Source organism: Myxococcus sp. MISCRS1, from assembly GCF_026626605.1.
Lineage (GTDB): Bacteria > Myxococcota > Myxococcia > Myxococcales > Myxococcaceae > Myxococcus > Myxococcus fulvus.
The window spans coordinates 346029-461371 of the sequence record NZ_JAPNKB010000001.1; the positions used below are offsets into that span (position 1 = coordinate 346029).

A 115343-nucleotide genomic window follows, 5' to 3' on the forward strand; every position below is an offset into this window, starting at 1 on the left:
GCAGCGGGCGCTGCTCGCGGGCCACGCTGATGGCCTGCTCGATGGTGGGCGCGGGGCCGGGCTCCGACTGGAGCACGCCCGGGTCCACCGCCTCCACGGGCTGGGTGCCCGGACGCGTCAGCCACACCGCGAGCTGGCCCTGGTCCGTGACGAGCTGGCTGAGCGACTGGACGAAGGAGATGCGATCATTGCCCAGGTTCACCAGGGCGGAGATCTCCTCCACCTTGCCCACGCGGCCGGCCAGGAACAGGGAGCGGGCGCGCTCGAGCTGCTCCTCGCTGCGCTTGACGGTGGCGTCCAGCACCTGGCGGGTGGCCTGGGTGCGGAAGAGCGTGAAGAAGCGGCGGATGGCCTCCAGCTCCGCGGTGTCCGCCTCCTCCTTGGCCTGGCTCGCCTGCGCGTCGCGCAGCACCCCGGCCTGCTCCAGCTGCTTCCAGAGCGCGCGGTCATAGACGCTCTGGCTCAGGACGGCGCCCAGGTCGTAGTCGCCCGTGCTGGTCGGCTTGGACTCGACGGAGATCTGCACGAACTCGCCGGGGTTGTTCACATCCGGCACCAGGTCGAACTGCTGCCGGCGGCCCAGCCAACGCTTGCCCACGAAGCCATTGATGGAGAGCTGGGGCAGGAGCGCGGAGCGGCGGATGTTCACGTCCTGCTGGCTGACCTCCAGGTCCTGGAGCGCCGTGAGGGCGGTGGTGCTCTGGCGGCCCTCCTCGCGGGCCTGCTGCAGGGTGATGGGCGTGGGCGCGGGGGACGCGGACAGGAGCGTCGCGACGATGAGGGCGTTCATTGGCCACCTCCCGCCGAGCCGGGCAAGCCCACCATCATGACGCCCGCGAACATCGCGTAGAGCGCCAGGGACAGCAGCAGCGCGCGGGTGCGCGGCATGCCGGTGGCGGCGGAGAAGCCCAGGCCGAGCAGCGCGGTGCTCCAGAGGTTGAAGAAGTCCACGGTGGAGGCGACGCGCGCCATCTTCGGGCTCAGCTCCCCCAGGAACGCGCCCAGGTGGGACGGGACCAGTTGGAGCACGCGCGAGACGGAGACGGTGTGCTGCGCCGCGAGGCAGCCGGTGAGGATGAGGTGGTACAGCGCGATGGGCAGCAGCGCGATGGCCGCCACCGACATCAGCTTCTCGAAGTGGACGGGCCGGTCGAACAGCCACGACACGACCCAGAGCATGGCGGCCAGCAGCAGCGCCATGAACGGCATCACGAAGACGCCCTTGGCGATGCCGCCCACCAGCGCCTTGCGGGAGGCGGTCTGGATCTTGTCGCTCAGGTCCGCCTCGGAGATGGTCGCCATCTCCCCGGAGGACTGGAGCTCACGGATGACATCCGGGGTCGCGTCCCAGCGCAGGGAAAACAGCGTCCCGGAGGCGGACACGCAGAGGGCGAGGATGAGGAGGGGCCAGACCCAACGGCGGGCTTCGACGGCGGCGGGCGTCCCCTCGACAGGGTCGATGAAGACGCGCACGGGTTGGACGAGTGAGGTCATAAGGTGGGTGGTCTCGGAGGGAAGTACGGCAGTCCCCCTCAGGCAATTGCTCGGCCAGTCGAAATTCCGCGGTGAACGGGCAGCCAGCCGGCCGAATTCCATCCGCATGGAAGGTCGGGCGGCTTTCTACTTCAAGGATTCCGCAGACCTGTAGCAACCTGTTGCGGAAATTTTGCCGTCGGGATCGAGAGGGTGTATTCCGCTCGGCTGCACGCCTGCCGGAGCTCGAATGGTCGAAAGCACGGATCTCGCCCAGGTCCTCCAAGAAGCCAACGACATTGCCCGGAGCGTGGCCCAGAAGCTTACCTCGGCCCACGTGCTCCTGGCGCTGTTCACGGTGGAGAACCGGGCGCAGCTGCTCCTCAAGGAGCGGGGCGTGGACGAGGATGCCCTCCTCCAGCTGCTCACCGCCGCCCCCGCCGAGCACGACGGCCTGGTCCGCGAGCTGCGGGAGAAGGCCCGTGAAATCGCGGTCAGCTGCGGTTCCCAGGAGGCGGACTGCCTCCATCTGCTCATCGCGGTGACGCGGGTGCGCTGCGGGGCCCAGGAGCTGCTGATGCACGCGGGCCTGGATCTGGCGACGCTGCGCACCACGGCGGTCTCCTACTTCGTGAGCGGGCGGATGCCGCGCAAGCTGCAGCCAGGGCGCACGCACGTCACCACCTCGCGGCCGGTGCAGAGCCGACCGCTCGGGGCGCCGCCGTCTCCCCTGCCCTTCTCCGCGGTGGCGGTGAGCCTGCCGCGCCCGATGCCGGCCGCGCCGCCGAAGCCTCCTCCCCCCGCCCCCCCGCGCGCGACGACGCCCGCGCTGTCGCCTCGCGACCTCATCGACGTGGACGAGGAGCCGCAGGAGAAGGCCGCGCCCCCCGCTGCCGCTCCGCCGCCTCCGGCTCCCGCTCCGACCGCGCGCGTCACGCCCACCGTGACGCCCCCGGCGCCGACGTCGGCGCCCGTGGCGCGTCCCACGCCGCCCCCCGCGCCCGCTCCGGCGGCGCGTCCCGCCCAGGCGGCCGTGGCGGTGGCGAAGGGCCCCTCGATGGCGCTGGACCCCAAGGCGTTCCCGCTGCTCACGTCGCTGGGCCGCAACCTGAGCCAGGCGGCCCGTGAGGGGAAGCTGGACCCGGTGGTGGGCCGCGCGCGCGAAATCGAGGAGGTCATCGACGTCCTCGGCAAGCGCCGCACGAACAACCCCTGCCTCCTGGGTGAGGCGGGCGTGGGCAAGACGGCGGTGGTGGAGGGCGTGGCGCAGCGGCTGCTGGGGCTGCGTGGCGGGCTGGCGGAGAAGGTGGTGGTGGAGCTGGACATGGCCTCGCTGGTGGCGGGCACCCAGCTTCGCGGCTCGTTCTCCGAGAAGCTCAACGCGTTGAAGGAGGAGGTCCGCCGCGCCGAGGGGCGCGTGATGGTCTTCATCGACGAAATCCACACGCTGGTGGGCGCGGGCTCCACGGGCGACGGGCCGCAGGACGCGGCCAACGAGCTGAAGACGGCGATGGCGCGGGGTGAGTTCCCCTGCATCGGCGCGACGACGCACGACGAGTACCGCAAGTTCATCAGCGCGGACCCGGCGCTCGAGCGGCGCTTCACGGCGGTGGTGGTGCATGAGCCGTCGGTGCCGGAGACGGTGGAGATCCTCCGCGGCATCATCGGCCGGTACGAGGAGCACCACGCGCTGCGCTATCGGCCGGAGGCGCTGGAGGCCGCGGCGTCGCTGGCGAGCCGCTACGTGACGGACCGGTTCATGCCGGACAAGGCCATCTCGGTGGTGGACCTGGCGGGGAGCCGGTGCCACCGCGAGGGGCGTGACGTGGTGGAGCCGTCGGACGTGGCGCGGGTGGTGGCGAAGCTCGCGGGCGTTCCGGAGGAGCGGCTGCTCATGAACGACTCGGCGCGGCTGCTCCGGTTGGAGCAGGACCTGGGCGAGCGGGTCATCGGACACGAGGAGGCGATCGCGCGCATCGCGCGGGTCATCCGTCGCAACTACGCGGGCTTCGCGTCGCGGCGCCCCATGGGCAGCTTCCTGTTCCTGGGCCCCACGGGCGTGGGCAAGACGGAGATGGCGCGCGGGCTGGCGGAGGTGCTCTTCGGCAACCGCGACGCGCTGGTGCGGCTGGACATGAGCGAGATGTCGGAGGCGCACGGGGTGTCGCGCCTCATCGGCTCGCCGGCGGGTTACGTGGGCCATGGCGAGGGTGGCCAGCTGACGGAGCCGGTGCGTCGGCGTCCCTCGTCCGTGGTGGTGCTGGACGAGATTGAAAAGGCGCACCGCGAGGTGCAGCTGCTGCTGCTCCAGGTCCTGGAGGAGGGGCGGCTGACGGATGGCAAGGGTCGGCACATCGACTTCTCGAATACCGTCATCGTGCTGACGACCAACCTGGGCGCGGAGGCGTTCTCGCGCACGGGTCGTCCGCTGGGCTTCGGGCAGGAGAGCTCGGGCGCGGCGAGCGCGCTGGAGCACGCGGCGTCGGCGGCGCGTCGGGCGCTTCCGCCGGAGTTGTGGAACCGCATCGACGAGCGGCTCCCCTTCCGTCCGCTGGAGGAGGAGGAGGTCGCGCGCATCGCGACGCTGCTGCTGGAGGAGAGCAGCAAGCGGCTGTCGACCGAGCGCGGCATCGAGTACGTGGCGGGCGACGACGTGGTGGGGCACCTGCTGAAGTCGGGCGGCTTCGACCCGCAGCTCGGCGCGCGTCCCATGCGGCAGATGGTGCAGCGGCTGGTGGAAGGACCGCTGGCCGAGCGCATCCTGTCCGGTGAGTTCGGCGCGGGAGACCGCGTGCGCGTCGCGCTCCACGCCGGACAGCTCGCGTTCCAGCGGGAGCGATGAGTCAGCGCGCCTCGCGGAAGCGAAGTGCCCCGAGGAAGGAATCCTTCCGGGGCCGCGCGACCGCGAAGCGCCCCGCGTCCGCCAGCGACGGGGGGATAGAGCCTCATCAGGAGAGCTCTCCAACGACCCTCGAGACCGTCATCGGCGCCGCGCAGGCCGAGGTCTCATCGAAGAGACCCGGCGAGAAGCGAGCTACCAGCACCACGAAGCGGTCCGCATTCGCCAGCGCCGCACAGGCCGAGGTCTCATCGAATAGACCCGGCGCGAAGCGAGCTACCAGCACCACGAAGCGGGCAGCCCCCTCAGGCGTCGAGCCCACGGAGGCAGCGCAGGAACTCCCCGTCGCGAACCGCGTCAAAACGCCCGCTACGCCTCCTGTCGCCACCAGCGCAAAGCGCGTGAAGCCCCCGCGACGAAGCACCTCCGCGAGCCACACCACCAACATCCGCCCGGCACCCGGCAGCGTCACCAGCGCACCGACTCCACGAGCCACACGCTCAGCGAAGCGTCTCCCCGTCGTCATCGTCGGAACAGGTCGCCTCGGCGGAGCCCTCGGTCTCGCGCTGAGCGCGACGGGCTGGCCCGTGACGCTCCACCCACGCGGTGACGAAGGTCGTCGGCGGATCGCAGCACTCGGCCTGAAGCCATCGACACCCGAGGACTTGCGGCGCGCGCGGCTCATCCTCCTCTGCGTCCCGGATGCGGAGGTCCCCCGCGTCGCGAAAGAGCTCGCCAGCACCCTGCCCCGCTCCGTCGCCCTCGTGCACACGGCCGGAGCGCTGTCACTCCAAGCCCTCGGCGAGCCACGAGGCCGCGCCCTCGGCTCGTTCCATCCGCTCTGCGCCGTGTCGTCCGCGCACGACTCGCTCGCCGGCCACACCGCGTCCATCAGCACGCGCTCCAGCCCCCTGCGCGAAGTGCTTCGCCACATGGCCGAGGACGTGAAGCTCGAAGCCATCGAGGTCCCCGAGGCTCACCGCCCCGCCTACCACGCGGGCGCGGTGATGAGCGCGGGGCTCGTCGTGGCGCTCGCCGACGCGGCCGTCGCGGCGCTCGGCACCGCGGGAATCGCGCCCGACGCAGCACTCCGCGCCCTGCTGCCCCTGATGCGCTCCGCGCTGCGAGGCATGGACGCACGCGGCCTCGCCGGGAGCCTCACCGGTCCCATCGTCCGGGGCGATGCGGGCGTGGTCGGCGCGCACCTGGATGCGCTCCCGGACGACCTCGCCCCCATCTACCGACTGCTGTCGCGGCGCGCGCTGAAGCTCGTCTCGGAGAGACTCAGCCCTGAATCGCGCGCCGCGCTGGAGAAGCGGCTCAGGTGATGATGAGCGAGCCCTGAAGGCCCTTGCGCACCGAACCCAGGGCGCGCTCGGAGGCGGCCTCGGCCTCGGTGAGGCGGCGCAGGCACAGCTCGCCCTTGCCCTCACCCACGCCGCGCTTCAGGTCCGACAGCAGCGTGAGCGAGGCCTGGAGCATCTCCTTGCCCTGCGGCGTGTCGTTGACCGGCTTGCCCGCGGCCGTCGCCACCGTCTCGCCGAACGTCTTGATGCTCGTCGCGAGCTTCTGCGCGTCGAAGCTGGCCAGCAGCGGCTTGATGCGCGTGGGGTCGATGCGGATGAGGCGCAGCGCGCCCACCCGAGCGAAGCCCGGGTGCAAGAGGCCGATGTCGCTCATCTCGAACGCGCCCAGCAGGCCCTCGTCCGGCGCGCTGTGCGCGTGCGGCACCACGTCCACGAACAGCGGCAGCGGGTCCGCGCCGTTGCGGAACAGCTCCAGCTCCTCGTCATCCAGCGGCGGGAACGTGGTCGGCGCGCCGATGAAGAGCAGCGGCAGGACGATGTCGTGCCAGAAGTCCTCGGGCGCCGAGCCCGTGCCGTTCACCGTGGCGAACAGGTGCACCATCAGCTCCGCCAGACGCGGGGCGCGCTCGGCCTGCTCGATGAGCGACTTGCTGGGATCCAATCGCTGCAGGGACTGGACGATCTGCCCCTCGAACTGCTGGCGAGCCTCGGCCGGCAGGTCCTGCGCGCGGCCCAGGGCGGCGCGCACGTCACGGGCGAGCACGTCCGGCTTGGTCTCCAGCGCCGTCTTCGCCTTCGCCGGGTCCACCACGACGAACTGCAGGAAGCCCGGGTCGAACAGCCGCTGGTAGTCCACGGGCGTCAGCTTGGGGGCCTGCCCCCCCAGCGCCTGGGCCGGGTTGGTGCCGAAGCGGGCCTGGCCCAGCGAACGCGGATGTCCCCCGCCAGGTCGTCCAGCCGGCTCAGCTTGCTCTGCCCCAGCGCGTCCATCGCCGCGCCGAACGGCGACAGCATGATGATGGCCTCGGGGAAGCCCAGCGTGGCGCCCTCGGGCGAGTCCCGGTTGGGGAACCAGAACGCCTGATGCTCCATGATGAGGCGCATGGCGAAGGCGCCGGCCAGGCCCAGCGCCAGCGTCTGGTGCTCGGGCTGGTTCACCTGGAACGGGCCACCGAGGACCTTCGCGACCGCCTTCTCCACATCAGCCCAGGGCGCCTTGAGCAGATCGATCGGCTTGCCCTCGGCCTTCTCGAGGGCCGCGGCGACCTGGAGCTGCGCCTGGTGGACATGCTGGGGAACAGGATGCGCCTGGGTATCCGGTTGGGACATGGAGGAATCCGAAATCGTAAGGGAAGCGGAGGGCCTCCCCTTACCGTGAAAAACGCGTTCGTGGCTACGAATTGTGGCCAGTAGGATGGCTCCCATGCCTGCTACCCGCCGGCCCCTCCGCTGGCACGCCTGGGTCGTCTGTCTCCTGCTGACATGCTGGGGGTGCGCTTCCGTCACACCCCGTTTTCCCCAAGACATCCAGACGTCCTTCGCGCGCGACTCGATGCGGAAGCTGACGACGGAGTCACTGGAGCTCTATTACCCGGAGCACCTGCGCGCCTCCGCGTTGCGCATGGCGGCGAGGCTGGAGGGCTGCGTGGAGCGGCTGCGCGGCCACACCGTGCGGCAGAAGCCAAGGGACAAGGTCCTCGTCTACCTGACGAGCGCGAACTTCAACAACGCGTACGTCGTCCCGGACTACGCCAGCGTCCCCCAGCAGATGGTGATGCCGGCGCACATGACGCTGGAGCTGTTCCACCTCTTCGGGCTGGGCGAGGTGGACGTGGGCGACGTGGCCTGCCACGAGGCCGTGCACTACGTGCAGCTCCAGCAGGCGGACGGGCTCTGGGGCTTCCTCAACACCTTCACGGGGGGCCTGTTCCAACCCAACACCTTCACGGAGTCCTGGTTCCTGGAGGGCCTGGCCACGTACTACGAGGGCCGCTTCGGCAAGGACACGGGGCGTCCGCACAGCCCGGTGTGGCGTGGCTGGTTCGAATCGGTGGTGCAGGCGCGTGACGGCCGGATGGACCCGGGGTTCCTGTCACCGGAGAACCGCGCGTTGGATCCGTTCGGCGGCAACTACCTGACGGGCATGCACTTCGTGGAGTACCTGGCCTCGCAGTACGGCGAGGAGAAGCTCTGGAAGCTGGTGGATGACCAGGGCAGCACCATCATCCCGCCCCTCGCGGTGACGCTGCGCTTCAAGCGGGTATACGGCCGGGACATCGGCTCGCTGTTCGCCGAGTTCACCAAGAACCTGCGTGAGCAGCTCATCGTCCGCGAGCGCCCTCCGACGCAGACGGTGTGGCAGCGCGACGCGGGCTACTTCTCGCGGCTCGCCTCGCATCCGGACTCGGGGACGACAGCGCTGGTGAGCGTGGGGCGCACGGAGTATTCGCGGCTGACGGTGCGCGAGAAGGACGGGCGCGTGCGCTTCGAGCGGCCCTTGGTGGAGTTGCTGCCCTTCCGCCGCTGGGTGCTGGGGACGTCCACGCTGGTCAGCGGCATGTCGTTCAGCGCGGATGGCGCGTGGCTGTACCTGGTCATGGCGGACCTGAACGCGGTGGGCGCGTACGAGGCGAAGCTGTGGCGCGTGGACGCGCGCTCGGGCGACGTGGTGCGCGTCTGGGATGGCCTGAAGGGCATGGGCGGGAGCATCACCCCGGACGGCAAGGCGTATGTCTTTGTCCACGTCGAGGGGGACACCGCCAACCTGCGGCGGCTGGAGTTGGACACGGGGAAGCAGGAGCCGCTCACGAGCTTCGAGGCGAGCGCCCCGGTGGGGCCGCCCTCCGTGTCTCCGGATGGGAAGCGCATCGTGTTCCCGCTCGGCGGGAGCCAGGGCTGGGACCTGGTGATGCGCGAGGAGGATGGCCGACTGCGCTGGCTGACGCGAGATGGGCAGTTCAACTACTCGCCGCGCTGGCTGGACGCGGAGCGCATCGTGTTCCTGCGGGAGTACGAGACGCGCCTCCAGGCGCACGTGATGAACGTCGACACGCGAGCGTTCGAGCGAATCACCGACGCGCCCTTCCTGGTGCTGGACGTGAATCCCGTGGGCACGAAGGAGGTGACGTTCCTGAACAGGGATGGCACCGCGTTCACCATCGACCACGCGCCCATGGTGGACATCCCCGAGCGACAGGCCACGGTGGCTCCCGTCATTGCCCCCGCGGGGACGACGTCCTCGCACGCCGAGGCGACCTCGGAGGACTCGCCGATGAGCCCCCCTCCGCTCACCGCCGCCCCCACCGGAACGTCGCCGTCGGAGCAGGGCGCCGCGTCATCGATGCCGGGGCAAGATGTCACACCGGCACCGGCTCCTTCCCCACCGGATGCAGCGCCGCCAACGGGCGAGGGCGCGTCGACCCCGGAGACGGGAAACGTGACGTCCGAGGCAACGAGCCCGCCCGGTCCGGCGAACACGCCCGTCGCCAACGAACAGGCACCCGCGGGGAGCGAGCCACCACCGAGCGACTTCACGCCAACGCCCTTCCCCGCCGCGCCCGATGCCCCTCTCGCGGAGACCGTTCCCACCGCGCCGCCGCCCATCGCGGTGCCGCCGTCGACCGTGCCCGTCGCGGACCTGGGAGACCTGGACGCGCCCGTGGTCGCGCCGCCTCCGGACCCCGGCAAGGCCGTCACGGTCCTCGGCGATGAGCCCTACTCGACGCTCGAGGGCTTCCTCATCCCCGAGTTCCGTCTGCCCTACGTGTGGCTCGCGACCGAGAGCGAGGACTCGGACGACCTCATCTTCAGCGGCGGCCTCGCGCTCGCGGGACAGGACCAGCTCGGCTTCCACGCCTACGCGCTGTCCTTCGCCTACAGCACCCAGGACAAGGAGCCGAACGTCGCGCTCGCGTACGGCAACGCGCAGCTCGCGCCCTGGTATCTCCAGGCCTCCGTGTCGCGCCTGCGCGAGAACGAGCGCACGGACCTGCAGGCCCTGGCCTACGCGTCGCGCACATTCTGGACGACGCCCGTGACGATTGGCGTGCTCGCCCTGCGGCGCGAGTACGACGCCGTGGGCCGCTTCCCCGGCCTCGTCACCCGGCTGATCGGTCCGGAGGTCTCCACGTCCTACTTCGCGGGCGATGCGACGTCCTACGGCGGCCTCCAGCGCGGACTGGGCATCAACCTGAGCGCCGCCATCTATCCGGGGGCCTTCGCCCTGGACTCGACGGTGGGTGATCTGCGCGTGGGCCTGGACGCGTTCCTCGCGGGCTTCTTCATCGGGAGGGATCACCTCCAGCTCTCCGCGGTGGGCCGCTATCTGCCCGGCGCGCCCGAGGGCCTGCTGGAGGTCGGCGGTCTCACCGCGGGGCAGACCTGGTACAGCAGCCGCCGCTCCACGGAGACGCGCCCCCTCCCCCTCCAGCTCCAGCCCGGAATCGCCTTCAGCGAGTACGTGCGCGGCTACGAGGACATCACCCTCCGCGCGAAGAACGCGATGGTCGGCACGGCGACGTATCGCTACCGCATGCCCATCGACTACGGCTGGGCCTCCACGCTGTGGCTGTTCCCGTCGCTGTTCGTGAGCAACCTCCAGCTCGAGGTCTTCGGGACGCTGGCGCGCACGGACAACCGGGACAACCACGGGGCCTTCGGCACCGCGCTGTCGCTGCAGTCCACCATCGGCCAGTCGGTGCCGTTCTCCATCTTCTACCAGTTCGCCCGTCGCTACGACGATGGGCTGGGAGACCTGCACCTCGTGGGGTTCGGCCTCTAATCGCGGAAGTGTGACTCCGCCACGGACGCGCCCCAGCAGCACGCGTCCTCGCCCTCCGCATCCGCGGGGAGCGACGTGTGCAGCGGGGCGCCCGGCTTCACGTCCGCGAAGTAGAAGAGGTTCCGAGGCACCAGGACGAGGGCGCGGTCTCCCTGACGCGTGCGCAGGGTGAGCTGGCCGAGCGTCGGCGCGGACAGGTCCGCGGCACCGTCCGGGAAGAACGTCTCCTGCCTCGGAGGCTCGAACGCGCCGCCCACGTTGCAGCCACCGTCCTCCGTGAAGACATCCACCTCACGCAGCCGGCAGCCCTGCCCCGCCTCGAAGCGGAACACCGCCTGCAGCCGGGTGAAGTAGCAGTCGGGAGTCCCGCAGTCCGCGCTGTGGACATCCGCCATCACCGACAGGCGCACGTCGCCTCCCGCGAGCGACTCCACCATGCCGCCGCGCGTGAAGCGCTCGAACAGCGAGGCCTTCGCGCAACCGGAGGACGACGACGGCTTCACATCCACGGCACGCGACGCGCAGTTCGTCAGACACAGCAGAAGCACGAGGGAGCACAGGGCACGCGTCAGCGACATGCCCACGGTCATATCAAGCACGGGCCCTGATTCCTGGCGAACCGCCACGACCTACCGCGCGCGGCCCAGCCCGTACAGCCCCGCCGCGCGGGCATGGGCCAGCACTCCCGAGGGCACCAGGTCCGAGGGCTCCTTGCCTCGGGCCAGCAGCTCGCGAATCTCCGTGGAGGACACCTCCGCCAAGGGAGGCCCCACGGTGTTGGGCGCCGGATAGCCCGCGCGGTACAGCACCAGCACGCGCGACATCGCCTCGATACGGTGGAAGTCCTTCCAGTGCGGCAGGTCCCTCAGGATGTCGCTGCCGATGATGATGGACCAGCGCACGTCCGGATGACGCGCCACCAGCAGCTCGAGCGTGTCCACCGTGCGCCCCGTCAACCCCGGCTCGCTCTCGATGCGCGTCGTCCTCAGCCAGCCCGAGGTCTCCCGACACATCGCCTCGCACATCGCGATGCGGTGGTCGAAGTCCTCCATCTGCTTGCCGAACGGGTGCTGCCAGGACGGCATCAGCCACACCTGGTCCACGCCCTGCGTCGCGTGCACATACGAGGCGGCCATCAGGTGCCCCACGTGCGGCGGGTTGAACGAGCCTCCAAGCAGCGCGACCTGCACGTCAGGGCCTCACGTCACTTCAAGGTCAGCTTCGGGGACTTCTTGTCCAGCGTCAGCACGCGGGGCTCCAGCACCACGTGGCCATCCAGCCGGTACGCGGAGAAGCGCAGCTCCCGGTCCACCCGGTCCAACAGCGCGCACGTCTGCTCCGCCGCGCCCACCAGCCTCCCCGGCGTCAGGAAGTAGCGCGGGCCAATCTGCACCACCTTGGGCTCCGGGTCCTTCCCATGGATGAACACCAGCGCGTTGAGCAGGTCCTCGCGCGTCAGGTCGTTCTTGTCGTGCACCACGCAGCACAGCGTGTCGCCCAGCAGGTCCATCGCCTTGTTGTTGATGGCGGGGTCCCGATACTGGAGCGAGTCCCGCTCCGGCACGCGCACGAAGCGCTCCATCACCAGCCGCCGGTCCTCCTCGGAGGCCACATCCGCGGGGGCCTCGCCCCGGGACGGCGTGCGGGGCAGCGCGTCCTGGCTGCCCAGCCACTGGCTCACGTCCGCCAGGAAGTCCGCGTCCGAGTACTCCCGGCCGCCGCGCGACTTCTGCCGGCGCCAGAGCAGCCACTCGTCCAGGTCCGTGTAGCGCGCGCCCGTGAACAGGAACCGCCGCGCCCCCAGGGAGCGCAGCAGCTCGTAGGCCGCATCGAAGGCTTGAAGGTCGCCGTGGCTGTCGGAGAAGACACCAATCACGTGGAAGGTCCCACGCTCAAGCGTACAGCAGGTAGGGCTCCCTGTGCCCGGCGAAGCGCTCGGATTGGGCCTGGAACCCCTCCATCAGCCGGTCCAGGCTCCACCCCTCCAGGATGCCCCGGCGCACCTGGTCCGTCCCGCACAGCAGGTCGAACGCCGGCACGTCCTCCACGAACTCGTACGCGTCCGCCCGCCAGTCGAACCTCCCCGGGCCGATGTCGTGCAACGCCTGGAAGATGGCGATGCCCGTGCGCAGCGGCTGGAACGTCCGCCGGTCCGTCACGTGGATGAAGGCCCCGTTGCAGGACTCACCCCGGTACTTGTCGAACGTCGGCGTGAAGCCCACCGCGCGGAAGGCCACCCCCGGCAGCTGCTCCTTCGCCAGCCGCGCCAGCAGCGCGTCCGTGTCCACCCAGGGCGCGCCGAACTGCTCGAACGGGCGGCACGTCCCACGTCCTTCGGAGACGTTGGTGCCCTCGCCCAGGCACATGCCCGGGTACACCAGCGCCGTGTCCGGCGTGGGCATGTTGGGCGACGGGGAGATGAACGGCAGGCCCGTCTCGGACCAGAACTGCTCGCGGCGCCAGCCCTCGCACGGCACCACCGTCAGGTCGCAGCCGAAGCCCTCCTGAGCGTTGAACAGCCGCGCCAGCTCCCCCGCCGTCATGCCGTGACGGTTGGGCAGCGCATACAGGCCCACGAAGGAGCGGAAGCCCTCCCCCACCAGGTTGCCCTCCATCGCCACGCCGTTGAGCGGGTTGGGCCTGTCCAACACGTAGAAGGGCACGCCCGCCTTCGCCGCCACCTTCATCGCCAGGGCCATGGTGTAGACGTAGGTGTAGTAGCGGCTGCCCACGTCCTGGATGTCGAACACGAGCGCGTCCAGCCCCTTGAGCCACTCGGTGCGCGGGGACAGCGACTCGAAGGTGGAGCCATAGAGGCTGTGCACGGGCACGCCCGTGCGCCGGTCCTTCGCCTCGTCCACGGCGACCATGTACTGCGCCTCTCCGCGCACGCCGTGCTCGGGGCCGAACAGCGCCGCCAGCGTCACGCCCGGCGCCTGGGACAACAGGTCCGCCAGGTGCCGGAAGCGCGAGTCCACGCTGGTGGGATTGACGATGGCGCCCACGCGCTTGCCCTTCAGCGCGCAGAAGCCCTGCTCCACCCAGACATCCAGTCCCGTCTTCACCTTCGTCACGGTGATTCCTTCCTCGCGCGAGCCCAGGCGGGCCCGGGCCTAATCCTTGAAGCTCTTGAGCGCGTGCTCGGCATACGCCCGGGAGTCACACTTCCCCATGCCCAGAAAGCCGCCCGAGCCGTCATCCGGACCGCCATCCTCGGAGAGGTCCTCCAGCGCCGACACCGCGCTCGTCAGCTTGAGCGAGCGCACCGTGTCCACCGCGGCCACGCGCACGTTGCAAGTCGGATGCGACAGCAACTCGATGATGCGCTTCTCCGCGTCGCGGTTGCCCACCTTCGCCGAGCGCCCGTAGTCCTCCAGCGAGCGACGGGTGTTCTCCATCGCCTCGTCCAGCCGCCCCTGCAGGTAGAGCCGCTGGCCCGGGTCCTGCTCCTCGGCGATGACCTTGCGCGCCTCCTTCACCAGCGGGTCGCGCTCCGCCTTGGGCGCCTTCTCCACCGCGGAGATGGCCCGCATCGCGGGGCCGCCACCGAGCGCCACCAGGCCCACGCCCGCCACCGCGACCGCCAGCAACACGCAGCCGGCCACCACCAGCGCCTTGCGCTGGGAAGACAGCGCCCTCAACGCCCCCGAGACGCCACCCACCTCCTCGAAGCGGGAGGTGGCATGACGCCCGAGTCCCACCGCCTGCTGCCCCAACACCACCGCGTGCTGCCCCAGCACCGCCGCGCCCGCCGCGGCCTTCTGGCCCAGCGCCGCCGCCTTCACGCCCAGCTGCGCCAGCTCTCCGCCGGGCGCCTCCAGCGCGGACTCCGGCACCCGCGACAGGGCCAGGTTGCCGTAGGGCGGATTCGATTCGCTGCCCGGCGCCTCGGCGATGGCGCCCGCCGACGGCGCCTCCACCCGGTACGGGGCACGCGGCACCTGGAAGACGCGGATCTTCCCGGGGATGCCCTTGAGCTCGAAGGCACCCACCTCGCGCGCGGGCACCTCGGCCCGGTTCATCGCGAGGTAGACGGCCTCCGTGAAGTACACCTCGCCCGCCTCGGCCAGCCCCTCCACGCGCGCGGCGATGTTCACCGGCTCGCCGAAGATGTCGTTGCCATCCAGGCGCACCTCGCCCACGTTGATGGCGAAGCGCACGTGGAGCTGGTCCGCCTCCGGGGACACCCGGTTGTGGTGCCACAGCCGGTCCTGGATGGCGACGCCGCTGAGCACGGCCTGGGTGGGCGACTCGAAGGTGACCAGCAGCGCGTCACCGATGGACTTGATGATGCGGCCACCGAACGCCTTGAAGAGCGGCGACAGCAGGGCACCGTGGATGCGCAGCAGCCGCTGGTTCTCCTCCAGCGTCTGCCGACTGGTCCGCTCGGTGAAGCCCTTGATGTCGGTGAAGACGATGGCGAGGTTGGCGGTCTTCAAAGCGCGCGCAGTCTATGCGCCACGCTCTGGGGTGCAATCGCAACGACGCATCGCGACGTCGACCGTCAGCGACGCGACGGCTTGAGTGCTCGCATGCGCCGCTTCTCCTGCGGCTCCATGGACTTGCGCACCTTCGCCGCGAGCTGGGGCCGCTCCGTGCGGTCATAGAAGTCGGCCAGTCGCCGGAGCACCAACGGGCTGTCCGGCTGGAAGCTCCTCGCCGCCAAGAGCTCCGTCTCCGCGTCCAGCAGCCGCTCCTGCTTCTCCAGCACGTCCGCCAGCTGCAGGCGCACCTGTACCCACTCGGGCTTCGCGCGCGCCAGGTAGCGGTAGTGGAGCTCCGCCTTGAGCAGGTCGCCCAGCGACACCCACAGGCCCCCGAGCCGGAAGCGGGCCTCCTCGTAGGAGCCCCGGTGCTGCACCGCCGTCTCGTAGGCGCGGGCCGCCTGCATGGGGTTGCCGCGCTCCTCCCAGAGGAGCCCCCGCAGGTACCAGGCGCGGGGGTTGGTGGGGGCCTCGCGGGTGGCGACCTCCAGGTGGGCCTCGGCCTGCTCCATGGAGCCTCCCAGCTTCAGGAGCAGCCGGGCCGCCTCCATCCGTGGCAGCTCCCACCGGGGCTGGCTAAGAACCAGGGCCTCCACGGCCTGGAGCGCGGCGGCGTCGTCCCCACCCGCCTCCAGGGCGAGCGCGTCCGACAGTGTGCCGGGCGAAGGGGCGGCGGCCGGGGTTCGCGCTCCCGTCAGGGCGGAGGGCTGTGCGGCGTCAGAGGCGCCCGCCAGGCACGCCACCAGGATGACCCAGTGCATGCGCGGCAGATAGCAGAGCCGAGCCGGGCGCCTCAACAGATCCTCTTGACGGCCGGACGGCCACGCATGAAACCCATGACCGTGCAGATATCCCAAAAGACGCTGGAAGACCTCGGATTCGCGGATGTGCTCCGAGCGCTGACGCAGCGGTGTCGGACGGAGCCAGGCCGGGAGCGCGTGCTCGCCCGCCCGTTCCTCGACACGGCCGAGCAGGTCTCGGAGGCGCTGGCCCTGGTGGGTGAGGCGCGAACCCTCTCCCAGGAGCAGTTCTCCCTCCCGCTCGGCGGCGTGGTGGACCTGCGAATCCACGTGGGCCACGCCGCCAAGGGCGGCACCCTGGAGCCCCGGCAGCTCATCGACGGCGCCCAGCTCCTGTTCGCCTTCGTGCGCACCCGTGAGGCCCTGGACGAGCGCAAGGAGCGCGTGCCCCGGCTGATGGACATCGCCCGGCGGCTGCCCCTGCTGGAGTCGCTGGCCCGGCGCATCGACCAGTGTTTCGAACCGGACGGTGAGATTTCGGACCGGGCGAGCCCGGAGCTTCGCGAGGCCCGCGACAGGGCGCGCGGCCTGCACCGTCGCATCAAGTCGCGCCTGGACGAGATGCTCCACGACCAGGGCTTCGTCGCCAAGCTGCGGGAGAACTACTACACCCTGCGCAATGGCCGTTACGTGGTGCCGGTGGTGTCGAACTACCGCGCGGAGGTGGACGGCATCGTCCACAACGCGAGCCAGACGGGCCAGACGCTCTTCATGGAGCCGCAGGCCATGGTGGGGCTGGGCAACGACCTGGCCATCGCGCAGTCGGTGGTGTTGGAGGAGGAGCGGCGGGTGCTCCAGGAGCTGAGCCAGCTGCTCGGCCGGGAGGCGGACCGCATCCTGGAGGGACTGGAGGCGGTGGCGGAGCTGGACGAGGTGGAGGCGGTGGCCATCCTCTCCTCGGACCTGGACGCGACGACGCCGGAGTTCGCGGGCGTCACGGAGCTCCAGTTGCGGATGCTGCGCCACCCTCGCCTGGTGCTGCGAGGCACCGAGGTGGTGGCCAACGACGTGACGCTCAACGGCGGGGCGAAGGCGCTCATCGTGTCCGGCCCCAACGCGGGCGGCAAGACGGTGACGCTGACGGGCGTGGGGCTGTGCGCGCTGATGCTGCGCGCGGGCCTGCCGATTCCGGTGGGCGAAGGCTCGCGGATGCCGCTGTACCGCTCGGTGCACTCGACGGTGGGCGACTCGCAGGACCTGGCGCAGGGCCTGTCGACGTTCAGCGCGCACGTGGTGATGCTGCGCGACATCATCGCCGAGGTCGGCGAGGGCTCGCTGGTGATGATCGACGAGATCGCCGCGGACACGGACCCGCGCGAGGGCGCGGCCATCGCCATCGCGGTGCTCGAGGACCTGCTGGCCAAGAACGCCGTGGCCCTGGTGACGACGCACCTGGAGGAGCTCAAGGCGCTGGCGCACATGGACCCGCGCTTCCTGAACGCGCGGGTGGGCTTCGACTCGAAGCGCATGGCGCCGACGTACCGGCTCCAGATTGGCGCCGCGGGACAGTCCTCGGCCATCGAGGTCGCGGCGCGGGTGGGCCTGCCCCAGAGGGTGTGCGAGCGCGCCCGTGAGCTGACGATGAACGCGGGCGGTCCCCTGTCGCAGGCCCTGGCGGCGGCCGAGGAGGAGCGGCGCAAGCTCTCCGAGGAGCTGGAGAAGGCGCGGGTGGCGGCGAAGGAGGCCGAGGCGCTGCGCGTGGAGCTGGAGAAGCAGAAGCAGACCTTCGAGCGCGAGCGCCGCGCGAAGATGATGCAGTTCAACGAGGACGTCCACGCGGCGAGCGAGCTGGCGGCGACGGAGGTCCAGAAGCTGCTCACGAAGCTGCGCGCCGAGCAGAACGAGAAGGCGCTGTCGGAGGCGCGGCAGCAGTTGCTGCAGCGGGCCGAGGACGCGCAGAAGCGGGCCCTGGCCGCGAGGGCGGAGCTGTTCCAGGTGGAGGCTCCGGCGCCGGTGAACCTCAAGGTCGGCGCGTGGGTGCACCACTCGGGGCTCGCTCGGGACGTGGAGATCCTCGAGCTGGCGGATGGGCACGCGGTGGTGTCCGCGGGCGGCGCGATGAAGATGCGGGTGCCCACCTCGGAGCTGTCGGGCTCTCGCACGCGCAAGCCGCAGCAGGCGAAGTTCCCGGAGCGGCAGAAGCAGGATGCGGCGCTGAAGCGCGCGTCCACGGCGGCGGGCGCGCCGGTGGACGCGATGAACTTCCGCTGCGACGTGCGCGGCATGCGCGCGGACGAGGCCCTGGCGGAGGTGGAGTCCTTCCTGGACCAGGGCATGCGCAGCGGAGAAGAGGCCGCGCTCATCGTCCACGGACATGGCACGGGCGCGCTGAAGCAGGCGCTGCGGGACTATCTGGCGAACTCGCCCTACATCCGGATGTATCGCCCGGGAGAGAGCCACGAGGGCGGCGACGGCGTCACGGTGGTCGCGCTGCGCTCCTGAGTCAGGCCCCGTGGAGCCCGAGCGTCCCCGGCGCTCGCGGTCCCACGGAGGGCCATGTCATGCACTGGGTCGTTCAGGACAACCTGTTCAACGAGCGCGGCTTCCACGAGCTCCTGCGGGTCCTGGAGCGCGGCGGCATTCCGCACACCCTGGTGAAGGTCATTCCGTTCGACGGGGGGGTGGAGCCCACTGTCGACGTGAACGGGCCGGTCATGGTGATGGGCTCGTTGAGCCTGGCCCGGTACGCGCGGCGGCGAGGGTGGACACCGGGGGCGTTCATCAACGAGCGGTTCGACTTTCGCGTCTGGCGCGAGCACCTGGGGGAGTTCCTCCTGAACGGTGACGCGCGCGTCTGCCGGTTCGCCGAGGTGCCTCGTCAGGAGGGCGCGTTCTTCATCCGCCCGTGCCTCGACGACAAGGCGTTCTCGGGGATGGTGACGCGGTGGGAGGACTTCGAGCCCTGGCGCGAGCAGGTGTTGCGCGTGGGCGACACGCCGCAGCTCACCGCGGAGACCTGGGTCGCCGTCAGCGAGCCTCGACACATCCAGAGCGAGTACCGGATGGTGGTCGTGGATGGCCGCGTCGTCACCGGGACGCGCTACAAGCTGGGTGACCGGGTCTTCTCCTCGTCGGAGGTGGAGCCGGACGTATGGACCTTCGCGCAGCGGATGGCGGCGCGGTGGGGGCCGGACAGGGCCTATGCCCTGGACATCTTCGTCCACGAGCACCGGCCCCACGTCGGGGAGATCAACACGCTCAACGCCGCGGGCTTCTATGCCTACGACGTGGGGAAGATGGTCGACGCCATCGAGTCGATGCCGTTCTGAGACGATGGAGACAGCAAGGCGCCGGCCTCTCGCGATCGGCCGGCGCGCCCTCAGTGATGTCGCCCCAGGCTCTCGTGGCTCGTCACCCACTCCTCCGAGCCCAACGCGGAGGCCACCGCGCAGGCCAGCGACAGCTCCCCCGCGAGCACCACGCCAGCGACAATCTCCGCGAGCCGACGCACCTTGCCTCGCCCGAAGCAGTCCATCAGCTCCAGACACTCGCGCTGCGTGGGCAGCCCCGTGCCGCCTCCGTGTGTTGCCAGCACCAGCGACGGGAGCGTGATGGAGGCATGCAGGTCGCCCTCCGGCGTCTCGTCCATGTACAGGTCGCCCGCGGCCGACTCCGCCAGCGTCGCCACGTCCTGGCCGGTGGCGATGAACAACGCCGCGAGCGCGTTGGCGGACTGACACCCGTTGTTGTGCGCCCCCGCGAGGCTGGAGCCCTCCGCGCTGACCCGCTGCAACAGGATGACCTGCTGCACGGAGGTCCGCATCTTCTCCAGCAACAGCGCCTTGGGTACCACCACCTCCGCCGTCACGCGCTTGCCCCGCGTCTGGAGGATGTTCAGCCGTGACGACTTCTTGTCGGTGGAGACGTTCCCATCCAGGAAGCTCGCTCGGATGTGCGGATACTGCTCGCGAATCCAGAGCAGCGCCGCGAACGTGGCCTTGCCCACCATGTTCTGGCCCGCCGCGTCCCCCGTCGCGAAGTTGAACCGCACGAAGACGAACCGGTGGAGCTGATACATCTCCAGGCGCAGCAACTTCGCCACATGGCTCGTCGCCTCGGCCTGCTCCGCGATGGCGGACTCGTTCGCTCGCAGCCACCGCGAGAAATCACGCCCCGCCCTCGCATCGTCGAACACGAAGACCGGCGCGCGCTGCATGGCATCCTCCAGCACCGTACAGCGGGCTCCGCCACACGCGTTGAGCAGCTTGATGCCCCGGTTGTAGCTCGCCACCATCGCGCCCTCCGTCGTGGCCAGCGGAATCAGGTACGGACCGTGGGCGTACTCTCCCTGGATGATGAGCGGTCCCGCGAGACCCAGCGGGACCTGCGCCACCCCGGTGAAGTGCTCACACGCGTTCCTCGCATGCGCGGGCTCGAACGAGGGGCTCGACACATGGCTCAGCCGCGTCCCAGCCCACTGCTCCGCGTGGGCCCGCCGCGCGCGGACGACCCCCTCGGCGAAGTCGTCATCCGGGGCGCGCGGAATCCGCCCATCCGCCTCCGGATGCGGCTCGTCGATGACCTGGGTCACGTCCGCGCGGATGACGCCATGAACCCCACACTCAAGCTCCAGCTCGACGCGGTGCTCCCCCATCGCGAGCGGCGGAATCCCGACCCGGAGCCACACACGCCGTTGTCGCTCGAAGAGGAACGGACACCGGGACGACAGGTCCACACCGGGCCACACGGCCCCCTCCTCGGGGACCAGGACGATGTCCTCCAGCGGAACCTCGCGCCCGTTCACCCGCACCGCCCCCACCCGGATGAGCTGGAGGTCCGCGACCTGGTTCGTCAGCGAGACCTCCACGGCTCCACGTCGATTCCTGAGACACGGCCCCAACACCATCGGGGCCGACCCATCCAAGCCGGTGCCTTCGTTGCTCATGTCCCCTCCCACCGGGAACATGATTCACGTGCTCACCTCCGACCACGGCCCCAGGTCCCTAGCGTGAGACAGCGAGCGAGGAGATGCGATCATTCCACGGCCCGCCCGCCACCGAGTCGACTCTGTCGATGCTGGAGGACGTGCTGAAACACCGTCCAGACATGAACGCATGCTCACACAGCGTCGCCTGATACGAGCCGAGCACCGTCACGGAGCTGGTGACGTCGTTGAAGCCGAAGTCCCCCAGGTTGCCGACGCTCGACGTGAGCCGCATCACGTTGCCCTCGTGGCCCCCGTGCTCGTGCAGGTACACGCCGTCCCCCGCCGAGTACCCCTGCACCGCATACGTGTAATCACCCGACGACGTCTTGTAACCACGGCCGTAGTCCGAGTACGCCCAGTTGCTCAGGCCTCCCGGTGAGCGCTTCACCACCACGGACCAGAGCTGGAACGGGAAGCGGGCACTCAGCCGGCCATGGAGCTGGGTGGCCCGATCTCCCGCGCCGCCAGAGAGGCTCCCGAGCTGCCCGTTCACGTAGCTGGCGAGATACGCGGGCCCCACCACGCTCGTCACCGTGCGCGTCGTGAAGGCCAGGTGGGTGTACTCATCCATGGAGTCGGACTGGAGGAACGCGCCCTCGTAGTGCATCCAGCCGCCCCACTCCCGCTTCAGCGCCAGGATGTGCCAGTACCGCCCCGGCGCCGCGTTCTGGAGGAACGCCCGCGTCCCGCGCCACCGGGCCTCGGCGTCACCGCCCACCGTGTGCGCGGTGTTCCGGAAGATGATGCCGAAGTCCGGAGGGAGCGCCGCGCTGCTCGGCAGGAGCCGAACGTTGAGCGCGAGGATGGCGTCAATCAGGCCCGCGCCGGGGAAGTCCATCATCAGGATTCCCGCGCGCTGCGCGTACCCGCCCACCAGGTGGTCGATGGCGAAGTCGTTCACCCCGCGATAGCCGATGCCCAGGACATTGATGCCGCCCGCGACGTGGAGCGGATGCGCCATGGCGGAGGCGCCGCTCAGGAAGTTCACGAACAGCTTCGACGGCGCGCCACCCTGCGTCCGGTCCAGGTGCGCCCGGACCTTGTTCCACTTGTCGTCGATGTCCGCGAGCTGCGACACGGTCCAGTCATCCTGGAGCTCCAGCGCCCCCCAGGGGATGCCGTAAGCGCCCCCCGCGAAGTCGTCCAACACGACGATGCGCCCGCGCACCTCGCCCAGCGTGGGCACATGCGAGCCTCGCCAGAGATACGGGCTGTAGGCCGGCTGGTCGCGATACCACTCGAAGGTCTGGTTGAAGCTCCGGGTGATGTCCTCCTCGGTGTGCTCGCGCTTCACGCGCATCACCACCGTCTCGGTGGGGTTGTCGTTCAGGAACTGGATGGTGGTGCGCAGGACGTCATCGAAGTTGACGTGCAGGTACACCACGCCGTGATGGATGGTGAACCGGTCGCCGATGTGTCGGCACCGGATGTCCAACGCGCGCACGCCCGCATCCAACTGCTTGCGCAGGTCCAACGACTGCGTCTGCGTCAGGCTCCCGCCATACGACTGATACGCCATGGTGTCGTGCGTGCCGGGGATGGACAACGACGCGAGGCTCGTCGAGTTCGACACCCAGCTCATCCACGAAGGATGGGTCGTCTCGATGCTGCCGGAGTCGTTGTAGTAGCGCCCTCGCGCGAGCGCGGAGGGGGCCGCCGCCACCAGCCCCACCGCCAGGGACACGAGGATGTGACGCAGACGCAGGACTGACATGAAGCCCTCGACAAGGATGAGCGATAAGCCGCAAAAGCAGCATAACACTCAAAACACCATCCGGGCGGGAAGGCAGGCGCCCGGCACTCCGGGAGGAGCTTGTCGAGGGAACGGGCGGGTCCACACCGTACGGGCATGCTCCAGCTCGACCACTTCGGTTTCGTGACGACGGACCTGGACGCGAGCGTGCGCTTCTACGAGGCGTGCCTGAAGCCGCTTGGCCTGGGCGTCCTGGAGCGCGGCGAGGGCTTCGTCATCTTCGGCACGGACGCGAAGTCGCCGTTCCTCTGGGTGGGCACGTTGCGGCCATCGACCTGGACGGCCGAGCACGCGCCGGCGCGCAGCCCGCTCCACCTCGCGTTCTCCACGAAGGAGCGCGAGGTGGTGGACGCCTTCCACCAGCGGGGCCTCGCCGCGGGAGGACGGGACAACGGCGCCCCCGGTGTCCGCGAGGGCGGCTTCTCCTACTACGCCGCGTTCCTGTTGGACCCGGACGGCAACAACATCGAGGCCTGTGTCCGGCTGACGTGAGGCCCTGGCCTCAGCCGGGGGACTGTCCCGACAACACGCGCTCCAGCGCCGCCGCCTGCTCCCGCTGGTCCGCGTCCGCGCTCCGGCTCGCGGGCTTCAGGTGAGCCTTCGCCCGCTCCGGGTCCGTCTTGGCCAGCGCCATGGCCATGCAGAGGTTCGCCCTGGGGTGGTCGGGCTGCGCCGCGAGCACCGGCGCCAGGACCTCCGCCGCGCGCGCGTCCTCGGTGCGCTCCAGCAGGGCCATCGCCAGCTCACACGCGGCCTCGGGGTCCGAGGGCGCCTTCGCGTGGACCAGCTCCAGGAGCTGCACGGAGCGCTCCCGCTCGCCCGTCACATCCAGGGCCCGCGACAACGCATGCATCACCTTCACGTCTCCGGGGGCCTCGCGAAGCGCGGCCTCCAACAGGCGCGCCGCCTCCCGCCCATCCCCCGCCTCCAGCCGAGCCACTCCGTCTCGATACAGGTCCGCGCCCACGTGCTCTCCTTCTCACAATGCGATGCGTCAATCCCACCCGCGCAACTTCCACCCTACAAATTGCGACAACCCGAGAGAAGCTTTCCCCCGGGTCCCTTCATGCTCGTTCGCAACGCTCCCGTCGCCCCCCGCCGCCAGACGCCCTCCGCCTCGGAGGCTCCGGCCTCGGAGAAGGCCCAGAACACGGCCCTGGTCCGTCCGAACACCGAGGACACCTTCACGAAGGGCACGGCCGCCACGGCGCGCGTGGGCAAGGCGCCCGCCGGAGACCACGGCAAGCTGATGACGGAGTACCTCACGGGTGCTCGTCCCCCTCCGGCCGACTTCGAGAAGGTCATGGGCTACAAGCCCTTCGCCATCCAGACGAAGCACGGTCAGCGCATGCAGGACCCGCACGGCTCCGCGTCCGCGCCCGGCAAGATTGGACCGGACAAGGAGTTCGACCCCGCGGCGAAGACGCACGACTACGGGTACGACCTGCTGCGCTACTTCGACCGCAAGGGCACGCCCCTGAGCGGCGATGCGCGCAAGGCCGCCGACGCGCTCTTCCGCAAGGACCTGTTCGACTACGCCAATGACCAGAAGGGCTTCGGCGACCGGCTGAAGTACCGCACGTGGGCGCAGATCTACGCCACCGCGGTGGAGCTCAACTCCCGCGTGCAGGGCTACGGCCCTCCGTGAGCCGCGCCCCGCGGCGCTACTGCATCCCGTAGCGCCGCAGCTTGTCGTAGAGCGTTCGCAGGCCGATGCCCAGTCGCTGGGCCGCGCGCTTGCGGTTGCCGCCCTCGTCCGCGATGGCCTGCTCGATGGCCATCCGCTCCAGCTCCTCCAACGTCGTGTCTGGCAGCCGCGCTCCCACCGCTGGCGTCGGCGTGGACGTCGGAGCGCTGGTCGGGTCCAGCCACAGGTGACGCGACTCCACCACCGCGCCGTCCGCGAGGATGGCCGCGCGCTCCAGTGCGTTGCGCAGCTCCCGCACGTTGCCCGGCCAGGCGAACGACTCCAGCCGCTCCGACGCCTCCGGTGACAGCTTCAACCCCGGACGTCCCAGCTCCTCGCCGATGCGCCGCAGCAGCAGCTCCGCCAACGGCCGCAGGTCCTCGCGTCGCTCGCGCAGCGAGGGCAGCCGGATGGGGAACACCGCCAGCCGGTGGTAGAGGTCCTCGCGGAACTCGCCGTGCGCCATCATCGTCTTGAGGTCACGGTTGGTCGCCGCCACCCAGCGCACGTCCGCCTCCAGCGTCCGCGTCCCACCCACGCGCTCGAAGCGCCGCTCCTGCAAGACACGCAAGAGCTTCGCCTGCAGCTCCGCCTTCAGCTCGCCCACCTCGTCCAGGAAGAAGGTGCCCCCCTGGGCCAGCTCAATGCGCCCGCGCCGCTGCGCCACCGCGCCCGTGAACGCGCCCTTCTCGTGGCCGAACAGCTCGCTCTCCAACAGCGTCTCGGTCAACGCCGCGCAGTTGACCGCGATGAACGGCCCCTCGGAGCGCTCGCTCCACTGATGCAGCGCGCGCGCCGCCACCTCCTTGCCCGTGCCGCTCTCCCCCACCAGCAGCACCGTGGCCTGCGTGGGCGCCACCTTGCGCAGCGCCTCCACCACCGGGCCCATCGTCGGCGCGCCCCAGCTGAGCACCACCTCGCTCGTGGACTGGCGCGCCTCCGTCTTCAGGTTGAGCAGCGCGCGCCGCTCCAGCGCCCGCGCCACCGTCAGCCGCAGCTCCGCGGGACTGCCCACGGGCTTGAGCAGGTACTCGAACGCGCCGGCCTTCATCGCCGACACCGCGCTCTCCACCGAGCCCACCGCCGTGAGCACGATGACCTCCACGTCCGGCTGCTCCTCGCGCACCTTGCGCAACAGCGTCAGCCCGTCCATGCCCGGCATGCGCAGGTCCGTGACGAGCAGATCCACGCCCTGCTTCGACAACAGCCGCGCGGCCTCCTCGCCGTCGGCCGCCGTCGTCACCGCGTGGCCCTCCACCTCGAGCGCCTCCGCGATGAACGAGCGCACGCCCTCTTCGTCATCCGCCACCAGGATGCGCGCCATCTCAGGTCCCCCTCGCCGGCACGGTGAGGCGGAACTCCGCGCCTCCCTCCGCGTGCGTCCTCGCGCTCACCGAGCCCCCATGCAGCTCGACGATGCGGCGGGTGATGGCCAGCCCCAACCCCACGCCCCGCAGGCGCCCGGTGACGAAGGGCTCGAAGATGCGCTCCTCGTCGCCCTTGGGGATGCCCGGACCATGGTCCCTCACCGTGAAGACGAGCGCCGGCCCCTCCTGCGCCACGCCCACCTCCACGCGCTGCCCCGCGGGGCTCACCTGCACCGCGTTGCGCAGCACGTTCTCCAGCGCCTGCTGGAAGCGGCCCGCGTCCAGCTCCACCTTCTCGTGGCCCGGCAGATACCGCGCCTCCACGCTCGACTCACCCGTGGCCTCCACCGCCGCGCGCAGCACCTCGTTGGGGTCAGTGCCCGAGCGGCGCAGCTCGCCGCTGCGCACGAAGTTCAGCAGGTCGTTCATCAACTGCTCCAGCCGCACCGCCTCGCCGACGATGCGGTCCGCCTTGGGACGCAGCACCTCGTCGCGCTCCACGCGCTCGGCCAGCAGCTGCGCATGCCCCTTGAGCGACGCCAGCGGGTTTCTCAGCTCGTGCGCCAGCACCGCGGACATGGTGCCCAGCGCCGCCAGCCGACGCCCTCGCTCCAGCTCCGCCGCCAGCGCCTCACGCTGCGCCAGCGAGCGCGAGAACGCGAACGCGAGCCCCAGGATGCCCATGCACGACACCGCGGCCACGAACAGCAGTCGCTGTGAGCGCTCCTTCAACTCCAGCGCGGTGACGGGCTCGAAGTCGTAGCCGATGCGCAGGTTGCGGCGAGGCTCCTGCGAGACAGGAGGCTCCACCATCGGCGGCGTCCCGCTCACGGCGGGCGGGCCGTCCGGCGGCCTCGGCTTGCGCAGCCGGTGGATGAAGCGGCCCCGCCCCTCCTCGACGCGCAGCTGCGTGCCGTCTTCGATCTTCCCCAACGAGCCGACACCCGCCGAGGCGAGCACCTGCCCGTCCTCGACGATGGCGACGTAGCGAAGCCCGCCCTCCTGGTGGGTGTTCAGGAAGGCCTCCAGCGCCTGCTGGCTCGGCACGCCCGTGCCCTCCCGGAAGGCCTCCACGCCGGCGAGCATCAGCACGTTCGCCATGCCGCGCACCACCAGCGAGGACGACTCCAGCGCCGAGCGACGGATGAACACGACGGCGGACAGCAGCACCGCGCACATCAGCCCGGCCGCCACCCAGGGCATCCAGGGACCCCGCGGTCTCCAACGGGCCGGGCCACTCATCGACGCGGCCCTCGCTCCGGGTGTCTTCCACTCCATGCGGCTCCTCCACTCGCTGCGAACTCTGCATCCAGGATGCGGAATCCGCACTCCCTTCCGTCACGACGTGGCGCCGCGTGGGCTCCTCCTTGCTTGAACGCTGCCGAGCCCATCTGTCTCTCCCCGAGGGTTGGGGGTGGCACCCGAGCCGGGTCACCACCTCTCTTCGAGACTCTGGTGTGCAAGCACGAGGCCCATGGCCCCATCCCCCGATGACGAGCCGCGTCGAGCGCATGCGGAATCCGCACCCCACCGGCGACTCCCGCAGTCCCTGGAGACATTTTTCATGTGATTCCGCAGGGTTGAAATGTGGCAAGGTGCATGCAATCGACCCTGCCTGGGAACGCCGGAGCGCCAGGAGCGCACCGGCCTGCAACGGGACATGGCGGCGATGACGATGCTCCGGAAAGCGTGGTTGAAGAGGCGGCCCCAGCGGCTGACGGCGCTGACCCTGGGGATGCTCGGCGTGGTGGTGGTGCCCGGTACGGGTCTGGCGGGCGCGACGAAGGGCGCCGCGCTGTTGCCGGGTGATGCGCCCACGAAGGTCGCCCTCCTGGGCCTCGCCCAGGCGGGCGTGGTGCCCGCGCCGGCGGAGACCGCGGCGCCTCCGAAGGAGCCGAGCGCTCCGAGCGAGGCGGTGCCCACGGACCTGGGCATCACCCGGCAGGCCCAGCCGGAGGTGCCCAGCGTCTCGCTGGAGGAGGCCATCGCGCGGGCGCTGAAGACGAACCCGGCGGTGGCGCAGTCCGAGGGCAACGTCACCAACGCGGCGGCGGCCGAGCGCAGCGCCGTGGGCGCGTACATCCCCACGCTGTCGGCGAGCGCGAGCGGCTCGCTCTCCAGCACCCAGCGCGTCGAGCCGGTGACGGGCGCGGTCATCAACGGCTCGGCCGACAACTACAGCGCGGGCCTGTCCACCGGGTGGAACGTCTTCACCGGCGGCCAGCGCAGCGCCACGCGCGAGCAGACCAAGGCCCAGTCGGGCGCGGCCTCCGCGCAGTTGAGGGCGCAGCGCGCCAGCGCGGTGCTCGAGGTGCAGCGCGCGTACTACGAGGTCCTCCGCGGCACGGGCCTGGAGAACGTGGCGCGCTCGCGCATCGAACGGGCCCGGCAGAACGAGGAGGCCGCGCAGCGCCGGTTGGCGGTGGGCTCGGCGACGCGCTCGGACCTGCTGCGCGCGCAGCTGGACCACACCACGGCGCGCGATGCCCTGCGCACGGCGGAGACGCAGCGCGCCTCCGCGGCCCTGGCGCTCGGACGGCTCATCGGCGCGGAGGGCGCGGTGGAGGCCAAGGGCACGGAGAACCTGGACCCGAAGCCGCTCGCCGTCTCCGATGAGACGCTGGTGTCGGACCTGGAGGCGCAGGCCCCCGCGGTGCTCGCGGCGGCCTCCACGCTGAGCGCCTCCGCGGCGGGCGTGGACGTGGCCAAGGCCACCTACCTGCCAACGGTGCGCTTGTCCGCCGGCTACGATTGGTTCAACCAGGACCCGAGCTTCAATGGCGGCAGGACGAGCTGGAACGTCCGGCTGGGACTCTCCTACCCCATCTTCGACGGCTTCCTGCGCGAGGAGCGCGTGCAGCGGGCGAAGACGGCGGAGGTGGTGTCGCAGGTGCAGCTCGCGGACACGCGGCGCGCGGTGCGCACCGGTGCCCACCAGGCGCTCAACCAGCTGCGCCTGTCCGCCGACCGCATCGGCCTCTCCGAGCAGTCGGTGGAGGTGGCGCGCGAGGACCTGAAGGTGCAGGAAGAGCGCTACCGTCTGGGGGCCACCACCATCCTGGAGCTGCTGACGTCCCAGGAGAACCTGGTCCAGGCGGAGATCAACCTCGTGTCCTCGCGCTTCGACTATCGCATCGCGCACGCGGAGCTGGAGGCGCTCGCCGGGAGGCAGCTGTGACGACACCCATGAACGACACGACGGGAGCACCGGCCGACAAGGCGCGCAACATCGCGGACGTGGTCATCCGGGTGGAGGGCCTTCGCAAGGACTACACCATGGGCTCAGAGGTGGTGCGCGCGCTGCGCGGCGTGGACCTCACCATCCGCCGCAACGAATACGTGGCCGTCATGGGCCCGTCCGGCTCGGGCAAGTCCACCTTCATGAACCTCATCGGCTGCCTGGACGTGCCCAGCGAGGGCCAGTACTGGCTCAACGGCCAGCCGGTGGCGGGCATGACGGAGAACGCGCTGGCGCGCATCCGCAATCGCGAGCTGGGCTTCGTGTTCCAGAGCTTCAACCTGCTGCCGCGCGCGTCCGCGCTCGACAACGTGGCGCTGCCCCTGGTGTACGCGCGCGTGCCCAAGAAGCTCCGCCTGGAGCGCGCCGCGGCCATGCTGAACAAGGTGGGCCTGGGCAGCCGCAAGGACCACCGCCCCAACGAGCTGTCCGGCGGCCAGCGCCAGCGCGTGGCGATCGCGCGCGCCCTGGTGACGCAGCCGGCGCTGCTGCTCGCGGACGAGCCCACGGGCGCGCTCGACAGTCGCACGGGCGAGGAGATCATGGCCCTCTTCGGGGAGCTGCACTCGCAGGGACAGACGCTGATGCTCGTCACGCACGAGTCGGATATCGCGGCGCACGCGCAGCGGGTGCTGTTCCTGAAGGACGGCGTCATCGAGCGGGACGAGCTGAAGAAGCACTGAGCAGGTCCGTCTCCTGGATGGAGAAGGCCACGAAGATTTGGAGGTCGTCGTGAGCAAGGCGAAGAAGGTGGTCATCACGGGTGTCGCGGCGGTGCTGATTGGCGCGGGCGTGTACGCCACCCAGCAGGGAAGCCAGCCGAAGACGCCCGAGCGCTCGGCGGCGGTGGCCGTCGTGGAGCGCCGGGACATGGAGGTCGTCGCGGAGTCCGCGGGCCTGGTGGAGCCCCTGCGCGTGGTGGAGGTGAAGTCCAAGGCCTCCGGCGAGGTGCTCCGCGTGCTCTTCGACACCGGCGACAAGGTGGAGAAGGACGCCCTGCTGGCGGAGATCGACCCGCGCGACGTGCAGAACGCGCTCGCGCAGGCCCAGGCGGACGTGGAGTCCGCGCGGGTGCGGCTGAACACGACTGACGCCCAGCGCCAGCGCATGGAGTCCTTGCGGCAGTCCGGCTACGTGACGCAGCAGGAGTACGAGTCCGCCATCGACGCGTTCGCCACGGCGCGGGCGGCCAAGGTGCGCGCGGAGACGAACCTCCAGTTGGCCAAGGAGCGCAGCCGCGACGTCACCATCCGCGCACCCAGCTCCGGCACGCTGCTGGAGCGGCAGATCCAACCCGGGCAGATCATCGCCTCGGCCATCTCCAACGTGTCCGGCGGCAACACGCTGTTCAAGATGGCGGACCTGTCGGTGATGCAGGTGCGCGCCAAGGTGGACGAGACGGACGTGGGCCAGCTCAAGGCGGGCCTCAAGGCGCGCGTGACGATGGAGGCCTACCCGGGCCGGACGTTCATCGGCGAGGTCGTGAAGATCGAACCGCAGGCGCTGGTGGAGCAGAACGTCACCCTCTTCCCGGTGCTCGTGCGCATGGACAACCCGGAGGGCCTGCTCCGGCCGGGCATGAACGCGGAGGTGGCGATTGAAATCTCCCGCCGGCGTGACGCCATCACCGTCCCCAACTCCGCCGTGGTGGGCCTGCGGGACGCGCGCGCCGCGGCGCTCGCGGTGGGACTGACCGAGGAGTCCGTGCGCTCGCTGATGCGGCCGACGGGCGGCAGCGGCAACGCGGGGGCGCCGGGCGGTGACGCGGCGGCGCGTCCCGAGGGCGCGGCGGACAAGGGCGCGGTGGCGCCGGGTGGAGCGACGCCGGTGAACGTGAGCGCACAGGCGGCGGAGCCGGGCGCGGAGGGCGGCGGCCGTCGCAACCGGGGCGGTGGGCGCGAGGGTCGTCAGGGCACCGGGGACACGCGGCCGGGCATCGTCTTCGTGAAGGGGCCGAACGGACCGGAGCCTCGCCGGGTGACGCTGGGGCTGAGCGACTGGGAGAGCTCCGAGGTGCTGAGCGGCCTGACGGAGGGCGACCAGGTGATGCTGGTGTCGGTGGCGCAGCTCCAGCAGCAACAGCAGCAGCGCTCGGAGCGCATGCGTCAGTCGGCCGGCATGATTCCGGGTGCGGGCGGCGGCATGCGCGGCGGACGGTAGTCGGCGGCAGGAGGAGGACAGGTCATGGGAGAAATCATCCGGGTCGCGTTCGACGCGGTCCTCGCCAACAAGCTGCGCTCCCTGCTGACGATGTTGGGCATCGTCATCGGCATCGCGGCGGTCATCACCATGGTGGCGCTGGGCGAGGGAGCCCAGCGCTCGGTGGAGCAGCGGCTCAAGACGCTGGGGACCAACGTCCTCACCGTGCGCCCCGGCCAGTCCTTCTCCGGCGGTCTCGGCCGAGGTCAGGCCACCATGACCATCGACGACGCGGAGGCGCTGCGCGCCAACCCCAAGCACCTCCAGAACGTGGCCCCGGAGATCGAATCGCGCTTCCAGGTGGAGTACGGCGCGGGCAACGCGAACCTGTCCGTCGTCGGTACGTGGCCGGCGTACTTCAACATCAACGAGTCGAACATCGTCTCGGGGCGGCTCTTCACCGAGGCGGAGGACAAGGGCCGGCGCCGCGTGGTGGTGCTGGGCGCGCTGGCGGCCGGGCAGCTGGGGGTGCGGGACTCCTCGGCGCTGGTGGGCGAGACGATTCGCATCCGCGGCATCCCCTTCGAGGTCATCGGCGTGCTCGCAGAGAAGGGCTCGCAGGGCTTCTCCAACCCGGACGAGAGCCTCTACATCCCGCTGGCCACCGCGCAGTTCCGGGTGATGGGCAGCAACCGCATCCGCTCGATTGCCGTGCAGGCCTCGGGTGAGGGCGCCATGGATGACGCGATGGCGGAGATCGACCTCAAGCTGCGCCGCGAGCACCGGCTGCGCCCCGAGGAGCAGGCGGACTTCAACATCCGGGACCAGGCGTCGCTGCTGGCGACGGTGCAGGAGACGACGCAGACCTTCTCGCTGCTCCTGGCGGGCATCGCCGCCATCTCCCTGCTGGTGGGCGGCATCGGCATCATGAACATCATGCTCGTCTCGGTGACGGAGCGGACGCGCGAGATCGGCCTGCGCAAGGCGCTGGGTGCCACCGGCACGGACATCCTGCTCCAGTTCCTGGTGGAGTCGCTGGTGCTCTGCCTCGCGGGCGGCACGCTGGGACTGGCGCTGGGCGTGGGCGGCGCCGCGCTGCTGCAGAAGCTCATGGGATGGACGATGGTGGTGGCGCCCGAGGCCATCATCCTGGCCATCGCCTTCTCCGCCACCGTCGGCGTGTTCTTCGGCATCTGGCCCGCGCGCCGCGCCGCGAGCCTCGCGCCCATCGAGTCGCTGCGCTACGAGTGACGTCGCGTCGGGCCCGGGAGCACACCTCCCGGGCCTCGCGCGTTCAGCGTCCGGGGCGCGCGCCGGGGTCCAGTTCGTAGGCGGCGACGTCGCGGTAGTAGCGCTCCACCTCCTGCTGCGCCGCGGGTCGCGTGAAGACCTCCGGGCACGGATGCGCGATGGCGTCGAGGATGACCTCCACGGCCTCCTCCACCCGCTGCGCGCCGGGCAGCATGCGCGAGTCCGGCCCTCCTCCCAGCGCGTTCGTCCCGAACTCCGTGGCCACCACGCCCGGCATCACCACCGTGACGTGGATGCCGGGATGGGTCTTGTGCAGGTCCTGACGCAGACAGGCGCTCAGCGCGTTCAGCGCGTGCTTGGCCGCACTGTACGCGGAGCGATGGGGCACGACGGGCAGGCGCCCCAGCGTGCTGGAGACGTTGAGGATCTGCCCGGCGTTGCGCGCCTGGAAGTGCGGCAGGACGGCCTGCATCCCGTAGAGCGCGCTGTTGACGTTGGCGCGCCACATCTCCTCCAGGTCCTCGTCCGTGAGGTCCGCCACGGAGCGGGTGATGCCGCGCCCCGCGTTGTTCACCCAGACGTCGATGTGACCGAAGCGCTGGAGCGCCGCGTCGCGCAGCGCCTCCACCTGCGCGCGGGACGTCACGTCGGTGACGACCGCCAGCGAGTCCCGGCCGGAGCGGGTCGCCACCGTCTCCAGCGCGTCCTTGCGACGGGCCGCCAGCACCAGCTTCGCCCCACGCGCGCCCGCCACCCGCGCCAGCTCCGCGCCGATTCCCCCACTCGCCCCCGTGATGACGATGACCTTGTCCATGTGTGTCCCCTCCCGAAGCTCGCCTGCTGTCACGGCGGGGGAATCTACCCGCCCGGAGCGCACCTGGCCGGTTCTCGGCGCCCCTGACTCACGCGCAGTGTTCAATCCCCGGGACACGGCCGGGCCCGAGGCCGCGTGCTACCCTGCCCGTCCGTTCTCAGCCCGGGCACATCCCCATGCCGTTCCGGTTCTCCTCCTTCTCGATGCTCATCGGCCTCGGCGCGGTGCTGGGCCACCTGTATCTCTACCGGCGACTGGTGCGTGAGCTGGTGCGAGGCCGCGTCGGCCGGCTCGTGGCCATGGTCGTCCTGGGCCTGCTCACGCTGTTCCTGGGTCTGCGACGCACGCTCCTGGACGCCGTCCCCGAGCAGCACGAGCAAACCGTCACGGTGGCCACGTACACGTGGATGGGCGTGGCGCTCTGCCTCGTGCTGGCCCTGGGAGCCATGGACCTCGCCCGCGCGTTCCTCGTGTTGGGTCGCCGCCTCCAGCAGCGCCGGGCCACGCCGCTCGCGTCCCCGAACGAGGAGCCCATCGACCCGGAGCGGAGGAAGTTCCTCGGACGCGCGCTGGCGGGAGGCGCGGCCATCGCGGGAGGTGGCCTCGCGTCCTACGGCCACTGGCGAGCCTTCGCGCCGCCGATGGTGACCGAGGTCGCCATCCGGATTCCCAAGCTGCCGCGCGCGCTCGACGGGCTCAGCATCGTGCAGCTCACGGACATCCACGTGGGCCCGTTCATCCAGCGCCGGTTCATGGACGAGCTGGTGCGGCAGGCCAACGCGCTGAAGCCGGACCTGTTCGCCATCACCGGCGACCTGGTGGACGGAGACGTGCCCACGCTGGGTCCCTCCGTCGCGGCGCTGCGGGACTTGCGCTCGCGGTACGGCAGCTACTTCGTCACCGGCAATCACGACTACTACTCGGGTGACGTGGAGTGGACCACGTTTCTCCAGTCGCTCGACATCCAGTCGCTGCGCAACCGCCACGTGCGCATCGGTGACGCGGGCGCATCCTTGGACCTGGTCGGCGTGGATGACTGGAGCAGCTGGAAGCGACGCAACCAGAAGGGCTACGACCTGGATCTCGCGCTCCAAGGGAGGGACCCGGAGCGCGCGGCGGTGTTGCTCGCGCACCAGCCCGCGAACTTCAAGGTGGCCGCGGAGCGCGGGATGGACCTCCAGATTTCAGGCCACACGCACGGCGGGCAGCTCGTGCCCATGACGCTGCTCATCAACTTCGCCTGGGAGCACGTGGCGGGCCTGTACCGCCATCAGGACTCGCACATCTACGTGAGCCGGGGCTGCGGCTTCTGGGGACCGCCCATGCGCGTGGGCAGTCCTCCGGAGCTGGTGAAGCTCGTGCTCACCACGTGAGTCATCCCCGAGGAGGGATGCGGGGCGTATAGCGACGGTGGCTGTCGACGCGGCCACAGCCCGGACACGTCACCTCGACCCGGAGCTCTCCGCCCTTGCGCTCGGTGGCGGCGGCGACGGTGTGCACGCTGAACGTCGCGCGTGCGCCGCACCCGGTACACGGGCTCCAGGTCTGCTCGAAGGCGGTGTTGCGCACCACCACGCCCTCCTCGCACGAGCCGCACCACCAGACGTGATAGTCCACGGCGCCGCTCTGCTCGTGGCGTCGTTGCTCCGCGTCGAGGTGATGGTCATCCAGCTCCTCGTCGAGCAGCTCGCGCGCCTTCCCACAGCGAGCACATGCCCCGAGCGACGGAACCGGAAGCGCGCGCCGGTTCGTCATCAGGTGCCAACCCAAGGCCGCCGCCCCGAGCGAGAACACGATGACCACCCACGTCATCGGCTCGGCTCCAGCTCCACCTGATGCAGGGCCTTGCCCGTGAGGTCGTGGATGGCCACGGTCATCACGCCCGATGAGCCCTGGATGCGGACGCTGCCGAAGTACTGCTGTCCCTCCCACGGCGCCGCGTTCATCACCGTGGCCGGCTTCTGCCACTCCACCTCGGGGCCGAAGGTCTCGTCGAGCGGGCTCGGGCCGAACGTCCCCGCGTTGAGCGGCCCCGCGACGAACTCCCAGAACGGGTCGAAGTCCCGGAAGCGCGCCCGGTCCGGATGGAAGTGGTGCATCGCCGGGTAGTGCACGTCCGCGGTGAGGAACACCACGTTGCGCACCCGTCGCTCCTTCAGGAACGAGAGCAGCTCCGCCAGCTCCAGCTCGCGCCCCATCGGCGCGCCCGGACCGTTGGCCCAGGCCTCCATGAGCGGACCGGCCGGCGTCTTCTCCGCGGGCACCACGAGCCCCAGCGGCATGCTGGTCGCAATCACCTTCCACGTCGCGCGCGAGGACGCCAGGGCCTGCTTCAAGCCATCGAGCTGCGCGCGTCCCAGGAAGGCCGTCTCCGGGCCCTGCTTCGTCTGACGGTTGAGCGTGTTCGGCCCTCGGAACGCCCGCACGTCCGGGATGAAGACATCCAGCAGCGGCCCCTGGGAGAGCTGACGGTGGATGCGCCCCTCCGCGCGAGCGGCGCCGCCCACGGGTGAGTACTCGAAGAACGCCTGACGCGCCCGTGCACCGAGCACGCCGTCATCCGAGACCCGCGTGTAGCGCGGGTCCTCCGCCATGGAGCGGCCCGGATACCAGTTGTTGCGCACCTCATGGTCGTCCCACTGGTACGCGATGGGCACCTCGCGAGCGAAGGCCCGCAGGGACTCGTCGAGGAAGTTGTAGGCGAAGTTCCCGCGCAGCTCCTCGAGCGTCTCGGCGACCTTGGACTTCGCGGGCGTGACGACGTTGCGCCACACGCGCCCGTCCGGGAGCGTCACCTCGGGCAACAGCGGGTTGTCCGCGTAGATGACATCGCCGACGTGCAGGAAGAAGTCCGGCTTCAGCGCGCGCAGGGCCGCGAAGCCGCGATACCCACCCCACTCCCGGTTGATGCCCCACCCCTGCCCGCAGACATCCGCGCTCCAGGCGAAGGAGATGTCCCGGGCGGTGTCCGAGGCCGACAGGAATCTCCCCGTCCACGCCTCCCCCGTGGCACCGCCCTCCTCCGCGAGCACCCGCACGAAGAGCTCCCGCCCCGGAGGCAGCCCCGTGAGGTCCACCACGCCGGTGAAGTCCGTCTCGGCCGTGAGCCGTCCCCCCTCGACCCGGTGGACGCCCCGGGCGAAGCGCGAGTCCTCGCTCCACTCCACCACGAGCCGGGACGCCCGCTCCGCCTTGCCCCAGACGCTGACGGCCCCGGTGCGCACGTCGCCCAGCTGCGCGCCCAGGGGCAGCGACGGTCCGGAGCGCGGCGCGACGAGGGGGCGCGTCGAGGCACAGCCCGCGGCGGTGACGGCGAGCCCCTGGAGGACGGTACGTCGGGTGAGGACGGTCATGGCGCGGAAGCTCCGACAGGGGGAAACACGGGGCCGCACCCTAGCAGCGCCCCCACACCCCGGGGGCCCGGGGGTGCCCCCTCGTCGGACGGACCGGCCCCAAGAGGGGGGTGGCCGGAAGGCAGGGAGGCAGGCGCGCGCTGCTCCTGGGTGGCGGGGGCGTGACTTCGGGTATGCTCGCCCCCGATTCCGGATCCGCGTGAGGGCGGGTTCCACGCTGAGCGAACAGCAGGATGGACTGGGCCGGGGTCGACTCCCCAGGCCCGCTCGAGAGGTTCACACACATGAAGCGACTGGCACGAGTCGGTCTGATGGTCGGAGTTCTCGCACTGGGTGGCACCGTGGCCTGTAGCGAGGAGAACGACGTCGCCAAGCAGAACCGCGTCAAGGGCACCAACCACCTGGCGAAGAAGGAGTACAAGGAGGCCACCGAGGCCTACGCCCTGTCGCTCCAGGCGGACCCCAAGCAGGAGAAGGTCTGGGAGAAGAAGGCCTTCGCCCACCTCGAGCTCGGACAGATGGACAAGGCCAGCGAGGCCGTCCTGAAGATCCTCGAGATGAAGACCACCCCCGCGGACAAGGCCGAGACCTACCGCACCCTGGCCAGCATGCACATGAAGGGCGGCACGCTGGAGGACGCGGAGAAGTACTTCAACGAGGCGCTCAAGATCGAGCCCAAGGACGAGGCGTCCCTCGGGTGGATCGCGGAGATCTACGCGCAGAAGGGCGGCGCGCGCTCCATGTCGGCCCCCATCGTCAAGGCGGACCTGGAGAAGTCGCTGAGCATCTATGACCAGGTCATCGCCATCAACCCGAACTCCGCCAACACGTACCTCAACAAGCGCGTCGTGATGGGCCGCCTCATGGAGTACGAGCGGCAGCAGAAGGACATGGCGCTGTCCGAGGCCGCCGAGAACGCCAAGGACAAGACCATCGTCGACGAGGCCAACGCCCGCGCCGCCGAGCACCAGAAGAAGATGGACGAGTACCAGGGTCAGTTCGCGGAGATGACCAAGAAGTTCAGCGAGGCGCAGAAGGCCGCCAAGGCCCAGGCCGCGGCCGGCACGCCGTAGTCGCTCCCCTGCCTTGCCCGAAGGGCCTGGAACCGCGCGTCGGCTCCAGGCCCTTCTTCATTTGTCGATAAGCCCCGGAAGCGTCCGCCAGGCATCAGCGAGCGAATCCGTCGTGCGACGCCCGCCCGCCGCGCATTACGCTCCCGCCCTTCATTTCTCACAGGGAGGCTCGTGTATGGACGTGCGCGCGGCGGTGGCGCTCGAGGCAGGCAAGCCGTTGGTCATCGAGACGGTGCACCTGGAGGGACCCAAGGCGGGCGAGGTGCTCGTGGAGCTGAAGGCCACCGGCATCTGCCACACGGACCAGTTCACGCTCTCCGGAGCGGACCCGGAGGGGCTCTTCCCCGCCATCCTCGGCCACGAGGGCGCGGGCGTGGTGGTGGACGTGGGCCCGGGCGTGACGTCGGTGCGCAAGGGCGACCACGTCATCCCGCTCTACACGCCCGAGTGCCGGCAGTGTAAGTCGTGCCTGTCGCGCAAGACGAACCTGTGTACGGCCATCCGCGCCACGCAGGGCAAGGGCCTGATGCCGGACGGCACCAGCCGCTTCCGCCTGGGCAAGCAGGCCGTGCACCACTACATGGGCACGTCCACCTTCGCGCAGTACACGGTGCTGCCGGAGATCGCCGTCGCGAAGATTCGCGAGGACGCTCCGTTCGACAAGGTCTGCTACATCGGCTGCGGCGTGACGACGGGCATCGGCGCCGTCGTGTACACGGCCAAGGTGGAGGCCGGCGCGCGCGTCGTCGTCTTCGGCCTGGGCGGCATCGGCCTCAACGTGGTGCAGGCGGCCCGCATGGTGGGCGCGGACCAAATCGTCGGCGTGGACATCAACCCGGCGCGCAAGGCCATGGCGGAGAAGTTCGGCCTCACCCACTTCGTCAACCCGAAGGAGGTCGAAGGCGACCTGGTGCCGTACCTGGTCAACCTGACCAACGGCGGCGCGGACTACAGCTTCGAGTGCATCGGCAACGTGAACACGATGCGCCAGGCGCTCGAGTGCTGCCACCGCGGCTGGGGCGAGAGCATCGTCATCGGCGTGGCGGGCGCGGGGCAGGAGATCAAGACGCGGCCGTTCCAGCTCGTCACCGGGCGCGTGTGGAAGGGCAGCGCCTTCGGCGGCGCGCGCGGCCGCACGGACGTGCCGCAGATCGTCGACTGGTACATGAACGGGAAGATCAACGTCGACGACCTCATCACCCACACGCTGAAGCTGGAGGACATCAACCAGGGCTTCGACCTGATGCACAAGGGCGAGTCCATCCGCAGCGTGGTGAAGTACTCATGACCGCGGCGCCCACGCTCCTCAGCCAGCACCGCTGCTTCGACGGCACGCAGGGCTTCTACAAGCACGTGTCCGAGGCGTGCGGGGGCGAGATGCGCTTCGGCGTCTTCGTCCCGCCGCAGGCGCGGGAGCGCAAGGTGCCGGTGCTCTACTACCTCGCGGGCCTCACGTGCACGGAGGAGACCTTCCTGACGAAGGGCGGCGCGCAGCGTGTGGCGGCACAGCTGGGGGTGATGCTGGTGGCGCCGGACACCAGCCCTCGGGGCGCGGGGTATCCGGGCGAGGACGCGTCCTGGGACTTCGGCGTGGGGGCGGGCTTCTACCTGGACGCCACCCAGGCGCCGTGGTCCGCGCGCTACCGCATGGGCACGTACGTCACGAAGGAGCTGCCCGCGCTCATCGCCGGACACTTCCCGGCCCGCGAGGACCGGGAGGGCATCTTCGGCCACTCCATGGGAGGCCATGGCGCGCTCGTGTCGGCGCTGCGGCAGCCCGGGCGCTACCGCTCCGTGTCCGCGTTCGCCCCCATCGTCGCGCCCATGCGCGTGCCGTGGGGACAGAAGGCCTTCAAGGGCTACCTGGGCGAGGACACCCAGGCGTGGCGCGCGTATGACGCCACGGAGCTGATCCGCGCCGCGAAGCAGCACCTGCCCACGCTGCTGGTGGACCAGGGCACGGGCGACAAGTTCCTCCAGGAGCAGCTCAAGCCGGAGCTGCTGCGCGAGGCCTGCGCCGCCACGGGACAGCCGCTCACCCTGCGCATCCACGAGGGGTACGACCACGGCTACTACTTCGTCTCCACGTTCATGGAGGACCACCTGCGGCACCACGCCGCGGCGCTGAACGCGTAGGCCCCCCTTTCGCGAGCTCCGTGGGGGCCCGGGTGACACATCCCGGCCCCCGCGGTGTTCCAGTGCCCGGACCTGTCGGACACGGGAGCGGGACGATGCGACTGGGAGCACGGGAGCAAGGCGCGGGGCTCGCGCTGCTGGCGGCGGCGTGGTTGTCGGGCTGTGGCTTCGGGCACCACCTGGAGGGCAGCGGGCATTCGATTGAGGAGTCGCGGACGACGCCCGTGTTCGACCGGCTGGAGGTGGAGGACGGCATCCCCGCGCACGTCCAGGTGGACCCGACGCGGCCCCACTCGGTCCTCATCATCGGCGATGACAACCTCGTCGCCCGCATGCGGACGGACCACGACGGGGACCGGTTGCGGGTGCACTTCGGCGGGCACGGTTCGGTGGGCTGGGACTCGCCCAATCCGCTGCGCGTCGAGGTGGTGGTGCCGAGCCTGGAGGCGCTGGAGCGCTCGGGTGGCGGGCGCACGGACGTGACGGGCGGCGTCGACGCGAATCACTTCAGCGTGTCCGCCAGCGGAGGCGGCGCGATCCTGGTGCGTGAGCTGCGCGCGCAGTCGGTGGCGCTCTCCCTGAGCGGAGGCGCGTATGCGCTCCTGGAGGGCGAGGCGCGCCAGATGAGGCTGGACCTGTCGGGTGGGAGCGAGGTGTATGCGGGAAAGCTCGCGTCGCGGGAGGCGGCGCTGGAGTCCAGCGGCGGCGGCATGGCCTCGCTGCGAGTGTCCGACACCTTGCGAGTGAGCGCCTCGGGCGGCAGCCACGTGCGCGTCTTCGGCCGCCCCGAGATGCTGGAGGAGGACCTGTCCGGTGGCTCCTCGCTGACCTTCGAATAGTCGTGCCGGGCAGGCGCTCGCGTCGGCTTTGACGGCCCTTTCCCCCAGGCATAGGGTGGGAGCGCCGCAGGAGGGCCCCGCGATGACGAGCGCAGATGCATCCACGACCTCCGCCAGCGCCGGGCGGCTCAATCGCCCCCGACGGCTCACCGTCGAAGCGCTCGGCTGCGGACTGCTCGTGGTGGCCCTGGAGGGCGCGCACCACGGCGCCGAGCACCTGGGCGTGAGCGCCACCGACAACCGCCTCTTCATGTCCCTGGCGGCCGGCGTCGTGCTCGCGTGCCTCACCTGGGTGCTCCAGCCGCTGTCCGGCGCGCACTTCAACCCCGCCCTCACCTTCGCGGACGCGCTGGAGGACGGCACTCCGTGGCGGGACGTGCCGCGCTACGTGCTGGCCCAGCTGGGCGGAGGGCTCGCGGGACGGCTGGTGGCACACCTCATGTGCGGTGAGCCGCTGCTCATCGCCACGCGGACGCCCTCGGCCAGCTCGGCGCAGTTCCTCACGGAGCTGGTGGCGACGTTCGGCCTGCTCATCGTGGTGCGCGGCTGCGTGCGCACCCGGCCCTCCGCCACCCACTTCGTCGTGGCCGGGTATGCAGCGGCCACGGTGTGGTTCACCGACTCGCGCTCGCTGGCGAACCCGGCGCTCATCCTCGCCCGGGCGGTGAGCACCCGTGCCAGCGCCCTGCACGCGATGGATGTCGAGTCCTTCGTGGCCGCGCAGCTGCTCGGCGCGACGCTCGCGGTGTTCTTGTTCCGATGGCTGATGACGCCGACGGCGAAGCCCACGCACCGCCCCTGGTGCGTCATCTTCGAGTGCTCCCACCGCGGCGTGGCCGAGCAGGCCGCCGCCGTGTTCAACGGCCTGTGCGCACCGGACCGGGCGCATGCCACGCTGGACACGGGGACAGGCGCCGTGGACGCCCTGGGGCCGCCGCCGATGGTCATCCGGCTCGTGATGGAAGGCGAGGCGCCTCCCTCCGGAGAGGGCGCCGCCGTCTGGCGAGTGCCCTCGAGCGGAGAGGGCACGCCGGACGCGGAGCAGCGACTGCGAGCCTCGCTGCGTGAGCCCATCCACCGGCTGCTCCGGGAGCGGGGATGGTCCCGACTGCACGCCGTCGGCGACCCCGCGCACGAGGCGCCGGTGCGCCCTACCTGAGCAACTGCTCGCGCGCTGACGCGCGGCCGGGAGGCAGACTGCTTCCGGGTAGCGCGCAGCGGGGGCGATGGGCAACACCTGCGCCCGCGAGTGACCCGGACGAGGAAACGCCCGCGCCAGCGCGCGACCCGGACGAAGCAACACCCGCGCCCGCGAGCGACTCAGCAGGGGCGACACCTGCTCGCGCCGGGGCGGCGCGAGAAACCAGCCCCCGCTCGTGCGGGACTAGCGACGCTTGCCGCGACCGCCGCCGAACAGCACCAGCAGGATGCCTCCCGCGAGCGCGGCGCCCCCGCCCGCCAGGTACAGCGTGGTCTGCTCCGTGTACTTGCCGGTGAAGGCCTGGGTGGCTCGCTCGGTGAGCGACTCCCGCGCATTGAGCCCCGTCCACAGCAACACGCCGCCCGCGACGGCGAGCATCACTCCCACGAGCCGGATGATTCCCACGAGTTCTCCTCGAGCTGTCCAGGCAGCGTTATAGCGCCCGGTGACTCGCCGAGGGGAACTCAGATGCCCCCCCTCCCCCCTGGGCCCAGGAACCTCACGCCACGGCGCCACGAATCAGCCACCGGGATTCAAGAACAACTCCATGGCGATATCGCCAGGCCCTGCGCTTCGATTCGACGTCAGCGGCGCCCGCCGGCAAGGCGTGCTCGCCCAATGGACGCACGCGGGACTGCTGCCAGGGTGAGCAGCTCACGGGGGACTGCTCCTGCTCGTTCGGCATCTGGGCCTCCACGGCCTTCGCCCCGTAACCCCCATGCGGGTGTCCTCCCTTTCGAGGGAGGGCACCTGTCCGTCCCTGAATAGGGGCTCGCCTCGCTGGCGGATAGGGGAATCCCTTCCGCTCATCCCATCCTCCGTCGGTTGTCGCCACGGAGGAGAGGGACATGCAAGCGAGACATGTGTGTGTGCTGATGGGTCTGGTGTTCGCCGGCTGCGGGGGCCCCACCCGACTGGAGCTTCGAGGCGCGGGCGTCGCGCCCCCTGCCCGCTCCACGGCGGGCTTCCGGGGAGCCACGGCGCACAAGGAGCACACGGAGCAGGTCTGCCCGGGACTCCCCGCGCGCCTCGCCGTGGTCATCCCCCCCGGCTCGGGCGCCACGCTCAACGGCCCCTTCCCCGAGTGGTTCGCCGACGTCGAAGGCACGCTCTACTTCGCCACCAACCTGTTCGACGGAAGCGCCGCCCTCTGGCGCAGCAACGGCACGGCCGTGGGGACGACCCGGGTGAAGTCCTTCCCCGCAGCGTCGGTGGGAATCCCCGCGCTGCGCAACCTGATACCCGTGGGCCCTCGGGTGTTCTTCCTGCTCGACCAGCCCGCGACGGGACGCGAGCTGTGGGTCAGCGATGGCACCGAGGCGGGCACGCACCTGGTCAGGGATTTGACTCCAGGCCCTGAAGGCACGCACCTCAGCTTCGTCGCGGCCCAGAACGGGAAGCTCACCTTCATGCGCCAATGGAGCCCCACGCCCGGGGCACCGGAGCTGGAGCTGTGGCACACGGATGGAACGCCCGAGGGCACGCTGCGCTTCGCGCGCTTCGGTCCGGAGTCGACGCTCGGGAACATGTCGCTGCGCGTGGGCCCCTACCAGCTCTTCTTCTTGTCCTCGGCGGCGCAGGGCACTTCACTGTGGCGCACGGACGGTACCGCCGCCGGCACGGCCCTCGTCAAGAAGGTCGATGCCCAGCAAGTGCCCATCACCGGCACGGGACAGGCCGGTGACGTGGGGCTGTTCCTGTTCGTGGACGGAGCGAACACGGAGGTGTGGAGGACGGATGGCACCGCGACGGGGACCCGGCGGGTGGATGCCTTCGGCAAGGGTGTCACCCTGCTCGGCGCCTTGAAAGGCAATGCCTACCTGGCCTCGGTCGACGCCACGAGCATGCGGATGCGCATCCAGCGACTGTCGTTGAGTGGCGGCGAGAAGGGCGCGGTCGTCACCCTCCCCAATCCCTATGCGGGCGAGGAGGCGGCTTATCCCTATCTGCAACAATATACGGTCTCGGGAGAGCGGCTCTTCTTCTCCGTGGCCATCGCGAGCCCCGGGCCCGCACCGCGCGCCGCGACACTCTGGACCTCCGACGGCACCACCGCGGGCACCTCCGCCCTGTCGGAAGCGCTCAGCCTGAGTGACGAGTACACCTCGCCCCTGTTCCCGGTGGGCAAGGGCGCCGCCGTCTTCGCCGCCTCGGCGCCGGGCGAAGGGCTCGAGCCCTGGTTCACCCAAGGCACCGTCGCCTCCAGCCTTCCCCTGGCGGACATCGCGACACGCGGCGAGAACTCACTCCCGGAGGGCTTCACCCGCGTCGACGACCGCATCTATTTCCGCGCCATCGATGACACCGGCTCCTTCCAGGTGTGGTTCATCCCGCTTCAAGACTGCGACGACACCTGACGCAGACCTCAGGCCCGCATGAACAGGCACTGCGGGCACCCCGGATGCCCGCAGGCGCCACCGGCCACCTCCAGACGCAAGACATGCGAGGAATTTCATCGACAAACGCCCAATTGACATTAAACAAATGTCAAACACCCCCACCCGACACATCCATGAGGAGCGCGCGACGAGCATGCACACCTTCGAATCCCCATCGAAAAGCAGCGTTCCTGCAAGGCGTCATCCGTCTCAGTCAGGGCTCGCGGACCTGTGGCAGGCCCAGGTCCACCTCCAGCCCGGAGCCATCGCCATCCACTGGGGCGTCAAGCGCGTCACCTATGACGCGCTGGACCGCCGGGCCAACCAGCTCGCGAACGCGCTGCGCCACCGAGGCGTGGGCGAGGAGACGCCTGTCGCCGTGGCCATGCGGCGAGGCATCGAAGCCATCGTGGCCCATGTGGCCCTCGCCAAGCTGGGCGCCTCTCACGTCCCGCTGGACCTCCAGCACCCTCGCGAGAGAATCACATACATCCTGGAAAACTCCGGAACGAAGGTCCTCCTCACCGAGACCCTGACGGAAGAGACGCATTGCGCCCGGGCTGGATTGAGCTGCCTTTGCCTGGAACGTGACGCGGACAGCGTGGCGCGCGAGCCCGAGACCTTCACCGGTCCGCGCGACACCCCGGAGCGACGGACGTACATCATGTACACGTCCGGGACGACGGGGCGCCCCAAGGGCATCGAGGTCCTCGCGAAGGGCATCCGCCGACTGGTCATCGACAATCCCATCCTCGGCATCCATCCCGGGGAGCGCGTCGCGCAGCTCACGAGCCACGCGTTCGACATCTCCCTCTATGAAGTCTGGGGCGCGCTGCTCAACGGGGCCGCGCTCGTGGTGATCTCCAAGGCAACGCTCCTGGATGCCCAGGCCTTCCGCCAGGCCCTGCGCGACATGCGCGTCGACGTGATGACCATCGCCACCGCCCTCTTCAACCTGGTGGCCCAGGCCTGTCCGGATGCCTTCGGCCGGCTTCGGCTGGTGGTCGTGGGGGGAGAGCGCGCCAATCCCCGCCTCTTCCGCGCGGTGCTGGAGAGCCACCCTCCCGAGCGGCTCGTCAACGGCTACGGCCCCACGGAGGTGTCCATCTACGCGACAGCCCACGAGGCGCGCCTCCAGGATGCCTTGAGCGGCTCCATCCCCATCGGGAGGCCCATCGCGCGCACCGAGGTGTTCCTGCTCGACGAGGACCTGCGCCCCGTCGCACCGGGACAGATGGGAGAGCTGTGCCTGGCGGGGGAGGGCCTCGCGCGCGGCTATCTCCACCAGCCGGAGCTCACCGCGGAGCGCTTCCCCACGGTGCCCGGATTGAAGGACGGCGAGGCGCTGCGCATCTACCGCACCGGCGACCTGGCGCGGTGGCGCGAGAACGGGACGCTGGAGTACCTGGGCCGGGCCGACCATCAGGTGAAGATTCGCGGTCATCGCATCGAGCTGGACGAGGTCTCCAAGACGCTCCTGCGGAGCGGGCTCGTCTGGGACGCCGTGGTGACACTCCAGGAGAGACCCGATGGCGAGAAGTCGCTGGCGGCTTTCGTCGTACCCAAGGACACCGGCCCGGGCCTCGAGGACGCCCTCCGCGACTTCCTGCGCGACAGGGTGTCGGAGCCCATGGTGCCGTCTCGCTTCGTCCTGCTGGAGCGGCTCCCCGTCACCACCAATGGAAAGGTCGACCGCGCGGCGCTGCCCCGCCCCGTGCCGCCAGGAGCCGGAGCGGTGCCCGCACAGAGCACGCCCCCGCCGGAGGACCCCGTCGTCGCGGGCGTGAGCGACATCTGGACCGAGCTGCTCGGCGTGGAGACCGCGTCCGCTGGCGATGACTTCGTGCGCCTGGGCGGCAACTCCCTGATGACGGGACGCCTGACGCTGCGGCTGCGGGAGAAGTTCGGTGTGGGACTCTCCGCACACGCCCTCCATGAGGCACGGACGCTGGGGGACTTCATCGAAGCGGTGCGGCAGGCCCTGGCGGGTGTCCAGGACGAGGGCCGCGCCATCGCGGGCCCCGACGCCTGGCGCGAGGACGCGCGGCTGCCCGAGGACATCGCCCCCGCTCCAGGCAGGCCGGTGGTGAAGGGACGCGCGTTGGAGGACATGCGCTGCATCTTCCTCACGGGCGCCACGGGCTTCCTCGGCGCCTTCATGCTCCGCGACCTGATGCGGACGACGAAGGCGCAGGTGGCCTGCCTGGTTCGCGCGAGGGACGCGGAGACAGCGCTCGCTCGCGTCCGCCGGGCCCTGGAGAAGTACGACCTGTGGGAGGACTCCTTCGCGCCTCGCATCGAGCCGGTGCTCGGGGACCTCGGCGCCCCCCGCATGGGCCTGGGCGCCGGGCAACGACAGTCCATCGTCGAGCGGGCGGAGGCCATCCTCCACGTCGGCGCGCACGTGAACTACGTGCAGCCCTACGAGGCGCACAAGGCCGTCAACGTCGATGGCACCACGGAGGTGCTGCGGCTGGCCGCGCTGGGGCCCACGCCCGTGCACTACGTGTCCACCATCGCCGTGTTCGGTCCCACCGGTTACTTCAACGGCACCCAGGTCCTGCGCGAGGACGAGGACCTGGACAAGCACCTCGACTGCCTGCGCTACGACCTGGGGTACGCGGCCAGCAAGTGGGTGGCCGAGAAGCGCGTGTGGGAGGCCATCGAGCGCGGGCTGGCGGTGAACATCTACCGCTCGGGCTTCATCATGGGACACACCCGCACGGGCGTCGGGAACCCGGACGACTTCGTCGCGCGCTTCGTGCGCGGCTGCATCCAGATTGGCAGCGGTCCCATCCTCCCGCGCCAACGCAAGGAGATGGTGCCCGTGGACTTCGTCAGCGGCGCGCTGCTCGGCATCGCCTCGCGCGAGGGCGCCATCGGCAAGGCCTATCACCTGGTGCCTCCCTCTCCTCGCGACTCCATCGACATGGACGCGCTCTACGCACTGCTCGCCGCCTGCGGGCAGCCGCTCAGCCGCGTCCCCTACGAGGAATGGGTGGACCGCCTCATGAAGGACCCTCGCGCGGCCCAGAACCCGCTCTGCGCCCTGGTGCCCATGCTCCACGAGCAGGTCTACGGCGGCGGCTCGACGCGCTGGGAGGTCTACGAGGGCATGCCCGTCTACGACGCCCGCAACACCCGCGAGGCCCTCGCGGGACTCGGGCTCGGGTTCCATCGCCTGGACCGCGAGCTGATGTCCCTCTACCTGGACGACTGGCGCAAGAAGGGCCTGCTTTCCACGCGTTGAGGCGCGCCACGGCTCCCCGTGAAGCCGCGGGGAGCCGCCGTTTCGACCTCCGGGCAGACCTCCGCAAGCACCACACCCGACGCGCCCGGATTGCGCAAAACACTCGCGGGTGATTTCGCCGTGAGGGATTGATTCGCCAAGACAACCAGAGCCGAGGTGCTCGCGCGTATTGTGACCGCGGCATTTCCATCAGGAGGTCTTCGTGAAGCGGTCTCGTTTCTCCGCGGTACTCGGCTCGGCATGCGTGGTCTGGTTGGTCGGTTGTGGCGGAGCCCCCGGACAGGAGCAGGAACTGGATGATGGGCAGGCGAACATCGACCCGGGGACGGAGAGCTCCCCCACCGATGGCGGCCCCACGCCCGACGCGGGCCCCACCCCCGACGCGGGCCCACCGTCCGACGCGGTGCTGGTGACCGACACCACGCGCTTCTACACGTCGGTGGGTATCGCCGAGCAGGTCAATGACCTGTCCGCCAACCCGCCCGAAATCCTCGTGCAGCAGGGCTCCACCTTCCAGCTCATCCTCGGCTCCGCGGTGCCGGGCGGCTGGCGCTTCAATGGTGTGCCCTCCGGCCCGTTCTACCTGCGCACCGGCGCCACCCACGTCATCACCGACGCGCGCCACATCGACCTCGGCCGCAACCGCCTGGGGCGGATGGACGCCGAGTACTCGAACAGCTACCTCACCACGCTGCAGATCAACCTGCTCAACCTGGCGCCGTGGCAGAACACCTGGAGCAGCCAGCAGCCCGGCTCCAGCCTCCAGCTCACCTCCGGTGAGGTGGACCTGTTCGGCTACGTGAACGTCTTCGACCAGATTCCCGATGGCCAGACGACGCTGCTCACCAACCAGGCCGACCTCGGCCTGAGCAGCGGCTACAACCTGCCCACCTTCGACGCCTCCAAGGGCGACCGGATGTATGTCAATCAGCTCAGCCAGTTCAGCGCCGGCACGGCGCCGGACGGGACGGCGCTGGGCTACGCCGCGGTGGAGCGCTCCGTGCAGATGGGCGCGTTCGACTACGTGCCGGACGGCATCACCCCGCTGCCCGTGACGGGCTACCTGCAGCCCACGCCGATGCGCGAGTTCCCCATCGAGTGGCGACTGCCCGCGTACACCCAGTTCGCCACGGACGTGCACCCGCAGGCCACCGGCTCCACGCCCCTCTTCGAGGTCCTCCCCAACGCGCACAACACCGGCGGGCGCTGGGTGGGCTACTCCGGAGAGCTGCTCAACCTGTTCCTCCCCCGGAACGCGTCGTTCAACTTCACCAGCCGCCTGAAGTTCGGCAATCCCTTCCCGTCCAGCTGGGGCCTCGTCGGCATCCACAGCTATCCGTTCCGCGTCCTGTCCCCGGTGCCGGATGACTCGGGCGTCTCCATGTACCTGTCGGGTCGCCTCTACTCGTACGACGTGTTCGACAACCTCATCGCCGGCCCCGTGCAGCCGCAGGTGTCCCCGCCCCGCTCGCTGACCATCGACGGCGTCCCCGCGAACGTGCAGCGCGAGGTGGGCACCAACAGCCCCGTCCTCGCCTGGACGCCGCCCACGCTCGGCACGCCCCACGCCTACCGCGTGACGCTCTACCGCTACGACGCCCAGCTGCGCTTCCTGATGCCCGCCGGCAGCATCTACGCCCCGGGCTCCACCACCCAGGTCCGCCTGCCCCCGGGCACGCTGCAGCCCGACAGCATCTACTACCTGCGCGTGGCCTCCATCGTGTCGCCCGGGTTCGACCTGAGCGAGCCCTTCACGTCGCTCGAGAAGCTGCCCTTCCACAGCGCCGAGGCCATCAGCTCCTTCTTCACCACGCCGTGATGCACCCCCGGGCCTGGGGCACGCACCGCCCGGGCCTGGGTCCAGCCCTCCCTGGCGGTTCGTCATGCGGCCGCCAGGGGCCGGGGTTAAGTCAGGCCACGCGGCGGGCGCCCACCGCAGGACACCCGGGCGCGTGTGAAAGCAGACCCGGGCCGCCGTCCATGCTAGGCACCGCCCGGCCGCAGGGCTCGGGCCGGGTGACAGCTGGCGGCGGCTGGGGTGTTTACCTTCCCAGCATCGCCGTCCGCGTCACTCCGCCGTGAAGGGGGGAACCGTCGTGCACCGCAACCTCTGGCTCAGGACCGTCGTCACCGCCGCGCTGGCGCTCATCCCCTCGCTGGCCGCCGCGGAGCCGTCGCCCCAGGAGCCATCCGCCTTCTTCCTCTCCCGGAGCGAGAACCGCAACCAGGTCCACTACGCCGTGCGGCTCGACGAGGCCTGCCATCCGGTGGGGAGCAAGCCCGTGCGCGTGTACTGGCGCATGCTGGAGCGCGGCGAGTCGGAGGTGGAGGACCTGCTCGGCGTCGAGCAGCCCGCGTACGGCCTGGAGGACACGCAGCAGGTGGAGCTCACGCCCGACGGGGGCCGCGTCCGCATCCGCCTGCGGGCCTTCGCTGATCGCCCCATCGACCTCACCACCACCCAGGTCCAGGGCGGCGGCTGCGCCGTGCAGGCCTGGACGAGGTTCGGCGCCGGCCCCGCCCAACTGCTCCACATCTTCGTGAAGACGTCCTGGCCCTTCTCCGTCGACTTCGTCCGCCTGGATGGCCTCGGCGCCGACGGCCGGACGCAGACCGAGCTCCTCCGGAACTGAGCCTCCGGGGCTGCAGGGCGCCGCCAAACCCTAGAAAAGACGTCGATATCGCCGGGAAATCCCCAGTTTTCCGGCGTCATCAAAAAAGACACGGCGACGGGACAACCTGTGACGCGTCGTTGCCGATAATGCCCGCATGACCAGTGTCGTCGGCCCCCGTCGCTCGCCCCTCCCCGCCCGCCCGACTGAAACTGAGACCACCCGTGAGACGTCCGCCCCCCGGACGGCCTCGGTGGCTCGCACCGAGTTCGAGCCCTCGCGCTCCGGACTCGCGGGCCTGTCGCCCTCCCTGCTGACGAAGCTCGGCGCCGTCTTCGTGCCGGTGAAGCCCACCGTGTCGAACGCGGCCGTCGAGGGCCTGAAGGCCGCCGCCGGCGCCCAGGCCGCCCCGCTGGTCCACACCACCAGCCCCAACGCGGCCATCAAGGACAACGCCACCGTCACCAGCACCCTGGACGTCGCGGACGACGCCAAGGTGGAGTCGCTCAAGCTGGACCTGGACATCGCCCACACCTACCGCGGCGACCTGACGGTGAAGCTGACGGCCCCCTCCGGCAAGAGCGCGGTGGTGTCCAGCCGCCAGGGTGGCTCCGCCGATGACCTCAAGGGCAGCTTCGACCTGACCGCCTTCGCCGGCGAGTCCACGAAGGGCACCTGGACGCTGGAGGTGCAGGACCAGGCCAAGGGCGACACGGGCACGCTGAAGCAGTGGGGCCTGAACATCGTCCCGGAGACGAAGGCGCCCGAGCCGGATCCCGAGCCGTCGGATGACCCGTTCGACGGGCTGCGTGACGACGCGCTCCTGCGCGCCGTGCGCGAGTCGTCCTCCGACAAGAAGGTCGTCAGCTACAACGAGGCGCGCCGGCTCATCTTCACCAGCCTGGACGTGAACGCCGCGGGCAACGTGGAGTGCGTCTACACGGGCCTGGAGACCAAGGGCGGCAAGATTCCGAACAACGCGGTGATGAACGTGGAGCACACGTGGCCCCAGTCCAAGGGCGCCACGGGCGCGGCCAAGAGCGACCTGCACCACCTGTTCCCCACCGACAGCAAGGCCAACTCGCGCCGCAGCAGCTTCCCGTTCGGCGAGGTGGTCAACGTCAAGTGGAGCCACAACGGCGCCAAGCTGGGCACCGACAGCAAGGGCAACACCGTCTTCGAGCCGCCGGACTCCCACAAGGGCAACGTGGCGCGCGCGATGTTCTACTTCTCCTCCACGTACAACAAGCCCATCCCCAACGACGAGGAAGCGGCCCTCAAGGCGTGGAACAAGCTGGACGCCGTGGACGCCGCGGAGATCGAGCGCAACCGCCGCGTGGCCAACATCCAGGGCAACACCAACGCCTTCGTCGACAACGCCAACCTGGCGGACCGCATCAAGGACTTCTAGGCGCCCGCTTCACGCGCCGCTGAGCCACGGGGTTGGACGGTGCCCACCGTCCAGCCCCGTCTGTCTTTGGCGCCGGCGAGCACGACATGGCCGCCCCTGGGCGCGGAAGGCGGTCCTGACAATCCTGTCGCGAATCGAGTCCCCCATCGCCCGGGCACACGGGCGGTGTCGACGGGGATGACGCGAGGCATGGGTGTTGCTTGGAGACAAACGCCACCCAGCAACAGGAGCGCCCCCCTGAAACGCATTGCCCTCGCCATGCTGCTCCTCCTCGCGCCCGCGGCGAACGCGCAGGGGGAGCACGATTCCGCCCCGAAGAACGCGCTCTGGCTGTCCCCGGTGACGCACCTGTCGCTGCTCCTGGTGGGCCCCATGACGGAGCGGCTCCACCTGGCCCTCCCCGTCGGCTTCGGGCGGAGCTTCTCGGAGAGCACCACGGGCGTGCTCGAGGTCACCCCCATGATGACGGCCAACCGGTGTGACTTCGAGCCCTCGCGCTGCTCCAAGCTGCGGCAGCTGAAGGTGACGCTGGGCGTGGCCTGGAAGCCCTCGCCGCGGCCCCGAGGCCAGGGCTTCTTCCTTCAGCCGCGGCTGTCGGGCACCTGGAGCAGGGAGACGCTGCGCTACCGCCCCAACGGCAGGAACTACTCGCTGCAGTACGAGGACGAGCAGGGCTTCCAGGTGACGCTCGGCCTGGACGTGGGCTACCGGGCGGTGACGCGCGGCCAGGCCTTCTTCTTCGAGCCTCTCGTCGGCCTGGGCGTGGGCTACAGCTTCAACCAGCGCCGCGACACCGTCGACATCGGCGCGCAGTATGCCTTCATCCGCAACAGCGACGACGTGGTGGCGCGCGGAGACCGGGCCATCCTCGACGTGGACATGGACCTGGTCCGCATCGGCTTCCTGTTCTGAGTCCAGTGTCGCGGTACTCGCGGACGGCTTCGCTCTCGGGGCCCGAGAAGCGACGCCTCACGTCCCGAGACAGTCACCGCGGCGCCTTGCACACCCAGTCCGACTCATCAAGGCTTTCGAGGTATCAACGACTGAAACATACGTCATCAGGCGGATACCCCCTCGCCATGTGCGCCACTTGGGTATACCGGTTGATTCATGAGTCGCTCGTCAGCTCGCGTTGGAACTTTGCTGGGTCAGAGGTATCAGCTGCGTCAGCGAATCGGCGTGGGGGCCATGGGCATCGTCTACGAGGCGGCGCCGGTGGACGCGGAGGACGTGGTGGCCATCAAGGTGCTCCAGCAGCACCTGATGGACGATGACGCGGTGCTGGCGCGCTTCAAGCGGGAGGCGCACGCCACCGCGCGGCTGAGCCACCCTCACCTGGTCCAGGTGAAGGACTTCCAGTGCAACGAGGACGAGCCGCCCTTCATGGTGATGGAGCTGCTCCGGGGCCAGACGCTGCGGCTGCTGCTCAAGGAGCAGGGCCCGCTGCCCGTGGCCAGGGCCGCGACGCTGGCGCTCCAGACGCTGTCCGCGCTCGACACCGCGCACAAGGCCGGCGTCATCCACCGGGACATCAAGCCGGACAACCTCTTCATCGTCACCGGCGACCAGGTGAAGGTGCTGGACTTCGGCGTGGCCCGGCTGCTCCACGAGGATGACGCCCGCTCGGTGGGCGCCGAGGCCGGAGCGTGGGTGGGCACGCCCTCCTTCATGCCCCCCGAGCAGGTCCGCTGCCTGCCGGTGGACGCGCGCGGGGACGTCTATGCCCTGGGCGCCTGCTTGTTCCAGATGGTGACGGGCCGGCAGCCCATCGACGTGGCCGACACCGTGGCCCTCTTCTCCGCCATCATCGAGCGGGTGCCGCCCCTGGCGTCGGAGCTGCGCCCGGACGTGCCCGAGGACTTCGCCCGGCTCATCGCCCGCGCCTTGAACAAGGACCCCGCGGAGCGCTTCGCGACGGCCGAGGAGATGGCGGACGCGCTGCGGCCCTGGACCCAGGTGGAGAAGGCGGCCCCCACCCTGCGGCTGGTGGAGCGTCCGTCCGAGCCCGCCGTCGAGGACACGGGCCTCGACGACGATGACGAGGTGACGCAGCTCGAGCCGGCGCCCCTGGAGGCGAAGGTCGACGCCGCGCCCGTGCGCTCACAGGTCAGCGCCGAGCCGAAGCCGGCTCCCGCCCCCAAGCCGGTCCGGAGACGCTCCCCCTGGAGGGACAACCTCCTGGTGGTCGGCGCGACGCTGGTGGGAATCGTGGTGGGCGTGGCGCTCGGGCTGTAGCCCGGAACCACCGCTGCCCGCTGGAGGCCTCCCGGCCCCCAGCGAGCAGCCCCCTCCCCCATCTCTCAGTGGACGACGAACGTCGAGGGCAACAGCACCTTCGCGCCGCGGCCCTGGAAGAAGCTGTCGTTCAGGTGCAGTTGGACGACGACATGCTTGCGCTTCTCCAGCTCCGCGCGCCGGGTCGTGAACAGGAGCGAGCCTGAGCGCGCGTTGATGAGGCCCGACCCGCCCGACGTCTGGAACGCGCCCACGTCATCGAAGTGAACCCGGACGTCCGCCGCGTCCGCCTCCGCCGGGAGGTAGAAGTACCCCAGCAGATAGGCGTGGTCCGTCCGCGCCAGGTCCATGGCCCGCGCCGCGGGCGAGAGCTGGAACGGCACCAGCCGGCCCTGCACCATCACCTCCACGCGCCCCACGCCCAGCATCAGCTTCTCGTAGTCCTCGGCGTCCTGCCCCAGCAGCCGCAGCTCGAAGCGGTCTCCCTGGGGGACATCGATGGGCACCGTCTCGCCGCCGTCACACGCGGTCAAGGACAGCGCCAGGAACACTCCGGACAGGATCTTCCAATTCGGATTCGTCGACATGTCATCCCCCTCTCAGTACTGCGGCTCCACGGCCCGCTCCTGCCCCTTCAGCGGCTCCAGCTTCCAGGCCTTCTTGCCCAACGGAACCGCCAGGCGCGCGCCGGAGCGGTTGTGCTTCTCCAACTGCCCCAGCACCTTCTGGAGCACCATCGGGTGCGGCGCCACCCACGCCTCCAACCCGGCGAGCTGCGGCGCGGGCGTGCCGAAGTAGCGCTCGTTGCACGTGGCCGTGAGCAGCTCACGCGCGAAGCGGGCCTTGAGCGACTCCAGCTCCGAGCGGATGGCCCCGCCCTGCGCGATGGCCGGGTTGGCCCACAGCACGCCCAGCGCGCCCTCCATCGTGGTCACCTTGCCCAGCTGCCCCAGGGAGATGGGGCCCTTCGACAGACACTCCGCCAGCGCGTCCTCGGAGGAGCCGAAGAAGCCGTGGTCCCGCGTCACGTGGGCTCTCGGGGGCTGCCCTCCGCCACCTTCCACGTTGAAGGCACACGTCGCGCCATCGGCGAACTGCGTCGCCGGACCGGTGGAGACGGTCGTCAGCGCCCCGGTGACCAGGTTCACCGAGTAGAATGTATTGGCCAGGTTGTTGTTCAGGTTGGTCGACCCATAGAAGAACAGCTCCCCCACCTGGGTGAAGACGGCCGCCACCATGGCGTTGCCCACCGAGGGCAGGCCGTTGATGAGCGCGGGCAGCAGGAAGTCGGTGAACGTGCCCAGCTCCGGGTTGACGACCGTCACCCGCTGCGTGGCCGAATTGAAGCCATACAGCAGCCCGTTGATGGGGTTCACGGCGAAGTCCGCCACCCGGAACGTCGCGGGCGTCCCCACGACGACGTCGGACAGCGTCACGCCCGTGCTGGTGTTGATCCGGACCAGGTGGTTGGTGGTGATTTCGAAGCCCAGGTAGGTGCCGTCCTCGAGGATGGCGCCCGCCGCCCAGCCCGCCGAGTTCGCGGCGCCCGACACCAACGGCGCGACGACGGTCGCCGAGCCGTTCGCGTCCACGCGGATGAGCGAGGGCTGCGTGAGGCCGTCGGAGGAGAGGGCGTACATGAAGCCGTCGACATGGTTGAAGGCGAGCCCGTTGTAGGGCAGCGACGTCTCGCCCTGGAGCGCCAGCGTGGCCGTCGCGGGGTCGAACACATAGAGCCGCGAGGGCCCCACGGGCAGCCCTCCCGACGAAGACGAGGCCGTGGAGATGTAGACGGTGTCGTCACAGGCCAGGATGCGCTCTTGTCCGCACAGGACGTTGACCCCGTCCTGCGCCGAGCCGCTGTCCCAGCTGATGCCGAACACGTTGGTGAAGGTCACCTCCTCGTTGGGGGTCGACGGGTTCGTGTCGAGCGCCCCCAGCGCCAGGCAGGCCTCGTAGTTCTGCAGCGTGTACGAGCACTGGTAGGTGACGTTTCCACCCACCGGGACCGTCAACGGTGGCGCCGGAGTGAGCGTGCACTGCGTCAGGAGTGGATCCACCGCCGTGAGCAGGATGGACTCCAGCGTGGGGTGGATGTTCGTGGCGCTGAACGTGAAGTTCAGCGTCGCGGGATAGGTGAGGATCGACACCTGCTTCTGGCCATTCACGAGCTTCTCCGCTCGGAAGTCGTGTGCCGCGACTGCCGGGGCCCATAACGCACCACCCAGCAGGACTGCGAACCATCTGCGATTCATTCGGATGCCTCCACGCCCCTTGGGGGACTCGTGACAAGGGGTGCCGCTCGCCCTGCACGGAAGGTGCCCGGAAATTCCTTGTTAGAAAGACATTCTTGATTTTCAAATTAAACTCGTCCTAGGGTCATGAATGTCTATTCATCAGCGGGCGGAGGACCTTGGACATTCCCGAATGATGGAGCACCGAGAGCACGGGGATGACATGTGACGAAAGGCTGTCTCATCCCCGGGGGCAGTCGACGTGCGGGGATGCGTGGCGCGTGCCCTGGCGGAATCGGAAAGTTTTGACCCGGCTGAGCGGAAACAATTGCAGCCGCGAGCGCTCAGTGGGGAGCACTCGGCGCGCGGGGCTCCAGCGGGGCCTGGCCCCGGGCTTCCAGGCCCGAGCGCAGGTACCAGGGGACGCTGATGACGACGACGCGCCGGGCCCCGGACAACAGCAGCGTGCTGCGCAGCAGCTTTGAGCGGGGCCGGACGACGGACGGGGCGGGCGCGCGACGGCGCACAGGCACCAGACCCGAGGGGCGAGGCGCTCCCCACCCCGCCCCCTGTCGGGCAGGCGGGTGCTGCACGGCGGACATCCCGTCCGGCCATGTGTCGACTCCGGACGCTTGGCCCTCCGGTCCGGTTCACGCGGTGCACCCCGAGGAACCACCTCCGTGAAACCCCACGAGTCACGTTGGAGGGCAGCACGCATGGCCAAGAAGCACCGCTGGACGCTGGCAGTCATCGCCAGCCTGGGAGTGTCCGGGACGGCATGGGCACAGGAGCGCGAGTCGGGCGCGGTGGAGATGGACGTTCGCGCGGCGCACGGGATGTCCGGGCCCCAGGTGGCGATAGGCGTCAACCTGGGCCTGGGCGCGGGCCACGTGTACAAGGACGGCACGTCGCGCACCGGCTCGCGCGAGGACCTGAAGATCACCGACGCGGCGAACGCCTCGCTGCCGCTGCTGGCGGAGGTGGGCTATCGGCTCAACCCGCGCTTCTACGTGGGCGTCTGGGGTTCGTGGGAGAAGGTCTTCACCAAGACGAACGACATCTCCTGCCCGGAGGACTTCGACTGCAACAACTACCAATGGCGCTTCGGACCGGAGGTCCGCTACCACATCAACCCGGCGTCGGGCTTCGACCCGTGGGTGGGCCTGTCGGTGGGCCTGGAGTTCCTCAAGAGCCACGTGAAGGGTGACACGCAGGTGCCGCTGCCCACGGGTGGCTTCGCGCCGGCGCGCATCGACACGCGGGTGGAGGACCGGGGCCCCACCTACGCGCGCATCAGCGTGGGCGGCGACGTGCGCGTCTCCAACTTCCTGGCGCTGGGGCCCATGCTCACCGCGTCCGTGGGCAGCTACACCGTGCGCACCGGCGAGCAGACGGTGACGGTGACGGGCCTGCCCGCGCAGACCAGCGCCGTCAGCGCCGTGGACGACGGCTTCCACGCGCTCTTCACCCTCGGCGTGCGCGGCATCTTCCGCGCCTTCTAGCGCGCGGCATCCGCCGCCCCCCCCCCCGGAAACCCGGCGGGCCGCCCCCTCCAGCGGCCCCGCCAGGCTCCGGAGCCGCTCACCCGCTGACGTTGAAGAAGGCGGGCAGCGGCGTGGTGCCATCCGCCTTGAAGGCCCGGATGACGGCGCGGAAGCGGACCGTCTGGTTCGCGTTGACGGTGGTGTCCGCCGCGGTGGGGTTGAAGAGCGTGCTGTTCGTCTCCCAGATGCCCGCCGTGTTCAGGACCTTCAGCGTCGGGTTGCAGCTGGCGTCGTAGTCCATGCGTCCGCCGCCGATGCGGTACCAGCGCTTCTGGCCTCCGGCCGCCGTCTGCTCCCGGTACAGGTCCACGTGCGCGCGGCCGTTGGCGCCGCCGTTCGCCGGGCAGTTCTGGATGCCGGGGTACATCGAATGGGCCGCGGACCAGGCGTGGGTGATGTCCACGTCCGCGATGAAGCCCGGGCACAGCCCCGACGTGTGGTAGCCCGTGCCGCCGCTGGTCACGTTGCCGTAGTACCAGGGCGCGGACGACGCGTCGGCGGGCTCCGACAGGCAGTCGAACACGGAGCGCACCGCGGCGGCGACGACGGGCCCGCGCGTCTGCACGCCGTCATGGTTCGCGGTGATCCACCCGAAGTACTGCTCCAGCTGGATGCCATTGGAGAACGCGCTGGCCGCGTTGACGAAGTTCTCGGGGCCGTCCCCGTCGAAGCAGTCGCCCCACTTGTAGGTGATGCGGGAGCCGTCATCGAAGGCGGAGTCGGGGAAGGCCATGCGGATGACCTCGGCCACGCCCCGGTGCATGGACTGCTCCTCGAGGTCCCCGTTCTGTCCGCCCACGCGCACGGCGATGGAGGACGCGCAGCTGGCGCCATGCGTGTGGAACGACACCGCGTACGGCATGCGCGTGCCCCCGGCCCCCGTGTGCAGCGACAAGGCAGGCCAGCTGTGCTGGAGGTTGGCGGAGGTGATGTGGAAGCGGTCGAGCTCGTGATGGGTGCGCTGCGCGTTGTTGAAGCCCGCGCCCCACAGCGTCTCCCACGTCCGCGCGCCCGTGGCGGCGTCCATCGCCTGCAGCTGGGCCAGGGTGCCGTTCTCCATCAGGTGCGGCCAGGTGTAGAGGACCTTCGGCGCCGACTGGGGCTTGTAGAGCTCCACCAGCGAGTTGGCCGAGCCGCCCGTGACGACGGCCACCGACGGCGTCGTCAGCGCGGGCAGCGCCCAGTTCGCGCCCGCTGCGCCCGCGAAGTTGCTGCGCACCGTGGGCAGCGTGAGCGTGTGGTTCGTCTCGTCGTCCGTGCCGTTGCCATCCAGGTCCAGGTCGATGCTGCCGTTGACGTCGAAGTCCGCGTCGACGTCCACCCGGTTGCGGAAGCCCGTCTGCGTCATGAGGATGTTGGGGCTCCCCGAGGGCCCCACGACGGTGCAGACGCCGCGCAGCGTGGCGCCCCGGTAGATGAGCAGCTGCGTGCGTGGGGGAATCGGGTCGAGGATGCCGTCCCCGTTCAGGTCCTGGTTGGGCACCAGGCAGTTCTCGTGACGCGCCGAGGCAACGCCCCCGGTGGCCGGAATGGCGCTGTCACTGACGACCTGGATGTGGCTCGCGGCATAGACGACGGCGGCGCGTGACGCGTCCAGTGCCTCGGAGTTGTTGATGGGCTCGGAAACTTCGGGCCCCGCGCAACCCGCGAGGAAGACCAGGGGCCACCAACGGAGTCGGGTCAGCTGCATGAGGTGCGTTCCTTTCGGAGGGCGGTTCGCACTCACCAACGACGCCTCGGCCGAATGTTCCCGGCTCACGGTATATTGCGTCATTTTCCCGCACCGGATGCCCCGTGGCATTTGAACCCGGGTCGCAAAAGCCCCTCCCGAAAAGCCCTCCCAAACCTTTCCTACATGTCAGGGGATGCAGACCTATTTACAGGCATGCATCGCGCGGTCGAGCATTGGGGCCCTCATGGCTGCCCACCGCCCTACCCCGACATCTTTCGACAGCCTTGCCTCACACGCTGGTTCCGTGAGGCTTCACAACCCATCGCGCCGAGCCGCGCTGCTGGCCCTGATGGGCTGCGCGTTGCTCGTGGCGCTCCTGCACTCACCGACGGCGAATGCCGCGGAGGCAGGCGCTCCCGTCCAGTTGAAGGAAGGCTGGCGCTATCGCTGGGGAGACTCTCCTCCCGGAACGGATGGCATTCCGTTGTGGGCCCAGACGGCCAACGTCGCCGAGGACTGGCGCCCGGTGGAAGCGAACAAGCCGCCCCCGGGACGCGGGACGAACACGTTCCTGTGGCTGAGCATCCCGTTGCCGGAGGGCCCGTGGGCCGAGCCCGCGGTGATGCTGGGCGAGGTGACCAACGCCGTGGAGGCGTACGCCAACGGTCAGCGCATCTACGTGAGCGGCAAGCTGAACACGTCCGGCGCGGAGCTGTCCGACAACATGGCCTGGCACCTGGTGCCGGTGCCTCGCTCGGCGCTGGGGGGACACCTGCTGCTGCGCGTGCAGTCGAGCAACCCGAACATCGGCGTGGCGCAGGGCGCGCAGGTGGGCTCGCGCCACCAGCTGCTCGCGTTGGTGACGCGTGACGGCCAGGCGCCGTTCGTCATGGGCATGCTGCTGTTGTCGGTGGCGCTGGGCTCGGGCGGTGCGTTCCTGATGCACTGGCGGCGGCGGATGCTCGCGGGCCTGGCGGTCTTCTCCGCCAGCGGCGGCTTCGTGCTGCTGGGCCTGAGCGGCATGCCCAACGCGCTGTGGGACGCGCCCATCACCGCGACTCGCTTCACGGTGCTGGGCATCTTCCTGCTGGTGTCCGGCCTCATCGAGTTCGTGTCGGACGCCATCCTGGACAACCAGCGGCGGTGGTTCCGGCTGGGCGCCATGGGCTACACCGCGCTGTGCGTGGTGGCGGCGTTCACCGTCTTCATCGACCTGGGGACGGCGCAGCGCATCCTGGTGCCCTTCCTGCCCTTCTCCTTCACCATCCTGCTGGTGTGCTTCATCGTGGCGGCGACGGAGGCGTGGCGTGGCAACCCCGACGCGCGCATCTTCATGGGAGGCCTGGCGGGCCTGGTGTTGTTCCTGGCGCTCACGGTGCTGCCGGTCATCGGCGTGTTGAGCGTGTCGTTCGGCAATGTGTCGCACTGGGGCTATCTGGCGCTGACGCTGTCGCTGTTGGGCATCGTCGCGCGGCGCTCCATCGAGGTGGTGCGCTCGCTGGAGGCGCACACCCGTCAGCTGGAGGAGCGGCAGGCGGAGGTCCGAAACCTCGCCGAGCGCATGGGCACCGGCGCCGGGGAGCTGGCCACGGTGGTGCAGCAGCTGCGCTCCACGAGCGATCAGCAGACCGAGGGTGTCAGCCGTCAGGCCGCGGCGCTGCAGGAGGCGGAGCAGACGGTGAAGGAGATCCGCCGCTCGTCGCAGATGACGGCGGAGAAGGCCAGCTCGCTGGCGGCCTCCGCGGAGGGCGCCGAGCAGGTGGGCCGCGAGGGCAGCGCCGCGCTGGAGCGCACGCTGGGAGACCTGGCCGCCATCCGCAACGAGGTGTCGGAGATGGCGCGGCGCATCCTGGCGCTCGACGAGCGCACGCGCGAGGTGTCCGGCATCGTCGACTCGGTGAAGGACCTGGCGGACCAGTCCAACATGCTGGCCATCAACGCGGCCATCGAGGCGGCGCGCAGCGGGGAGAGTGGCCGGGGCTTCGGCGTGGTGGCGCGCGAGATGCGCGGCCTCGCCGACCAGTCCATCCGCGCCACGCACCGCATCCGCGAGGTGCTCAACGGCGTGAGCGCGAGCATGCGCGAGGCGGCCCAGTTCAGCGAGAAGGGCGACGAGCGCGTGCGGCAGAGCCTGGACGCGGTGCGCACCTCCAGCGCGCAGTTCCAGGAGCTGGCGGTGCTGATTGGCGACTCCAGCGCCAGCATGCGGCAGATCACCGCCGCGGTGAGCGCGCAGGACGCGGGCACCCAGCAGATGGCCCTGGCCATCCAGGAGCTGTCCGGCCAGATGCAGCGCACGCTGAAGACGGTGCAGGAGACCCAGGAGGCCACGCGCTCCGTGCAGTCGCTGGCGGAGAGCATGTCGGGCCTGGCCACCCAGTCGCTCCGGACGGAGAGCGGCACACACGCCGCTCCGCACCGCTGAACGAGGTTCCTCTCACGCTGCGAGCCCATATGCCCACCCGTGCCACGCTGTCGGTCGTCTTGCTGCTCATCGGCGCCCTCGCCTGCGCTTGCGCGACGACGCAGGCGGCGGACGCCGACCAGCCTCCCCGGCCCAAGACGACGGTGCAGGTGGAGAGCCGCAAGACGGTGGACGTGAACCTCTACGCCCTCAACGGGGCGCGGCGGGTGCGGCTGGGCACGGTGCCGGGGATGTCCAGCCGCAGCTTCGTGCTGCCCCCGGACATGGTGGGCGTCACGGACCGCGTGCGCTTCGGCGTGGAGATCATCGGCACGTTCGGCGGCAAGAACATCGGCAGCGAGCGCCGCTTCGAGAGCGAGCAGGAGATCTCCGTCCAGCCGGGCGAGGAAGTCACCCTCACCCTCTACTGAGCGGACGGGCCCACCTCCCCATCCAGGGGGAGGTGGTGGCCGGCTAGCGTGGCGTGGGCGCCGGGCGGAACGACGCCAGGTCCTCCGCGGCCCCCCCGCGTGGGCTGGGTGAGCGCCTGGACCCCGTCGAAGGGCAGCGCGGGCGCGGGCTCCAGCTGGCGCGGCGGGCCTTCCGGCGCGGCCAGGGCGGGCTCGGTGACGTCGAGGGTGAAGAAGCCCCCGTTGTTGTCCTCGTTGCCCTCGGCGACGGTGGCCTGCGGAAGCGATGGATGCAGGCCGTCTGGGTTCCGATGGCGGGGACGGTGGCCATGGGGCAACCCCCGCGTCAAGACAGACATCCGTCGCCCGGCCGTTCCAAAGCCAGACATCGGCAATCGGTGGACAAGGCTGGAACACGGACGCCCCCGGCCGGTATGACTGGGCCACGGGCGGCACGCGCACCACGTTCACCGTGGGACGCGCCATCACCCAGGCCACCGGCTGACACACGACGAAGTCCCATCGGCACGCGGGAGAATCCTCGACGTCGCACGGACGAGATGGACGGGCACAATCAGGCGGCTACAGTCCGCCCATGACTGTCCAGGCGATGAGCGTACTGCTGGAGGTGGACGACGGCGTCGCCACCCTCACGATGAACGATGCGGCCCGCCGCAACGCGATGACCCCCGAACTGGGAATCGCACTGCGCGAGCGCGTCGAGGAGCTGCGCGGACGTAGCGACGTGCGCGCCGTGCTCCTCACCGGCGCGGGCGGGACGTTCTCCGCCGGCGGAGACCTCCAGATGCTGGACCGCCTGCGCCAGGTCCCCTTCGAGGAGGCCCGCCTCTTCATGCTCGAGTTCTACTCGCGCTACCTCTGCCTGCTCGACCTGCCCGTGCCGACCATCGCCGCCGTCGAGGGCGCCGCCATCGGCGCGGGCCTCTGCGTGGCCCTCGCGTGCGACCTCGTCATCACCTCCGAGGACGCGAAGCTCGCGCTCAACTTCGTCCAGCTCGGCCTGCACCCCGGCATGGGCGCCACCTTCCTCGTCCCACTGCGCGCCGGCCCCCAGCGCGCCGCCGAGCTGCTGCTCACCGGCCGCCGCTTCGATGGCCGCGAGGCCGCCCGGCTCGGCCTCGCCCTCGAGGCCACTCCCGCGGACCAGACGCGGACCCGCGCCTCCACGCTCGCCCGCACCATCGCGGCCAACGCACCGCTCGCGACCCGAGGGCTCAAGCAACGGCTCGGCCTGGACCGCGCGGCCCTGCGCCGTGCGTTGGAGGAGGAGGCCCGGCTCCAGGCGGAGAGCTACGGCAGCGCGGACCTGGGCGAGGGGCTCGCGGCCGCCGCGGCCCGCCGTCCTCCCGTCTTCCACGGGCGCTAGCCACAAGGAGCATGAGCACATGGCCCCCCTTCGATTGGAACGACACCTCCACGGCGTCCACGTCGTGCTGCACTGCGAGGACGACGCGGAGGAGCAGGCCGAGTGGGTGCTCGGTGTGCTCACCCGCCTCCCCCCAGGTGGGCTGCTCCCCGGCCGCACGCTGCGCTTCGGCTGGTCCAGCCTGCGACTCGACCCACGGGGCACCTCGCTCGTGGTGACCGAGCCCGACTTCGCCGGCAACCCGATGACGGACTGGCGAGACGACATCACCGTGACGCTGCGGGTCCAGGGCCGCATGCTCGAGACCACCCAGGCGGTGGGCTGCGATCCCCTCTTCCCTCGCTATGGCGACCGGGTCGACGCCCTGCCCGGCTGGGAGACCAGCTCGCGGCTCGCCGTCGCGCGCATCCGCGCCCCCGAGGCCACCGACTCCGGCTGGCTCATCATCCCTCCTGGCGCCGCCACCGGGCAGGAGCCCGAGTCCCTCCCCCTCTACGCCCTGCTCCATCGCCGCCCCGCCCTGCTGTCCGCGCTCGCGCTGCCCGTGGGCTGGGTCGCCGAGTTCGAGGACGACGCGCTCCTCGGCTACGGCCGGCCGAACTGAGAAGCCGTCACCGCCGTCAGGTCCGCTCGGGACGAAGCGTCGAGCGCCGCAACTCAAATTCAAGAGAATGACATCGTGACCAAGCTCAATCAGATCATCGCCGTCGAGAAGGGCGTCAAGAACCGCTCCCAGCAGGAGCTGACCCAGGCGCACCACGACCTGCAGAAGCCGCAGCTGCTCAACGGCATCTCCCGCACCTATCAGCCCCGGGACGAAGAGGGTGAGCGCTTCCCCCCCGAGTCCACGCGCGTGCAGGTGCGCACCGACGACGTGCTGAAGAAGACGAAGGAGATCCTCACCCGCCTCTTCGACGTCACCGCCACCAAGGACCTCACCAACTGTCGCGCCAAGGCCGACGTGAGCGTGGACGGCCGCGTCCTGCTCAAGGGCGTGCCCGCGACGTACCTGCTCTTCCTCGAGAAGCAGCTGGTGGACCTGCACACCTTCGTGAAGAAGCTGCCCACGCTGGACCCGTCGGAGTCCTGGATCCCAGACCCGGCGCAGGGCCTGTGGGCCACCGAGCCCGTGCAGACGGCGAAGACGAAGAAGGTCCCCCGCAACCACGTGAAGGCCGAGGCCACCGAGAAGCACCCCGCCCAGGTGGAGGTCTATTACGAGGACATCGTCGTCGGTTACTGGAAGACGGTGAAGTACTCGGGCGCCCTGCCGGCCGTCCGGGTCAATGAGCTGTTGGAGCGCGTGGAGAAGCTCCAGCAAGCGGTCAAGTTCGCGCGCGAGGAGGCCAACGCCGTCGCGGCGGAGGAGATGAAGGCCGGGGATGTTCTCCTCGGCTACCTCTTCAGCTAGGCTCGCGCACGCAGTCCTACGGAGTACAAACTCAAGCTCAGCAGCAAGTTGACGCCGAGCGTTCCCGGGTCGTCTTCCAGTGCAGGTTCGAACCCTGCCCCCGCCAACCCTGTGGCGGGGTAGCCCAAATGGTAGAGGCGAGCGACATAGACCGGGCCCGCGAAGCACCCCAGTTTCAGACTCTCACTCCAGACTCAACATTCGCTGTCGTGGGTCCGATCAACCGTCTTCGCCCTTCTCCTCGAGATGCTGGTTCAATTCCAGCCCGCCGCTTGTTCCCCCCTCGCGCGGCGGTCGTTCAATCGCAGGACACGAGGCCTCACCCTGAGGCGAAGACTTAAACGTGCGGACTCCAATATGGCAGCACCCCGGGCCCGGTCAGGAGGACACCCTGATCGGGCCCACTTCTTTTGGGAATCTTCCATTCCAGCTGTCACGCATCCGTCGCTGAGCGTGCACGGCGCGGCGCGCCAGGGCGCGTGGGGTTGCCCCTGACTCGCGGGCCGACTTCAATGCGGAGTCGATGCTGTTCGGAAGCAAGACGCCCCCCTCCCGTTCCCAGCTCGTCACCGACGCGGACCTCGCGCGCTCCAAGGGTCGGCTGAACAAGGCCATCTCCGGCTATCGCAAGGCGCTGGAGCTGGAGCCCAAGGACGCGGTGGTGCTGGGCAAGCTCGCGCCGCTGCTGGCGAAGACGAAGCAGTCGGAGGCCGCGCTGGAGAGCTTCCGCGCGGCGGCCCAGGCGCACCTGGACAAGGGCTTCGCCGACAAGGCGCTCGCGGTGTACGCGCAGGCGACGGAGCTGTTCCCTCGCGAGCTGGACCTGTGGCGCGAGGTGGCGCGGCTGCACGTGGAGAAGGGACATCGCGCGGAGGCGGTGAAGTCGCTGCTGCGCGGACGGCTCCAGTTCTCCCGGGCCTCGGAGCAAGGCAGCGCCATCGCGCTCCTGCGCGAGACGCTGGCGCTGGATGCGTCGCTGTTCGAGGTGAAGCTGGACCTGGCGCTCCAGCTCGCGCGCCAGAAGCAGCGGGACCAGGCGCTGGAGATGCTCTCGCCGCTCGAGGCCGAGGCGAAGGGCCCGCGCCAGGTGCGCAAGCTGCGATGGACGCAGGCCCAGGTGAGCCCGAGCGTGGGCGCCTACTTCGCGTGGCTGCGCGCGGTGCTGCGCGGCGGCTGAGGCGGGTCAGGAGCGCGGGAGCTCGGCCTGGATGCTCCGCCACGCGAGCCTCGGGAGCCGGGAGCGAATCCACGCCGGGTCCAGCGCCGCGCCCGCCAGGTAGCGCCGACACGCCTCGTGACTGGGGCCGAGCAACACGACGTCCAGCTGCAGCGGCGTCCACACGGGCACCCCGTCCTCGGCGATGAAGCGCGCCGTGTGCTGGATGATGGGCCCGAGCAGCTCCATCTTGCGAGCCAGCAGCACCTCCGCGGCGCCCGCGCTCAGCTCCATCGCCATGGCCTGGTACATGAAACGCCCCTCGTCCGGATGGGCCAGGACCCACTCCAGGTGCCCATCTACCAGCGCGAGCACCGCCTCCTCCGCCGTGGACGTGGCCAGCACGCGCTCCGTCTGATGCGAGAAGAGCCGCTCGAAGGTGCGCAGGAGCAGCGCCAGCGTCAGGTCCGGCAGCCCGTCGAACAGGTGGTAGACGCTGGAGGGGCTCGCCCCCGCGGCCTTGCGAATCTCCTCGATGCCCGTGCCGAGGACACCCCGCTCCGTGAAGCACTGCAACGCCGCGTCCAGCAGCTCGTCGCGTCGCTTCACCCCATCCCGTCGTGCTGGCCCCATGCGCCCCTACCCTATGTCCGGCCCTCCCCCGGGTCATCTGGAGCAACCCTCCAACTCCTCCGTCCCCGGCCGGGGAAGCGCGGGCACCGGGGCGAACGCTCGCCGAGGTCGTGAGCCCGGACGCGGTACAAAGGGCCCGTGCGCCTCCAGCCCCACCCCTTCACCCTACGGCAACTCCAGTACGCCGTCGCCGTCGCGGACAGCCTGAGCTTCCGCAAGGCCGCCGCGCTCTGCCACGTCTCCCAGCCCTCGCTGAGCGCGCAGCTCGCGCAGCTCGAGGAGGCGCTCGGGGTCCGCCTCTTCGAGCGGGACAAGAAGCGCGTGCTGCCCACCGCCGCGGGCCAGCGCCTGGTGGAGCGCGCCCGCCGGCTGCTCCTGGAGGCGGACGACCTCCAGGAGGAGGCCCGGCGCGTGGGCAACCCGCTCGACGGCACGCTGCGCATCGGCATCATCCCCACCGTCTCGCCCTACCTGCTCCCCTCGCTCACGCCCGCGCTGCGCCGCCGCTTCGCGCGCCTGACGGTGGCGTGGGTGGAGGACAAGACGGAGGTCCTGACGCGCGAGCTGGAGGCGGGCACGCTGGACGCGGCGCTGCTCGCGCTGGAGGCGGACGTCGGCGACGTGGAGCGGGACATCATCGCCCGGGACGCGTTCTTCCTCGTCACGCCCAAGGGCCATCCGCTCGGCGCGAGGGACACGCCGGTGCCCCCCTCGGAGCTGCGCGACGCGAAGGTGCTCCTCCTGGACGAGGGCCACTGCCTGCGCGCCCAGGCCCTCTCGTTCTGCACCCGCGCCAGGACCCACGAGCAGGAGTTCCGCGCCACCAGCCTGTCGACGCTCGCGCAGATGGTGGCGGGCGGCGCGGGGGTCACCCTGCTGCCCGCGCTGGCCCTGCCGACGGAGAGCCGACGCGCGGACCTGGACATCCGCCCCATCGCCGCCCCCACGCCCCATCGCACGCTCGCGCTCGTCTGGCGGCGCAGCACCCCGCTCGCGAGCGCGCTTCGCCAGCTGTCCGCCGTGCTCCGCGAGCACTACCCCGACACACCACCCGCCCGTCCCCGAGGCCCGGCGCGAGGCCGCTGAAGCCGCGTTGGCGTCAGAAGCTCCCCGCCATCCACGCGCCACCCAGGACGATGGAGAGCGTGGAGGCCACGCGGGGCACATGGGTGGCCACCTTCGCGGACACCCGCTTCGCGCGCGAGAAGGCGGCGATTCCCGCGGTGAGCGCGGACATGGCCAGGGTGCTTCCCACCGAGAAGCCTCCCAGGAAGAGGGCCTGCTCCACCCCCGTCCCCGCCACCGCGACGGGCAGGAGCAGCAGCAGCGCCGACGCGCCCGTCAGGCCGTGGACCAGCCCCACCGCGGCGATGCCCCGCGACTGCCGCGCCTCATCGCCCGTCCCCACGCGCCGCTTGAGCCCCCACACGCCCATGCCCAGAAGCGCCAGCCCCGCGATGCGCTCCGCCCACCGGTCGACGGACTCCAGATGCACCGCGGACAGGACGACCATCAGCAGCCCCGCCGCGACCAGGGTGCCGAGCCCATGGCCGAGCCCCCACAGCAACCCCACCCGCCAGGCCCCCTGGCGCCGTCCGACGGACAGCGGCGCGAGGCTCAGCAGATGGTCCGGTCCCGCCAGCGCGTGCAGCGCACCTGAACCAACACCCGCCAGCGCGATGAGAGGCATCGTCAAGGCTCCTTCCACCTTGCATGGAAAGATGCCCATCGCGCATGCCCCGTTCCAAGACATCGTTTGGATGAAGGTGATAGCCGGGGGCTATCACCCGCCAGCACGGCCGCCTACCCGCCCAGCACGGGACGCGGGGCCAGCGCCGGGGAAGAAACCTCGCGCCACCAGGGCGTCACCGTCTCGACGCGCGTGGGCTCGCTCGCGGCCCCCAACCGGGGCGTGAACAAGCGCACCTGCTGCTCCGAGGCCAGCCGGACGAGCGTCTCCGCGGGCTCGTCCCACGCGTGCAGCGCCAGGTTGAAGGTGCCCCAGTGCACCGGCATCAGCCGTCCACCGCCCAGCATGTCGTGGACCTTGAGCGCGTTCTCCGGCCCCAGGTGGATGCCACCCCAGCTCGGATGGAACGCGCCGACCTCCAGCATCACCAGGTCGAACGGGCCATGCAGCCGGCCCACCTCGCGGAACTCCTCCGTCAGCCCCGTGTCGCCGCTGAAGAAGAGCCGATGACGCTCCCCCTCCAACACCCACGAAGCCCACAGCGTCCGGTTCCGGTCCGCCAGCCCCCGTCCCGAGAAGTGCTGCGAGGGCGTGGCCGTGAAGGTCACCGGCCCCACCGGGTGCTTCTCCCACCAGTCCAGCTCGGTGATGAGCTCCGGCGCCACGCCGTAGGCCTCCAGGTGCATCCCCACGCCCAGCGCGGTGATGAACGGGACGCGCCGCTTCGCCAGCGCGGTGATGGTGGCGCGGCACAGGTGGTCGTAGTGGTCATGCGACACCAGCACCGCATCCAGCGCGGGGAGTGTCTCCAGTGACACCGGCACCGGGTGGAAGCGGCGAGGGCCCGCGAAGGACATGGGCGAGGCGCGCTCGCCGAAGACGGGGTCCGTGAGGATGCGCGCGCCGTCCAGCTCCAGCAACATCGTGCTGTGCCCCAGCCACGTCACCCGCAGGCCGGAGTCGGGCCGCCGGGTCCACGCCTCGAGCGGGCTCTCCAGCGGGAGGACGCCGGGCGGCGTGCGCTGGGTGCCGCCGAAGAAGTACTCACCCAGCAGCGGGAGCGGATTGCCCTGGAGGCCGGGCCCCACGGGGGCGGTGTTGCGAAACCGGCCATCCTCGTACCGCCGCGAGGCGCGCATCTTCTCGAGCCTCGGGCCCGAAGGCCCACAATCCCGTCTGGAAGAACCCATGCGGCCTCTTCTAACGGGCGCCCCTGACTCTGGCCACCTCGCCAGCAGCCCGGACATCCACGCCAACGCTCGCCTCCCCGCCCGCCGGGTGGCTCAGGGCGGAGGGGTGTGAGACGCCTCCTCCCGGGCCACGCGTGAGTGGCGCCGCCCGTAGCCGAAGTAGATGACCAGGCCCAGGCCCAGCCAGAGCACCAGCCGCAGCCACGTCTCCAGTCCCAACCCCAGCATCAGCGCGCCGCAGGTGAGGATGCCCAGGATGGGGACCGCGGGGACGAACGGCGTGCGGAACGGCCGGGGCAGGTCCGGCTGCGTGTAGCGCAGCACCAGGATGCCGGCGCAGACCACCATGAACGCGAACAGCGTGCCGATGGACACCAGGTGCCCCAACAGGCCGATGGGGAACAGCCCCGCGACCACCATGGCCACCACGCCGGTGATGAGCGTGGAGACGTAGGGCGTGCGGAAGCGCGGATGGATGCGGCCGAAGAAGTCCGGCAGCAGGCCGTCGCGCGCCATGGCGTAGAAGACGCGGGGCTGGCCCATCAACATCACCAGCACCACCGACGCGAGGCCCGCGATGGCGCCCAGGCCGACGATGGGGCGAAGCCACGCCAGCGCGGGGCCGCCCTTGGAGATGGCCACGTAGACGGGCTCGGCGACATCCAGCTCGTGGTACGGCGCCAGGCCCGTCATCACCCCCGCCATCAGGACGTAGAGCACGGTGCACACCACCAGCGAGCCGAGGATGCCCCTCGGCAAATCCCTCTTCGGGTTCTTCGTCTCCTGCGCGGCGGTGGAGACCGCGTCGAAGCCGATGTACGCGAAGAAGATGACGCCCGCGCCCGCCAGCACCCCGCTCCAGCCGAACTGACCGAACTCCCCCTGGTTGGGCGGGATGAAGGGCGTCCAGTGCTCGCGCTCGACGTGGAAGGCGCCGAAGACGATGACCAGCAGGACGATGGCCACCTTCACGAAGACGATGATGTTGTTGACGCGCGCGGACTCGTGGATGCCCACGACGAGCAGCGCGGTGAGCACCCCCACCAGCACCACCGCCGGCAGGTTGATGAGCGCCCCGGTGGCGTGCGGCACGAGCGAGCCGGGCGTCGTCCCGAAGGGCGCGTTGGCCAGGGCCGCGGGCAGCTCCCAGCCCACGTAGTCGCGAAGGAAGGCGGTGAAGTAACCGGACCACCCCACCGCCACCGCCGACGACGCGAAGAGGTACTCCAGCATCAAGTCCCAGCCGATGATCCACGCCACCAGCTCGCCCAGCGTCGCGTAGCCGTACGTGTACGCGCTGCCCGCGACGGGAATCATCGAGGCGAACTCCGCGTAGCACAGCCCGGCGAGCAGACAGCCGAAGCCCGCCAGCACGAAGGACAGGACGATGGCAGGGCCCGAGTGCTGCGCCGCCGCCGTCCCCGTCACCACGAAGATGCCGGCGCCGATGATGGCGCCGATGCCCAGCAACGTGAGCTGGAACCCATTGAGGGTGCGGTGCAGCTGCTGTCCCTCGCCGTCTTCACCCTGGAGCCTCGCCAGGCTCTTCTTCGACCAGATTCCCACGGCCGGCAGTCAACGCCGACTCACGAGCCTTCGGGAAGCGCGGAGGTCGGAGGGCGCCGCGCAACTGTCACCCGGCGAGCGAATCGCCTACCAGCGACGGTCCTCGCGGCGCTCACGGCGGTCCTCGCGACGCTCCGCCTTGTCCTCGCGCACCTCCTGGTAGCCCTCGCGAATCTCTCGCTCACCCAGGCGGATGAGCTCCTGGATGAGGTCGCGCTTGCGGTGCAGGGCCCCGCCGCTCCGACGCCCCTCCAGCTCCGCCAGGTCCTTCGCGATGGCCTGCCGCGAGCGCAGGGTGGCCAGCTCCGCCTTCACGTCCCGCTTGTCGTCGCGGGCATCGCGCCGGTCATCCCGGAGGTCGCGGCGCCCATCGGAGCGGCGGCCCCAGGCCGCATCGTCCCGGACCTCCCAGGCCTCCGCGCGGGCCTCGCGCTGACTGCGCTTCGCCTCCGAGCTCGCCGACGCCAGCTCGACGCGGCTCTCCTGCAGCTCCATGCGCATCAGCTGACGGAGGCGGAGCTCCACGGCGCGCATCTCACGTTCGTCGTTGCGGCTCCAGGCCCGGTCGAAGCGGCCGAGCACCGACTTCAGCTCCGCCACATCCAGGCGGTCATCCTTGAGCTCGCGCCGGTTCTCGTGCTGCTCGTGGTGGTTCTGGCCGCGCTCGGACGGATTCGCACGGAACTGCGCCTGGGCGCTGCCGGCGAAGAGGAGTCCAGCGAGCAGGGCGGAAGAGAAGGCGTTCATGGGGAGGGGTCCTCGGGAGCACGAAGCTCGCTTGCGTGTTCTGGGCTTTCCGACGCCCCTGGCCCCGATTTATTCGAGGCCACCCCGCTCCCCCTTGGCGCCGAGGTGGGATTCACGCCGACTACTGGGAGCCGACGGTGCAGTCCCCCGTCACGGTGGGGGCCGGAGCGCCGTTCACCGTGTTGCCGGTGAAGACGTTGTCCGACGCCAGCACCAGCTCCACCGCGCCGCTCCCCCGGTTGCAGACCACCACGCCCCCCATCCCCGCCTGGTTGTAGAGGAAGCGGTTGCGGCGGAGCGTGACGGCGCGCGTGCCCAGGTCCTCCAGGTAGATGGCCGCGCCAGGCCCTCGCGTCACGGTGTTGCGCTCGAAGAGGTTGTCCTCGAGGAGGTCGTTGTTCGGCTGGAAGTAGTGCAACGCGCCGCCGCCTCCCAGGTCATAGGTGCCCTGCGGATTGGGCCAGGTCAGGAACGGGCGCACGACGAGGGTGCTCCACTGGCTGCCCCGGAAGGCCACCAGGGTATTGCCGCGGAACGTGTTGCCGCGGACCACGGAGTTCTGACCGTGGGTGACGCACATCGCGCCGCCGCCCGCCATGGACGACGTGCCCGGCTGCGCGAAGCGGTCGATGTCGAACGTGCGGTTGTTCTCGAACACGGTGTTCTCCACGCGCGAGCCGTTGGTGAACATGAGGTCCAGCGCGCCGCACATGGCCGCGGACTCGTTGTCCCGGAACAGGGAGTTCAGGATGGTCACCGGCCCCGGGTAGTAGGCCCACAGCGCGGCGCGCGTCCAATCCCGCTCGCCGTTGTAGTCGTTCTTGCGCACCCGCTCGAAGACCATGTGCTCGAACACGGGGTGCCCGTTGCCCACGGAGCCGGGGCCGTAGAAGTTCATGCCCCACCAGCCATACGGGTTGGTGGAGGTGAAGGTGACCTTCTTCTGCGCGGTGCCGCGCACCTGGATGCCGCCGTAGACGCGCAGCTCCACGCGCCCCTTGTGGTAGTTCATCACGTCGTCGATGGAGCTGTTCACGTCGGCCTGGGTCACCTCGGGGCGGCCCTTGAAGTCGATGACGACGCCCGGCTGGACCGTGAGGACCTGGCCCTTCGGAATCTTGACGACGCCCTGCGCATCGCCGATGACCTGATAGGGCGAGCCCGCCTCCGTCAGCGTCCCGGAGAGCGTCCCCGTGATGACGGTGCCCGCCTTCGGGCCCTTGGCCACGCCACGCGCGTGAGGGCGCGGTGGCGAGGAGGCCTCGGAGCGAGCGGGCACGGACAATGTCAGGCATACGAGCACCCAATGAGCCATCGACAGCGGTCGCGACGGAGTCTTCATGAGGTGCGGGCAGGTAACACGGGCGGGAAGCCCCCACCATCGCATGTCGGTCCGATGCGAGCCCGCTGCGCTCGCCGTCCATCCTGCACACCGGTACGCCGCGCGCTCATTCCCGCGAGCACTTCCCCGCCCCGCGGTCGGGATTCCCGAGCCGACGCGGCGAGTCGGTGGGAGGTCCGGGTGGACGGGAGGGGCCCTCTTCGCGCGCGCGAACAGCTTCGCTAGACTCCCGGCCACGATGGAGCTCGTGCTGTCGTTTCTCGCGGGCGCCTTGCGTCCGTGTGGGCCAGACGAGTCACACGCCCTGGCCCGGCGATTGGGGGAAGCCATGGTCCGCTGCCGAGAGGCGTGGCCGGAGATTGCATTGTCCGGCGACGTCTTCGCGAGGCACCTCGGCGAGCGCATCCCTCCCCGCCTCACACTGGCCGAAGGGCTGGACGCGTTGAGGGTCGAGGACCTCTACCTCGCTCGCGCCTGTCTGGAGGGAGAGCGTCCCGCGCTCGAGTCCCTCCAGCGCGCCATCCTCCAGCCCGTCACCCGCGCCATCCGCCGCGTGGACCGCGCCGAGGCGTTCGCGGACGAGGTGCTCCAGCTCACGCGGATGCGGCTGCTCGTGGGCAGCACGCGGCAGGGGCCTCGACTGGCCGAGTACGAGGGGCGAGGCGCGCTGCGCCGCTGGGTGGAGGCCATCGCCGTGGGCATGGCCCTGTCCCTCAAGCGCGCGCCTGTCCGCGCCACCTCCCTGGACGATGCGCTCCTCGTCTCCGACCTGCATGGCGCGGACCCCGAGCTCGCGCTCATCCAGCAGCGCTACCGGCCCGCCTTCCGCGCCGCGTTCGCGGAGGCCCTCGCCTTGTTGTCGCCTCGCGACAGGAACCTGCTGCGGCTGAGCCTGGTGCAGGGCCTGGGCGTGGAGTCGCTCGGGACGCTGCATCAGGTGCACGCCTCCACCGTCTCGCGGTGGCTGGCGCGGGCGCGGCAGGCGCTGCTCGCAGGCACTCGCGAAGGGCTCTGCCGGCGGCTGACGCTGGACACGGCGCAGCTCGACAGCCTCCTGCGGGTGATGGACGCGAGCCTCGCGGTGAGCCTGTCCTCGCTGCTCGCCGAAGGATGAGCGACATGCCTCCAGCTTCCGACACCGCGTGCCTGGATGACCCCCAGCTCCTCGACCTCGCGGACGGAGTGGCGTCGCGGGAGCTGCGGGCCCGGGCGGACACCCACCTGGACCGCTGCCCCGATTGCCAGGCACGGCTCGCGGGCTTCCTGCGCGCGCGTGCGCCGTCGACGCCGGACACACCAACGGATGCGCCACGGACGCCCACCACGCTGCTCGAGGCACCGCCGTCGTCACGACGGATGCCCTTGTCCGCGCTGGAGAGGGGCACGCTCCTGGGACGCTACGTGGTGCTGGAGCGAATCGGGGCCGGGGGCATGGGTGTCGTCTACGCGGCCTATGACCCGAGCATCGACCGACGCGTCGGGCTCAAGCTGGTCGCGGCCACGGACCAGGTGCTGAGCGAGGCCCGCGCCGCCGCGCGCACCCAGCATCCCTCCGTCGTCGCCGTGCACGACGTGGGTCGGGTCGACGACCGGGTCTTCATCGCGATGGAGCTGGTCGAGGGCGGCACGCTGCGCCAGCACCTGGCCAGCGCGCGTCCGGACTGGCGAGGGGTGACCCGCCTCTATCTGCAGGCGGGTCACGGGCTCGCCGCCGCGCACGCCGCCGGTGTCATCCACCGCGACTTCAAGCCCGACAACGTCCTGGTGGACCGGGCCGGCCGCGCGAAGGTGACGGACTTCGGGCTCGCGCGCCTCGCCGCGCCCATGGAGTCACTGCCCGCTCGCGCATCGACGGACATCGAACCGGCGCCGCACATCGCCTCCACGGCCGCGGCCGGCACTCCGGGCTACATCGCGCCGGAGGTGCTGGCGGGAGGACGGGTGGATGCGCGCTCGGACCAGTTCAGCTTCTGCGTCGCGCTGTTCGAGGGGCTGTCCGGTGTGAAGCCCGGTGCTCCGGAGGCACGCGAGGCCCTCGCACGCGCCTCGGTCCCCCGCGCGCTGCTCGCCGTGGTGCAACGCGGGCTCTGCCCTGCTCCCACCGAGCGCTACCCGTCGATGGACGCGCTCCTCGTGGCGCTGGAGCGCGCGGCCTTCCCCAGGACGTCGCGCTGGCTGGGAGCCGCGGGGGCGTTGGTGGGCCTGGCCGCGGTCCTCACCGCCATCCTCGTCACGCGAGGGCCCCGGCCGTGCACGGACAGCGCGTCGCGGCTCGTCGGTATCTGGGACGCGTCTCGAAAGGCGGCCCTGCGCGAAGCCTTCCTCGCCACGAAGGCTCCCGAGGCGGAGAGCGCGCACGCGGCCTTGAGTCAGTCCCTGGACGCGCAGGCCGGAGCGTGGGCCGAGACCCATCGCGACGCCTGCGAGGACACGCACGTCCGCCAGGAACAGTCCGAGGCGGCGATGGACCTGCGCATGAACTGCCTGGAGCGCGCCAGGCGTGAGCTGCGCGCCCTGGTGGACGTCCTGCGCACCGCCAACGCGAACGAGGTCTCCGGTGCGCCCCAGATGGCGCGGGGGCTGCGTGACGTCTCGAGCTGCGACGACGCGGAGGCGCTCGCGCGGCCGGTGCCGCCTCCCTCAAAGGGCCCCGACGTGGAGAAGGTGCGCGCGGCCTATGAGACGCTCGCGGACGCGAAGGCGCGCGACATCGCGGGGCGCTGGAGCGAGGTCCAGGCGCTCGCCGCCACGGTGGAGGCCGCGGCGCGCGCGGTGGGCTACAAGCCGCTGCTCGGCGAGGCGCTGCTCGCCCAGGGCCGCGTGAAGCTCCAGGAGCGGGACGAGAAGGAGGCAGCGCGGCTCCTGCGCCAGGCGGTGCTGGCCTCACAGGCGGGCCGCGACGACGACCGGGTCATCGAGGAGATGACGCTCCTGGTCCAGGTCGAGGGAGAGCTGGCCGAGCGCCCCGAGCACGCCGACCTGTGGCGCGACCTGGCGCAAGCCCAGCTGGAGCGCATCGGCGGCGACGAGCAGCTCGAGTCGAACCTCACCTTCGCCCACGGGCTGGTGCTCACCCGACAGGGCCGCCACGCGGAGGCCATCGTCCAGCTGGAGCGGTGCATCGCCATCCGCGAGCGGACGCAGGGCAAGGACGCGTATGTCCTCCTCGATGCCTTGCTCGCGCTCGGGACCGCGCAACGCGGCGTGGGACGCCTCGAGGAGGCCCTGGCCACGCAACAGCGCACCCGGACGCTGCTGGTGCGGCACGTGGGCGCCGAGCATCCCTTCGTCGCGATGACGCTCAACAACCTCGCGGGCACGCTCATCAAGCTGCGCCGCTACGACGAGGGACTCGCGACGTACGACGAGAGCATCCGCCTCTTCGAGCGCATCCACGGCCCGGGACAGCCGGCCAGCTACCTCATGAGCCTGCATGGGAACATCGGCGCGGTGGAGGCCTCGCGGGGACGCTACGAGCCGGCGCGTGAGGCATTGGAGCGCGCCTGGGCGCTCGCCCGCGAGCATCGACCTCCGGGCCACCCGGACCGGGCCTTCGTCGCGGGGAACCTCGCGGTGGTCCTCGCGGGGCTCGGGAAGGTGGATGACGCACTCGCGCGCGTGGAGACCATGCGCGCGGAGCTGGACGCCGCCCAAGCCGAGGGACGGCGCAGCCAACGCCACGCCGACCTCCAGACGCGCATGGCGGAGATCTTCCTGAAGGTGCGTCGCTTCGAGCAGGCCGCCACCCAGGCCCGCGCGGCCGCCGCGCTCCTGGGCGAGCTGGGCGTGCACGACGAGCGCGCCACGCCGCTGTGCCGGCTGGCGATGGCCCTGCTGGGTTCGGGCCGACTCGTGGACGCGGAGCGCGTGGCCCGGGAGGCGGTGACGCTGCGAGAGCGCACCGGGTCCTCCCTGCCCGAGGACCTGGCGGAGGCGCACTCCATCCTGGGACAGGTGCTGCTGGCGAAGGGAGACGCGGAGCAGGCCCGCGGCCTCCTCGACCAGGCCCTGGAAGACTGGGAGAAGGATGGGGCCAGCGCCTTCACGCTCGCCGAGACACGCTTCGCCCTCGCCCGGGCGCTGCGGCAAGCAGGCGTGGAACCGGAGCGGGCCCGGGCCCTGGCGCTCTCGGCCCGCGACGCCGTGGCGCCCACCTCCGAGCCCCGGAGCCCGCGGCTGGAAGAGGTGGAGGCGTTCCTCGCGGGAGCCCCCCCTCCGCGCGCCGCGTCGGGTCGCGTAGACTTCGCGCCACGATGAACCGCGACGAAGCGAACCAGGCCCTCGAGCTCATCCGCCGGGTCGTCTCCCAGGCACGGGATGATTCGGCCCTCCAGAACTGGGGCGTCATCTGGATGCTCCATGGCTTCACCAACGCCGCGGGCTTCGCCGGCACGCAGTGGCTGTGGACCGGGGGCCACCGCACGCCCCAGGCCTACGTGGTGCTCTGGGCGCTGGTGCTCGGCTTCAACATCGTCACCATCTTCCTGCTCAAGCGCGGGCAGACGGCGGGCGCGCGCTCGTTCATCGAGCGGCAGATCTGGGCCATCTGGAGCACCTTCGTGGGCGGCATGGTGCTGGTGGCGCTCTGCAACTGGCTGCTCGGTCTGGACCGGCTGTTCATGCCCGCCATGTCCTGCGTGTTGTTCGCCACGGCCTTCTCGATGATGGGCGCGCTGATGGGCCGCGTCTGGTTCGCGGTGGCCGCCTTCTTCGCGGCCATGGCGCTGGTGATGACCCGCCTGCCGGACCACGCCTACGGCCTGCTGGCGGGACTGTGGCTCGTGGTGCAGTGCGGAGGCGGGCTCGCGCTGCACCGGGCCCGACTGCGCAGGCTCGCGTCGCAGCGCCCCGAGGCGCGGCTGGTATGAAGCCGGAGTCGCTCGCCGCGCTGGTGGCCCTCGCGACCGAGCCCTGGGGGCTGGACGAGCAGGAGCTCCATGCACGCCTCTGGCTCGCGGGAGTGGAGGATCCAGGCTCCGCGCTGCGAGCCCTCTCGGGCGCCGGGCTGGTGCGACAGGAGCGACGCCGCTGGACACCGACGCCCTCCGGGCACGAGGCGCTCAGACATGCCGAGGGCCTGCTCGCGGCGAGTCAGGACCCGAGCCCCAGCTCTCCCGACATGGAGGAGTGTCCGTCGGTGCCCTGGCTCACGCAGGTGCAGACGCACTGGGTGGAGGCCGTGTCGCTCAACTACGCCGTGGACCCGGAGCGGCTCGCGCGCATCCTGCCGGCGCCCCTGGTGCCCGAGCTGCACCGAGGCACGGCGTGGGTGCAGGTGCTGATGTCCTCGCTGCGCGACATGCGCCCCCAGGGGGTGTCTCCGCTGCTCGGCGTGTGCTTCTACCAGGTGAGCTACCGGGCCGCGGTGCGCTACCGCAACGCGCGGGGCGAGTGGCGGCGCGGCGGCTACTTCGTGCGCAGCGAGACGAATGATCCGGTGATGCGCCGGGTGGGCAACACGCTGGACGAGTTCCGCTTCCACGAGTTCGGCGAGGCCCAGATGGTGATGGCCCGCGAGGGCGAGCTGCTCACCCTGGCGGTGGACCCGGAGGCGCGCTTCGCCGGGGGGCGACTGGTGGCGGTGTTCGACACGCGCCCCAGGACCGAGCCTCCCGTCGGCAGCGTGTGGACGGGATTGGAGGACCTGCACGAGCCCCTGGTCGAGTGCTACGACGCGCTCGGTGTCTCCGGCGACTTCGTCTACGTGCTCACCATCGACCGTGCCCCGTGGAACGCGCGCTTCTGCACGCCCGTGGAGCTGTACTGTGAGTACTTCGAGGACGGTCCGCTCGCCCCGGGCGCGCGGCTGGACTCGGTGCTCCATCTCACCGAGTGCGCGTACCGCTGGCGGCCCCTGCGCCGGGAGCGTCACGCGCCATGACGGACAGCGCTGGAACGATGGCGGGGCCCGAGGTGTCCAAGCCGCGATGAGCCCTTCCCTCTTCCGAATCGTCAGCCTCCTGGGCATCCTCCTCGCGCTGGGCGCGCAGGCCAAGGACCGCGTCGCCACGGCGCGCCAGGGCCGCATGAAGGACGTCACCGCCCTCTTCGCCGCGGCGAAGACCCCGTGGCCCACCGAGCAGCTCTACGTGCGGGCCTTCAAGCACGAGCGCGAGCTGGAGGTCTGGGCGGGTCCGAAGGACGGGCCCCTGGTGAAGGTGCGGACCTATCCCTTCTGCGCCGCGTCCGGTGAGCTCGGCCCCAAGCGGAGGCTGGGAGACCTGCAGGTCCCCGAGGGCTTCTACACCATCGACCTCTTCAACCCGATGAGCAGCTACCACCTGTCCATGCGGGTCAGCTATCCGAACGCGGCGGACAAGCACCACAAGACGCCCGGTGTCTCGCTCGGCGGCGACATCTACGTGCACGGGGACTGCGTGAGCATCGGGTGCATCGCCATCGAGGACGGCCCCATCGAGGAGCTGTACCTGATGGCCCTCGACACGCGCGCGCACACGAAGAGGGACCCGATCATCCACATCTTCCCGCGCAGGCTCGACGCGGCGGGGATGACGGCGCTGGAGGCCCAGGCGGGGACGGACGCGAAGCTCCTCGCCCTCTGGCGGAGCCTCGCGCCCGCGTATACCGGGTTCGAGGAGAGCCGGCGGGTGCCGCGCACGAGCATCGACACGAAGACGGGCGAGTACCGCGTGGCGCCCGCCCCGAAGCCGCGCGCCGCGGGCCGCTGACGCCTACGGGTACAAGAAGCCCGCGGCCTGGGCATCCAAGCGGCTCAGCACCAGATCGCCCGCGATGCGTCCGCACCCGGGATAGTGCATCACCGAGGCCGGGTCAGGGTCCGTCAGCGGGCATGTGTTGGCCTGCCCCGGACACGTGGCGCTCGGCTCGTGCAGGAAGCCCAGCACGTGTCCCAACTCGTGCCGCAGCAGGCCCGCCAGCGTGTACGGCGCGATGGAGCCGAAGGCCGTGGTGTCGATGAGGACGTTGCGCGCCGAGCGAGCCGCGTTCGGGAAGAACGCCCGCGCGTAGTAGGCCGCGCCGTTGACGGGACGGACATCGAAGATGACCCCTGCCTGCGAGGCCGTGCACGCGCCGTCGAAGCTGGACGCGTGGAGAAAGTCCACGTTGGCCGCCGCCTCCCACGCGGCCGCCGCCTGGTTCAACGCGTTCACCACCACCGCGTGCCTCGCACCGAACGCCGTGCTGACGCAGTAGCGCAGGTCGCGCGCCTCGGAGGGCGTCCACTTGACGATGACACCCTCGGGACAGCCCACCACGAGGCCCGGCCCCTCCGAAGGCTCCAGGTACGCCCGGAGCGCCGACGCGCCATCGAAGGCCAGGTCACCCTCGACGACGTACACCTCCGAGTCGGGCTCCCGGTACGCCTCGAGCCGCTGACTGGAGACCGTCGCTGTCTCCTCCGGCTCGGCTCCGGCGCACGACGTGACGAGGACCGCACCGCCTAGCAGCAGCACTCCCGTGAAGCAGATGGCACGCATGGACTCCCCCCTTCGAGGGAGACACTAGCCCATCCGGGGACGCGGGCGCGGCCCGCGCTACTTGCCGCGCACCAGCACGATGTCCACGCGGCGGTTCAGCTCACGGCCGCGAGGAATCAGGTTGGGCGCCTTGGGACGGGTGTCCCCCAGGCCCGCGGTCTCGATGCGCGTGGGATTCAGCCCCTCGCGCACCAGCGCGTCCGCCAGGGCCTTCGCACGCGCCTCGGAGAGCGCCTGCCGGGCCGTCGCGGGCGCCTCGCGGTTGTCCGTGTGCCCCTCCAGCCGCAGCTTCAGCGACTCGTCCCGCACCAGCATGTCCACCAGCAGCGCGATGTCACCCGTGGACCCCTTGCGCGGCGCGGCCTGCTTCTCCGCGAAGCGCGGCGGCTTGGGCAGCTCCACCCGCTCGTTCTTCACGCTGGCCTGCGCCGTCTTCTTCGCCGGCGCCTTCGTCAGCGTGAAGGACACCGTGGCCTCGCGCTCGCGGGTCACCTTCACCTGACGCGTCTGGGCCAGGAAGCCCTTGGAGAGCACGTCCACGGTGTACTCGCCCGGAGGCAGCATCACCGGCACGGGCTTCTTCGCGCTCTTCTCGAGGATGACCTGCTGCGGCGCGCCCTTGCCCCGGACATACGCCGTGGCCTCCACCGGCTTCTTGCCCGACAGCACCTTCAACAGCAGCTTGCCCGGCGCCACCGGCCCCAGCTCCGGCGTCGCCACGGGGGGCGGCGCCATCGCCAGCGGCTGGGTCGTGGGCGGCGGCGTCACCGGCGGAGGCGGCAGGGGCAGCGTCACCGGCGCCCGGGCCACCACGGCGGGCGTGCCCGCGTCCTCGACCAGCGAGGCGTCCGCGAGCTGCGCGGTCATCTCCGCCGACACGTCATGGTTGAGCTTCAGCTTGAGGCGGGGGTCCGGCGCGGTGGGGTTGATGCCGGGGAGCACCCGCACCTTCATGCGCAGCCCCTTCTGCGCCTGGAACGTGACGGACGCCGTCATCTTCCAGAGGAAGCCGCTCTCCTCGCTGAAGAGGTTCCACGTGTCGTTGTTGGTGTAGGTGACGCGCGACACCAGCGTGTACGAGCCCTCGTCCACCTTGAGCGCCGCGAGCCGGTGGACACCGGGGCCGCTGAGGACGTCCAGCCCGGGGACCGCCAGCGGCTGGCCATTGAGGATGAAGTCCACCTCGAGGAGCTTGTAGGCCCGCGCGCCGCCGGCGCCGGGCAGGCCCTCGTAGGTGATGACGATTTCGGGCGGAGGCGTCTTGACCAGCGCCTGGAGCTGACGGTCCAGGTCTTCGCGGGCGCGCTGCTCGACGGAGGAGGGCTCGGCCGCGCGCGCCGTGGCGCTCGCGAGAGCCAGGATGCCGAGCCACAGTGCTTGGACGGAAGAGGAAGCCACGGGGGTCCACAGCATCGCACAACCTGGGCCCTCCGCGAGTTGTCAGCCGGGCAAGCTGACCACCAGACGACCGTCAGGCCCCCTCCCCTCCCAGACCGCGCTATCCTCACTCCATGTCCAAGGCCAGGCGCTACCGCTGCACCGCGTGCGAGCACATCTATGACCCCGCTCTGGGCGACCCCGACACCGGCATCCCCCCGGGGACGGCCTTCGAAGACCTCCCGGACGACTGGATGTGCCCGGATTGCATGTCTCCGAAGTCCTCCTTCGAACCCCTGGACGACTGAGCCACGGGGGGCTACTCCTCGGCGCCGGAGACTCCTCGAAAAGGCCGTGAGATGACCGACTTTCAGTTCCAGGAAATGCTTCCGCTGGGCAAGGACGAGACGCCCTACCGCCTGCTCACGAAGGACTACGTCACGCCCATCGAGGCCGCCGGGCGTTCCTTCATCCAGGTGGCGCCGGAGGCCATCTCCCTGTTGACGCGCGAGGCGATGCGCGACATCGCCCACCTGCTGCGTCCCGGGCACCTGGGCCAGCTCTCGAACATCCTGAAGGACCCCGAGGCGTCCTCGAATGATCGCTTCGTGGCGCTGGAGCTCCTGAAGAACGCGAACATCGCCGCTGGTGGCGTGCTGCCGTCCTGCCAGGACACGGGCACCGCCATCGTCATGGGCAAGAAGGGCCAGCACGTCCTCACGGACGGGCGCGACGAGGAGGCCATCTCCCGGGGCGTGTTCGACACGTACCGCACGTCCAACCTGCGCTACTCGCAGATGGCGCCGCTGGACATGTACAAGGAGGTCAACACCGGCAACAACCTGCCCGCGCAGATCGAGCTCTACGCGACGGCGGGTGACGCCTACAAGTTCCTGTTCATGGCCAAGGGTGGCGGCTCGGCGAACAAGAGCTACCTGTACCAGGAGACCAAGGCGGTCCTGAACCCGCAGAGCCTGCTGGCGTTCCTGGACGCGAAGATCCGCTCGCTGGGCACGGCGGCGTGTCCGCCGTACCACCTGGCCATCGTGGTGGGCGGCACGTCCGCGGAGTTCGCGCTGAAGACGGCGAAGTACGCCTCCGCGCGGTACCTGGACACGCTGCCCACGGAGGGCAACGCGCTGGGCCGGGGCTTCCGCGACGTGGAGCTGGAGCAGAAGGTGCTGGAGCTGACGCAGCGCATGGGCATCGGCGCGCAGTTCGGCGGCAAGTACTTCTGCCACGACGTGCGGGTCATCCGTCTGCCACGTCACGGGGCGTCGTGCCCGGTGGCCATCGCGGTGTCGTGCTCGGCAGACCGGCAGATCCTCGGGAAGATCACCCGGGACGGCGTCTACCTGGAGCAGCTGGAGGCGGACCCGGCGAAGTACCTGCCGGAGACGACGGAGTCGGACCTGGGCGGCGAGGTGGTGAAGCTGGACCTTAACCGGCCGATGAGCGAGCTGCGCGCGGAGCTGTCGCGCTACCCCATCAAGACGCGCCTGTCGTTGTCGGGGCCGATGGTGGTGGCACGCGACATCGCGCACGCGAAGCTCAAGGAGCGGTTGGACCGCGGCGAGGGCATGCCGCAGTACCTGAAGGACCGGATGGTGTACTACGCGGGTCCGGCGAAGACGCCGGAGGGCTATGCGTCCGGCTCGTTCGGTCCGACGACGGCGGGTCGCATGGACGCGTACGTGGACCAGTTCCAGGCGGAGGGTGGCAGCTTCGTGATGCTGGCGAAGGGCAACCGCTCGCAGGCCGTCACGGAGGCGTGCAAGAAGCACGGCGGCTTCTACCTGGGCTCCATCGGCGGCCCCGCGGCGCGACTGGCCAAGGACTGCATCACCAAGGTGGAGGTCCTCGAGTACGAGGAGCTGGGCATGGAGGCCGTGTGGAAGATCGAGGTCGTCGACTTCCCGGCGTTCATCGTGGTGGATGACAAGGGCAACGACTTCTTCGCCAACATCAACAAGCCCACGGCGAAGAAGGGCTGACGGACGCGATGTACCGACGGAGGGCTCGCGCCGCGAGCCTCCGTCACCGCTCGACGACGCCCACGGCCGCCATGGCCTGGAGGACACGCGCGATGTCCTCCGCCCGCCCTGCCCAGCGATACTCCTCCAGCAGGGCGCTGTAGACGGCATGGGCCTCTTGCGTCGAGCCGCCCTGCGCACACGCCTCCGCGAGCAGCTCCCGAGATGAGGCGGCCCTCGGCTCCAGCGTCAGCACCTGCTTCAGCAGCGCCACGGCCTTGAGATGGAAGCCGTCGCGCAGGTACTCCCGCGCGATTCGGGAGAACATCTCCGCGGCCTCCCGCGCATCTCCCGCCCGCTGAAGCAATTCAGCGGCACGCTGGAGTCGGACGATGTTGCGCGGCTCTTCCTCCACGAGCGCCAACTGCTGCTCAATCGCATCGCGAAGCCCCATGTCGTGCCTCCGCTGAGTCCTTCCGGGACGATCCTAGCGGATGAAGCCGTCGGGGAGAGGCGAACCTCAGACGTCCGGAAGCGAGGGTGACACCGGCGCGGCCTTCTTCTTGGGGATGAGGTTGCGCCGGGGGCCCTTGAGGGCCACGCCCAGCAGCATGCTCGCGGGCAGCAACATGCCCAGGCCTTGCGTGAGGTTCTCCGGGGGACGCACCACGGCGCCCAACACCAGCGCGGAGAACAACAGACCACAGACGAGCCGAAGCAGGATGGGGCTCACGGAGCGAGACCTCGGGGACAGGAGTCCCCCAGCCTAAACATCCGCGAGCCCCTGTCCACCCGGCCCCCATGGCCCTCCGGGGAGGGGCCAGGGAAGCCAGACGTCCATGCCCCACCGTCCAGGTCGGACCATGGGGCATGGGAGCGCACTACCAGATCTTCACGCGCTTCTCGGGAGCGAGGTACGCGGCGTCGCCTTCCTTCACGCCGAACGCCTCGTAGAACTCCGTCATGTTCCGCAGCACGCCGTTGACACGGTACTGCGGCGGCGAGTGCGGATCCGTCAACAGCATCTGGCGCATCGCATCGTCGCGGTACAGCCCGCGCCAGATCTGCCCCCAGCCGAGGAAGAAGCGCTGCGGGCCCGTGAAGCCGGCGATGGAGGGCGCCTCCTTGCCCTGCAGCGACAGCGTGTAGGCCTTGTACGCCACCGCCAGGCCGCTCAGGTCGCCGATGTTCTCGCCCAGCGTCAACTCGCCGTTGACCTTCATGGCCTCCAGCGGGCTGAAGCCCGAGTACTGCTCCACCAGCACCGCCGTGCGCTGCTTGAAACCCGCCTGGTCCTGCTCCGTCCACCAGTTGCGCAGGTTGCCGTCACCGTCGGAGCGGCTGCCCTGGTCGTCGAAGCCGTGGCTGAACTCGTGGCCGATGACCGCGCCGATGGCGCCGTAGTTCGTCGCGTCGTCCGCGTCCGGGTTGAAGAACGGCGGCTGGAGGATGGCGGCCGGGAAGACGATCTCGTTCATCGTGGAGCTGTAGTAGGCATTCACCGTCTGCGGCGTCATGCCCCACTCCTGACGGTCGATGGGCTTGCCCAGCTTGCTCACCATGTACGCGTGGTCGAACACCTCGCTGCGGCGCACGTTGGCCACCAGCTCCCCGGGGACGATCTTCAGGCGCGAGTAGTCACGCCACTTGTCCGGGTAGCCGATCTTCACGTTGAACTTGGACAGCTTCGCCTGGGCCTGCGCCTTCGTCTCGGCGCTCATCCAGTCCAGCCCGTCGATGCCCTGACGGAACGCCTCGCGCAGGTTCGCCACCAGCTCCTGCATCCGCTGCTTGGAGGCCGGCGAGAAGTGCCGCTCCACGTAGAGCTGGCCCACGGCCTCGCCCAGCGAGCCCTCCACCGCCGTCACCGCGCGCTTCCAACGCGGACGGTTCTCCTGCAGGCCCTGCAGCGTCTTGCCGTAGAACTCGAAGGACGCCTGCTCGAAGGCGGACGACAGCATCGGCGCGCGGCCGGACAGCACCTTGTACGTCAGGTACTGCTTGAGCACGGGCAGCGGCGTGGCCTCCACCGTCTGCGCCAGCGCCTGGAGGAAGTCGGGCTGACGGACGATGACACCGGGCGTCTTCTGCGCGCCGGTGGCCTTCAGGAAGCGCGCCCACGAGAAGCCGGGCGTCAGCGCGTCCAGCTCCTGGACCGTCTTCAGGTTGTAGGTGGCCTCGCGGTCCCGGTTCTTCACCCGGTCCCAGCTCTTCTCGGCCAGCTTCGCCTCGAGCGCGAAGATGTCCTCGGCCGCCTTCTTCGCGTCCTTCTCACCCGCCAGCGTGAGCAGCTTCTCGATGTACGTCAGGTACGCGGCGCGGATGTCGACGAAGCGCTGCTCCGTCTTCGTGTAGTAGTCGCGGTCCGGCAGCCCCAGGCCGCTCTGGCTGACCTGCGCGATGTAGCGCGTGGCCTGCTTCTGGTCCTGGCCCACGTACATGACGAACGGCGTCTGCAGGCCGTTGCGCTGCATCTCCGCGAACAGCTCCGGCAGGCCCGCCTTGCTCTTGAGCGCCTTGACGCGCGAGAGCTCCGAAGCCACGGGCTTGAGGCCCAGCTTCTCGATGCGCGCGGTGTCCATGAAGCTGTTGTAGAGGTCGCCCACCTTCTGCGGCGTGGAGCCCGCGGGGCGCTTCTTCGCGGCGGCGGCCTCCTCGATGATGGCGCGCATCGCCAGCTCGGACTTGTCCGCCAGCTCGATGAACGTGCCGTAGCGAGCGCGGTCCGCGGGGATGGGCGTGGTCTTCAGCCAGGTGCCGTTGACGAACTGGTAGAAGTCGTCCTGCGGCCGGACGGCGCGATCCAGGTTCTTCAGCTCCACGCCCAGCCGGCGCACGGCCTCCTCGGAGACCTCCTCGACGACGGGCGCCGCGGCGGGAGCCTCGGCCACGGCGGCGGGTGCCGCGGGAGCGGCGGCGGGGGCCTCGGCCACGGGAGGCGCTTCGGCGGCGGGCGCGGCCTCGACGGCCGGAGGCGTCTCGGCGGTGGGCGCGGGCTGGGGCGCGCTGGCGCAGCCAGTCAGGAGAAGGGTGCCGAGGGCGCTGCTGGCCCAGGCTCGGTGGGCAATGAACTTCTTGGGGCTCATGAGGCTCCGGGAGAATTGGGGGACGCCGGAATCTGCCGGACCCGAAGGGCCGGCGTCCATCCAGGCAGACGGGAAAAACACACGGGCGGCCACCCTATTCCTCGGGTCGTGCCATCCGGGCCATTCCCCTCTTTCCTGGCTCTCACGCAGGTCTCCGTCAGAGCAGACCCGCGAGCCCCTCGCGGGTCGCTCCGAGCGTGAGAGCCCGCGCGCTGACCGTGCTCCCGTGAGGCGACGCGTCAGGGCCCGCCGACTTGAGCCCGTCCGACGCATCCACGGCGTCCAGAGCGCCCCTCCACGACGGCGCCTGGCCCTGTGGCGGTCCTCCTCGAGGACAAGCGCCAAGCACCGACGACCCCGGGCACTTCACGACGAACCCGTCAGTCGGGTTCGCCGCCTGGTCCGCCACGGCGCACCTGGTCTCGACGCCCTCCGAGCCGTTCCGGAGAGCTCGCCCCTCGGTCCACCACGGCGACCAGGGGGCGCTGCCCACCGCCCCCACGACGACGAGCCCTCCATCAGGGCTCGCCTCGGGGTCGATGCGTCAGCGCTGACCCATCACGGGCGCCGGAACGGGCGCAGCGGGAGTCGTGGGGGCCGGCGTCGCGGGCGGGGCCGGCGTCACCGCGACGTCCTGCGACATGGCATCCAGGTCGTGGAACCCCTTCGAGGCCACGTCCCCGCCGCGGAACACGGCCCAGCCCTGGAGGTTGCGCTGATAGGTCCGCGTCATCTGCCACAGCTGGAGGCCGCTGTTCGCGACGTAGAGATACAGCGCGCGCTTCGGGTTCCACGGGTTGGGCAGCGCCATCGCGATGCCGTCATCCGGGCGGCCATAGGTCTTCCCCTGCCAGCGGAAGAAGCGCCGCCCCAGTTCCACCGGGAGCTTCTTCTCGGACGCCAGCCGCGCGAGCAGCGCGTTGTCCTCCGCGCCACCGAAGAGGACCAGGTCCCGGTCCGCGAGCTGCGCGTCCGTCACCTCGGCGTCCGGCGCGATGGGGACCAGCCGCTCGGTGAACACATCCGCGAGCACCTCGCGGTAGCCCAGCGCCAGCGTGCGCATGGACTCCGTCTGGCGCGCGGTGCCGTGCACCAGCAGCAGTCGCTCCCACGCGTCCGTCTGGTTGCCCAGCACCTGGAAGCGCTCACGCACCACGGGCACATCGTTGCCCGCGTTGAACACCACGCGCACCGGCGCCTCGGCCGTCTTCAGGACGAAGGTCTCGTTCGCGGCGGCCTTCACCTCGATGCGCTCCAGCGTGGAGCCCTTCGCGGTGCGCACCTCCACCAGCGTGACGAAGTGCCAGGGCTTGGGGCCCGGCTGCTCCACCTTCAGCGTCACCTCGTAGCCGTCCTTCACCTGCGCCGCGCTCGCCTTGAAGCGAGGCTGCGGCAGGCCCGTGCGCTCCAGCCACTGACCGACGAAGGCGCCCACGTCCTTGCCCGAGGCCTCCTGCGCCAGGCGCTTGAAGTCCGCGGTGGTGATGTCCTTGTTCGCGTACTTCGCGTGCACGGCGTTCATCACCTTGCTGAAGCCCTCGTTGCCCACGAGCAGGCGGAGCTGGTGCAGCGCAAAGGTGCCCTTGACCCGAGGCACCAGGTACGTGCCGTAGCGGCCGTACTCCGTCTTCGCGGTGGCCGGCGCGACGTCCGCCTCGCGCGAGGTGGTGAAGAGGAAGCGGTCATTGAGGTCCGCGAGCACGTCCCGCTGCGCCTCGAACGCCTTGTCCTGCTTGCCCTCCTGCCCGGAGACGTCCTTGAGCAGCTTCCAGTACGCGGCGGTGCCGCTGACCAGCCAGTTCTCGCCATCCGTCGCGGGGAAGAGCGTGTTGGACCACAGGAGCTTTTCGTCGAAGCCGACGGCGTCCTTCACGCGGGAGAAGTCACGCTTGAGGGCCTGCGGCTCCTCGGGCGCCTTCCACGTCTTCTGCGCCTGCTTGAGCTTCGCGGAGACGTAGAGCGGGCTGAACGTCGTGTACCCCAGGGACAGGTGCGGCGTCGCGCCGGGCAGGTCCGGCATGAAGCGGCTGCCGATCATCTTCTCGCGCAGCGTCGTCTTCCCGTAGTGGGCCAGGAACATCATCTTCTCGGCCATCTCGGACGTGGTGATCTTCCCGTCGCACGCGTGGGGCCGGTTGATGGGGCTGGAGGCCAACATGCGGATGGCCGAGTCCAGGTCGAAGCCCTTCTTGCCGTGCTGCTGGTAGTACTCCCAGAAGGCGATGTCGCGGTTCCACGTGTTGAAGGCCAGGTCCGCGGGGGCGTTGTCCGGGTTGGAGACGGACTCCTTGCGGACCTCCAGGTCGCGGTTGTTGTTGTTCGCCCAGATGAAGTCCTTGAGGTTGCCCGGCGTGTCGGCGGCGTTGCCCTTGCTGCCGGTGCGCCATAGGCGCGTCTTCTTCGTGCCGAGCAACAGGCACGCGCCCTCGTCCGTCTTCGTGTCCGCGAGCGTCCAGTCGTTGGTGTACAGGCCGTTGTTCTGGTCCTTCATGATGCGCGCGACATCGTCGATAGAGGACGCGTACTGCGCGGCCTTGCGGATGCGGTTGCTCTGCGGCGTGCCGTTCGGGTCGAACGGCGTCTGGCCCACCGTCGTCTCGCCGATGACGATGCCGGCTGCGTTGATGAACCAGTCCGCGCCGCTGTGGATGCCGCCGGGGAAGGTCTGCATCACGAAGCGGTGGCCACGCGTGGGCTGCACGTCCAGCACCACGTCCCAGTGGACGCCGGTGTAGCCGTTCCACATGAAGATCTGCCCCATGATGGCGCGGCCATCCTTGGTGGCGGACCTGGTGGCGACGAAGGACGAGCAGTGGTCACCCTTCCCTCCGCGCTCGGCATCGTCATCGGCCTTGAGGAAGGTGCGACCGGACAGTGAGGTGGAGGTGGCGCGGTTGGCCTCCTCGAGCTGGCCCGCGTCCACGGCGGTGTTGAGCGTGACGATGTCGATGAGGTCCAGCGGGCGGTCCTTGAACTTCGCCCCGGCCTTGTTCGCGCCGTCCGCGATGCCCTTCATCTCCTCCAGGTACTCGGGGTCGAACTTGCGCAGGAAGAGCGAGTCCGCGAGCAGCCGCTGGTGGCTCCAGCCCTTCGCCGGGTCGGCCTTGTCCTTCTGGACGCCGAGCTTCTCCATGTAGCGGACGATCTCCTGCGGCACGAGCTCACCGAACTGGTGGCCGCGCTCGTACGGGTCGCCCTCGATGTGGACGTAGATCCACCCGCCGTCGTCGTAGCGGAACCCCTTGCCCGCCCATCTCACGGACTCCAGCGGCACGTACGCGTTGATGTCCTCCACGGGCTCGACGCGCACGTCGTCGTACCAGACGGAGCCGGTGGCTTTGCCGTTGCGGCCCAGGTGGAGCTGCACGCGGTCCGTGGCCTGGGTGGCGAAGAAGACGACGGAGGCGCGGCCCCCCGCGTCCGCGCTGGTGGCGGGCGTGCAGTTGGTGAAGGGGAAGCTCTTCATCGAGACGCACGCGCCGTGGGGCGTGGGATAACGCGCGAGCGGGTCCGCCTGGACGCCCTGGGTGCGAACCCACGCGCTCAGCCGGTAGAGCTGGCCGACCTGGAGCTTCAGCTCGCCGGACTCGACGGTGGTCTCTCCGCCGCCCTGCGGGCTCTCGATGAGCAGGCCGCGCGAGCCCTCCGCCTTGCTCGCGCCGCTCGAGGACACCTTGCCCGAGCCCCGGGCCGTCCAGAACGCGGGCACGGCCGAGGCGCCGCCCGCGGTCTCGAAGCCTCCGTTGGGGACGGTCGTGGAGTTGACGGGCGCGGCGGCCACGGCGGGGGCGGCCGTGAGCAGGCTCGTGGAGAGCACGAGCGCGCCGAGGAGCTTCGTCGTCGGACAGGAGTCGGTCATGGCGTTCCCATCCCGAGCCTGCGGGGGCTTGAAGCTCGGGGAGTCGGGGCGCATGACACTGCCGTGCGCCCCGAGCGTCAACCCTTCCCGTCCGCGGCCTCACATTGACGCGAGGCGCCTTCCCGCCCGCCGGATGTGCGCTGCCCTGCTCGCTTCAGCGCAGCAGGCGGCCCGACACGCCGAGCACGCTGCGCGCGGCCCGGCGCACGGCGTCCACGCGCCGGGAGTCCACCCAGGGCGGCTCCACGGGCGCGTCCCAGTTGAAGTCGCGCAGCCGGGGCAGGAAGCCCTGCTTCACGCAGCCCTCCAGGCTGAACACGTGCAGGTCGTGCGTCCACCGCACCGCCAGTCGCAGGTCTCTCGACAGCTCGGTCCAATCCAGCGGAGCTGACGCGAGCAGCCCCGGCAGCTCCACGCCGCCGCCCGTGCTGCCCACGGCGATGGAGGTGGAGCCGGGCGCGTAGCTCCACAGCAGCGCGGGGCCCTGGGGGCGCACGAAGCTGGTGTAGAGCATCAGCACCTCGCGGTCCGTGGGCACGTCGAGCATGCCCGCCACGCGGCGCAGGACGGAGGAGCGCGCCTGGCGCTCGTCGACGATGAAGGGGAACTGGTACGTGTCCACCTTGTGGCCATCCGCGCGGATGCGCTCGACGAGCGCGCGGTAGCCGGCCTTGGCGTCGCGCGAGCGGCCTCCGCGCAGGATGAGGCGCGACAGCATTCCCGGGAGGCTTCTCAGGGGCGCGCGGGCCCAGCGGCGCAGCTCCTCGATGTCGGGCTCGATGTCCAGGCCCACGCTCGCCCACTTGAGGTCGTGCTGGGCGGACCAGGTGCGGAAGGCCTCGTAGCGCGCGCGGGCCTGCACGAGGTTGCCGGCGTGGAACCAGTAGCCCTGCTCTGGGGGGAGCAGGAGCCACGCGGTGACGGGGATGCCCTCGCGGTTGAGTCGGCGGACCACCTGGGCGCGCTCGCCGGTCAGGTCCACGAGCCCCAGGCTCACGCCCGCGCGCATCTCGCGCAGGTCCTCGAGGACGCCTTCAGTGTCGAACAGTTCGCCGAGCGGACCCGGTGCCAACTCACAGAAGAACGTCAGGAAGTGGGGTTTCATGGCAGCCTCGCGCCTCCTCACACGCGTACCCCATTAGGGGTGCACAAATCGGCGGAGAGCAACCATGGAATTCCATCGCGGCCGGATGTTCGACCACGTGCACCTGCGCACCCGTGACCTGGAGGCAAGTCGGCGGTTCTATCAGGCCATCCTGGGAGTGCTGGGCATCCCCATCGGCGCGCACGGGCCGGGGCACTTCTTCGCGGACGAGCTGTTCGTGTCGCCGGTGGACCCGGGCTCGACGAAGACCTCCAGCGTGCACCTGGCCTTCCAGGCGAAGGACCGCGAGACGGTGCACCGCATCTACGAGGCGGCGCTGGCGGCGGGCGGGAAGGACAACGGCGCGCCGGGTGAGCGGCCGTACCACCCGGGGTACTACGCGGCGTTCATGCTGGACCCGGATGGGAACAACATCGAGGCCGTGTTCCACGGTCCCTCGAAGCGCTCGGCCGATTCGGTGGTCGTCACGGCGTAGGCAGGGAACGCGCGCGACCCGCTCCGGGAGACACCGAAGCGGGTCGAGGCGCGAGGAGTCAGTAGGACCAGGGGAAGCGCTTGAAGTCGCGCTTGCGCTTCTGGACGAAGGCGTCGCGGCCTTCCTGGGCTTCGTCGGTGCCGTAGGCCAGGCGGGTGGCCTCGCCGGCGAAGAGCTGCTGGCCGACCATTCCGTCATCGGGCAGGTTGAAGGCGTACTTGAGCATCTTGATGGCGGTGGGGCTCTTGGTGTTGATCTCCGCGGACCACTCGAGGGCGAAGTCCTCGAGCTTCTCGTGGGGGACCACGGCGTTGACCATGCCCATCTGGAAGGCCTCCTGGGCGGAGTAGTTGGCGCCGACGAAGAAGATCTCCCGGGCGCGCTTCTGGCCGATCTGTCGGGCGAGCAGCGCGGAGCCGTAGCCGCCGTCGAAGCTGGCGACGTCCGCGTCGGTCTGCTTGAAGACGGCGTGTTCCTGGCTGGCGATGGTCATGTCGCAGACGACATGGAGGCTGTGCCCGCCGCCGACGGCCCAGCCGGGGACGACGGCGATGACGGCCTTGGGGAGGAAGCGGATCTGCCGCTGGACCTCGAGGATGTGGAGGCGGCCGAGGCGGGCGGGGTCGGACTCGCCCTCTTCGCCTTCGTACTTGTAGCCGTCCTTGCCGCGGATGCGCTGGTCACCGCCGGAGCAGAAGGCCCAGCCGCCGTCCTTGGGGGACGGGCCGTTGCCGGTGATGAGGACGCAGCCGACGTCGGTCATGAAGCGGGTGGCCTCGAGGGCGCGGGACAGCTCGTCGACGGTGCGGGGGCGGAAGGCGTTGCGCACCTCGGGGCGGTTGAACGCGATGCGGACGGTGCCCTGGTCCACCGCGCGGTGGAAGGTGATGTCCTTGAACTTGGGGCCCTCGACGGGCTTCCAGCGGGCCGGATTGAAGATGGCCGAGACCATGGGTGCTCACTCGGGAGAAAGGGTGGAACCGGCGCGGACCCTACGCCGGCCCGCCGGGAGCGTCCATCGTGGAGCGCGCCCGTCTCACGCGTCACGAGACTGCGGGGTCGTCATGGTCGAGCTGACGTCCACCGAGCGATTCCAGGACGGCGAGCACTTCGGTCAAGAGCGTCAGGTCGAACCCGGTCGTCAGAGAGATTCCGTAGGACTTGAGGAAGAGTGAGACGCCATGTCCGGGCCCCAGAAGCATGGGGGCCTCGAGTGAGTGGCTCACGGGGAACTCATAGGCGCGCTCACTGGGCCGTCGCTCGGGAACAATGCCCGTGACCTCCTCGAACCGCGCTTCGACCTGCTCAGGGGTCGGCGGCGTCCCGGTGAAATAGAAGCGCCATCTCACCCGGCGAGGCGCCGGGGAATTGACGAGCGCCCTCCGGCCTCCGAACTCCTCCAGGATGCGAAAGAGGAGCGCATCGTCGGGCGACTCGGAATCCCACTCGGGCTCCAACGCGCCCTCATGACGGAGAAGCGAGAACCCACTCAGTCCCCCGTTGGGCTTCCCCATGCCAACCCAGAAACCCGGCGGAGTCTCGATGAGGTCGACGGGCGTTCCCAACCGCGCCGCCACCAGGTCCCGAAGCGTCTCGAACGAGGGAGCAGGGCCCTCGAAGGCGACATGATAGATGCAGTATCCCATCTTCCGCGAGCCTCCAGCCACCAACGAAGCCATCATGAAGCGCCCCGGGGCGCTCGCACAGCGGCACGAAGCCCTCTCGTCCCCGGGAAATCGAACGAGCGACTCACGGCAGCCTGGTTCGAAACCTGACGACGCCCTCTCTGCTGCACACCTGCAGGGACAGATGCCGCTGCCAGTTTCCTCCCAGAGACCCGGGACCGGAGGGCTAGTCCCAATCGCATACCCAGTGATCAGCCCTCCACACTCGGTGTTTTTCACATCGCCTTCGAATTCGACCTATTTATCCTCCGCGCACCCCAGAGACGACTCCAGGCGCCTCCCACCCGGATTGTCGTTGGACAAAGCCTGTCTTTGGGCCCTCAACCCACAAACACAGGAGTGCCAGGTATGTCTTCATACAAGGTGCAGAACCAATGGGGCGGCTCGTCGGCTCCTTGGAATCCGGGTGGCACGTGGACGATTGGTGGTCGGGAGAAGCAGAACGTCGTCGCCATGAAGGTCTCCTCCAGTGATGGAGGAAAGACGCTGACGGGCTCCATGACCTACAGCGGAGAGGGCCCCATCGGCTTCCGCGCCACCCTCACCAGTCCGAACAACTACGCCGTCGAGAACCAGTGGGGCGGGCCGACCGCCCCGTGGAATCCAGGCGGCACCTTCGTCCTCGGCTCGCGCCAGGGGCAGAACGTCATCAACCTGGACCTGACCTCGCCCAACGGCGGCCAATCCCTCACGGGGACCATGACCTACAACGGCGAAGGGCCCATCGGCTTCCGCGGCGACCAGGGCTGACCGCCAGCTATCGCAGGAGCCCTCGCAGCGCGGATGGCGGGACCTCGTTGAACTTGCGGAACGTCCGCGAGAAATGGGCCTGGTCGGCGAAGCCCGTGCAGAACGCCACATCCGTCAAGGTGAGCTCCGGCTCACCGAGCAGCGCATGCGCGGCCTCGACCCGCGTGCGCTGCAGGGTGGCGGAGAACGTCGTCCCCTCGGACTGCAGGGCTCGCTGAAGTCCTCGGCGGGAGAGGATGAGTCGCTGCGCGCACTCCTCCAAGGTCCATGGATGCAGCAGGTCCACGCTCATCAGCTTCTGGAGCCGGTCCCGAACCGACCGCGACTCCTCGCCTGGAGCTGGACTCTCGCGAACAGGAACGTCCCGCGGTGACTTCCAGGCGAAGGTCGCCACATCGGTCTTCGCCGGTAGCACCTTGGGGCCCCGCCCTCCATGGATGACAACGGAGCGGCCTTCCGTCGATGCGAGCGACACCGTGAGCCCCGTGAAGCCCGCGGACTCCAAGACGGCGATCAGCACGCCCCAGATGAACAGGTCATTGACCGCGCGAATCCTGCCCCCATCGATGGCCACGTGCTGAAGGGTCATCCGCGTGAGGCTCGCGTCACGCTCGACGAACCGGGTGCGGTGACGCGAGTGCAGGAACCGCTCGAGCGTCTGCCACCGCTCCATGGTGTGCCAGGGAGTCGCCCCGGCCCCGAGCGCACGCAGGACCGGATGTGCGGACAGGGTCCGAAGCGTGAGTCCCAGTTCCAGCACCGGGCGCCAGCCATGCGCGTCCAGGACGGCCTGGAGGATGGCGACCTTGTCGCGCCCACCGGTGGCGATCTCCGGGTAGGAACGGGCCACCGTGGCCTCGAGCACCCGGCGCAAGGCCGGGCTCGTCATGACGCCTTGGTCCTCCATGGTCCGCGAGCCCTCGTCAGCGGGTGGCCTTCTCCGTCCCGCCGGATTCTTGCGCACAACGGCCCCCGTTGCGCCAATCACCGAGCGCCGCCAGGAAGCTCGCATTGAAGTCCGCCCCGGAGAACGGGTTCTGGCTCGTCACCAGGTTGCAATCGCGCACGGCCCGCGAGCGGCCGGGGAAAGCCGTCTCATGGAGGTAGCCCGCGTCATCGAGCTGGTCGCCGATGCCACGAACCTCCGCGCGCGCCCCCATGACGAAGGTCTCGATGTACCACTCCTCGAATCCCGACACAGAGGTGACGCGTCGCCCCGCGAAGGGGCTCGCATCCGGAGGCAGTCGCGAGAGCAGCGCCGGGGCGTGGCAGACGAGTCCCACGGGCCGACCCGAGGCGCCGAAGTCGATCAACAGCCCGTGCAGCTCCGCATCGTGGAGCAGGTCCACCATGACGCCCTGCCCTCCTGGCACGAGGAGCGCCTGGAATTCCTTCGCACGGCCCCGGACGTCGGAGAGGGAGACCGGCGCCTCCAGCCGAGTCACCATCGCCTTGGCCGCCTCGAGCGCCTCGGGGTGCTCCTTCCAGTACTTCGGATCCATCCCCTCCGGGTCGAACGAAGGAACACGGCCACCGGGAGTCGCGAGCACGACCTGATATCCCGCGTCGACGAGCACCTTGTAGGGTTCGTAGAACTCGTTCAGGAAGACGCCCGTCTGACGAACACTCCCATCCGCGAGCTTCTGCTCGGAGGCCGCCGAGAGGACCATGAGCACGGCGCCCGGAGCACGGACCTCCGCCGGAGCAAGGGGCTCCGAGGGAAAGACCACGGCCCGGGTCGGAGATGCAGCACAACCCCAGCACCCCACGAGACTCGTCAGCGCGACGAGCACGAGCCGCCCCGCGCGAGACAAACGAAACACATCCATGCAAGCCCTCCTGGTGACAGCGTCATCACCAGGATAGGGAGGCCAGGTCACCCTGGCTTGAACGAACGCGCCAATCAGCTGTGAGCTCCATCCGGCGGGGACTTTGCCTCGGAAGAGGTGATCTATTGGTCACGGGAGCAAGTTTCGAGGAGGTCTGACGCGCCTCCAGCGGCAGACGAGCCCGGTGGGTCTCGAATACCTCTCGCCCTCGTGCGCGAATGCGGCCCGGCGAGACGCAACTGCGTTGCGACCGGACGCGCCAGGTCGGCTCACCCGCCCCCGAACCAGGACCTCACCGGGCGAGCTCCTCGATGGGCCGAGCTGGCGCACCCATTGCTATGCGCTCCGCGCCATGAGACCCACCTACCAGTACGGCGCCGCGGACGTCCACTTCGGACAGAGCATCCAACTCGGAACGTCGAGCCCCATCGACCTGAGCGGGAGCAGCTCCTACTCCATCGGCTTCTGGTTGAACCCCCGAGTGCCCGCTTATGACGGGGTGTTGCTGCGGTCCGGCACCTCCTATTCCATCGGACTGCATGGGCTGCTCCCCACCCTGCAGCTCCCTGGGATGAACACGCCACAGTGCGCGGAGATCGAACTGCTGCCAGGCCAATGGCAGTACCTCCTGCTGGTCTTCGAGTCGCAGGGAACCACCCAGGGCAGCTACACCTTGTGGGCGAATGGCACGCCGGTCATCGAGGGCTTCATCTCCGGCCCCACCACGACCAACGCCCCGTTCAGCCTGGGGAGCACGGTGGACGCGCAGTTCATCAACGTCGCGTTCTGGTCCACGGCGCTGCCCGAGGGCGAGCGCCTCCCCACGTGGGACATCCCCTCGCCGAGCACCCACCTCGCCGCGTGTTACAGCTTCGTCGACGGCTCGAGCAACGACGTCTCCGGCAATCATCACAACGCGGCCACCTTCCAGGGCGGCGCCCAGGTGTTGATGGTCGCCCCGGCGCTGCGACTGATCAACACGGGTGTCCAGCCCTCGCCCCGCGACGCGCTCACGGTGGTGGCGGACGGAGCCCCCTTCAGCGTGCAGGGCTGGTTCAACCTCGACGCGCCCTCCGACTTCCAGGAGTCGTCCCGAACCCTGTTCTCATGCAGGGACCGGGACAGCGGCTACGGCTGCTCCCTGGGCGTGCAGTGGAATGGTGGAGGCTTCAACCTCGAGTTCAAGCTGGATACGGCGGGAGGCTCCAGCGGCTGGGGGAACAGCATCCATTTGCCCCCGGGCACCTGGCATCACCTGGCGGCCACGTACAGCAACTCCACGGTCCTCATCTACCTCGACGGCTCGCATGACCTGACCATCCCGTGCACCCTGCCGGTGTTGGCGAACCCGGTGTGGCTGTTCGGCGCGACGTACAGCCCGGACACCGCCGGGTCCACCCTCAGCGACCTCCAGGGATACCTCCAGGCGGCCGCGCTCTGGTCCCGCGCCATCTCCGCCAACGAGGTCCAGCAGTACATGTCGCAATCGCCCGCGGACGCGGAGGGCTGCGTCGCGTACTACGCCTGGAGCAGCATCATGCTCACCAACCAGGTGACAGGGAATCCGCCGGTGCTCCTCAACACGGCCTTCCCCGCCACGGTGAGCACCCCTCCGTCGGAGTCCACGCCTCCTCCCGGGACCGCCTCGACCCAGCTGGCGGTGGAGCCTTCGTCCGCGCGGCTCGAACCTGCTGTGCGCTGGTCCCGCGACGAGGTGCCCTACCCCGCGAACAGCTCGCTCTCGCCCGACCAGATCGAAGCCATCATCGCCGCCTACGAGCCGGTGCTCGCCTCGGTTCCCGGGGCGCTGAAGGATCGCCTGCGCTCGCTGTTCCGGAACAATCTCTATCTTGGACTGTCGAAGGGCAACGGCCCCGGAGGCATGCCGGTGGGCGCCATCGCCGGCAAGGTGGAGGGCGCCGCGTATGTCTTCTACCACCACACCGCCAAGGGCCCCGTCGAGTGCGGACGGATGGAATTGGCCGTCGACACGGAGTGCATCGGCTGGGTCGTCTCCGTCGCCGCGACGTCCCTCTGCCTGTTCCTGACCGTCGTGGGCCTGGGCTTCTCCGCGAGCCGAGCCGTCTCCTCCTTGAGCAAGGTCGTCGGCGAGAGCACGCCCCTGCTCAAGGCCATCGGCGAGGCGGCCAAGGGCGCGACCAGTGGCAGCACCGTCATCAAGGTCATCAAGGCACTCTACGTCGCGGGGACACTCGGCAAGGTTTTGGGTGACATGCTGATGGGGAACTGGGTCTCCATCGCCCTCAACTGCGCGTCGCTCATCCTCATGGTCGTGGGCCTCTTCACGTCCGGGGGCGCCTACCTGGCCGTCGTGCTGGCACAACTGCTCATCAACATCGCCGTCCTCATCGCCGTCATCGCGCGGAAGCCGAGCAACTGCTGCTGACCTTGCACCTTGCATCCCGAGAAGATTCGGGGCAGGGATTGGCACACATGAGCGCTTCTGACGTGTCTGGCGGCGGGCGTTCACGCTCATCCATTCACGCCCCGATACGGGCTCCGGAGCTTCATCCCGGAGCCCGTCATGTGTCATCGGATGGGTCGAACCGGTGCGCCTCGTCGCCTCAGGGGCTCACGACCCGACCCAGGAAGAGCACGCTCCTCGTCGCCACCTCCTCGATGACGAACACGAACGGGCGGTCCACGTGGACTTCGGGAGGAAGCGACACGGGCCCGATCTCGACGGCGGTCGCGGCGGCGGCCTCGGTGCCCGCCTCGTCCACGGCGACGAAGGCCTGATGTTGCGCGCCACTGAGCAGCAGTCGCTCCTCACCCGTGATGCCAGACAGGTCCGCGCGCTCGGAGAAGGCATCCTCCATTCCCAGGGAGCGCAGCGCATCCACCAGGGCGGCCGACTGCCTCACCTCGAAGCGAGGAAAGCGCAGCAGCATGTGCCGCTCGCTCAGGTTCGCTCGCACGGTGTCCAGGAACGCGGCGGACAGGCGCTGCTCCACCTCCTGGAAGCGACCCGCGTCGGGGACGATGACGAGCATGCGAAAGGCGCGGCCCACATAGGGAAGCGCGATGGCGTCATAGCCCTCTCCACGCGAGAAGGGGAACGACCACGAGGTGTGCATCATCGGGACCTGCGTCGTGCCACCCGTCAGGCCATGGAAGGTCTTCGGGCTCGTGGCCTGGGCAGGGAACGGCGTACGCCAGGCCCCCTTGAAGTGGAGGGCATTGGCCAGGACCAGTCGCGTGTCGGCGCGCACCTCTCCCTGGGGAATCAGGTCCTGGATGCGGTCAGCCGTCACGCCGGAGACCCAGTCGTTGATGGCGCGGCGTACGCCGTCCGGGTCCGCGGCGAAGTCCACCGTGCGCAAGCCCGCGCCGTGGTGCTCGGCGAGCACGTCCAGGTAGGCGGGCTCGAAGCGATAGCCCTGCTGTCCCCAGAGGGCATTCACCGCGCGGAACGTCGGCGCCGGCCCCTTGTCGCCATGCGCCTGCCCCACCTGCTCCTGGAGCGCCAGGTCCAGCCGATTGAGCGCCGGGTGCAGCTGCTCCGCGGGCAGCGTGAAGCCCAGCGTCCGCGCCATCTGCGCCTGGGTTTCGCCGCGTGCTCCGGCGTACACCAGGCTGAAGGCCCGGGTGATGCTGAGGGGAGACACGGCGGCGTTCTCTCCAGGCTCGGCGAGCCGACGGTAGAGCGCCACGCCGAAGTCGGTGTTGCCGGCGACCAGCGCGGCGAAGTCCGTGTCGGAGACGGAGGGAGACCTCACCCGCTCCTTCTCCGAGGCGACGAGCGCCCCCGGTGGAGGCGGCTCCCGCTCGGCCGGGGATTGTTCGTCGGAATGGCAGCCCGCCAGTCCCCACACCACCGCGAACATGCACGCTTTCAGCGACGTCGATGAAGCCATGAACCAGACCTTTCGGGAGCAAGAAGGTTCGCCTCCGAAAGCAAGGGCCATGCACATGCCACGGGCCTGGAACTTCAGATGTTTGGCCTTGTCCCCTTCCCGCCTGCCCTCGGATTTCCGAGGACCCGCCCCGCCTTTTCACCAGCGCCCCGTCACGGGCCCGGGGCTCGACATCCCCGTGACACGGGGACGCTGGGCGGCGGGCCCGGAAGGTGCCAGCGTACGGGGCGCATCCCTTCCGCGAGGACCTCCGCGTCATGCCCGCCGACGTCGCCCTGCTCAAGGAAGTCCCCCTCTTCGCCGCCCTCGACGACGAGGAGCGCGAGCTGCTCGCCGCCCAGCTCGAGGAGGTCCGCCTCTCCGCCGGAGAGAAGGTCTTCTCCCGCGGAGACCCCGGCGGCGCCATCTACATCGTCAGCGCCGGTGAGGTGCAGATATCGGTCGAGGACACCACCGGCCAGGTCATCGTCTTCGAGACCGCCCGCCGCGGTGACTTCTTCGGCGAGCTGTCCCTGCTCGACGGAGACCCGCGCAGCGCCGACGCCCGCGCCATCCAGGACACCCACGCCCTCAAGGTCGACCGGGCTGACCTCCAACTGCTCTTCCAACGCCACCCCTCCAGCGCCATGGACGTGCTCACCGCCATCGGCCGGCGCCTGCGAGAGGCGGACAAGATGCTCCACAGCCGCCCCACCCTCAGCCCCAACGAGACCGTGGAAGAGCGGCTCACCACCATCCAGCGGCTCGCGGACGGCCTCTCCGCCTTCAGCGGCACCTTCACCTTCATGCTCCTGCACGCCGCCTGGTTCGCGGTGTGGATCTCCATCAACCTGGACTTCATCCCCGGGTTCCACGCGTTCGACCCGTTCCCCTTCGGCCTGCTCACCATGGTGGTCAGCCTGGAGGCCATCTTCCTGTCCTGCTTCGTCCTCATCAGCCAGAGCCGCCAGGCCGCCAAGGACCGCATCCGCTCGGACGTCGAGTACGAGGCCAACATCCGCGCCGGCCTGGAAGTGACACACCTGCACACCAAGCTGGACCACCTGTACGCGCAGACCATGGCCCGCCTGGACGCCGTGGAGCGCGGCCGCGCCACGCCCGCCCCCGTCCCCCCGCGCTCCTTCAACGGCTGAGGCGGCTCGGAGAAGGCCAGACTGAAGCTCAAGTCGAGACGACGCCAGCCCCTGCTGGCCTGCCCACCACCACTTCCGCCACTCGGATGCCTGTGTCACCCAGGCCGCGAAGCACTTCGACGAAGCGCTCGCTCGCGAGAGTCACGGCGGGGTTCCAGCGAAACCGGAAGACATCCGCTACCGGCATCGAATCGGCATCGAGCCATTCCTCATCAATCGATGGGGCCGACCGTGGCTGGGTACCACACACCGGGCACGACTCGCCCAGCGGCAGCGGACGACACTCGGGGACGTAGTCGCCGCCCACCTGAAGCTCGAACTCGAGCAGCGGCGGCACGTCGCGAGGAGTCTTCGTCGCCGTCGGCACGGGCTTGATGCCGCGTAGGTTCGCCGAGAGGAGCCGCTCCACGCCAGTGGGTTGGGCGTACAGATTCCACGGAGCATCCATCGACAGGGGCGCCGGACGGCCGCGGACTCGCCCCTCCAACGGCCCCATTCCCATCCCGGGGCGTACGACAGCGCCGGGTGGGAGGAGCGGCAGGACTCGGTCCCTCAGCGGCGCATACTCTTCCCAAGGCACGAACCGGGCCTTTCGGTACGCCCTCTCCTCGGGAAGTCCGGACAAATCGACGCTCGGGTAGTTGAGCGCGATGGTCATCGGCCCGGCGTGGCACCGGGGACACTCCGTTCCGGGAAGCCCCCAACGACGCTTCGCGTCCAGCGACCATCGCCACTGGGTGGCCGCCGCATCATCGATAGGGTCGAGTCGGAAGAAGCGCATCTCTAGTCCTTCGACAATTGCATGTTCGCAGTGAGCTGCTGCCAGTACGACATGGGCATTCCAACCAGACGATACTTCTGGATCATCAGCCCCGCGAAGTCGAATAGCCTCCTGCGGACTTCTTCCGGCGTGGTGTCGCTCTTCTTCGCCACCTCTCCCTCCACGCGCTCGATGAATTGGCGCCAGTCCGCGTTCCATGGGGCGCCATATGCGCCGCCGTGGATTTCCTTGTGCCGCTTCACGTCGACAGCAAGGGTCCACTCGTGGATGTTGATGCGGCGGCTCGCGAAGTAGGACTCGAACGCCCGCGGAAAGATGTGGTGCTTCTCCTTCGTCGCCTGTTCCCACTCCTGGCGAGCCTTGCGGAGGGCCTTCTGGCTCGGAAGCTCCTCGGGGCGCTCCTTCCGGAAGACGAGCACCGGCTCGCGGCCGGGCAGCACCTGAGGCGCGCCCCAGTATCTCTGGGGCGCGTTACCTACACCCGCCATCGGAGCGGTTGGCGCGCCCGTACGGAACGCCACTGCAGCGGATGCAACGTCCTCGCAACGGTAGAGTCCACACACGCCACCGTCACACGCGGTGGTGACACACCCCTCATCCCCGTCGTCTTCCGCGGCCGTCCGGCAGTCCGCCGCGGAGTCATCCTCGAGCGACAGCCCCTCGACCTCCGCGCGGACGGCAGGTGCCGACGCGCAGCTGACCAGCAGGAAAAACAGCACGGCCCACCACCTACGCACTGTCATGGACTGCTCCCGGACAATGGTGTTCCCGCAGCATGAGCCCACGCTGCGAAGCGGGGAAAGCTGCCACACGAGCGCCATGACGCACAGGACACCGGGCGTGGTGTCCGGTGCGGCCAATGCGAGCCGGGGCGCAGAAGGACTCGGTCGACGCGCGCAACGGAGAAGGTGCCGTTGGGGAAAACGCGAATCCAAGCCCCGGATGTCAGATGCCTCAGGTAGGGTGGCGCTCACACACCCCATGAAACCCGCCGAGAAAGCCGCCCTCCTCCTCGAGCGCCTGCGCGAGCAGCACCCCGACGCACGCTACGAGCTTGACTGGTCCACCCCCTTCGAGCTGCTCGTCGCCACCATCCTCGCGGCCCAGTGCACCGACGAGCGCGTCAACCGCGTCACCGCCACCGTCTTCCCCAAGTACCCCGGCCCCCAGGCCTTCGCCGACGCGGACACCACCCAACTGGAGGAGGACCTCAAGCCCACCGGCTTCTACAAACAGAAGACCAAATCCGTGCAGGCCATGAGCCGGACCCTCCTGGAGCAGTTCGGCGGCGAGGTACCCCGCACCGTGGAAGAGTTGGTGAAGCTCCCCGGCGTGGCCCGGAAGACGGCCAACGTGGTGCTCAACACCGCGTTCGACATCCCCTCCGGCATCATCGTCGACACCCACGTCGCCCGCGTCAGCCAGCGCCTGGGCCTGACGAAGCACGACAAGCCCGAGGCGATTGAGCAGGACCTGATGAAGCTCGTCCCCCAGGACACCTGGACCTTCTTCGGCCCCGCCACCGTCCTGCACGGCCGCTACACCTGCACGGCCAAGAATCCCAGATGTGAAACGTGCATCGTGAAGGACATCTGCCCACGCATCGGCGTATAGGCCCACCCGGCTTGCCGGGTCAGCGCCGTATCCGCCGCAAGCACGGAATACAGACAATGAAACGGGGGTTCGAGCGTATCTACGCAAGACATGACCCCTGCTCCTTCGTCGGCCACCCCCACCGACGCCCGCCCGGTAGACTCAGGCGAGCGCCTGGCGTTGCTCGACACGCTGCGAGGCTTCGCGCTCTGCGGCGTGTTCATCTCCAACACCTTCATGTGGTTCAGCGGTCGGGCGTTCCTCCCCAAGGAGCAGCTCGAGGCGCAGTTCACCCAAGGCTCGCTCATCGACCGCATCATCATGCCGGCCTTCGGCATCCTGGTGGGCGGCCGGTTCATCACCATCTTCTCGTTCCTGTTCGGCCTGGGCTTCGCGGTGCAGATGGGGCGTGCGGACGCCCGGGGCTCGGACATCACCCGGCTCTACATCCGCCGGCTCGTGGTGATGCTGGCGCTGGGGCTCAGCCACCTGTACCTCATCTGGTACGGAGACATCCTGAGCAACTACGCGTTGCTCGGCTTCTGGCTGTTGTTGTTCCGGAAGCGGGACGACCGCACGATTCTGGGATGGGCGATAGCGCTGCTGGTGGTGGGCCCGCTGCTCACCACCTTCGTCCTCAAGCTCCCGCAGCTGCTCGCCGCCACCCCCGAGGCCGCCGCCGCGCTGGCGAAGGCGCAGAGCGAACGTTCGGCGGCGCTGAAGGTCGCCCTGTTCCCCAGCTTCACGGACGGCAGCTGGTGGGATGTCGTCAAGGCGGGCGCGACGTTCCACCGCGTGGAGTTCCTGCACATCATGGTCCTCCACTCGGTGGGGCTCCTGGGCCGCTTCCTCCTGGGCTTCTACGTGGGCCGCCGGCGCCTCTTCCATGACGCCGCCCAGCACCTGCCACTCTTCCGCCGGCTGCTCTACGGAGCGCTGGCGATGGGTGTGGTGGGCGGAGGCGTGGGCGCCGTGGTGCAGCAGCTGGTCATCCGGAAGATCCTGGACCCGGACGCGCTGCCCGCGTGGCTGCCGTTCGCGCTGACCCCCATCCGGACGATGGGGGAGATTGGCTTCGCGGCGACGTACGTGCTGGCCATCACCCTGCTCTTCCAGCGCTCGACCTTCCAGCGCATCTTGTCGGTGCTGGCGCCCGTGGGTCGCATGGCCCTGACGAACTACCTGAGCCAGTCCGTCATCAGCGTGCTCGTGTTCTACGGCTACGGCCTGGGGCTGTTCGGGAAGCTGGCACCCAGCCTGTGCATCCTCTACTGCCTGGGCGTCTTCGCCGTGCAGATCGTCTTCAGCCACCTGTGGCTGTCGCGCTTCCGCTTCGGGCCCATGGAGTGGGTGTGGCGCTCGCTGACGTACGGCAAGGCCCAGCCGATGCGCAAGGCCACCGGGTCCGCCGACGCGGCGATGGCGACCTGAGCCGCGCGCCGTGATTCAGCGCCGGGGCACGGGTGGGAAGCCGTGCTCCCGCGCCCTCCAGGCCACGAGCAGCGTGGGCACCAGGAGGAGCATCAGCATCCACGGGAACGAGCGCGTCCCCAGCGTGTCGAGCAGCACGCCGCCCACAAGCCCTCCTCCCGCGATGGCGATGTTCCACACCGTGACGACCATGGACTGCGCGACGTCGGAGGCCTCCCCTGCCGTCTTCGCCGAGGCCGTCTGGAAGAGCGTGGCCACGCCGCCATAGGCCAGCCCCCAGACGGCGACGCCCGCGTGGACCACGGCGGGAAGCCCGCTCGACACCGTGAGCACCACCGCCACCCCGATGAAGAGCGCCGTGCTCAGGAGCACCAGCTCCCGCAGCCACCGGTCGATGAGCACACCCACGCCCCAGATGGAGGCGAGCGCCGCCACGCCGAAGGCGAGCAGCACCACGTCGATGTCCCCCGCCATCCCCACCGCCCCCAGGAACGGGGCGATGTACGTGTAGAGCACGTTGTGCGCGAGCACGAAGGCCAGCGTGACGAACAGCACGGGGCGGATGCCGGGCATCAGGAACACGCGGGTGAGCGACAGTCGCTGGTCCTCGGGCTGCCCGGGGAAGTCCGGCACGCGCGCGAGCACCCAGCCCACGAGCACCAGCGTCAGGCCGCTCATGATGCCGAAGGTGACGCGCCAGCCGACGGCCGCGCCCAGGAACGTGCCCGCCGGAATCCCCAGGGACAGCGCGAGCGGGATGCCCACCATCGCGATGGCCATTGCCCGGCCCTTCTGTCGCTCGGACACCATGCGCGCCGCGTAGCTGGCGACGAGCGCCCAGAGCAGCCCCGCGAACACCCCCGCCAGGAAGCGCGCCGCCAGCGTCACCGCGAAGCTGGACGACACGGCGGTGACGGTGTTGACGACCGCGAAGCCCAGGATGGCGCCGATGAGCAGCGGCCTGCGCCGCCACCCTTGCGTCGCCGCCGTGAGGGGTATCGCCGTCAGCAGCGTGCCGAGCGCGTACAGGGTGACGAGCTGTCCGGCCAGGGACTCGGAGACGCCCAGGTCCACGCTCATCCGGGGCAAGAGTCCCGCGGGGAGCGCCTCGGTGAGCACGGTGATGAAGGCCGCCATCGCCAGCGCGAGGAGCCCTCCGAGAGGGAGCGCGGGTTCGGTCCGCGGGGTGGCATCGACAGGGAGCGAGGAGGTGGTCATGGCAGGTGGGGATGAGGTCGATACACGGAGGCCCTCGTGCCGAAGAGGCGAGGTGGGCCCGTGGGCGTCGACCGTGAGGTGTTGGCGGGCAAGGTAATTTCGGGCGGGCTCGCGGACCATCACGCTAGAGTTCGGAACAAATCGGACATGGATGTCCGGAATCGGAGCGCGGTGGATGGACAGTCTCGGCTCACTGCAGGCCTTCGTTCAGGCGGCGGAGGCGCGCAGCTTCACCGTGGCGGGACGACAGCTCGGGGTGTCGTCGTCGGCCATCGGCAAGGCGGTGTCGCGGCTGGAGGAGCGGCTCTCGGTCAGGCTCTTCCACCGCTCGACACGCACCATCACCCTGACGCCGGAGGGCTCGCTCTTCCTGGAGCGCTGCCGGCGCATCTTCTGTGAAATCGAGGCCGCGGAGCTGGAGCTCGCGCGCACGCAGGAGGCTCCGCGCGGCAAGCTGCGCATCAGCATGCCCCTGGTGGGCATGTTGATGATGCCGACCCTGAGCGCGTTCATGCGCGCGTATCCGGACATCGAGCTGGACCTGGACTTCTCGGACCGGCTCGTCGACGTCATCGACGAGGGCTTCGACGGCGTGGTGCGCGGCGGAAGCATCAGCGACTCGCGGCTGATGGCGCGGGTGCTGGGGACGTTCCGGCTGGTCCTCGTCGCCTCGCCGGACTATCTCGCGCGCCGGGGCACACCCCGCAGGCCCGAGGACCTGAAGCAGCACGCGTGTCTGCACCACCGCTTCGCCACCACCGGCAAGCTGGAGCGCTGGCCGTTCCGCAAGGGGCGCAAGAAGGAGGTGGACCTGCCCACCACGGTGGTTGCGAGCACCATCGAGCCGCTCATCCACCTGGCCGAGCAGGGCCTGGGCATCACCTGCCTGCCGGACTTCGCCCTGCGCCGGCAGTTCGCGCAGGGCGCCCTGGTGAAGGTGCTCGACAGCCACCTCCACCATCAGGGCACGTTCCGGGTGCTGTGGCCCTCCAGCCGCTACCTGTCCCCCAAGCTGCGGGTGTTCGTGGACTTCATGGCGGCGCACCTGTTCGAGACCTGAGACTTCCGGGCCCGCCCGCCCGCCCGCCGGGCCGCCATCCATTCCACACAGGATGCACGCAGACCCATCCCCACCGGACACAGGGTGTGGCAGAGTCTGGGGGACCATGTGGGATTGGGTCCGCCAGTTGGGCGAGTGGGCGCGCGAGGGTGCGCCCTTCGCCGTGGCCACCGTAACAATGTGTCAGGGAAGCACCCCCGCCGAGCCCGGCGCGAAGCTGCTGGTGCGCGGGGACGGCGTGTTCCACGGCACCGTGGGCGGCGGACACCTGGAGCAGCTGGTGCTCGCCGACGCGCGCGGGTGCCTGGAGCGCGGCGAGTCCCGCACGTACCGCTACCCGCTGGGCGCGAAGCTCGGCCAGTGTTGTGGAGGCGTGGTGGACGTCTTCGTGGAGCCCGTCAACCACGGGCCTCGGCTGTACCTGTTCGGCGCTGGCCACGTGGGCCAGGCGGTGTGTCGCATCCTGGAGGGCACCCCCTTCCGGGTGCACCTGGTGGACGAGCGCCCCGAGTGGCTCCAGGGCGAGCGCATCCCCGCGTCCGTGACGCGCCACGACGAGCCGTGGGAGGACTTCTTCGCCCGCGCCACGTGGGACGCCCGGCGCACCTATGTCGCGGTGATGACGCACCGACATGACCTGGACCAGGACATCGTCGCCGCCGCGCTGGAGAAGCCCGCGCGCTACCTGGGCCTCATCGGCAGCAAGACCAAGTGGGCGCGGTTCCGGCAGCGCCTGGAGGCGCGCGGCGTGCCCGCGAGCCTCTTGAGCCGGGTGCAGTGCCCCATGGGGTTGGAGCTGGGCGGCAAGTCGCCCCAGGAGGTCGCGGTGAGCATCGCCGCGGGCCTGCTCCAGCTCCACCACCAGCCTTTCGTCGAAACCCGCCCCGAGCCGTCCGCCTCGGAGCCGCCCCGCCTGCGCGGGGTTTCGTCTGGAGAATGAGCACCATGTTCGAGTTCCGGCTCAACGGGAGCGTCGTCCGCGTCGACGACGTGTCCCCCAACACCACGCTGCTCGACTTCCTGCGCGCCCGGGGCGCCACGGGGACGAAGCAGGGCTGCGCCGAGGGTGACTGCGGTGCGTGCACGGTGGCCATGGTGGACCGCGACGCGCAGGGCCACCGCAACCTGCGCGCGTTCAACGCCTGCATCACCCTGGTCCCCATGGTGGCCGGCCGTGAAATCGTCACGGTGGAGGGCGTGGGCTCGAGGGAGAAGCCCCACCCCGTGCAGCAGGCCATGGTGAAGCACTACGGCTCGCAATGTGGCTTCTGCACGCCGGGCTTCGTCGTGTCGATGGCGGAGGCGTACTCGCGTCCGGCCGTCTGTAGCCCGGTGGCGGTGGCGGACCAGCTGTGTGGGAACATCTGCCGCTGTACCGGTTACCGCCCCATCCGCGACGCGATGATGGAGGCGCTCGCCGCGCGCGACGCCGCGGTGGGGTTGACCGCGATTCCCGGCACGCCGCTCGGCGGTCCCGCGGCGGCCCTGTCGTCCGTGAGCTACGAGGCGAAGGGACAGAAGTTCCTGCGGCCCACCTCGTGGGAGGAGCTGCTCGCGCTGAAGGCCGCGCACCCGGAGGCGATGCTCGTCGCGGGCGCCACCGAGCTGGGCGTGGACATCACCAAGAAGTCCAAGCGCTACCCCTTCCTCATCTCCACCGAGGCGGTGGAGGGGCTGCGCGACGTCCGTCAGGAAGCGGATGGATGGCACGTGGGCGGAGCGGCGACGCTCGTCGACCTGGAGGACGCGCTCGGCACGGCGCTGCCCGAGGTGACGAAGATGCTCAACGTCTTCGCGTCGCGGCAGATCCGCCAGCGGGCCACGCTCTCCGGGAATCTGGTGACGGCGTCGCCCATCGGCGACCTGGCGCCCGTGCTGCTCGCGCTGGATGCGCGGCTGGTGCTGGCGTCGGTGCGCGGCAAGCGGACGGTGGCGCTGTCGGAGTTCTTCCTCGCGTACCGCAAGACGGCGCTCCAGGCGGACGAGGTGGTGCGCGCCATCGTCATCCCCCACGGCCCTTCGGCGGACAGCGGGCTGACGCGGCGTTCGGATTCCTTCAAGGTGTCCAAGCGGCGCGAGCTGGACATCAGCATCGTCGCGTCGGGCTTCTGCGTGGACGTGGACTCGGGCGGCGTGGTGCGGTCGGCGCGGCTGGGCTACGGCGGCGTCGCGGCGACTCCGATTCGCGCGCGTCGCACCGAGGAGCTGCTGGTCGGCAAGCCGTGGACGCGGGAGACCGTGGACCAGGTGCTGCCGGTGCTCGGCGCGGAGCTGTCCCCCATCAGCGACTTGCGCGGGAGCGCGGAGTACCGACGCGGGCTCATCGTGAGCCTGTTCGAGAAGTTCTTCACGGGTGAGCGCAGTCCCTCGCTGGACGCGGCGCCGGGCTTTGTCGGGGGTGACGGCGAGGTGCCCACGGACGCCACGCGCGTCCTGCGCCACGAGAGCGCGCTGGGCCATGTCACGGGCGCGGCGAAGTACGTGGACGACGTGGCGCAGTCGAGGCCGATGCTGGAGGTGTGGCCGGTGTGCTCGCCGCATGCGCACGCGCGAATCCTGCGCCGGGACGCGACGGCCGCACGGGCCCTGCCCGGCGTGGTGACGGTGCTGCTCGCCGAGGACATCCCGGGGATGAACGACACCGGGCCCATCCGCCACGACGAGCCGTTGCTCGCCAGGGACGAGGTGCTGTTCCACGGGCAGATTGTCGCGCTCGTGGTGGGCGAGTCGGTGGACGCATGCCGCGAGGCCGCGCGTCAGGTGGTGGTCGAGTACGAGCCCCTGCCCGCGGTCCTCACGGTGGAGGACGCCATCGCCCAGGGCAGCTACCACACGGAGCCGCACATCATCCGCCGGGGTGACGTGGACGCGGCGCTCGCGGCGAGCCCTCGCAGGCTGTCCGGCACCGTGTCGATTGGCGGCCAGGAGCACTTCTACCTGGAGACGCACGCGGCCTACGCCGAGAAGGGCGACGATGGGGACATCACGGTGGTGTCCTCCACGCAGCACCCGTCCGAGGTGCAGGCGGTGATTTCGCACGTGCTGCACCTGCCGCGCAGCCGCGTGGTGGTGCAGTCGCCGCGCATGGGCGGCGGCTTCGGTGGCAAGGAGACGCAAGGCAACGCGCCCGCGGCGCTGGTGGCGCTGGCGTCGTGGCACACGGGCCGACCGGTGCGATGGATGTTGGACCGGGACGTGGACATGGTGGTGACGGGCAAGCGGCACCCGTTCCATGCCACGTACGAGGTGGGCTTCGACGAGCAGGGCAAGCTGCTGGCGCTGAAGGCCGTGCTGGTATCGAACGGCGGCTGGTCGCTGGACCTGTCCGAGTCGATTACGGACCGCGCCCTCTTCCACCTGGACAACGCCTATTACATCCCGGCCACGAGCTACACGGGGCGGGTGGCGAAGACACACCTGGTCTCCAACACGGCGTTCCGGGGCTTCGGCGGTCCGCAGGGCATGCTGGTGGGCGAGGAGGTCCTCGCGAGGGTGGCGCGCGCGGTGGGTCTGTCCGCGGAGGACGTGCGCGAGCGCAACTTCTACCGGGGCACGGGTGAGACGAACACCACGCACTACGGACAGGAGCTGGAGGACGAGCGGCTGCCGGGGCTGTGGCGTGAGCTGAAGGAGTCCTCGGAGCTGTCGCGTCGGCGCGCGGAGGTGGACGCGTTCAACGCCAGCTCACCGAGCATCAAGCGGGGGCTCGCGATGACGCCGATGAAGTTCGGCATCTCGTTCACCGCGACGTTCCTGAATCAAGCGGGCGCGCTGGTGCACGTGTACCGGGATGGCTCGGTGATGGTGTCGCACGGCGGCACGGAGATGGGCCAGGGCCTGCACACGAAGATTCAGGGCGTGGCCATGCGTGAGCTGGGCCTGCCCGCGGACGCCATCCGACTGGCGAAGACGGTGACGGACAAGGTGCCCAACACGTCCGCGACGGCGGCGTCGAGCGGCTCGGACTTGAACGGCGCGGCGGTGCGCGAGGCGTGCGTGAGCCTCCGCGAGCGGCTGGCGCCGGTGGCGGCGAAGCTCCTGTCGGAGAAGCACGGGCGCGGGGTGGCGCCGGAGTCGCTGGTGTTCGAGGGCGGCCGCGTGGGCGTGAAGGGCGCGCCCGAGGTGTCGGCGGCGTTCGCGGCCGTGGTGGACGCGGCGTATCTGGCGCGCGTGGGCCTGTCGGTGACGGGGTACTACCGGACGCCGGGCATCGGCTACGACAAGGCGAAGGGCAAGGGGAAGCCGTTCCTCTACTTCGCGTATGGCGCGGCGGTGACGGAGGTGGAGGTGGACGGCCTCACGGGCATGAAGCGCGTGCTCCGGGTGGACGTGCTGGAGGACGTGGGCGACTCGCTCAACCCGGGCGTGGACCGGGGACAGATTGAGGGCGGCTTCGTGCAGGGCCTGGGGTGGCTCACGGGCGAGGACCTGCGGTGGGACGCGAAGGGCCGGCTGCTCACGCACTCGGCCAGCACGTACCCGGTGCCGGCGTTCAGCGACGCGCCCGTGGACTTCCGGGTGAAGCTGTTGGAGCGGGCGACGCAGCACAACACCATCCACGGCAGCAAGGCCGTGGGCGAGCCGCCGCTGATGCTCGCGCTGTCGGTGCGCGAGGCGCTGCGCGACGCCGTGGGCGCGTTCGGGCAGCCAGGGGGAGACGTGGAGCTCGCCGCCCCCGCGACGCACGAGGCCCTGTTCCTGGCCATCCAGAAACGACTGTCTCGAGGCAAGGCGGAGGACGGACGCGCCGCCGCATGATGGGCAGCTGAAGACAATGTCCAACCTGGAGCGGCCACAGCAGAGCGTCGAGCGAACGAGGGCTCAGCTCCGGGTCGGCGGCACGTCCGCCGGAGCCGTGCGCACCGACTCCTGAATGACCCGCGCGAGCGCCTCCAGGTCCACCGGCGCCGAGGGCGGCTGCTGCGCGAGCGCATCCTTCAGACACTCCGTCATCACCTGCCCGAACTCCGGCCGAGCGAAGAGCCCTGGACGGCTGTCCGCGGCGGACTGGAGTGCCTGCTCGACGACGGCGCGCACCCGGGCCTCGTCCGCCTCGTTGAGCCCTGGCCGCTGCACCAGCGCGTTCGCGACGATGCGCTCCAGGTCCTCGGGCCCCACGCCGTTCATCAGCGACACGTTCAGCACCGGCACGGGCTCCGTCCCCGGGTTCACCCACGCGGTGGACACGTAGTGTGCGTGGAGCCGCCGCACCACCTGGTCGTGCTCGACCAGCTTCACGATGGACGACACCTGCGACTCGTCCATCCCCAGCGCCTGCGCCAGGGCGGCACGACGTGCGTCATCCGGGGCCGCGTCCAGGGCCACCACCGTGCCCCACAGGTCGATGGCCCCGCGCACCAGCAGCCGGTCCGCGAGTGACTTCGCTCGCGCGCTGCCCACCCACTGGAGCAGCAGCGCCTGGTCCTGCCAGTCCACCAGTCGCTGGAGGCTGTGATTGGTCGAGAAGAACAGCCGCGCCGTGGGCACATAGGCCAGGCCATGCGTCGACTCGATGCCCTCCTCCGCGAGCCGGGCCACGTCGTCCCGGGTGAGCCCGGCGATCTCCTCCAGGTCCGCCACGCCTGCGGGGTTTCGCACCGCGATGCCGAACAGCGATGCGGCCTTGGCCACGACGAACTCGAGCACCTGGTCCCCGAGCGCCGCCACCGTGGCTCCCAAGAGCACCGCCCGGTCGAACCACTGCACCAGCGGCGCCTCGGAGCCCGCCTTGGGCGTCAGGAACATGGCCGCCACCACCGTCGCGCACAGCGAGAGCAGCATGGAGCGGGTCGCCCACGAGTACATCCGCGCGTTGAAGTCCTGGCTCGCCAGCCGCACGACGATGCGCCCGAAGTGGATGGCGAACGACACCGTCGCGGCGGACGCGGCGGCCACGGCCACCAGCGGCACCATCGTGTACCCATCCGCTGTCGGCTTCGGGAGCGGGAAACAGATGAGGTAGGTGAGCCCCAGCGTCAGCGTGGTGACCAGCCCATAGATTTGAGCGTGGAGTCCCACCTTGCCCAGCGCGGCCCGGAAGAGCAGCCGCTCGTAGCTCCACGACTTCTGGACGCTCAAGAGGATGCGCTGGTCCGTCGGACTGTAGTTGCCAGGAGGATGCGCCAATTCGAACCGGGTCCGCGTCAGCCGCGAGCGCGCCGAGAGCAACGACGTATAGGTCAAACCGAACGGCAACAGGATGAGGAACACCGGCAGCCGCCACCCACCCGGGACGTCCGGAGCCGTGGCCGCGGCGTGCTGGCCCGCCACGGCGACGATGGCGAGCGCGAGGACGACCAGCGCCACGTCCACGACACCCGCCACGTGCTGCGTCCAGCCGCGACGGACCACCCCAGGCTTCTTCGGGGCGGCGCGCTTCGGCGCACGTCGCTCCGCGCGCCACCGCGACCACCAGCCGCGCAGCCCTCCCGGAGCAGGAGGGGACGTCGGCTCCGCGCGCGCCTCGAGCAGCTCGTTGTCTTTCATTGCATGTCCCCCGTTCACCCTGGCGGCGCATCCCGCCAGGGCGAAGCCAGAGCATGGCGCAGGGGCCACCCCTCGCTCAAATCGACGTCCCTCTCGGCGTCGCCGAGGCGGACAGAAGCGTCCACCTCCAGCCAGACGCGGAGCAGACTACGCGAGGCAGAGCCACCGGCTGTTGGTGTACCGACAATAGGTCTCGAAGGACCACTCGTCAGCGGCGTCCATCACCTTGAAGTAATAGGAGACCTCTCGCCTTCCACTCCTTGCACAGTGAAAGAACCACCGCGCGAGGGTCACGGACCACTCATCCGCGGGTCACCTGTCCGACGTCAGGAAATGGCCTGACAATCTCAGCCAGCCACCCGCTCCAGCCCCGGACGCGCGGCGTCAACACCCTCGGGCACCGCGGCGGACTCGGGAAAGCTCGCGCTCGCCCATCGGGCCAGCTCCGCCACGCACGCCTCGATGGCGCCCCCCGTCGTGAAGATGTGATTGGTGCCCCGCAGTCGGACGCGCGACAGGTTCGGATGCGGCAGGTCCGCCAGCGCCGAGCGGTGGATGCGGTCGAAGAACACGTCGCGCAGCTTGCCCTCCGCCGTCATCACCAACACCGGCTGCCCGCGCCGCACCACGCGCTGCCACGCTCGCACCAACGGCACGTTCGCCACCGCCGGCAACGAATCCCAGTCCATCAACAGGTCCAACAACTTCTGACGCGGGAACGGCACGTACTTGAACAGCCGCGCGTACTCGTTCTCGCGCGTGAGCATCCGCATCCATCCCCAGTACGAGAACAGCTTCGACGTCACCCGCTTGAGCCGCCCCGGAGCCGCCTCCGTCACGTCCCCCTCCCCCACCGCGCTCGCCTCCTGTTCGGACAGGTAGAACTCCGGCTCGAACATGAACAGCCCCGGCACGCCCTCGGGCTCCTGGTCCGCCAGGTAGAGCGCCGTCGTCGCCGCCCCACACAGCCCCCCCATCAACAGGCCGCGCAAGCCGAACCGACGCTGCAATTCCTCTCGCACCGCGCTCGCCACCTCCACGAAGCCGCCCTGACACACGTGCTGGTACAGCTCCGCCGTCGTCTCCGGCAGCTCCCCCGCCGAGTCCCCCAACCCCGGCAGGTCGACGCGGAAGCACGCGAAGCCCTTCGACGCGAGCCGGTCCGCCGCGAGCACCGACAGCCCGCCATGCCCCGAGCGCGGCACATGCCCCGGATTCAGGAACAGCACCCCCACCGAGCGCCGAGTCCCCGGAGCGGGCGGATGGTACGTCCCCCAGAGCCGATGCCCCTTCACGTCCAACTGCACCAGCTCCCTCATGACCGCACCTCCGCGCGCGCCCCGCCGCCCGCGATGAAGCCCATGCCATCCGCGTACAGCTCCGCCAGCTCCGGCAGCAGCCGGTTGCTGGTGGTCCAGAAGAACGGCCGCG

94 protein-coding genes and 2 pseudogenes (2 of these 96 cut by a window edge) are annotated in these 115343 nt (G+C 70.1%); 48 read left to right on the forward strand and 48 right to left on the reverse strand.

Going from position 1 to position 115343, the window contains the following annotated elements:
• Together OWM54_RS01240 and OWM54_RS01245 are read right to left on the reverse strand one after the other, a co-directional pair.
• Positions 1-790 carry the 5' portion of a TolC family protein gene (locus OWM54_RS01240; RefSeq protein ID WP_223750002.1) on the reverse strand. It extends 554 nt beyond the left edge of the window, so the window shows 790 of its 1344 coding nt (coding positions 1-790); the start codon lies at positions 788-790; its stop codon lies beyond the left edge, outside the window.
• Entirely contained in the window at positions 787-1494 is a 708-nt protein-coding gene (locus tag OWM54_RS01245; RefSeq protein WP_223750003.1) for a YIP1 family protein, read from the reverse strand. Before OWM54_RS01245 ends, OWM54_RS01240 begins: the two co-directional genes overlap by 4 nt.
• A gap of 229 nt (positions 1495-1723) precedes the next feature.
• Between OWM54_RS01245 and OWM54_RS01250 the strand changes: the two genes are divergently transcribed.
• Complete coding sequence (locus tag OWM54_RS01250; protein WP_267696386.1) at positions 1724-4315, forward strand: AAA family ATPase; 2592 nt, start codon at positions 1724-1726, stop codon at positions 4313-4315.
• Positions 4316-4421: 106 nt separating this feature from the next.
• Here the strand turns inward: OWM54_RS01250 and OWM54_RS01255 are convergent, their stop codons facing one another.
• A complete protein-coding gene (locus OWM54_RS01255) occupies positions 4422-4784 on the reverse strand; it encodes a hypothetical protein (RefSeq protein WP_267701223.1) in 363 nt (120 codons plus the stop codon).
• On the opposite strand from OWM54_RS01255, the gene OWM54_RS01260 reads away from it, so the two are divergent.
• Entirely contained in the window at positions 4714-5640 is a 927-nt protein-coding gene (locus OWM54_RS01260) for a Rossmann-like and DUF2520 domain-containing protein (protein ID WP_420715306.1), read from the forward strand. The two genes, OWM54_RS01255 and OWM54_RS01260, sit on opposite strands and share 71 nt — an antisense overlap.
• On the opposite strand, the pseudogene OWM54_RS43205 reads toward OWM54_RS01260, so the two are convergent.
• Positions 5633-6948: pseudogene (locus OWM54_RS43205) on the reverse strand (hypothetical protein). The gene OWM54_RS01260 and the pseudogene OWM54_RS43205 overlap by 8 nt on opposite strands.
• 223 nt (positions 6949-7171) lie before the next feature.
• Here OWM54_RS43205 and OWM54_RS01275 point away from each other — a divergent pair.
• A complete protein-coding gene (locus OWM54_RS01275; protein WP_267696389.1) occupies positions 7172-10399 on the forward strand; it encodes a hypothetical protein in 3228 nt (1075 codons plus the stop codon).
• On the opposite strand, the gene OWM54_RS01280 is transcribed toward OWM54_RS01275, so the two are convergent.
• The 6 genes from OWM54_RS01280 to OWM54_RS01305 all read right to left on the reverse strand — a co-directional run bounded on the left by OWM54_RS01280 (position 10396) and on the right by OWM54_RS01305 (position 15644).
• Complete coding sequence (locus OWM54_RS01280) at positions 10396-10998, reverse strand: hypothetical protein (protein WP_267696390.1); 603 nt, start codon at positions 10996-10998, stop codon at positions 10396-10398. The genes OWM54_RS01275 and OWM54_RS01280 overlap by 4 nt on opposite strands.
• Positions 10999-11028: 30 nt before the next feature.
• Positions 11029-11589, reverse strand: coding sequence for a nicotinate (nicotinamide) nucleotide adenylyltransferase (gene nadD, locus OWM54_RS01285; protein WP_046713480.1), 561 nt, complete (start codon positions 11587-11589; stop codon positions 11029-11031).
• Positions 11590-11603: 14 nt separating this feature from the next.
• Positions 11604-12275: a hypothetical protein gene (locus OWM54_RS01290; RefSeq protein WP_223750008.1), complete on the reverse strand. Its 672-nt coding sequence runs from the start codon at positions 12273-12275 to the stop codon at positions 11604-11606.
• A 16-nt stretch (positions 12276-12291) separates the two neighbouring features.
• Positions 12292-13473, reverse strand: coding sequence for a DUF1343 domain-containing protein (locus OWM54_RS01295; protein ID WP_267696391.1), 1182 nt, complete (start codon positions 13471-13473; stop codon positions 12292-12294).
• 39 nt (positions 13474-13512) lie between these two features.
• Positions 13513-14838 (reverse strand): adenylate/guanylate cyclase domain-containing protein, encoded by a 1326-nt coding sequence (locus OWM54_RS01300; protein ID WP_267696392.1) that lies wholly within the window; start codon positions 14836-14838, stop codon positions 13513-13515.
• Positions 14839-14903: 65 nt separating this feature from the next.
• Positions 14904-15644 carry a tetratricopeptide repeat protein gene (locus OWM54_RS01305; protein ID WP_267701078.1) on the reverse strand — a complete coding sequence of 247 codons (741 nt, stop codon included), beginning with the start codon at positions 15642-15644 and terminating at the stop codon, positions 14904-14906.
• A gap of 75 nt (positions 15645-15719) precedes the next feature.
• On the opposite strand from OWM54_RS01305, the gene OWM54_RS01310 reads away from it, so the two are divergent.
• Both OWM54_RS01310 and OWM54_RS01315 read left to right on the forward strand, forming a co-directional pair.
• Positions 15720-18125 (forward strand): endonuclease MutS2, encoded by a 2406-nt coding sequence (locus OWM54_RS01310; RefSeq protein WP_223784462.1) that lies wholly within the window; start codon positions 15720-15722, stop codon positions 18123-18125.
• Between the two features lie 59 nt (positions 18126-18184).
• Entirely contained in the window at positions 18185-18952 is a 768-nt protein-coding gene (locus OWM54_RS01315; protein WP_267696393.1) for an ATP-grasp domain-containing protein, read from the forward strand.
• Between the two features lie 50 nt (positions 18953-19002).
• Here OWM54_RS01315 and OWM54_RS01320 read toward each other — a convergent pair whose 3' ends face one another.
• Both OWM54_RS01320 and OWM54_RS01325 read right to left on the reverse strand, forming a co-directional pair.
• Positions 19003-20568 (reverse strand): hydroxymethylglutaryl-CoA reductase, encoded by a 1566-nt coding sequence (locus OWM54_RS01320; RefSeq protein ID WP_267696394.1) that lies wholly within the window; start codon positions 20566-20568, stop codon positions 19003-19005.
• A gap of 58 nt (positions 20569-20626) precedes the next feature.
• Complete coding sequence (locus tag OWM54_RS01325) at positions 20627-22324, reverse strand: phosphatidylinositol-specific phospholipase C domain-containing protein (protein ID WP_267696395.1); 1698 nt, start codon at positions 22322-22324, stop codon at positions 20627-20629.
• 135 nt (positions 22325-22459) lie between these two features.
• Here OWM54_RS01325 and OWM54_RS01330 point away from each other — a divergent pair, with 135 nt between their 5' ends.
• The gene (locus OWM54_RS01330) at positions 22460-22855 is read left to right on the forward strand and encodes a VOC family protein (protein ID WP_267696396.1); all 396 of its coding nucleotides are present in this window, start codon (positions 22460-22462) and stop codon (positions 22853-22855) included.
• A gap of 10 nt (positions 22856-22865) precedes the next feature.
• Here the strand turns inward: OWM54_RS01330 and OWM54_RS01335 are convergent, their stop codons facing one another.
• The gene (locus tag OWM54_RS01335; protein WP_223750015.1) at positions 22866-23330 is read right to left on the reverse strand and encodes a tetratricopeptide repeat protein; all 465 of its coding nucleotides are present in this window, start codon (positions 23328-23330) and stop codon (positions 22866-22868) included.
• Between the two features lie 99 nt (positions 23331-23429).
• Between OWM54_RS01335 and OWM54_RS01340 the strand changes: the two genes are divergently transcribed.
• The gene (locus OWM54_RS01340) at positions 23430-24011 is read left to right on the forward strand and encodes a hypothetical protein (protein ID WP_223750016.1); all 582 of its coding nucleotides are present in this window, start codon (positions 23430-23432) and stop codon (positions 24009-24011) included.
• A 16-nt stretch (positions 24012-24027) separates the two neighbouring features.
• Here the strand turns inward: OWM54_RS01340 and OWM54_RS01345 are convergent, their stop codons facing one another.
• The gene (locus OWM54_RS01345) at positions 24028-25374 is read right to left on the reverse strand and encodes a sigma-54-dependent transcriptional regulator (RefSeq protein ID WP_267696397.1); all 1347 of its coding nucleotides are present in this window, start codon (positions 25372-25374) and stop codon (positions 24028-24030) included.
• 1 nt (position 25375) lies between these two features.
• On the reverse strand, positions 25376-26620 hold the full coding sequence (locus tag OWM54_RS01350; protein WP_267696398.1) for a sensor histidine kinase: 1245 nt from the start codon (positions 26618-26620) through the stop codon (positions 25376-25378).
• A gap of 490 nt (positions 26621-27110) precedes the next feature.
• Here OWM54_RS01350 and OWM54_RS01355 point away from each other — a divergent pair, with 490 nt between their 5' ends.
• Genes OWM54_RS01355 through OWM54_RS01370 form a run of 4 tightly spaced genes read left to right on the forward strand, consistent with a single transcriptional unit; the run spans position 27111 to position 32045 of the window.
• The gene (locus OWM54_RS01355; protein WP_267696399.1) at positions 27111-28595 is read left to right on the forward strand and encodes a TolC family protein; all 1485 of its coding nucleotides are present in this window, start codon (positions 27111-27113) and stop codon (positions 28593-28595) included.
• 8 nt (positions 28596-28603) lie between these two features.
• Complete coding sequence (locus OWM54_RS01360) at positions 28604-29338, forward strand: ABC transporter ATP-binding protein (protein ID WP_267701079.1); 735 nt, start codon at positions 28604-28606, stop codon at positions 29336-29338.
• Positions 29339-29387: 49 nt separating this feature from the next.
• Positions 29388-30815, forward strand: coding sequence for an efflux RND transporter periplasmic adaptor subunit (locus tag OWM54_RS01365; RefSeq protein WP_267696400.1), 1428 nt, complete (start codon positions 29388-29390; stop codon positions 30813-30815).
• A gap of 24 nt (positions 30816-30839) precedes the next feature.
• Entirely contained in the window at positions 30840-32045 is a 1206-nt protein-coding gene (locus tag OWM54_RS01370) for an ABC transporter permease (protein WP_267696401.1), read from the forward strand.
• Between the two features lie 43 nt (positions 32046-32088).
• On the opposite strand, the gene OWM54_RS01375 is transcribed toward OWM54_RS01370, so the two are convergent.
• Positions 32089-32859 carry an SDR family oxidoreductase gene (locus OWM54_RS01375; protein ID WP_267696403.1) on the reverse strand — a complete coding sequence of 257 codons (771 nt, stop codon included), beginning with the start codon at positions 32857-32859 and terminating at the stop codon, positions 32089-32091.
• Positions 32860-33035: 176 nt separating this feature from the next.
• Between OWM54_RS01375 and OWM54_RS01380 the strand changes: the two genes are divergently transcribed.
• The gene (locus OWM54_RS01380; protein WP_267696405.1) at positions 33036-34232 is read left to right on the forward strand and encodes a metallophosphoesterase; all 1197 of its coding nucleotides are present in this window, start codon (positions 33036-33038) and stop codon (positions 34230-34232) included.
• Between the two features lies 1 nt (position 34233).
• On the opposite strand, the gene OWM54_RS01385 is transcribed toward OWM54_RS01380, so the two are convergent.
• Both OWM54_RS01385 and OWM54_RS01390 read right to left on the reverse strand, forming a co-directional pair.
• Complete coding sequence (locus tag OWM54_RS01385; RefSeq protein ID WP_267696407.1) at positions 34234-34671, reverse strand: hypothetical protein; 438 nt, start codon at positions 34669-34671, stop codon at positions 34234-34236.
• Positions 34668-36212: an alkaline phosphatase D family protein gene (locus OWM54_RS01390; RefSeq protein WP_267696408.1), complete on the reverse strand. Its 1545-nt coding sequence runs from the start codon at positions 36210-36212 to the stop codon at positions 34668-34670. Before OWM54_RS01390 ends, OWM54_RS01385 begins: the two co-directional genes overlap by 4 nt.
• Positions 36213-36496: 284 nt before the next feature.
• On the opposite strand from OWM54_RS01390, the gene OWM54_RS01395 reads away from it, so the two are divergent.
• The 5 genes from OWM54_RS01395 (at position 36497) to OWM54_RS01415 (ending at position 41419) form a co-directional block, all read left to right on the forward strand.
• Positions 36497-37285, forward strand: coding sequence for a tetratricopeptide repeat protein (locus OWM54_RS01395; RefSeq protein ID WP_223750026.1), 789 nt, complete (start codon positions 36497-36499; stop codon positions 37283-37285).
• Positions 37286-37460: 175 nt separating this feature from the next.
• On the forward strand, positions 37461-38573 hold the full coding sequence (locus tag OWM54_RS01400; RefSeq protein WP_046713461.1) for an S-(hydroxymethyl)glutathione dehydrogenase/class III alcohol dehydrogenase: 1113 nt from the start codon (positions 37461-37463) through the stop codon (positions 38571-38573).
• Positions 38570-39421: an S-formylglutathione hydrolase gene (fghA, locus tag OWM54_RS01405; RefSeq protein ID WP_223750027.1), complete on the forward strand. Its 852-nt coding sequence runs from the start codon at positions 38570-38572 to the stop codon at positions 39419-39421. The genes OWM54_RS01400 and fghA overlap by 4 nt, the downstream gene beginning before the upstream one ends.
• 95 nt (positions 39422-39516) lie before the next feature.
• Positions 39517-40260 carry a head GIN domain-containing protein gene (locus OWM54_RS01410; RefSeq protein ID WP_223750028.1) on the forward strand — a complete coding sequence of 248 codons (744 nt, stop codon included), beginning with the start codon at positions 39517-39519 and terminating at the stop codon, positions 40258-40260.
• Positions 40261-40342: 82 nt separating this feature from the next.
• Positions 40343-41419 carry an aquaporin gene (locus OWM54_RS01415; RefSeq protein ID WP_267696409.1) on the forward strand — a complete coding sequence of 359 codons (1077 nt, stop codon included), beginning with the start codon at positions 40343-40345 and terminating at the stop codon, positions 41417-41419.
• Between the two features lie 225 nt (positions 41420-41644).
• Here the strand turns inward: OWM54_RS01415 and OWM54_RS01420 are convergent, their stop codons facing one another.
• Positions 41645-41866, reverse strand: a complete 222-nt coding sequence (locus OWM54_RS01420; protein ID WP_267696411.1) for a DUF3185 family protein — start codon at positions 41864-41866, stop codon at positions 41645-41647.
• 443 nt (positions 41867-42309) lie between these two features.
• On the opposite strand from OWM54_RS01420, the gene OWM54_RS01425 reads away from it, so the two are divergent.
• The 7 genes from OWM54_RS01425 (at position 42310) to OWM54_RS01455 (ending at position 53347) form a co-directional block, all read left to right on the forward strand.
• A complete protein-coding gene (locus OWM54_RS01425) occupies positions 42310-43818 on the forward strand; it encodes a hypothetical protein (RefSeq protein WP_267696413.1) in 1509 nt (502 codons plus the stop codon).
• 175 nt (positions 43819-43993) lie between these two features.
• A complete protein-coding gene (locus OWM54_RS01430) occupies positions 43994-47089 on the forward strand; it encodes an amino acid adenylation domain-containing protein (protein ID WP_267696414.1) in 3096 nt (1031 codons plus the stop codon).
• A gap of 202 nt (positions 47090-47291) precedes the next feature.
• Positions 47292-48908 (forward strand): hypothetical protein, encoded by a 1617-nt coding sequence (locus tag OWM54_RS01435; protein ID WP_223784372.1) that lies wholly within the window; start codon positions 47292-47294, stop codon positions 48906-48908.
• Between the two features lie 277 nt (positions 48909-49185).
• Complete coding sequence (locus tag OWM54_RS01440) at positions 49186-49722, forward strand: DUF4833 domain-containing protein (RefSeq protein ID WP_223751126.1); 537 nt, start codon at positions 49186-49188, stop codon at positions 49720-49722.
• 232 nt (positions 49723-49954) lie between these two features.
• Positions 49955-51112 (forward strand): endonuclease, encoded by a 1158-nt coding sequence (locus OWM54_RS01445; protein ID WP_223784371.1) that lies wholly within the window; start codon positions 49955-49957, stop codon positions 51110-51112.
• Positions 51113-51370: 258 nt separating this feature from the next.
• Positions 51371-52024: a hypothetical protein gene (locus tag OWM54_RS01450; RefSeq protein ID WP_223784370.1), complete on the forward strand. Its 654-nt coding sequence runs from the start codon at positions 51371-51373 to the stop codon at positions 52022-52024.
• 228 nt (positions 52025-52252) lie between these two features.
• Complete coding sequence (locus tag OWM54_RS01455; protein ID WP_223784369.1) at positions 52253-53347, forward strand: serine/threonine-protein kinase; 1095 nt, start codon at positions 52253-52255, stop codon at positions 53345-53347.
• 65 nt (positions 53348-53412) lie between these two features.
• Here OWM54_RS01455 and OWM54_RS01460 read toward each other — a convergent pair whose 3' ends face one another.
• The 3 genes from OWM54_RS01460 to OWM54_RS01470 form a co-directional block, all read right to left on the reverse strand.
• Positions 53413-53934 (reverse strand): hypothetical protein, encoded by a 522-nt coding sequence (locus OWM54_RS01460; protein ID WP_223784368.1) that lies wholly within the window; start codon positions 53932-53934, stop codon positions 53413-53415.
• Between the two features lie 12 nt (positions 53935-53946).
• A complete protein-coding gene (locus OWM54_RS01465; RefSeq protein WP_223784367.1) occupies positions 53947-55515 on the reverse strand; it encodes a DUF6923 family protein in 1569 nt (522 codons plus the stop codon).
• A gap of 410 nt (positions 55516-55925) precedes the next feature.
• Positions 55926-56108, reverse strand: coding sequence for a hypothetical protein (locus tag OWM54_RS01470; RefSeq protein WP_267696415.1), 183 nt, complete (start codon positions 56106-56108; stop codon positions 55926-55928).
• 189 nt (positions 56109-56297) lie between these two features.
• Here OWM54_RS01470 and OWM54_RS01475 point away from each other — a divergent pair, with 189 nt between their 5' ends.
• A complete protein-coding gene (locus OWM54_RS01475) occupies positions 56298-57083 on the forward strand; it encodes a hypothetical protein (RefSeq protein ID WP_223751119.1) in 786 nt (261 codons plus the stop codon).
• Between the two features lie 79 nt (positions 57084-57162).
• Here the strand turns inward: OWM54_RS01475 and OWM54_RS01480 are convergent, their stop codons facing one another.
• A complete protein-coding gene (locus OWM54_RS01480) occupies positions 57163-58815 on the reverse strand; it encodes a hypothetical protein (protein ID WP_267696416.1) in 1653 nt (550 codons plus the stop codon).
• 331 nt (positions 58816-59146) lie between these two features.
• Here OWM54_RS01480 and OWM54_RS01485 point away from each other — a divergent pair, with 331 nt between their 5' ends.
• Both OWM54_RS01485 and OWM54_RS01490 read left to right on the forward strand, forming a co-directional pair.
• Positions 59147-61222, forward strand: a complete 2076-nt coding sequence (locus OWM54_RS01485) for a methyl-accepting chemotaxis protein (protein WP_223751133.1) — start codon at positions 59147-59149, stop codon at positions 61220-61222.
• A gap of 29 nt (positions 61223-61251) precedes the next feature.
• Positions 61252-61632, forward strand: a complete 381-nt coding sequence (locus OWM54_RS01490; protein WP_223784365.1) for a hypothetical protein — start codon at positions 61252-61254, stop codon at positions 61630-61632.
• Here the strand turns inward: OWM54_RS01490 and OWM54_RS01495 are convergent.
• Positions 61626-61970, reverse strand: a complete 345-nt coding sequence (locus tag OWM54_RS01495; protein WP_267696418.1) for a hypothetical protein — start codon at positions 61968-61970, stop codon at positions 61626-61628. The two genes, OWM54_RS01490 and OWM54_RS01495, sit on opposite strands and share 7 nt — an antisense overlap.
• 251 nt (positions 61971-62221) lie before the next feature.
• On the opposite strand from OWM54_RS01495, the gene OWM54_RS01500 reads away from it, so the two are divergent.
• The 4 genes from OWM54_RS01500 to OWM54_RS01515 all read left to right on the forward strand — a co-directional run bounded on the left by OWM54_RS01500 (position 62222) and on the right by OWM54_RS01515 (position 65586).
• Positions 62222-62998 (forward strand): enoyl-CoA hydratase/isomerase family protein, encoded by a 777-nt coding sequence (locus tag OWM54_RS01500; RefSeq protein WP_223784363.1) that lies wholly within the window; start codon positions 62222-62224, stop codon positions 62996-62998.
• A gap of 19 nt (positions 62999-63017) precedes the next feature.
• Positions 63018-63602 (forward strand): hypothetical protein, encoded by a 585-nt coding sequence (locus OWM54_RS01505; protein WP_223784362.1) that lies wholly within the window; start codon positions 63018-63020, stop codon positions 63600-63602.
• A gap of 75 nt (positions 63603-63677) precedes the next feature.
• On the forward strand, positions 63678-64409 hold the full coding sequence (locus tag OWM54_RS01510; RefSeq protein ID WP_223751113.1) for a hypothetical protein: 732 nt from the start codon (positions 63678-63680) through the stop codon (positions 64407-64409).
• Between the two features lie 523 nt (positions 64410-64932).
• Positions 64933-65586, forward strand: a complete 654-nt coding sequence (locus OWM54_RS01515; RefSeq protein WP_223751112.1) for a hypothetical protein — start codon at positions 64933-64935, stop codon at positions 65584-65586.
• A gap of 6 nt (positions 65587-65592) precedes the next feature.
• On the opposite strand, the gene OWM54_RS01520 is transcribed toward OWM54_RS01515, so the two are convergent.
• Positions 65593-66174, reverse strand: a complete 582-nt coding sequence (locus OWM54_RS01520; protein WP_267696420.1) for a TetR/AcrR family transcriptional regulator — start codon at positions 66172-66174, stop codon at positions 65593-65595.
• 162 nt (positions 66175-66336) lie between these two features.
• Here OWM54_RS01520 and OWM54_RS01525 point away from each other — a divergent pair, with 162 nt between their 5' ends.
• A complete protein-coding gene (locus OWM54_RS01525; RefSeq protein WP_267696421.1) occupies positions 66337-67284 on the forward strand; it encodes a LysR substrate-binding domain-containing protein in 948 nt (315 codons plus the stop codon).
• 13 nt (positions 67285-67297) lie between these two features.
• Here the strand turns inward: OWM54_RS01525 and OWM54_RS01530 are convergent, their stop codons facing one another.
• The 5 genes from OWM54_RS01530 to OWM54_RS01550 all read right to left on the reverse strand — a co-directional run bounded on the left by OWM54_RS01530 (position 67298) and on the right by OWM54_RS01550 (position 72619).
• A complete protein-coding gene (locus OWM54_RS01530; protein ID WP_223784459.1) occupies positions 67298-67888 on the reverse strand; it encodes a hypothetical protein in 591 nt (196 codons plus the stop codon).
• 113 nt (positions 67889-68001) lie between these two features.
• Entirely contained in the window at positions 68002-69078 is a 1077-nt protein-coding gene (locus tag OWM54_RS01535) for an MBL fold metallo-hydrolase (protein ID WP_223751109.1), read from the reverse strand.
• A gap of 93 nt (positions 69079-69171) precedes the next feature.
• A complete protein-coding gene (locus OWM54_RS01540) occupies positions 69172-70644 on the reverse strand; it encodes an amino acid permease (RefSeq protein WP_223751108.1) in 1473 nt (490 codons plus the stop codon).
• Positions 70645-70731: 87 nt separating this feature from the next.
• On the reverse strand, positions 70732-71391 hold the full coding sequence (locus OWM54_RS01545; protein WP_223751107.1) for a hypothetical protein: 660 nt from the start codon (positions 71389-71391) through the stop codon (positions 70732-70734).
• A gap of 121 nt (positions 71392-71512) precedes the next feature.
• Positions 71513-72619 carry a right-handed parallel beta-helix repeat-containing protein gene (locus OWM54_RS01550; RefSeq protein ID WP_267696422.1) on the reverse strand — a complete coding sequence of 369 codons (1107 nt, stop codon included), beginning with the start codon at positions 72617-72619 and terminating at the stop codon, positions 71513-71515.
• Positions 72620-73061: 442 nt separating this feature from the next.
• On the opposite strand from OWM54_RS01550, the gene OWM54_RS01555 reads away from it, so the two are divergent.
• From OWM54_RS01555 to OWM54_RS01575, 5 genes are read left to right on the forward strand one after another with little or no spacing between them, the layout of a single operon-like run.
• Positions 73062-73847 (forward strand): sigma-70 family RNA polymerase sigma factor, encoded by a 786-nt coding sequence (locus tag OWM54_RS01555; protein ID WP_267696423.1) that lies wholly within the window; start codon positions 73062-73064, stop codon positions 73845-73847.
• A 5-nt stretch (positions 73848-73852) separates the two neighbouring features.
• Positions 73853-76990 (forward strand): serine/threonine-protein kinase, encoded by a 3138-nt coding sequence (locus OWM54_RS01560; protein WP_267696424.1) that lies wholly within the window; start codon positions 73853-73855, stop codon positions 76988-76990.
• Positions 76987-77601 carry a hypothetical protein gene (locus tag OWM54_RS01565; protein WP_223784359.1) on the forward strand — a complete coding sequence of 205 codons (615 nt, stop codon included), beginning with the start codon at positions 76987-76989 and terminating at the stop codon, positions 77599-77601. The genes OWM54_RS01560 and OWM54_RS01565 overlap by 4 nt, the downstream gene beginning before the upstream one ends.
• Complete coding sequence (locus OWM54_RS01570; protein ID WP_267696425.1) at positions 77598-78614, forward strand: DUF2071 domain-containing protein; 1017 nt, start codon at positions 77598-77600, stop codon at positions 78612-78614. Before OWM54_RS01565 ends, OWM54_RS01570 begins: the two co-directional genes overlap by 4 nt.
• Positions 78615-78660: 46 nt before the next feature.
• Positions 78661-79422, forward strand: coding sequence for a L,D-transpeptidase family protein (locus tag OWM54_RS01575; protein ID WP_267696426.1), 762 nt, complete (start codon positions 78661-78663; stop codon positions 79420-79422).
• 3 nt (positions 79423-79425) lie between these two features.
• On the opposite strand, the gene OWM54_RS01580 is transcribed toward OWM54_RS01575, so the two are convergent.
• Positions 79426-80193, reverse strand: a complete 768-nt coding sequence (locus OWM54_RS01580) for a hypothetical protein (protein ID WP_267696427.1) — start codon at positions 80191-80193, stop codon at positions 79426-79428.
• Between the two features lie 57 nt (positions 80194-80250).
• Positions 80251-81606, reverse strand: a complete 1356-nt coding sequence (locus tag OWM54_RS01585; protein WP_223784356.1) for an OmpA family protein — start codon at positions 81604-81606, stop codon at positions 80251-80253.
• Between the two features lie 98 nt (positions 81607-81704).
• Between OWM54_RS01585 and rd the strand changes: the two genes are divergently transcribed.
• Together rd and OWM54_RS01595 are read left to right on the forward strand one after the other, a co-directional pair.
• The gene (rd, locus tag OWM54_RS01590) at positions 81705-81878 is read left to right on the forward strand and encodes a rubredoxin (protein WP_063789776.1); all 174 of its coding nucleotides are present in this window, start codon (positions 81705-81707) and stop codon (positions 81876-81878) included.
• Between the two features lie 51 nt (positions 81879-81929).
• On the forward strand, positions 81930-83564 hold the full coding sequence (locus tag OWM54_RS01595) for a fumarate hydratase (protein WP_267696428.1): 1635 nt from the start codon (positions 81930-81932) through the stop codon (positions 83562-83564).
• Between the two features lie 43 nt (positions 83565-83607).
• Here the strand turns inward: OWM54_RS01595 and OWM54_RS01600 are convergent, their stop codons facing one another.
• The 5 genes from OWM54_RS01600 to OWM54_RS01620 form a co-directional block, all read right to left on the reverse strand.
• Entirely contained in the window at positions 83608-83997 is a 390-nt protein-coding gene (locus tag OWM54_RS01600) for a hypothetical protein (RefSeq protein ID WP_223784355.1), read from the reverse strand.
• Positions 83998-84063: 66 nt separating this feature from the next.
• On the reverse strand, positions 84064-84276 hold the full coding sequence (locus tag OWM54_RS01605; protein WP_074956834.1) for a hypothetical protein: 213 nt from the start codon (positions 84274-84276) through the stop codon (positions 84064-84066).
• 148 nt (positions 84277-84424) lie between these two features.
• Positions 84425-86629 carry a M13 family metallopeptidase gene (locus tag OWM54_RS01610; RefSeq protein ID WP_267696429.1) on the reverse strand — a complete coding sequence of 735 codons (2205 nt, stop codon included), beginning with the start codon at positions 86627-86629 and terminating at the stop codon, positions 84425-84427.
• 544 nt (positions 86630-87173) lie between these two features.
• Positions 87174-90488, reverse strand: a complete 3315-nt coding sequence (locus OWM54_RS01615) for a C45 family autoproteolytic acyltransferase/hydolase (RefSeq protein WP_267696430.1) — start codon at positions 90486-90488, stop codon at positions 87174-87176.
• Positions 90489-90642: 154 nt separating this feature from the next.
• On the reverse strand, positions 90643-91593 hold the full coding sequence (locus OWM54_RS01620; protein ID WP_267696431.1) for a hypothetical protein: 951 nt from the start codon (positions 91591-91593) through the stop codon (positions 90643-90645).
• A 64-nt stretch (positions 91594-91657) separates the two neighbouring features.
• On the opposite strand from OWM54_RS01620, the gene OWM54_RS01625 reads away from it, so the two are divergent.
• Complete coding sequence (locus OWM54_RS01625) at positions 91658-92068, forward strand: VOC family protein (protein WP_141330773.1); 411 nt, start codon at positions 91658-91660, stop codon at positions 92066-92068.
• 58 nt (positions 92069-92126) lie between these two features.
• On the opposite strand, the gene OWM54_RS01630 is transcribed toward OWM54_RS01625, so the two are convergent.
• Positions 92127-93020: a 1,4-dihydroxy-2-naphthoyl-CoA synthase gene (locus OWM54_RS01630; RefSeq protein WP_267696432.1), complete on the reverse strand. Its 894-nt coding sequence runs from the start codon at positions 93018-93020 to the stop codon at positions 92127-92129.
• Between the two features lie 91 nt (positions 93021-93111).
• On the reverse strand, positions 93112-93735 hold the full coding sequence (locus OWM54_RS01635) for a hypothetical protein (protein ID WP_267696433.1): 624 nt from the start codon (positions 93733-93735) through the stop codon (positions 93112-93114).
• A 366-nt stretch (positions 93736-94101) separates the two neighbouring features.
• Between OWM54_RS01635 and OWM54_RS01640 the strand changes: the two are divergent.
• Positions 94102-94494, forward strand: a pseudogene (locus tag OWM54_RS01640) (lectin ESA-2); the annotation flags it as partial.
• Positions 94495-94510: 16 nt separating this feature from the next.
• Here the strand turns inward: OWM54_RS01640 and OWM54_RS01645 are convergent.
• Together OWM54_RS01645 and OWM54_RS01650 are read right to left on the reverse strand one after the other, a co-directional pair.
• Positions 94511-95392, reverse strand: a complete 882-nt coding sequence (locus OWM54_RS01645) for a helix-turn-helix transcriptional regulator (protein WP_267696434.1) — start codon at positions 95390-95392, stop codon at positions 94511-94513.
• Between the two features lie 34 nt (positions 95393-95426).
• Positions 95427-96332 carry a type 1 glutamine amidotransferase domain-containing protein gene (locus OWM54_RS01650; protein ID WP_267696435.1) on the reverse strand — a complete coding sequence of 302 codons (906 nt, stop codon included), beginning with the start codon at positions 96330-96332 and terminating at the stop codon, positions 95427-95429.
• A 352-nt stretch (positions 96333-96684) separates the two neighbouring features.
• On the opposite strand from OWM54_RS01650, the gene OWM54_RS01655 reads away from it, so the two are divergent.
• Positions 96685-98739, forward strand: a complete 2055-nt coding sequence (locus OWM54_RS01655) for a LamG domain-containing protein (protein ID WP_267696436.1) — start codon at positions 96685-96687, stop codon at positions 98737-98739.
• A gap of 178 nt (positions 98740-98917) precedes the next feature.
• Here the strand turns inward: OWM54_RS01655 and OWM54_RS01660 are convergent, their stop codons facing one another.
• The gene (locus tag OWM54_RS01660; protein WP_267696437.1) at positions 98918-100210 is read right to left on the reverse strand and encodes a serpin family protein; all 1293 of its coding nucleotides are present in this window, start codon (positions 100208-100210) and stop codon (positions 98918-98920) included.
• A gap of 257 nt (positions 100211-100467) precedes the next feature.
• On the opposite strand from OWM54_RS01660, the gene OWM54_RS01665 reads away from it, so the two are divergent.
• Entirely contained in the window at positions 100468-101343 is an 876-nt protein-coding gene (locus OWM54_RS01665; protein ID WP_267696438.1) for a DUF1003 domain-containing protein, read from the forward strand.
• Between the two features lie 28 nt (positions 101344-101371).
• Here OWM54_RS01665 and OWM54_RS01670 read toward each other — a convergent pair whose 3' ends face one another.
• A complete protein-coding gene (locus OWM54_RS01670; RefSeq protein ID WP_267696439.1) occupies positions 101372-102124 on the reverse strand; it encodes a double-CXXCG motif protein in 753 nt (250 codons plus the stop codon).
• Between the two features lie 2 nt (positions 102125-102126).
• Positions 102127-102945 (reverse strand): TIGR02269 family lipoprotein, encoded by an 819-nt coding sequence (locus OWM54_RS01675; protein ID WP_248546244.1) that lies wholly within the window; start codon positions 102943-102945, stop codon positions 102127-102129.
• A 160-nt stretch (positions 102946-103105) separates the two neighbouring features.
• Between OWM54_RS01675 and nth the strand changes: the two genes are divergently transcribed.
• Positions 103106-103738: an endonuclease III gene (nth, locus tag OWM54_RS01680; protein WP_267696440.1), complete on the forward strand. Its 633-nt coding sequence runs from the start codon at positions 103106-103108 to the stop codon at positions 103736-103738.
• Between the two features lie 90 nt (positions 103739-103828).
• Positions 103829-105148: a DUF418 domain-containing protein gene (locus OWM54_RS01685; RefSeq protein WP_267696441.1), complete on the forward strand. Its 1320-nt coding sequence runs from the start codon at positions 103829-103831 to the stop codon at positions 105146-105148.
• 15 nt (positions 105149-105163) lie between these two features.
• Here the strand turns inward: OWM54_RS01685 and OWM54_RS01690 are convergent, their stop codons facing one another.
• Positions 105164-106285 carry an MFS transporter gene (locus OWM54_RS01690; protein WP_267696442.1) on the reverse strand — a complete coding sequence of 374 codons (1122 nt, stop codon included), beginning with the start codon at positions 106283-106285 and terminating at the stop codon, positions 105164-105166.
• Positions 106286-106541: 256 nt separating this feature from the next.
• Between OWM54_RS01690 and OWM54_RS01695 the strand changes: the two genes are divergently transcribed.
• From OWM54_RS01695 to xdhB, 3 genes are all read left to right on the forward strand, one after another.
• Positions 106542-107426, forward strand: a complete 885-nt coding sequence (locus OWM54_RS01695; protein WP_267696443.1) for a LysR family transcriptional regulator — start codon at positions 106542-106544, stop codon at positions 107424-107426.
• Positions 107427-107532: 106 nt separating this feature from the next.
• Positions 107533-108366, forward strand: a complete 834-nt coding sequence (xdhC, locus tag OWM54_RS01700; RefSeq protein ID WP_267696444.1) for a xanthine dehydrogenase accessory protein XdhC — start codon at positions 107533-107535, stop codon at positions 108364-108366.
• A gap of 5 nt (positions 108367-108371) precedes the next feature.
• The gene (xdhB, locus tag OWM54_RS01705; RefSeq protein ID WP_267696445.1) at positions 108372-112184 is read left to right on the forward strand and encodes a xanthine dehydrogenase molybdopterin binding subunit; all 3813 of its coding nucleotides are present in this window, start codon (positions 108372-108374) and stop codon (positions 112182-112184) included.
• 63 nt (positions 112185-112247) lie between these two features.
• On the opposite strand, the gene OWM54_RS01710 is transcribed toward xdhB, so the two are convergent.
• The 3 genes from OWM54_RS01710 to OWM54_RS01720 all read right to left on the reverse strand — a co-directional run.
• Positions 112248-113912, reverse strand: a complete 1665-nt coding sequence (locus tag OWM54_RS01710) for a hypothetical protein (protein ID WP_267696446.1) — start codon at positions 113910-113912, stop codon at positions 112248-112250.
• 347 nt (positions 113913-114259) lie between these two features.
• Entirely contained in the window at positions 114260-115231 is a 972-nt protein-coding gene (locus tag OWM54_RS01715) for a hypothetical protein (RefSeq protein ID WP_223751081.1), read from the reverse strand.
• A protein-coding gene (locus tag OWM54_RS01720) for a serine aminopeptidase domain-containing protein (protein WP_267696447.1) crosses the window boundary here: on the reverse strand, positions 115228-115343 show its end. It continues 706 nt past the right edge of the window; the window shows 116 of its 822 coding nt (coding positions 707-822); its start codon lies off the right edge, out of view; it ends in the stop codon at positions 115228-115230. The genes OWM54_RS01715 and OWM54_RS01720 overlap by 4 nt, the downstream gene beginning before the upstream one ends.

Excerpts from the sequence above, each read along its gene's own strand:
- OWM54_RS01245 (WP_223750003.1), bottom strand. The coding sequence starts at position 1,494 with ATGACCTCACTCGTCCAACCCGTGCGCGTCTTCATCGACCCTGTCGAG.
- OWM54_RS01250 (WP_267696386.1), top strand. The coding sequence starts at position 1,724 with ATGGTCGAAAGCACGGATCTCGCCCAGGTCCTCCAAGAAGCCAACGAC.
- OWM54_RS01275 (WP_267696389.1), top strand. The coding sequence starts at position 7,172 with ATGCGGAAGCTGACGACGGAGTCACTGGAGCTCTATTACCCGGAGCAC.
- OWM54_RS01305 (WP_267701078.1), bottom strand. The coding sequence starts at position 15,644 with ATGCACTGGGTCATCCTGGTGGCGTGCCTGGCGGGCGCCTCTGACGCC.
- OWM54_RS01310 (WP_223784462.1), top strand. The coding sequence starts at position 15,720 with ATGACCGTGCAGATATCCCAAAAGACGCTGGAAGACCTCGGATTCGCG.
- OWM54_RS01315 (WP_267696393.1), top strand. The coding sequence starts at position 18,185 with ATGCACTGGGTCGTTCAGGACAACCTGTTCAACGAGCGCGGCTTCCAC.
- OWM54_RS01320 (WP_267696394.1), bottom strand. The coding sequence starts at position 20,568 with ATGAGCAACGAAGGCACCGGCTTGGATGGGTCGGCCCCGATGGTGTTG.
- OWM54_RS01325 (WP_267696395.1), bottom strand. The coding sequence starts at position 22,324 with ATGTCAGTCCTGCGTCTGCGTCACATCCTCGTGTCCCTGGCGGTGGGG.
- OWM54_RS01330 (WP_267696396.1), top strand. The coding sequence starts at position 22,460 with ATGCTCCAGCTCGACCACTTCGGTTTCGTGACGACGGACCTGGACGCG.
- OWM54_RS01340 (WP_223750016.1), top strand. The coding sequence starts at position 23,430 with ATGCTCGTTCGCAACGCTCCCGTCGCCCCCCGCCGCCAGACGCCCTCC.
- OWM54_RS01345 (WP_267696397.1), bottom strand. The coding sequence starts at position 25,374 with ATGGCGCGCATCCTGGTGGCGGATGACGAAGAGGGCGTGCGCTCGTTC.
- OWM54_RS01350 (WP_267696398.1), bottom strand. The coding sequence starts at position 26,620 with ATGCCCTGGGTGGCGGCCGGGCTGATGTGCGCGGTGCTGCTGTCCGCC.
- OWM54_RS01360 (WP_267701079.1), top strand. The coding sequence starts at position 28,604 with ATGAACGACACGACGGGAGCACCGGCCGACAAGGCGCGCAACATCGCG.
- OWM54_RS01370 (WP_267696401.1), top strand. The coding sequence starts at position 30,840 with ATGGGAGAAATCATCCGGGTCGCGTTCGACGCGGTCCTCGCCAACAAG.
- OWM54_RS01375 (WP_267696403.1), bottom strand. The coding sequence starts at position 32,859 with ATGGACAAGGTCATCGTCATCACGGGGGCGAGTGGGGGAATCGGCGCG.
- OWM54_RS01380 (WP_267696405.1), top strand. The coding sequence starts at position 33,036 with ATGCCGTTCCGGTTCTCCTCCTTCTCGATGCTCATCGGCCTCGGCGCG.
- OWM54_RS01385 (WP_267696407.1), bottom strand. The coding sequence starts at position 34,671 with ATGACGTGGGTGGTCATCGTGTTCTCGCTCGGGGCGGCGGCCTTGGGT.
- OWM54_RS01390 (WP_267696408.1), bottom strand. The coding sequence starts at position 36,212 with ATGACCGTCCTCACCCGACGTACCGTCCTCCAGGGGCTCGCCGTCACC.
- OWM54_RS01395 (WP_223750026.1), top strand. The coding sequence starts at position 36,497 with ATGAAGCGACTGGCACGAGTCGGTCTGATGGTCGGAGTTCTCGCACTG.
- OWM54_RS01400 (WP_046713461.1), top strand. The coding sequence starts at position 37,461 with ATGGACGTGCGCGCGGCGGTGGCGCTCGAGGCAGGCAAGCCGTTGGTC.
- fghA (WP_223750027.1), top strand. The coding sequence starts at position 38,570 with ATGACCGCGGCGCCCACGCTCCTCAGCCAGCACCGCTGCTTCGACGGC.
- OWM54_RS01410 (WP_223750028.1), top strand. The coding sequence starts at position 39,517 with ATGCGACTGGGAGCACGGGAGCAAGGCGCGGGGCTCGCGCTGCTGGCG.
- OWM54_RS01415 (WP_267696409.1), top strand. The coding sequence starts at position 40,343 with ATGACGAGCGCAGATGCATCCACGACCTCCGCCAGCGCCGGGCGGCTC.
- OWM54_RS01425 (WP_267696413.1), top strand. The coding sequence starts at position 42,310 with ATGCAAGCGAGACATGTGTGTGTGCTGATGGGTCTGGTGTTCGCCGGC.
- OWM54_RS01430 (WP_267696414.1), top strand. The coding sequence starts at position 43,994 with ATGCACACCTTCGAATCCCCATCGAAAAGCAGCGTTCCTGCAAGGCGT.
- OWM54_RS01450 (WP_223784370.1), top strand. The coding sequence starts at position 51,371 with ATGCTGCTCCTCCTCGCGCCCGCGGCGAACGCGCAGGGGGAGCACGAT.
- OWM54_RS01460 (WP_223784368.1), bottom strand. The coding sequence starts at position 53,934 with ATGTCGACGAATCCGAATTGGAAGATCCTGTCCGGAGTGTTCCTGGCG.
- OWM54_RS01475 (WP_223751119.1), top strand. The coding sequence starts at position 56,298 with ATGGCCAAGAAGCACCGCTGGACGCTGGCAGTCATCGCCAGCCTGGGA.
- OWM54_RS01480 (WP_267696416.1), bottom strand. The coding sequence starts at position 58,815 with ATGCAGCTGACCCGACTCCGTTGGTGGCCCCTGGTCTTCCTCGCGGGT.
- OWM54_RS01485 (WP_223751133.1), top strand. The coding sequence starts at position 59,147 with ATGGGCTGCGCGTTGCTCGTGGCGCTCCTGCACTCACCGACGGCGAAT.
- OWM54_RS01490 (WP_223784365.1), top strand. The coding sequence starts at position 61,252 with ATGCCCACCCGTGCCACGCTGTCGGTCGTCTTGCTGCTCATCGGCGCC.
- OWM54_RS01495 (WP_267696418.1), bottom strand. The coding sequence starts at position 61,970 with ATGTCTGTCTTGACGCGGGGGTTGCCCCATGGCCACCGTCCCCGCCAT.
- OWM54_RS01500 (WP_223784363.1), top strand. The coding sequence starts at position 62,222 with ATGAGCGTACTGCTGGAGGTGGACGACGGCGTCGCCACCCTCACGATG.
- OWM54_RS01505 (WP_223784362.1), top strand. The coding sequence starts at position 63,018 with ATGGCCCCCCTTCGATTGGAACGACACCTCCACGGCGTCCACGTCGTG.
- OWM54_RS01515 (WP_223751112.1), top strand. The coding sequence starts at position 64,933 with ATGCTGTTCGGAAGCAAGACGCCCCCCTCCCGTTCCCAGCTCGTCACC.
- OWM54_RS01530 (WP_223784459.1), bottom strand. The coding sequence starts at position 67,888 with ATGCCTCTCATCGCGCTGGCGGGTGTTGGTTCAGGTGCGCTGCACGCG.
- OWM54_RS01535 (WP_223751109.1), bottom strand. The coding sequence starts at position 69,078 with ATGGGTTCTTCCAGACGGGATTGTGGGCCTTCGGGCCCGAGGCTCGAG.
- OWM54_RS01545 (WP_223751107.1), bottom strand. The coding sequence starts at position 71,391 with ATGAACGCCTTCTCTTCCGCCCTGCTCGCTGGACTCCTCTTCGCCGGC.
- OWM54_RS01555 (WP_267696423.1), top strand. The coding sequence starts at position 73,062 with ATGGTCCGCTGCCGAGAGGCGTGGCCGGAGATTGCATTGTCCGGCGAC.
- OWM54_RS01560 (WP_267696424.1), top strand. The coding sequence starts at position 73,853 with ATGCCTCCAGCTTCCGACACCGCGTGCCTGGATGACCCCCAGCTCCTC.
- OWM54_RS01565 (WP_223784359.1), top strand. The coding sequence starts at position 76,987 with ATGAACCGCGACGAAGCGAACCAGGCCCTCGAGCTCATCCGCCGGGTC.
- OWM54_RS01570 (WP_267696425.1), top strand. The coding sequence starts at position 77,598 with ATGAAGCCGGAGTCGCTCGCCGCGCTGGTGGCCCTCGCGACCGAGCCC.
- OWM54_RS01575 (WP_267696426.1), top strand. The coding sequence starts at position 78,661 with ATGAGCCCTTCCCTCTTCCGAATCGTCAGCCTCCTGGGCATCCTCCTC.
- OWM54_RS01580 (WP_267696427.1), bottom strand. The coding sequence starts at position 80,193 with ATGCGTGCCATCTGCTTCACGGGAGTGCTGCTGCTAGGCGGTGCGGTC.
- OWM54_RS01585 (WP_223784356.1), bottom strand. The coding sequence starts at position 81,606 with ATGCTGTGGACCCCCGTGGCTTCCTCTTCCGTCCAAGCACTGTGGCTC.
- rd (WP_063789776.1), top strand. The coding sequence starts at position 81,705 with ATGTCCAAGGCCAGGCGCTACCGCTGCACCGCGTGCGAGCACATCTAT.
- OWM54_RS01595 (WP_267696428.1), top strand. The coding sequence starts at position 81,930 with ATGACCGACTTTCAGTTCCAGGAAATGCTTCCGCTGGGCAAGGACGAG.
- OWM54_RS01600 (WP_223784355.1), bottom strand. The coding sequence starts at position 83,997 with ATGGGGCTTCGCGATGCGATTGAGCAGCAGTTGGCGCTCGTGGAGGAA.
- OWM54_RS01610 (WP_267696429.1), bottom strand. The coding sequence starts at position 86,629 with ATGAGCCCCAAGAAGTTCATTGCCCACCGAGCCTGGGCCAGCAGCGCC.
- OWM54_RS01615 (WP_267696430.1), bottom strand. The coding sequence starts at position 90,488 with ATGACCGACTCCTGTCCGACGACGAAGCTCCTCGGCGCGCTCGTGCTC.
- OWM54_RS01620 (WP_267696431.1), bottom strand. The coding sequence starts at position 91,593 with ATGAAACCCCACTTCCTGACGTTCTTCTGTGAGTTGGCACCGGGTCCG.
- OWM54_RS01625 (WP_141330773.1), top strand. The coding sequence starts at position 91,658 with ATGGAATTCCATCGCGGCCGGATGTTCGACCACGTGCACCTGCGCACC.
- OWM54_RS01630 (WP_267696432.1), bottom strand. The coding sequence starts at position 93,020 with ATGGTCTCGGCCATCTTCAATCCGGCCCGCTGGAAGCCCGTCGAGGGC.
- OWM54_RS01645 (WP_267696434.1), bottom strand. The coding sequence starts at position 95,392 with ATGACGAGCCCGGCCTTGCGCCGGGTGCTCGAGGCCACGGTGGCCCGT.
- OWM54_RS01650 (WP_267696435.1), bottom strand. The coding sequence starts at position 96,332 with ATGGATGTGTTTCGTTTGTCTCGCGCGGGGCGGCTCGTGCTCGTCGCG.
- OWM54_RS01655 (WP_267696436.1), top strand. The coding sequence starts at position 96,685 with ATGAGACCCACCTACCAGTACGGCGCCGCGGACGTCCACTTCGGACAG.
- OWM54_RS01660 (WP_267696437.1), bottom strand. The coding sequence starts at position 100,210 with ATGGCTTCATCGACGTCGCTGAAAGCGTGCATGTTCGCGGTGGTGTGG.
- OWM54_RS01665 (WP_267696438.1), top strand. The coding sequence starts at position 100,468 with ATGCCCGCCGACGTCGCCCTGCTCAAGGAAGTCCCCCTCTTCGCCGCC.
- OWM54_RS01670 (WP_267696439.1), bottom strand. The coding sequence starts at position 102,124 with ATGCGCTTCTTCCGACTCGACCCTATCGATGATGCGGCGGCCACCCAG.
- OWM54_RS01675 (WP_248546244.1), bottom strand. The coding sequence starts at position 102,945 with ATGGCGCTCGTGTGGCAGCTTTCCCCGCTTCGCAGCGTGGGCTCATGC.
- nth (WP_267696440.1), top strand. The coding sequence starts at position 103,106 with ATGAAACCCGCCGAGAAAGCCGCCCTCCTCCTCGAGCGCCTGCGCGAG.
- OWM54_RS01685 (WP_267696441.1), top strand. The coding sequence starts at position 103,829 with ATGACCCCTGCTCCTTCGTCGGCCACCCCCACCGACGCCCGCCCGGTA.
- OWM54_RS01690 (WP_267696442.1), bottom strand. The coding sequence starts at position 106,285 with ATGGCGGCCTTCATCACCGTGCTCACCGAGGCGCTCCCCGCGGGACTC.
- OWM54_RS01695 (WP_267696443.1), top strand. The coding sequence starts at position 106,542 with ATGGACAGTCTCGGCTCACTGCAGGCCTTCGTTCAGGCGGCGGAGGCG.
- xdhC (WP_267696444.1), top strand. The coding sequence starts at position 107,533 with ATGTGGGATTGGGTCCGCCAGTTGGGCGAGTGGGCGCGCGAGGGTGCG.
- xdhB (WP_267696445.1), top strand. The coding sequence starts at position 108,372 with ATGTTCGAGTTCCGGCTCAACGGGAGCGTCGTCCGCGTCGACGACGTG.
- OWM54_RS01710 (WP_267696446.1), bottom strand. The coding sequence starts at position 113,912 with ATGAAAGACAACGAGCTGCTCGAGGCGCGCGCGGAGCCGACGTCCCCT.
- OWM54_RS01715 (WP_223751081.1), bottom strand. The coding sequence starts at position 115,231 with ATGAGGGAGCTGGTGCAGTTGGACGTGAAGGGGCATCGGCTCTGGGGG.